The sequence below is a fragment of the Rhizobium sp. P28RR-XV genome, assembly GCF_012641385.1.
Lineage (GTDB): Bacteria > Pseudomonadota > Alphaproteobacteria > Rhizobiales > Rhizobiaceae > Rhizobium.
Map to the genome: position 1 here is coordinate 221,523 of NZ_JABAIG010000011.1, position 112,732 is coordinate 334,254.

111 protein-coding genes and 1 tRNA gene (2 of these 112 only partly in view) are annotated in these 112,732 nt (G+C 61.3%); 59 read left to right on the forward strand and 53 right to left on the reverse strand.

The window, feature by feature from the left end:
* A protein-coding gene (locus HGP12_RS24025; RefSeq protein WP_168841312.1) for a LysR family transcriptional regulator crosses the window boundary here: on the reverse strand, positions 1 to 436 show its 5' portion. The gene continues 476 nt to the left of window position 1, outside the view; only the first 436 of its 912 coding nucleotides appear in the window; its start codon is at positions 434 to 436; its stop codon lies off the left edge, out of view.
* 138 nt (positions 437 to 574) lie between these two features.
* On the opposite strand from HGP12_RS24025, the gene HGP12_RS24030 reads away from it, so the two are divergent.
* From HGP12_RS24030 to HGP12_RS24040, 3 genes are all read left to right on the forward strand, one after another.
* Positions 575 to 916, forward strand: coding sequence for a hypothetical protein (locus HGP12_RS24030; protein ID WP_205926603.1), 342 nt, complete (start codon positions 575 to 577; stop codon positions 914 to 916).
* Between the two features lie 48 nt (positions 917 to 964).
* Positions 965 to 1,468 (forward strand): hypothetical protein, encoded by a 504-nt coding sequence (locus HGP12_RS24035; protein ID WP_168841313.1) that lies wholly within the window; start codon positions 965 to 967, stop codon positions 1,466 to 1,468.
* Positions 1,469 to 1,605: 137 nt separating this feature from the next.
* The gene (locus HGP12_RS24040; protein WP_168841314.1) at positions 1,606 to 2,157 is read left to right on the forward strand and encodes a GNAT family N-acetyltransferase; all 552 of its coding nucleotides are present in this window, start codon (positions 1,606 to 1,608) and stop codon (positions 2,155 to 2,157) included.
* Between the two features lie 36 nt (positions 2,158 to 2,193).
* Here the strand turns inward: HGP12_RS24040 and HGP12_RS24045 are convergent, their stop codons facing one another.
* Both HGP12_RS24045 and HGP12_RS24050 read right to left on the reverse strand, forming a co-directional pair.
* On the reverse strand, positions 2,194 to 2,757 hold the full coding sequence (locus HGP12_RS24045) for a methylated-DNA--[protein]-cysteine S-methyltransferase (RefSeq protein ID WP_168841315.1): 564 nt from the start codon (positions 2,755 to 2,757) through the stop codon (positions 2,194 to 2,196).
* A gap of 137 nt (positions 2,758 to 2,894) precedes the next feature.
* Entirely contained in the window at positions 2,895 to 3,032 is a 138-nt protein-coding gene (locus HGP12_RS24050) for a hypothetical protein (RefSeq protein ID WP_168841316.1), read from the reverse strand.
* 210 nt (positions 3,033 to 3,242) lie between these two features.
* Between HGP12_RS24050 and HGP12_RS24055 the strand changes: the two genes are divergently transcribed.
* Positions 3,243 to 3,863, forward strand: coding sequence for a 2'-5' RNA ligase family protein (locus HGP12_RS24055; protein WP_168841317.1), 621 nt, complete (start codon positions 3,243 to 3,245; stop codon positions 3,861 to 3,863).
* A gap of 9 nt (positions 3,864 to 3,872) precedes the next feature.
* Here the strand turns inward: HGP12_RS24055 and HGP12_RS24060 are convergent, their stop codons facing one another.
* Complete coding sequence (locus HGP12_RS24060) at positions 3,873 to 5,510, reverse strand: SulP family inorganic anion transporter (RefSeq protein WP_168841318.1); 1,638 nt, start codon at positions 5,508 to 5,510, stop codon at positions 3,873 to 3,875.
* An 88-nt stretch (positions 5,511 to 5,598) separates the two neighbouring features.
* Positions 5,599 to 6,543, reverse strand: coding sequence for a LysR family transcriptional regulator (locus HGP12_RS24065; RefSeq protein ID WP_246703519.1), 945 nt, complete (start codon positions 6,541 to 6,543; stop codon positions 5,599 to 5,601).
* Positions 6,544 to 6,568: 25 nt separating this feature from the next.
* Between HGP12_RS24065 and HGP12_RS24070 the strand changes: the two genes are divergently transcribed.
* From HGP12_RS24070 to HGP12_RS24095, 6 genes are all read left to right on the forward strand, one after another.
* Entirely contained in the window at positions 6,569 to 7,543 is a 975-nt protein-coding gene (locus HGP12_RS24070) for a quinone oxidoreductase family protein (protein WP_168841319.1), read from the forward strand.
* A 260-nt stretch (positions 7,544 to 7,803) separates the two neighbouring features.
* Positions 7,804 to 8,985: an MFS transporter gene (locus HGP12_RS24075; RefSeq protein ID WP_168841320.1), complete on the forward strand. Its 1,182-nt coding sequence runs from the start codon at positions 7,804 to 7,806 to the stop codon at positions 8,983 to 8,985.
* A gap of 115 nt (positions 8,986 to 9,100) precedes the next feature.
* Entirely contained in the window at positions 9,101 to 10,162 is a 1,062-nt protein-coding gene (locus tag HGP12_RS24080) for a succinylglutamate desuccinylase/aspartoacylase family protein (protein WP_168841321.1), read from the forward strand.
* Between the two features lie 100 nt (positions 10,163 to 10,262).
* Positions 10,263 to 10,619 (forward strand): ArsC family reductase, encoded by a 357-nt coding sequence (locus tag HGP12_RS24085; protein WP_168841322.1) that lies wholly within the window; start codon positions 10,263 to 10,265, stop codon positions 10,617 to 10,619.
* A 10-nt stretch (positions 10,620 to 10,629) separates the two neighbouring features.
* The gene (ybaK, locus tag HGP12_RS24090) at positions 10,630 to 11,103 is read left to right on the forward strand and encodes a Cys-tRNA(Pro) deacylase (protein ID WP_168841323.1); all 474 of its coding nucleotides are present in this window, start codon (positions 10,630 to 10,632) and stop codon (positions 11,101 to 11,103) included.
* Between the two features lie 96 nt (positions 11,104 to 11,199).
* Positions 11,200 to 12,453 (forward strand): aminopeptidase, encoded by a 1,254-nt coding sequence (locus HGP12_RS24095; RefSeq protein WP_168841324.1) that lies wholly within the window; start codon positions 11,200 to 11,202, stop codon positions 12,451 to 12,453.
* A gap of 74 nt (positions 12,454 to 12,527) precedes the next feature.
* Here the strand turns inward: HGP12_RS24095 and HGP12_RS24100 are convergent, their stop codons facing one another.
* Together HGP12_RS24100 and xseA are read right to left on the reverse strand one after the other, a co-directional pair.
* Complete coding sequence (locus HGP12_RS24100) at positions 12,528 to 13,118, reverse strand: NAD(P)H-dependent oxidoreductase (protein ID WP_168841325.1); 591 nt, start codon at positions 13,116 to 13,118, stop codon at positions 12,528 to 12,530.
* Positions 13,118 to 14,734, reverse strand: a complete 1,617-nt coding sequence (xseA, locus tag HGP12_RS24105) for an exodeoxyribonuclease VII large subunit (protein ID WP_168841326.1) — start codon at positions 14,732 to 14,734, stop codon at positions 13,118 to 13,120. Before xseA ends, HGP12_RS24100 begins: the two co-directional genes overlap by 1 nt.
* Positions 14,735 to 14,972: 238 nt before the next feature.
* Here xseA and HGP12_RS24110 point away from each other — a divergent pair, with 238 nt between their 5' ends.
* Positions 14,973 to 15,200 (forward strand): homogentisate export protein, encoded by a 228-nt coding sequence (locus HGP12_RS24110; RefSeq protein WP_168841327.1) that lies wholly within the window; start codon positions 14,973 to 14,975, stop codon positions 15,198 to 15,200.
* Positions 15,201 to 15,297: 97 nt separating this feature from the next.
* On the opposite strand, the gene HGP12_RS24115 is transcribed toward HGP12_RS24110, so the two are convergent.
* Positions 15,298 to 17,136, reverse strand: a complete 1,839-nt coding sequence (locus HGP12_RS24115) for a hypothetical protein (protein ID WP_168841328.1) — start codon at positions 17,134 to 17,136, stop codon at positions 15,298 to 15,300.
* 241 nt (positions 17,137 to 17,377) lie between these two features.
* Here HGP12_RS24115 and HGP12_RS24120 point away from each other — a divergent pair, with 241 nt between their 5' ends.
* Together HGP12_RS24120 and HGP12_RS24125 are read left to right on the forward strand one after the other, a co-directional pair.
* On the forward strand, positions 17,378 to 18,391 hold the full coding sequence (locus tag HGP12_RS24120; protein WP_168841329.1) for a glycosyltransferase: 1,014 nt from the start codon (positions 17,378 to 17,380) through the stop codon (positions 18,389 to 18,391).
* A complete protein-coding gene (locus HGP12_RS24125) occupies positions 18,388 to 18,774 on the forward strand; it encodes a GtrA family protein (RefSeq protein ID WP_168841330.1) in 387 nt (128 codons plus the stop codon). Before HGP12_RS24120 ends, HGP12_RS24125 begins: the two co-directional genes overlap by 4 nt.
* 6 nt (positions 18,775 to 18,780) lie before the next feature.
* On the opposite strand, the gene HGP12_RS24130 is transcribed toward HGP12_RS24125, so the two are convergent.
* Positions 18,781 to 19,767, reverse strand: coding sequence for a Gfo/Idh/MocA family protein (locus HGP12_RS24130; protein ID WP_168841331.1), 987 nt, complete (start codon positions 19,765 to 19,767; stop codon positions 18,781 to 18,783).
* Positions 19,768 to 20,083: 316 nt separating this feature from the next.
* On the opposite strand from HGP12_RS24130, the gene HGP12_RS24135 reads away from it, so the two are divergent.
* The 4 genes from HGP12_RS24135 (at position 20,084) to HGP12_RS24150 (ending at position 23,178) form a co-directional block, all read left to right on the forward strand.
* Positions 20,084 to 20,653, forward strand: a complete 570-nt coding sequence (locus HGP12_RS24135) for an isochorismatase family protein (protein ID WP_168841332.1) — start codon at positions 20,084 to 20,086, stop codon at positions 20,651 to 20,653.
* Positions 20,650 to 21,648, forward strand: a complete 999-nt coding sequence (locus tag HGP12_RS24140) for a GlxA family transcriptional regulator (RefSeq protein WP_168841333.1) — start codon at positions 20,650 to 20,652, stop codon at positions 21,646 to 21,648. The genes HGP12_RS24135 and HGP12_RS24140 overlap by 4 nt, the downstream gene beginning before the upstream one ends.
* A gap of 106 nt (positions 21,649 to 21,754) precedes the next feature.
* The gene (locus HGP12_RS24145; protein ID WP_168841334.1) at positions 21,755 to 22,705 is read left to right on the forward strand and encodes an aldo/keto reductase; all 951 of its coding nucleotides are present in this window, start codon (positions 21,755 to 21,757) and stop codon (positions 22,703 to 22,705) included.
* 29 nt (positions 22,706 to 22,734) lie between these two features.
* The gene (locus HGP12_RS24150) at positions 22,735 to 23,178 is read left to right on the forward strand and encodes a GNAT family N-acetyltransferase (protein WP_168841335.1); all 444 of its coding nucleotides are present in this window, start codon (positions 22,735 to 22,737) and stop codon (positions 23,176 to 23,178) included.
* Here the strand turns inward: HGP12_RS24150 and HGP12_RS24155 are convergent.
* Positions 23,168 to 23,785 carry a hypothetical protein gene (locus tag HGP12_RS24155; protein ID WP_168841336.1) on the reverse strand — a complete coding sequence of 206 codons (618 nt, stop codon included), beginning with the start codon at positions 23,783 to 23,785 and terminating at the stop codon, positions 23,168 to 23,170. The two genes, HGP12_RS24150 and HGP12_RS24155, sit on opposite strands and share 11 nt — an antisense overlap.
* Positions 23,786 to 23,899: 114 nt before the next feature.
* The gene (locus tag HGP12_RS24160; RefSeq protein WP_168841337.1) at positions 23,900 to 24,793 is read right to left on the reverse strand and encodes a LysR family transcriptional regulator; all 894 of its coding nucleotides are present in this window, start codon (positions 24,791 to 24,793) and stop codon (positions 23,900 to 23,902) included.
* A gap of 130 nt (positions 24,794 to 24,923) precedes the next feature.
* Here HGP12_RS24160 and HGP12_RS24165 point away from each other — a divergent pair, with 130 nt between their 5' ends.
* From HGP12_RS24165 to HGP12_RS24180, 4 genes are all read left to right on the forward strand, one after another.
* Entirely contained in the window at positions 24,924 to 25,919 is a 996-nt protein-coding gene (locus tag HGP12_RS24165) for an aldo/keto reductase (RefSeq protein ID WP_168841338.1), read from the forward strand.
* Between the two features lie 254 nt (positions 25,920 to 26,173).
* Complete coding sequence (locus HGP12_RS24170; protein ID WP_168841339.1) at positions 26,174 to 31,696, forward strand: alpha-2-macroglobulin family protein; 5,523 nt, start codon at positions 26,174 to 26,176, stop codon at positions 31,694 to 31,696.
* A gap of 9 nt (positions 31,697 to 31,705) precedes the next feature.
* Complete coding sequence (gene pbpC / locus HGP12_RS24175) at positions 31,706 to 33,793, forward strand: penicillin-binding protein 1C (RefSeq protein WP_168841340.1); 2,088 nt, start codon at positions 31,706 to 31,708, stop codon at positions 33,791 to 33,793.
* A gap of 77 nt (positions 33,794 to 33,870) precedes the next feature.
* Positions 33,871 to 34,230 (forward strand): nuclear transport factor 2 family protein, encoded by a 360-nt coding sequence (locus HGP12_RS24180; protein ID WP_168841341.1) that lies wholly within the window; start codon positions 33,871 to 33,873, stop codon positions 34,228 to 34,230.
* Between the two features lie 291 nt (positions 34,231 to 34,521).
* Here HGP12_RS24180 and pheT read toward each other — a convergent pair whose 3' ends face one another.
* The 6 genes from pheT to infC all read right to left on the reverse strand — a co-directional run bounded on the left by pheT (position 34,522) and on the right by infC (position 40,552).
* Complete coding sequence (gene pheT / locus HGP12_RS24185; RefSeq protein WP_168841342.1) at positions 34,522 to 36,945, reverse strand: phenylalanine--tRNA ligase subunit beta; 2,424 nt, start codon at positions 36,943 to 36,945, stop codon at positions 34,522 to 34,524.
* 16 nt (positions 36,946 to 36,961) lie between these two features.
* A complete protein-coding gene (gene pheS, locus HGP12_RS24190) occupies positions 36,962 to 38,044 on the reverse strand; it encodes a phenylalanine--tRNA ligase subunit alpha (protein ID WP_168841343.1) in 1,083 nt (360 codons plus the stop codon).
* A gap of 35 nt (positions 38,045 to 38,079) precedes the next feature.
* On the reverse strand, positions 38,080 to 38,955 hold the full coding sequence (locus HGP12_RS24195; protein WP_205926605.1) for a serine/threonine protein phosphatase: 876 nt from the start codon (positions 38,953 to 38,955) through the stop codon (positions 38,080 to 38,082).
* 96 nt (positions 38,956 to 39,051) lie between these two features.
* On the reverse strand, positions 39,052 to 39,456 hold the full coding sequence (gene rplT, locus HGP12_RS24200) for a 50S ribosomal protein L20 (RefSeq protein ID WP_168841344.1): 405 nt from the start codon (positions 39,454 to 39,456) through the stop codon (positions 39,052 to 39,054).
* Between the two features lie 37 nt (positions 39,457 to 39,493).
* Positions 39,494 to 39,697, reverse strand: a complete 204-nt coding sequence (rpmI, locus tag HGP12_RS24205) for a 50S ribosomal protein L35 (RefSeq protein WP_012759782.1) — start codon at positions 39,695 to 39,697, stop codon at positions 39,494 to 39,496.
* Positions 39,698 to 40,015: 318 nt separating this feature from the next.
* Entirely contained in the window at positions 40,016 to 40,552 is a 537-nt protein-coding gene (gene infC, locus HGP12_RS24210) for a translation initiation factor IF-3 (RefSeq protein ID WP_184363066.1), read from the reverse strand.
* Positions 40,553 to 40,829: 277 nt separating this feature from the next.
* On the opposite strand from infC, the gene HGP12_RS24215 reads away from it, so the two are divergent.
* Both HGP12_RS24215 and HGP12_RS24220 read left to right on the forward strand, forming a co-directional pair.
* Positions 40,830 to 41,642 carry an alpha/beta hydrolase gene (locus HGP12_RS24215; RefSeq protein ID WP_168841345.1) on the forward strand — a complete coding sequence of 271 codons (813 nt, stop codon included), beginning with the start codon at positions 40,830 to 40,832 and terminating at the stop codon, positions 41,640 to 41,642.
* 234 nt (positions 41,643 to 41,876) lie between these two features.
* Positions 41,877 to 42,476 carry a transglutaminase-like cysteine peptidase gene (locus HGP12_RS24220; RefSeq protein WP_168841346.1) on the forward strand — a complete coding sequence of 200 codons (600 nt, stop codon included), beginning with the start codon at positions 41,877 to 41,879 and terminating at the stop codon, positions 42,474 to 42,476.
* Positions 42,477 to 42,598: 122 nt separating this feature from the next.
* Here the strand turns inward: HGP12_RS24220 and HGP12_RS24225 are convergent, their stop codons facing one another.
* Both HGP12_RS24225 and mbfA read right to left on the reverse strand, forming a co-directional pair.
* Complete coding sequence (locus HGP12_RS24225) at positions 42,599 to 42,787, reverse strand: hypothetical protein (RefSeq protein ID WP_168841347.1); 189 nt, start codon at positions 42,785 to 42,787, stop codon at positions 42,599 to 42,601.
* A 144-nt stretch (positions 42,788 to 42,931) separates the two neighbouring features.
* Positions 42,932 to 43,915, reverse strand: a complete 984-nt coding sequence (mbfA, locus tag HGP12_RS24230; protein WP_168841348.1) for an iron exporter MbfA — start codon at positions 43,913 to 43,915, stop codon at positions 42,932 to 42,934.
* A 258-nt stretch (positions 43,916 to 44,173) separates the two neighbouring features.
* On the opposite strand from mbfA, the gene HGP12_RS24235 reads away from it, so the two are divergent.
* Entirely contained in the window at positions 44,174 to 44,641 is a 468-nt protein-coding gene (locus HGP12_RS24235) for a group III truncated hemoglobin (RefSeq protein ID WP_168841349.1), read from the forward strand.
* Positions 44,642 to 44,849: 208 nt separating this feature from the next.
* Positions 44,850 to 45,614, forward strand: a complete 765-nt coding sequence (locus HGP12_RS24240; RefSeq protein ID WP_168841350.1) for a CDP-diacylglycerol diphosphatase — start codon at positions 44,850 to 44,852, stop codon at positions 45,612 to 45,614.
* Between the two features lie 91 nt (positions 45,615 to 45,705).
* Here HGP12_RS24240 and HGP12_RS24245 read toward each other — a convergent pair whose 3' ends face one another.
* On the reverse strand, positions 45,706 to 46,620 hold the full coding sequence (locus HGP12_RS24245) for an EamA family transporter (RefSeq protein ID WP_205926607.1): 915 nt from the start codon (positions 46,618 to 46,620) through the stop codon (positions 45,706 to 45,708).
* A 98-nt stretch (positions 46,621 to 46,718) separates the two neighbouring features.
* On the reverse strand, positions 46,719 to 47,744 hold the full coding sequence (locus HGP12_RS24250; RefSeq protein ID WP_168841351.1) for a histone deacetylase family protein: 1,026 nt from the start codon (positions 47,742 to 47,744) through the stop codon (positions 46,719 to 46,721).
* Positions 47,745 to 47,889: 145 nt separating this feature from the next.
* Between HGP12_RS24250 and HGP12_RS24255 the strand changes: the two genes are divergently transcribed.
* Positions 47,890 to 48,495 carry an HAD-IA family hydrolase gene (locus HGP12_RS24255; RefSeq protein ID WP_168841449.1) on the forward strand — a complete coding sequence of 202 codons (606 nt, stop codon included), beginning with the start codon at positions 47,890 to 47,892 and terminating at the stop codon, positions 48,493 to 48,495.
* A gap of 10 nt (positions 48,496 to 48,505) precedes the next feature.
* On the opposite strand, the gene HGP12_RS24260 is transcribed toward HGP12_RS24255, so the two are convergent.
* Positions 48,506 to 49,027: a GNAT family N-acetyltransferase gene (locus tag HGP12_RS24260; RefSeq protein WP_168841352.1), complete on the reverse strand. Its 522-nt coding sequence runs from the start codon at positions 49,025 to 49,027 to the stop codon at positions 48,506 to 48,508.
* A gap of 18 nt (positions 49,028 to 49,045) precedes the next feature.
* Entirely contained in the window at positions 49,046 to 49,618 is a 573-nt protein-coding gene (locus tag HGP12_RS24265) for a helix-turn-helix domain-containing protein (protein WP_168841353.1), read from the reverse strand.
* A gap of 169 nt (positions 49,619 to 49,787) precedes the next feature.
* Here HGP12_RS24265 and lepA point away from each other — a divergent pair, with 169 nt between their 5' ends.
* Positions 49,788 to 51,620: a translation elongation factor 4 gene (lepA, locus tag HGP12_RS24270; RefSeq protein ID WP_168841354.1), complete on the forward strand. Its 1,833-nt coding sequence runs from the start codon at positions 49,788 to 49,790 to the stop codon at positions 51,618 to 51,620.
* Entirely contained in the window at positions 51,617 to 51,787 is a 171-nt protein-coding gene (locus HGP12_RS34690; protein WP_168841355.1) for a type II toxin-antitoxin system CcdA family antitoxin, read from the forward strand. Before lepA ends, HGP12_RS34690 begins: the two co-directional genes overlap by 4 nt.
* A gap of 20 nt (positions 51,788 to 51,807) precedes the next feature.
* On the opposite strand, the gene HGP12_RS24280 is transcribed toward HGP12_RS34690, so the two are convergent.
* Together HGP12_RS24280 and HGP12_RS24285 are read right to left on the reverse strand one after the other, a co-directional pair.
* Positions 51,808 to 52,263, reverse strand: coding sequence for a GFA family protein (locus HGP12_RS24280; protein WP_168841356.1), 456 nt, complete (start codon positions 52,261 to 52,263; stop codon positions 51,808 to 51,810).
* Positions 52,264 to 52,468: 205 nt separating this feature from the next.
* Complete coding sequence (locus tag HGP12_RS24285; RefSeq protein ID WP_168841357.1) at positions 52,469 to 53,203, reverse strand: type 1 glutamine amidotransferase; 735 nt, start codon at positions 53,201 to 53,203, stop codon at positions 52,469 to 52,471.
* A 120-nt stretch (positions 53,204 to 53,323) separates the two neighbouring features.
* Between HGP12_RS24285 and HGP12_RS24290 the strand changes: the two genes are divergently transcribed.
* The gene (locus tag HGP12_RS24290) at positions 53,324 to 53,617 is read left to right on the forward strand and encodes a SelT/SelW/SelH family protein (protein WP_168841358.1); all 294 of its coding nucleotides are present in this window, start codon (positions 53,324 to 53,326) and stop codon (positions 53,615 to 53,617) included.
* A gap of 24 nt (positions 53,618 to 53,641) precedes the next feature.
* Here the strand turns inward: HGP12_RS24290 and HGP12_RS24295 are convergent, their stop codons facing one another.
* Positions 53,642 to 54,070, reverse strand: a complete 429-nt coding sequence (locus tag HGP12_RS24295; RefSeq protein ID WP_168841359.1) for a BA14K family protein — start codon at positions 54,068 to 54,070, stop codon at positions 53,642 to 53,644.
* Positions 54,071 to 54,250: 180 nt separating this feature from the next.
* On the opposite strand from HGP12_RS24295, the gene HGP12_RS24300 reads away from it, so the two are divergent.
* The 3 genes from HGP12_RS24300 to HGP12_RS34525 all read left to right on the forward strand — a co-directional run bounded on the left by HGP12_RS24300 (position 54,251) and on the right by HGP12_RS34525 (position 56,275).
* Positions 54,251 to 55,681 (forward strand): phosphomannomutase, encoded by a 1,431-nt coding sequence (locus HGP12_RS24300; RefSeq protein ID WP_168841360.1) that lies wholly within the window; start codon positions 54,251 to 54,253, stop codon positions 55,679 to 55,681.
* 92 nt (positions 55,682 to 55,773) lie between these two features.
* Positions 55,774 to 55,860, forward strand: a tRNA-Leu gene (locus HGP12_RS24305).
* Positions 55,861 to 56,146: 286 nt separating this feature from the next.
* Positions 56,147 to 56,275: a hypothetical protein gene (locus HGP12_RS34525; RefSeq protein WP_281408228.1), complete on the forward strand. Its 129-nt coding sequence runs from the start codon at positions 56,147 to 56,149 to the stop codon at positions 56,273 to 56,275.
* 45 nt (positions 56,276 to 56,320) lie between these two features.
* On the opposite strand, the gene HGP12_RS24310 is transcribed toward HGP12_RS34525, so the two are convergent.
* Positions 56,321 to 56,587, reverse strand: coding sequence for a DUF982 domain-containing protein (locus HGP12_RS24310; RefSeq protein WP_168841361.1), 267 nt, complete (start codon positions 56,585 to 56,587; stop codon positions 56,321 to 56,323).
* Between the two features lie 393 nt (positions 56,588 to 56,980).
* Here HGP12_RS24310 and HGP12_RS24315 point away from each other — a divergent pair, with 393 nt between their 5' ends.
* On the forward strand, positions 56,981 to 57,163 hold the full coding sequence (locus HGP12_RS24315; protein WP_168841362.1) for a hypothetical protein: 183 nt from the start codon (positions 56,981 to 56,983) through the stop codon (positions 57,161 to 57,163).
* 262 nt (positions 57,164 to 57,425) lie between these two features.
* On the opposite strand, the gene HGP12_RS24320 is transcribed toward HGP12_RS24315, so the two are convergent.
* The 3 genes from HGP12_RS24320 to HGP12_RS24330 form a co-directional block, all read right to left on the reverse strand.
* Positions 57,426 to 59,345 carry a beta-N-acetylhexosaminidase gene (locus HGP12_RS24320; RefSeq protein ID WP_168841450.1) on the reverse strand — a complete coding sequence of 640 codons (1,920 nt, stop codon included), beginning with the start codon at positions 59,343 to 59,345 and terminating at the stop codon, positions 57,426 to 57,428.
* Between the two features lie 24 nt (positions 59,346 to 59,369).
* Positions 59,370 to 60,146 carry an SDR family oxidoreductase gene (locus tag HGP12_RS24325; protein WP_168841363.1) on the reverse strand — a complete coding sequence of 259 codons (777 nt, stop codon included), beginning with the start codon at positions 60,144 to 60,146 and terminating at the stop codon, positions 59,370 to 59,372.
* A 104-nt stretch (positions 60,147 to 60,250) separates the two neighbouring features.
* Positions 60,251 to 61,114 carry a MurR/RpiR family transcriptional regulator gene (locus HGP12_RS24330; protein WP_168841364.1) on the reverse strand — a complete coding sequence of 288 codons (864 nt, stop codon included), beginning with the start codon at positions 61,112 to 61,114 and terminating at the stop codon, positions 60,251 to 60,253.
* A 274-nt stretch (positions 61,115 to 61,388) separates the two neighbouring features.
* Here HGP12_RS24330 and HGP12_RS24335 point away from each other — a divergent pair, with 274 nt between their 5' ends.
* Genes HGP12_RS24335 through HGP12_RS24345 form a run of 3 tightly spaced genes read left to right on the forward strand, consistent with a single transcriptional unit; the run spans position 61,389 to position 64,478 of the window.
* Positions 61,389 to 61,874 carry a hypothetical protein gene (locus tag HGP12_RS24335; protein WP_168841365.1) on the forward strand — a complete coding sequence of 162 codons (486 nt, stop codon included), beginning with the start codon at positions 61,389 to 61,391 and terminating at the stop codon, positions 61,872 to 61,874.
* 11 nt (positions 61,875 to 61,885) lie between these two features.
* A complete protein-coding gene (locus HGP12_RS24340; protein WP_168841366.1) occupies positions 61,886 to 63,361 on the forward strand; it encodes a M81 family metallopeptidase in 1,476 nt (491 codons plus the stop codon).
* 1 nt (position 63,362) lies between these two features.
* Positions 63,363 to 64,478: a D-TA family PLP-dependent enzyme gene (locus HGP12_RS24345; protein ID WP_168841367.1), complete on the forward strand. Its 1,116-nt coding sequence runs from the start codon at positions 63,363 to 63,365 to the stop codon at positions 64,476 to 64,478.
* A 182-nt stretch (positions 64,479 to 64,660) separates the two neighbouring features.
* Here HGP12_RS24345 and HGP12_RS24350 read toward each other — a convergent pair whose 3' ends face one another.
* From HGP12_RS24350 to HGP12_RS24375, 6 genes are all read right to left on the reverse strand, one after another.
* Entirely contained in the window at positions 64,661 to 65,794 is a 1,134-nt protein-coding gene (locus HGP12_RS24350) for an ABC transporter ATP-binding protein (RefSeq protein ID WP_168841368.1), read from the reverse strand.
* An 84-nt stretch (positions 65,795 to 65,878) separates the two neighbouring features.
* Entirely contained in the window at positions 65,879 to 67,108 is a 1,230-nt protein-coding gene (locus HGP12_RS24355; RefSeq protein WP_168841369.1) for an extracellular solute-binding protein, read from the reverse strand.
* Positions 67,109 to 67,143: 35 nt separating this feature from the next.
* Positions 67,144 to 68,001 carry a carbohydrate ABC transporter permease gene (locus HGP12_RS24360; protein ID WP_168841370.1) on the reverse strand — a complete coding sequence of 286 codons (858 nt, stop codon included), beginning with the start codon at positions 67,999 to 68,001 and terminating at the stop codon, positions 67,144 to 67,146.
* Positions 67,998 to 68,882, reverse strand: a complete 885-nt coding sequence (locus HGP12_RS24365) for a carbohydrate ABC transporter permease (protein ID WP_168841371.1) — start codon at positions 68,880 to 68,882, stop codon at positions 67,998 to 68,000. Before HGP12_RS24365 ends, HGP12_RS24360 begins: the two co-directional genes overlap by 4 nt.
* 13 nt (positions 68,883 to 68,895) lie before the next feature.
* Positions 68,896 to 70,056, reverse strand: coding sequence for a Gfo/Idh/MocA family protein (locus HGP12_RS24370; protein ID WP_168841372.1), 1,161 nt, complete (start codon positions 70,054 to 70,056; stop codon positions 68,896 to 68,898).
* A gap of 194 nt (positions 70,057 to 70,250) precedes the next feature.
* Positions 70,251 to 70,583 (reverse strand): hypothetical protein, encoded by a 333-nt coding sequence (locus HGP12_RS24375; RefSeq protein ID WP_168841373.1) that lies wholly within the window; start codon positions 70,581 to 70,583, stop codon positions 70,251 to 70,253.
* A 257-nt stretch (positions 70,584 to 70,840) separates the two neighbouring features.
* Here HGP12_RS24375 and HGP12_RS24380 point away from each other — a divergent pair, with 257 nt between their 5' ends.
* Positions 70,841 to 71,707 carry a glycosyltransferase family 25 protein gene (locus HGP12_RS24380; protein WP_205926608.1) on the forward strand — a complete coding sequence of 289 codons (867 nt, stop codon included), beginning with the start codon at positions 70,841 to 70,843 and terminating at the stop codon, positions 71,705 to 71,707.
* A 40-nt stretch (positions 71,708 to 71,747) separates the two neighbouring features.
* Here HGP12_RS24380 and HGP12_RS24385 read toward each other — a convergent pair whose 3' ends face one another.
* Both HGP12_RS24385 and HGP12_RS24390 read right to left on the reverse strand, forming a co-directional pair.
* Positions 71,748 to 73,730 carry a polysaccharide biosynthesis protein gene (locus HGP12_RS24385; RefSeq protein WP_168841374.1) on the reverse strand — a complete coding sequence of 661 codons (1,983 nt, stop codon included), beginning with the start codon at positions 73,728 to 73,730 and terminating at the stop codon, positions 71,748 to 71,750.
* A 213-nt stretch (positions 73,731 to 73,943) separates the two neighbouring features.
* Positions 73,944 to 75,614: a GumC family protein gene (locus HGP12_RS24390; RefSeq protein ID WP_168841375.1), complete on the reverse strand. Its 1,671-nt coding sequence runs from the start codon at positions 75,612 to 75,614 to the stop codon at positions 73,944 to 73,946.
* A gap of 195 nt (positions 75,615 to 75,809) precedes the next feature.
* Here HGP12_RS24390 and HGP12_RS24395 point away from each other — a divergent pair, with 195 nt between their 5' ends.
* From HGP12_RS24395 to HGP12_RS24455, 13 genes are all read left to right on the forward strand, one after another.
* Positions 75,810 to 76,892 carry a glycoside hydrolase family 5 protein gene (locus HGP12_RS24395; RefSeq protein ID WP_168841376.1) on the forward strand — a complete coding sequence of 361 codons (1,083 nt, stop codon included), beginning with the start codon at positions 75,810 to 75,812 and terminating at the stop codon, positions 76,890 to 76,892.
* A gap of 104 nt (positions 76,893 to 76,996) precedes the next feature.
* Positions 76,997 to 78,241 (forward strand): hypothetical protein, encoded by a 1,245-nt coding sequence (locus HGP12_RS24400; protein WP_168841377.1) that lies wholly within the window; start codon positions 76,997 to 76,999, stop codon positions 78,239 to 78,241.
* A gap of 38 nt (positions 78,242 to 78,279) precedes the next feature.
* Positions 78,280 to 79,305 carry an acyltransferase gene (locus tag HGP12_RS24405; RefSeq protein ID WP_168841378.1) on the forward strand — a complete coding sequence of 342 codons (1,026 nt, stop codon included), beginning with the start codon at positions 78,280 to 78,282 and terminating at the stop codon, positions 79,303 to 79,305.
* A 210-nt stretch (positions 79,306 to 79,515) separates the two neighbouring features.
* Positions 79,516 to 80,400, forward strand: a complete 885-nt coding sequence (gene purU, locus HGP12_RS24410; RefSeq protein WP_168841379.1) for a formyltetrahydrofolate deformylase — start codon at positions 79,516 to 79,518, stop codon at positions 80,398 to 80,400.
* A 105-nt stretch (positions 80,401 to 80,505) separates the two neighbouring features.
* On the forward strand, positions 80,506 to 81,057 hold the full coding sequence (locus HGP12_RS24415) for a hypothetical protein (RefSeq protein WP_168841380.1): 552 nt from the start codon (positions 80,506 to 80,508) through the stop codon (positions 81,055 to 81,057).
* 135 nt (positions 81,058 to 81,192) lie between these two features.
* A complete protein-coding gene (locus tag HGP12_RS24420; RefSeq protein ID WP_168841381.1) occupies positions 81,193 to 84,120 on the forward strand; it encodes an aminotransferase in 2,928 nt (975 codons plus the stop codon).
* 512 nt (positions 84,121 to 84,632) lie between these two features.
* Positions 84,633 to 84,827: a hypothetical protein gene (locus HGP12_RS24425; RefSeq protein WP_112511403.1), complete on the forward strand. Its 195-nt coding sequence runs from the start codon at positions 84,633 to 84,635 to the stop codon at positions 84,825 to 84,827.
* A gap of 287 nt (positions 84,828 to 85,114) precedes the next feature.
* Complete coding sequence (locus HGP12_RS24430; RefSeq protein WP_409526848.1) at positions 85,115 to 86,131, forward strand: P1 family peptidase; 1,017 nt, start codon at positions 85,115 to 85,117, stop codon at positions 86,129 to 86,131.
* A 15-nt stretch (positions 86,132 to 86,146) separates the two neighbouring features.
* Complete coding sequence (locus tag HGP12_RS24435) at positions 86,147 to 87,064, forward strand: LysR substrate-binding domain-containing protein (RefSeq protein ID WP_168841383.1); 918 nt, start codon at positions 86,147 to 86,149, stop codon at positions 87,062 to 87,064.
* A 155-nt stretch (positions 87,065 to 87,219) separates the two neighbouring features.
* Positions 87,220 to 88,749, forward strand: coding sequence for an ABC transporter substrate-binding protein (locus tag HGP12_RS24440; RefSeq protein WP_168841384.1), 1,530 nt, complete (start codon positions 87,220 to 87,222; stop codon positions 88,747 to 88,749).
* Between the two features lie 44 nt (positions 88,750 to 88,793).
* Positions 88,794 to 89,747, forward strand: coding sequence for an ABC transporter permease (locus HGP12_RS24445; protein WP_168841385.1), 954 nt, complete (start codon positions 88,794 to 88,796; stop codon positions 89,745 to 89,747).
* Entirely contained in the window at positions 89,744 to 90,610 is an 867-nt protein-coding gene (locus HGP12_RS24450) for an ABC transporter permease (RefSeq protein ID WP_168841386.1), read from the forward strand. The genes HGP12_RS24445 and HGP12_RS24450 overlap by 4 nt, the downstream gene beginning before the upstream one ends.
* Positions 90,611 to 90,633: 23 nt before the next feature.
* Positions 90,634 to 92,025: an amidase gene (locus HGP12_RS24455; RefSeq protein ID WP_168841387.1), complete on the forward strand. Its 1,392-nt coding sequence runs from the start codon at positions 90,634 to 90,636 to the stop codon at positions 92,023 to 92,025.
* A gap of 22 nt (positions 92,026 to 92,047) precedes the next feature.
* Here HGP12_RS24455 and HGP12_RS24460 read toward each other — a convergent pair whose 3' ends face one another.
* A complete protein-coding gene (locus tag HGP12_RS24460) occupies positions 92,048 to 92,527 on the reverse strand; it encodes an Lrp/AsnC family transcriptional regulator (protein WP_168841388.1) in 480 nt (159 codons plus the stop codon).
* Positions 92,528 to 92,651: 124 nt separating this feature from the next.
* On the opposite strand from HGP12_RS24460, the gene HGP12_RS24465 reads away from it, so the two are divergent.
* A complete protein-coding gene (locus HGP12_RS24465) occupies positions 92,652 to 93,617 on the forward strand; it encodes a DMT family transporter (protein WP_168841389.1) in 966 nt (321 codons plus the stop codon).
* Positions 93,618 to 93,640: 23 nt separating this feature from the next.
* Here the strand turns inward: HGP12_RS24465 and HGP12_RS24470 are convergent, their stop codons facing one another.
* From HGP12_RS24470 to HGP12_RS24485, 4 genes are all read right to left on the reverse strand, one after another.
* Positions 93,641 to 93,880, reverse strand: coding sequence for a hypothetical protein (locus HGP12_RS24470; protein WP_168841390.1), 240 nt, complete (start codon positions 93,878 to 93,880; stop codon positions 93,641 to 93,643).
* 128 nt (positions 93,881 to 94,008) lie between these two features.
* Complete coding sequence (locus HGP12_RS24475) at positions 94,009 to 94,866, reverse strand: NlpC/P60 family protein (protein ID WP_168841391.1); 858 nt, start codon at positions 94,864 to 94,866, stop codon at positions 94,009 to 94,011.
* Between the two features lie 16 nt (positions 94,867 to 94,882).
* Positions 94,883 to 95,227, reverse strand: coding sequence for a helix-turn-helix domain-containing protein (locus HGP12_RS24480; protein WP_168841452.1), 345 nt, complete (start codon positions 95,225 to 95,227; stop codon positions 94,883 to 94,885).
* A gap of 269 nt (positions 95,228 to 95,496) precedes the next feature.
* Positions 95,497 to 96,888, reverse strand: coding sequence for a M17 family metallopeptidase (locus HGP12_RS24485; RefSeq protein WP_168841392.1), 1,392 nt, complete (start codon positions 96,886 to 96,888; stop codon positions 95,497 to 95,499).
* 166 nt (positions 96,889 to 97,054) lie between these two features.
* On the opposite strand from HGP12_RS24485, the gene HGP12_RS24490 reads away from it, so the two are divergent.
* Entirely contained in the window at positions 97,055 to 97,882 is an 828-nt protein-coding gene (locus HGP12_RS24490; RefSeq protein ID WP_168841393.1) for a tetratricopeptide repeat protein, read from the forward strand.
* A 64-nt stretch (positions 97,883 to 97,946) separates the two neighbouring features.
* Here the strand turns inward: HGP12_RS24490 and HGP12_RS24495 are convergent, their stop codons facing one another.
* The 10 genes from HGP12_RS24495 to HGP12_RS24540 all read right to left on the reverse strand — a co-directional run bounded on the left by HGP12_RS24495 (position 97,947) and on the right by HGP12_RS24540 (position 107,707).
* Complete coding sequence (locus HGP12_RS24495; protein WP_168841394.1) at positions 97,947 to 98,591, reverse strand: LysE family translocator; 645 nt, start codon at positions 98,589 to 98,591, stop codon at positions 97,947 to 97,949.
* A 140-nt stretch (positions 98,592 to 98,731) separates the two neighbouring features.
* Positions 98,732 to 99,709, reverse strand: a complete 978-nt coding sequence (locus tag HGP12_RS24500) for a type II secretion system F family protein (protein ID WP_168841395.1) — start codon at positions 99,707 to 99,709, stop codon at positions 98,732 to 98,734.
* Between the two features lie 20 nt (positions 99,710 to 99,729).
* The gene (locus tag HGP12_RS24505; protein WP_168841396.1) at positions 99,730 to 100,737 is read right to left on the reverse strand and encodes a type II secretion system F family protein; all 1,008 of its coding nucleotides are present in this window, start codon (positions 100,735 to 100,737) and stop codon (positions 99,730 to 99,732) included.
* A gap of 8 nt (positions 100,738 to 100,745) precedes the next feature.
* Entirely contained in the window at positions 100,746 to 102,227 is a 1,482-nt protein-coding gene (locus HGP12_RS24510) for a CpaF family protein (protein ID WP_168841397.1), read from the reverse strand.
* Between the two features lie 77 nt (positions 102,228 to 102,304).
* Positions 102,305 to 103,576 (reverse strand): CpaE family protein, encoded by a 1,272-nt coding sequence (locus HGP12_RS24515; RefSeq protein ID WP_168841398.1) that lies wholly within the window; start codon positions 103,574 to 103,576, stop codon positions 102,305 to 102,307.
* Positions 103,577 to 103,609: 33 nt separating this feature from the next.
* The gene (locus HGP12_RS24520; protein WP_168841399.1) at positions 103,610 to 104,356 is read right to left on the reverse strand and encodes a CpaD family pilus assembly lipoprotein; all 747 of its coding nucleotides are present in this window, start codon (positions 104,354 to 104,356) and stop codon (positions 103,610 to 103,612) included.
* Positions 104,357 to 104,410: 54 nt separating this feature from the next.
* Positions 104,411 to 105,916 carry a type II and III secretion system protein family protein gene (locus HGP12_RS24525; RefSeq protein ID WP_168841400.1) on the reverse strand — a complete coding sequence of 502 codons (1,506 nt, stop codon included), beginning with the start codon at positions 105,914 to 105,916 and terminating at the stop codon, positions 104,411 to 104,413.
* A gap of 14 nt (positions 105,917 to 105,930) precedes the next feature.
* Positions 105,931 to 106,746 carry a Flp pilus assembly protein CpaB gene (cpaB, locus tag HGP12_RS24530; RefSeq protein WP_168841401.1) on the reverse strand — a complete coding sequence of 272 codons (816 nt, stop codon included), beginning with the start codon at positions 106,744 to 106,746 and terminating at the stop codon, positions 105,931 to 105,933.
* A 166-nt stretch (positions 106,747 to 106,912) separates the two neighbouring features.
* Positions 106,913 to 107,425: a prepilin peptidase gene (locus HGP12_RS24535; RefSeq protein WP_409526849.1), complete on the reverse strand. Its 513-nt coding sequence runs from the start codon at positions 107,423 to 107,425 to the stop codon at positions 106,913 to 106,915.
* Between the two features lie 90 nt (positions 107,426 to 107,515).
* The gene (locus tag HGP12_RS24540) at positions 107,516 to 107,707 is read right to left on the reverse strand and encodes a Flp family type IVb pilin (RefSeq protein WP_168841402.1); all 192 of its coding nucleotides are present in this window, start codon (positions 107,705 to 107,707) and stop codon (positions 107,516 to 107,518) included.
* Positions 107,708 to 108,111: 404 nt separating this feature from the next.
* Between HGP12_RS24540 and HGP12_RS24545 the strand changes: the two genes are divergently transcribed.
* From HGP12_RS24545 to HGP12_RS24575, 7 genes are all read left to right on the forward strand, one after another.
* Positions 108,112 to 108,537: a pilus assembly protein N-terminal domain-containing protein gene (locus HGP12_RS24545; RefSeq protein WP_168841403.1), complete on the forward strand. Its 426-nt coding sequence runs from the start codon at positions 108,112 to 108,114 to the stop codon at positions 108,535 to 108,537.
* Positions 108,538 to 108,691: 154 nt separating this feature from the next.
* The gene (locus HGP12_RS24550) at positions 108,692 to 109,327 is read left to right on the forward strand and encodes a TadE/TadG family type IV pilus assembly protein (RefSeq protein ID WP_168841404.1); all 636 of its coding nucleotides are present in this window, start codon (positions 108,692 to 108,694) and stop codon (positions 109,325 to 109,327) included.
* Positions 109,328 to 109,341: 14 nt separating this feature from the next.
* On the forward strand, positions 109,342 to 109,914 hold the full coding sequence (locus HGP12_RS24555; RefSeq protein WP_168841454.1) for a TadE/TadG family type IV pilus assembly protein: 573 nt from the start codon (positions 109,342 to 109,344) through the stop codon (positions 109,912 to 109,914).
* A 137-nt stretch (positions 109,915 to 110,051) separates the two neighbouring features.
* Entirely contained in the window at positions 110,052 to 111,272 is a 1,221-nt protein-coding gene (locus tag HGP12_RS24560; RefSeq protein ID WP_168841405.1) for a phosphopentomutase, read from the forward strand.
* Positions 111,269 to 112,240, forward strand: a complete 972-nt coding sequence (locus HGP12_RS24565) for an adenosine deaminase (RefSeq protein ID WP_168841406.1) — start codon at positions 111,269 to 111,271, stop codon at positions 112,238 to 112,240. The genes HGP12_RS24560 and HGP12_RS24565 overlap by 4 nt, the downstream gene beginning before the upstream one ends.
* Positions 112,241 to 112,304: 64 nt before the next feature.
* Complete coding sequence (locus tag HGP12_RS24570; protein WP_168841407.1) at positions 112,305 to 112,601, forward strand: type II toxin-antitoxin system RelE/ParE family toxin; 297 nt, start codon at positions 112,305 to 112,307, stop codon at positions 112,599 to 112,601.
* 10 nt (positions 112,602 to 112,611) lie between these two features.
* Positions 112,612 to 112,732 carry the 5' portion of a HigA family addiction module antitoxin gene (locus tag HGP12_RS24575; protein ID WP_168841408.1) on the forward strand. It continues 185 nt past the right edge of the window, so 121 of the gene's 306 nt are visible here — the first part of the coding sequence; its start codon is at positions 112,612 to 112,614; the stop codon falls past the right edge of the window.

Sequence of the window (112,732 nt, forward strand, 5' to 3'; positions counted from 1 at the left end):
CTTCGGCGGCAATATCGACCAGGTCCGCGCTTGCGGCGATCTCCACCTCGATCTCGGGATAGGCTTGGCAAAAAGATGCGATCAGCGGCTCCAGCAGGATCGGCACCACCGCCTGCGGCACCGTGAGGCGCAATAGTCCGGCGGGCCGCTGCCCAAGGTCGCGCGCGCCATGGCTTGCGGCGATGAGCTCCTCGAAAGCGGGCTTTGCACGCGCGTGAAATCGCTCGCCGGCCTCGCTCAGGCTGACGCTGCGTGTCGTGCGGATGAAAAGTGCCGCGCCGATACGCGCCTCAAGCGCCCGCACCGCCTGGCTGATTGCCGAAGGCGTTACCCCGAGCGCCGCAGCCGCTTTGCGAAAACTGCGGTGCTGGGCAACACTCAGAAAGGCCTCGACGCCATCGAGGGCCCCCTGCCTGACTGTGAAGTTCTGCTTCATAACTCGTCGACATTATCGAGAATAGTCGCTCGTGAAAAGCGGGCTTATGTTTGAGCTGTCAATCAGGACGTCGCCGAAACGAGACCGTAAAAACGATTTGTAGCGCCTTCCTGACCCACTCTCACAGGAGCTGCTTCCATGACCCATCCAACCCCTGCCCAGACACAGGCCATCTCACCCACAACCACCGGTGTAATGGCCATCCTTACTGTGAAGGCGGGCGTCACACGTGAACAAGTCATGACCGTCATGCCCGCTGAAATCCAGCAAACGGTGCTGCTCTATTTAAGTGGGAAGATTCGCGAATGGTATTCGCGGGGCGACGGGCGCGGAGCCATCTTCCTGCTGGATTGCAGGGATGTCGCAGAGGCGCAAGCAATCATGGAGGACCTGCCCTTAGCCAGGCAAGATCTCATGGACCACGAATACATCGCAATCGGCCCGCTTTGGCCGCTCCGCTTGCTCGCGGCTAACCCTTAAGCACCCGCAGATATCGAAACATATCCACAAACATAAGGGAATCCGAGTATGCCACCGGACTTCAATCTTCCATTCGTTCTCAGCGTCGCCGGCGCCTTTCTGACAAGTTCGGTGGTGGCTTACGTCTATGTTTGGCCAGCGGTTGGTACCATGCCGCGCTATGAGGCGCTGAGACTTCTCGCGGCTTTCCATGCGTTCAGGTTTTTGGGGATGAACTTTCTGGTATCCGGATTCGTATCGCCGGAGTTGAGTTCGGATTTCGCCAATCAAGTTGGATGGGGCGACCTCATCGCAGCCGTTCTTGCGCTTGTTTCAATGGCCGCACTTTCCTGGCGGTGGCCGATCGCCGTTCCAATTGTCTGGATATTCAATATCTGGGGAACCATGGATCTTCTGAACGCCTATTACTTGGGCATAACGAGAATCGGAAATCCCGGCCTCTTTGGCGCCGCCATTTATATACCCGCGCTTTACGTGCCATTGCTGCTCGTCAACCATGGTCTCGCCTTCACAATTCTATGGCGGAAGAAAACATTGGAACAAGCGGCATGACGCGACGGGAGGGCCGCGATCCGGTCACTACGCTTTGTGGGATTTCGGGTATGAATAAAATTAAACCCAAAGGCGCAAGGTCCTCGCCGGACGCCTGCAGCAGATTTCCCGACGCCAGACCCAAAGAGTGACCCTGAATGAAACCCACGCTCTCCCCGCCGCGATTGGAAACGGAACGGCTCATTCTTACGGGGCATACGGTCGATGACTTCGAACCGCTTGCCGGCATGTGGAGCGATCCTCTCGTCGTGAAGCATATTTTCGGCAATGTCGTATCCACTTCCAGGGAGTCATGGATGCGGATGCTGCACTATCATGGCCTGTGGCCACTGCTGGGACATGGCTATTGGGCAATCCGCGAGAAATCGTCGGGCCGATATGCCGGCGATCTCGGTTTTGCCGATTTTCATCGGGTGATGGAGCCGCCGATCAAGGGTATTCCCGAGGCCGGCTGGGCATTGTCGGCGTGGGCGCACGGCAAGGGCTTTGCCACGGAGGCGCTCGCCGCCGCCCTTGCCTGGCTCGACGAGCAGCCGCGATTTGATCGCAGCGTCTGTCTGATCTCGCCCGATAACAGGGCCTCGATCCGTGTCGCCGAAAAGGCTGGCTATCACGATCCCAAGCCGATCCGCTTGAACGAAAAGAATACGCTGCTGTTTTCCCGCGCCCGCCGGGCATCGGAAGAATAGAGCGAACAGGTGAAACCTTTCGTCCGGCTCGGTCGCTTAAAACCCGAGCGACTGCTGCACCGGCTTTGGTGGCGCGAGCTGAACGCCTTCCAGCTCCAGCATGCGCGCCTTGGCATTCGAACCGCCAGGCGCCGAAAAACCGCCGATCTTGCCGCCGGCCGCCAGAACGCGGTGGCAGGGGATGATCAGCGCCACCGGGTTCTTGGCCATGGCCTGGCCGACATCGCGCGCGGCCTCCGGCCCCGCGCCAAGCTGCTTGGCGAGCGTTCCGTAAGTGGTGGTATGACCCCAACCGACCTGCCGGGCAGCGTCATAGATCTGCCTGAAAAACGCATCCTGTTCGCCGAGGTCGAGCGTGACGCCCGAAAAGTCGATCTCCTCGCCCGCGAAATAACGCTTCACCTTGGCGACCGCCTCCGCAACCTCCGGCGTCGGCGTGCCGGGCTGCGCATTCGACAGGCGACGCAACAGCAGGCGTTCGGTGGCTGCAGCATCCTTCGTCGGTAATTGAAAGCGCAGGACGCCGACATCGCTCCACGCGATACCGCAAAAGCCGCCGGCGGTTTCGAAGATCAGATAGTTCTGCGTTCTCTCATTCATGACGCAAGCTCCTGTGTTTCCACTTGCTATGAAAATCGTCCTCGGGACCGTCGAATTCAACCCGATTCTTGCAAAGATCGGCAATTGCCACCGTTTTGGCGACAGCGGAGCGAGCGTGAGACAATTGCAGGCAGGTGTCAGTATCCGCCGCCGGTCGGAGCGGAATTCTGTGTCATGCCGCTGCCGGAACCGCTGTTGCCCGTGGTGGAGCAAGAAGGGATGCCAAGGCCGATGAGAGCGAGAAAAATGGCCGAAAAGACTGATCTGGTGAACATGGCTGTCATTCCTTGTTGGTGAGAATGGGCGCGAAAGCCCGAACCTGGAATGAACGGATCAAGCCGGCCTTTTATTCGATCGTTTTTTGAGAAGCTTACGGCCGAAAAGCTCCATCGGCGCAAATGTTCATGATCTGTTCTTGATTTGGCAATTGCCCTTGCGGTCCAAACACAGGAGGAGGCAAAGCGGTACGGCTTTGTAGCGATCCCATGAAGAAGAGCAACGGGCAGCTCTCGCTCAATCTCGGCGGAGGGTCGCATGGCGGCACGCAGCCATCAAGCGATCGAGGACCAATCAGCGAACTCTATTTTGCAATCCTTCCCGATCCGGTAACTGCCGCACGGAGCCATAAGCTTGCAGGCAACTTCCATCGGCAATACCGTTTTTTCGCGAAGCCACGAAGCGCTGATCTCCTCCATGTAACGCTCTACACGATCGGCTCGTTTCGCTGCCTGCCGGAGGAGGCGGCGTTTGCGGCTATGGAAGCAGCCTCGAGGGTTAGGAAGCCATCCTGCCCCGTGGTTTTCGATCGGGCCGTCAGTTTCGGCAATGGCGATAATCGCGCACTTGTTCTATGGAACAAGGATGGGAACGCCGAACTCAAGGCGATCTACCAAGAATTGGTCGATGCCATGCGACTCACCGGGATTACACCGGCGAAAGAAAAGCCTGTCGAACCGCATATGACGCTGCTCTATCAAGGCCGGCTCGTTCCCGACATCGTGCTTGAGGAACCGGTGAGCTGGACTGCGAAAGACTTCGTCCTCATCAACAGCCTGCAGGGTCACTCAATCCATCAGCACCTTTGCTATTGGACGCTGCGCGACTGAGCGGCATGTTCAAGCCTTCGGCTGATTGCCATTCATCACAGCCGTCACGGCATCGTCGACGCTGAAGCTGCAGCGGTGCTCGACGTCGGCAACACCGGCGGCCGTCATGAGATCGCGGACGCGGTCATGCACGCGGGCAAACTGGACGCGTAGACCCCTGCGCTGCATGACGCCGTCGAACTCCATCAGGGCGTCCATCGCGGTGCTGTCGATATCGGAACTCTCCTCCAGGCTGAGGATAACCGCCTGCAAGCCGGTTTCGCCGCGGCTGCCCGACAGGATCTCGCTGAAGATCGTATCGGCATTGCCGAAAAACAGGGTTTCTCCGGGGCGCCAGATGGCAATACCGGGTATTTCGGAGGCATCGTCATGCCTGCCGACATCGATGAAGTCATGACTGTCGTTCAGCCGGCCGAGGCGAGCGACATGCGGCGAAGCCAGGCGGTGCATCATCGCCGCGAGCGAAAGGGCGATCGCCAGCAGCATGCCGTTGAGGACGCCGAAAGCCAGCACGCCGACAGCAGCGCCCAACGCCACGTAAAAATCGCGATGGAGACGGCGCAGACGCAGGATCGGGCTGGGGTCGAGCGCATGGGTCAGGGCCGCGATCACGACGGCGGCCAGCACCGGCTCGGGCAGAAGCGCAACGAGCGGCCCGGCGCAGGCAATCAGGATCGCAAGGCCGATCGCCGCGAAGACGGTGGTCGCCCGCGTCTTCGCCCCCGCTGCCTCGCTGGCGAAGCCGGCCGAAAATCCCGCGCCGACCGGCATGCCCTGGACGATGGCGCTGGCAATGTTCGCGGCACCGAGCGCGCCAAGCTCGCGGTTGATCTCCAGCGTCTCGCCGTAGCGCAGCGCCAGAGCCCGCATCGTGCCCCAGGATTCGGCAAAGAGGATGAGCACGAGAGGTACCGTGAACTGCACCAGGCGCGAATAGGCGGCCCAGCCCGCATCCGGCAGCGACGGCCATTGCGGCAGGATCTCGATTGCCCCGACCAGCTTGACGCCATGGCCCTCCAGGCCAAAGAGGTAGGAGGCGAGGATGCCCGCGGCAAGCACGAGAAAAGCGCCGGGAATGCCCGGCAGCCGCTTCAGCAGCAGCAATGCCGCCAGTGCGACGATGCCGACGGCAACGCTGATCGGATTCCATTGCAGGGCCGCGCCGAAGAGTGCTGCGGTGTAGGTGAGAATGTTCGAACCCTGCACGGGCACGCCGACCAGGATCGGCAGCTGATGCAGGATGATGGTGATTGCCAGTCCCAGCGCGAAGCCGCGCAGCACGGGCCGTGAAATAAAGCCGGTGATGCCGCCAAGGCGCAATGCGCCGGCAACGGCGAACAGAATGCCGGCAAGCGCCACGGCAACCGTGGCAAGGCCCGCCTTGACCGTGGCATCGCCCGGAACCACCGCCAACGTTGCGGCGAGAATGGCGGCCGAGGAGGATGTGGGGGAGACGATCGCAAAGCGGCTGCGGCCGAATAGGGCATAGACGAGACATCCGGCAATGCCGGCGAGAATGGCCCGATGCGGCGGCAGACCGGCAATACCGGCATAAGCGACCGCTTCCGGCAACATCAGTCCGGCGACCGATACGCCCGCGACGAGATCCGCCCTATCCACCACGAACCAACTGCCCAGCTTCGTCATCGGTCACCGACTATAGGTATGGCCCATCCACCCATGGATAGAGATTCGCCGCCGGGCTGCAACAGGAAAATACAGGTCGTAACCGGTCTTACGCAGCCGCCTCCGCGCTGCGCAACGGACAGCTTCCGCCGACGATGTCGCTGACGAAATCCATCACCGCGCGGATGGCCGGCGACCGGCGCAGATCAGGATAAGTGACCAGCCAGAGGTCCCGTGTGGGGGAGGGAACCGCCGCCGGCAGGCGCGTCAGCTCCACTTCGCTGTCGCCCAAAAAGGTTGGAAGCGCCACGACGCCGAGGCCGGCGCGGGCGGCCTCCAGCTGTCCGAAAACATCGGTGGCGCGAAACACGATCGGGCGGCCTTCCAGCAGGCTTCGAAGCCAGGTCTGCTGCGTCAGATGCTCCATTGCCGCGTCGTAACCGATGAAGACCCAATCCGCCTCGGGCTTTTGCGCCACGGCCGGAATGGCGTAGAGGCCGAAGCGAATGACGCCGATACGCCGAACCAGGAGATCGCTCTCCTCCGGCCGCGTCATGCGCACGGCGATATCGGCCTCCCCGTAGTTGAGCGCGGCGCGGCGGGTGACGCCGGCAATCGTCAGGGTAATGTCCGGATGCTCTTCGCGGAAGAGAACCGCCTTCGGGGCAAGAAGATGGGCCGCGATCGACGGCGGCGCGCTGACCTTGACCGCCGCGGAAAGCCCGGCGACGGCGCTCTTTGAATAGCGCCTGATCGCTTCGACATTCTCCACCATCCCCGCCACCAGTTCGGCAATGGCGCGGCCGTCGGCCGTCAGCGGCGAGGTACGCGGCCGCCGGTCGATCAGGCGCAGATCGAGCGAACGCTCCAGTGCGGCAATGCGGCGGCCAACCGTTGCGTGATCCACGCCAAGCTCCCGCGCCGCTGCGGAAAGCGAGCCGGTTCGCGCGAGGGCGGCAAAGTGAAGAAGGTCCTGCCAGTCGATCATCGGTGCATTATTGCACAGATGCGGTGAGTTCATACCGAATTTATTCAGGTCGATGTTTATGGTCAAAGATCTCCCGAAAGGAGACTTCAGCATGCCCCTAGCGATTGCCATTACCGGCCCGGGCGGACCCGAGGCCATGAAAGTCGTCGATCTCCCCGCCACCGAGCCGGGTCCCGGCCAGGTCCGGATCCGCCAGAGCATTTCCGGCGTCAACTTCGTCGACATCTATGTCCGTTCCGGGCTCTACCCGCTGCCGCCCGGTCAGAGCGTGCTCGGCTTCGAAGGCGCCGGCATCGTCGAGGCCCTCGGTCCCGGCGTCAACGAGCTGAAGGCGGGCGACCGCGTCGCCTATATCGGCCATCCGCTCGGCAGCTATGCCGAGGTGCGCACGTTATCGGCCGCCCGTCTGGTGAAATTGCCCGATGGCGTCAGCGAGCGCGTCGCCGGCAGCACCATGCTGCGCGGACTGACGGCGCATATGGTGCTCCAAAAGGTCTATCCCGTGAAAGCAGGCGAATGGGTGCTGGTTCACGCGGGAGCGGGCGGCCTCGGCCAGCTCGTCACGCGCCTTGCCAAGCGGATCGGCGCGAACGTCATTGCGACGGTCGGTTCCGAAGCCAAGGTTGGCTTCGCCTACGAGGCCGGAGCCGATGTGGTTCTCCTGCACACAGCCGAGGATTGGGTCGTGGAAACGCGCCGCATTGCCGATCGCCGAGGCGTGCATCTCGCCATCGACGGCATCGGCGGCACCATGCTGTCGCAGACCTTTGCCGCCGTCCGTCCTTTCGGAATGGTCGCAAGCCTCGGTCAGGCGGCCGGCCCCATTCCGCCGATCCAGATAGAGGAGCTGACCGCTCCCCGCGCGATCGGCCTATCTCGCCCGAGCGTATTGACCTATGCCAACGATCCAGAGCTCTATCGCCAAGGCACGACCGCGCTGATGGCGGCGCTGCAGGCCGGACTGGTCAACCCGATCGGCGCCGAATACGAGCTGAAGGATGCGGCGAGAGCTCATGCCGATCTTGAGGCGGGACGAACGACGGCCAGTGTCGTCTTGACGATGTAAGGCCTTTCAAGCGGGGCCTGCAAAACCGGCCCCGCTTTCGCAATGCTCGGCTTCAGCTCCCACGCACACTCAATTCATCCCGTCAATGGCTTTTGCTGCAAGGCAGCAATTCGTTGACCATGCCCGCCTTTGCCTGATACCGATTGTCCGTGGCGATGCACGGCCTCCGGCTGCCACCGTCATGGCTATCCGATACCGAACCCCGTTCCTTCGTGGCAAACAGCATGGACATCGTTATCGATGTCCGCAGGCGATATCCCGTGAACACTGCCTCCCAGACCATCCGGTCCGCCTCGACCCTATCCCTTCTGTCGATCGTCGCACTGACATTCTTCGGCTATGCCGCCATCGGCCTTCCGCTCGCGGTTCTGCCCACCTATGTCGACAGTGGCCTCGGCTTCGGCGTCGTCTGGGCCGGCATCGCCGTCAGCACGCAATATGTGGCGACCATCGTCAGCCGTGCCCAGGTCGGGCGGCTCTGCGATCAATACGGGCCGCGCCGTTCGGTCTTTCTCGGCTTCCTTGCCTACGGCCTGTCAGGCGCATTGACGATCGCCTCCACATTTGCGGTCCATGTGCCTACGGCGAGCCTTGCCCTTCTGCTTGCCGGGCGGCTGGCGCTCGGCATCGGCGAAAGCTGGGTGAGCACCGCGGCGATCACCTGGGCGATCGGTTTGATGGGATCGCGCGAAACCGTCCGCATCATCTCGTGGAACGGCATCGCCACCTATGGAGGCATTGCGCTCGCCGCACCTTTCGGTGCATGGTTGCAGGGCCAATACGGCTTCTTCACCATCGGCGTCGTCACCATCGTCCTTGCCGTCGCCGGGTTCTTGCTGGCACAGACTCGTCCGCCCGTTCCGGGCGTGAAGGAAAAGGGCATCGGTACCGGCCAGGTCTTGAGCCGCGTGGCGCCATATGGCGTCGCCCTTGCCCTCGCCTCCAGCGGCTTCGGTGTCGTCATGGCCTTCGTCGCGCTGTTTTTTCATAGCCGCAACTGGGAAGGCGCCTCGTTCGCCCTTAGTGCTTTCGGCCTTGCCTTCATGGGCGTACGCCTCGGCCTTGCGCAGGCAGTCGCACGTTTCGGCGGCCTGCCGCTGGTGCGCATCTCCCTTGTCATCGAGATCGTCGGCCTGGTGGCGCTTGCCCTTGCGCCCTCCCCGACCGTTGCCATCATCGGCGCGGCGCTGGCGGGCGCCGGCTTCGCGCCTGTCTTTCCGGCACTCGGAAACGAAGCGATGGAGCGCATCCCGCCGCAGAACCGCGGCGTCGCGCTCGGGCTCTATTCGATCTTTCTCGATGTGTCGCTCGGCTCGACCGGACCGATCGCGGGCCTTTTTGCCGATCATCTGGGTTATGCCGCGCCCTTCTCCTTCGGGGTCGGCGCGGTCCTGCTCGGCCTGATCCTGAGCTTCTGCCTGCGCGGAAACCGCAACCACTGAAGCCATTTTTCGCCGTTCGCCACAATCCTGATTCCGGCGCGCAACGACAAACGGTTGCGGTCCGCAGTCAAGGCTTGGTATGCGTCTCTCATCATGACCAGCAGGAGGCCCGCCCATGAACGTCACCGAAATCGTCATCGAAGGCGACACTCCCGGGATCGCCTGGCGGCTGCCGGTTCTCCATTTTGCCGGCAGCAAGGGCGATGCGCCGAAGATCTATATTCAGGCGGCGTTGCATGCCGGCGAACTGCCGGGCACGGCCTTGGTGCATTTCCTCTGCGAGCGCCTGCGGCAGGCGGAAGCGGCAGGCACCATTCTGAGCGATATCGTCGTCGTACCGCATGCCAACCCGATCGGCGCGGCACAATCGCACTTCGGCGAGATGCAGGGCCGTTTCGACCTGGGCTCACGCACCAATTTCAACCGCGATTTCCCGCTGATTTCGGTCCGCGACCGTGATCTCCTCATCGAAAACCTGGAACGCTATCCCGCTGTCGACCGGCTGAAGCGCCAGCTGATCCACATGGCACTCGGCGCCGATCTGGTGATCGATCTCCATTGCGACGACGAATCCCTGCAATATGCCTATATCGACGAGGCCTTCTGGCCCGAGGCTTCCGATCTTGCCGCGGTATTGAGGATGGATGCCGTTTTGTTGTCGGATGGCGAAAGCTCGGCCTTCGAGGAGGCTGTGAGCTTCGCCTGGAAATACGAAGTACCCGGGGGAAAGAAGGCGAGGCTGCCGGGCAAGCTTTCGGTGACGGTCGAATTGCGCGGCACGCGCGACGTCTATCCGGAGATGGCAAAGGAAGATGCCGCGGGGCTCTGGCGCTTCCTGGCCGCGCGCGGCGCAGTGCAGGATGAAAGCGTGAGGCCCGGCGCGTTCGATGGCCCGGCCGTGCCGCTCGACAATGTGGAGATGATCCGCGCACCGCAGGCCGGCACCGTGCTTTTCCATCGCAATATCGGCGAGCGGGTCGCAGAAGGCGATCTGCTGGCGACCATCATCACCGCGCCCGGCATGCCGGATGGAACCATCGATGTCCGCGCGCCGCAGGCAGGCCTGATCGTGACCCGCGTCTCCGACCGGCTGGTGCGGCGTCGCGGCGATTTGATGAAGATCGGCTCCGATAAGCCAAGCTCCGTCACCCGCAAGCCGGGAACGCTGGAAGACTGATCTATGCAATGGACGAGGGAACGGCCTGGCCACCCGGCCGGCTTTCACCGCGCTTCATTCGCGTGCTATGCCCTACCGGACAGCAAGAGACGGATTCGACATGACGATCACCATTTACGGCATCAAGAACTGCGACACGATGAAGAAGGCCCGGACCTGGCTCGAGGGCCACGGCATCGCCTATGATTTCCACGACTACAAGGCCGTCGGCATCGACAGGGATCATCTGGAGCGCTGGACGAAGGAAGCGGGATGGGAAGTCGTGCTCAACCGCGCCGGCACCACCTTCAAGGCTCTGCCGGAAGCGGATCGAATTGACCTTTCGAAGGACAAGGCCATTGCGCTGATGCTGGCGCAGCCCTCGATGATAAAGCGTCCGGTGCTGGAGGCAGACGGCAAATTGCTGGTTGGATTCAAGCCCGATATTTATGCGGCAGCATTCGGCAAGGCCGCCTAGAGATAAGTCCATGTCAAAAACGACCCGCGCGACGCAAGTGCTGACCCAGGCGAAAGTCGCCTTCACGGTGCATGCCTATGACTACGATCCGAATGCGGAGCGTGTCGGCCTGCAGGCGGCGGAAGCACTCGGCGAAGAGCCGCATCGCGTGCTGAAGACGCTGATGGCGGAGGTGGACGGCAAGCCGGTCTGCGCCGTCGTCCCCTCCGACCACGAAGTCAGCATGAAGAAGCTCGCCGCAGCCTTCGGCGGCAAGTCGGCGGCCATGATGAAGCCCGTCGATGCAGAGCGCCTGACGGGCTATCATGTCGGTGGCATCAGCCCCTTCGGCCAGAAGAAGATCGTTCCGACGGCGATCGAGGCGCAGGCGATGACCGAGACCTATGTCTATATCAACGGTGGCCAGCGTGGCCTGCAGGTGCGGTTGAACCCGCAGGATGCCTTGACCGCGCTCAAGGCCAAGGCCGCGTCGCTGATTGCCTGATGATTTCCCAAAGTCGGACAAACCGCCTTCAATTTCGCAGCAAACCGGTCTAAGTCTTCTGACCATTCTTTCGATATCAGCCAAGCAGGTTTCGTCATGACATCAGCCTCCCCCAACCATCATCCCGTCGATCACGCCAAGCTGGAAAAGCTTGCGGAAGTAGCCGTAAGGGTCGGGTTGCAGCTGCAGGCCGGTCAGGATCTGCTCATGACGGCGCCTGTCGCGGCGATGCCGCTGGTGCGGCTGATCACGCGCGAGGCCTACAAGGCCGGCGCCGGTCTCGTCTCCACCTTCTATTCGGACGAAGAGACGACGCTTGCCCGCTATGAATACGGCCAGGACGTGAGCTTCGACCGCGCAGCGACATGGCTTTACGAGGGCATGGCCAAGGCCTTCTCCAACAACACGGCGCGTCTTGCCATTGCCGGCGACAATCCGATGCTGCTGTCCAATCAGGACCCGAACAAGGTGGCGCGCGCAAACCGCGCCAATTCTGCCGCCTACAAGCCGGCGCTGGAAAAGATCTCGAACTTCGACACCAACTGGAACATCGTCTCCTATCCGAACGCCTCCTGGGCGAAGCTGGTCTTCCCGAACGATCCGGAAGCAATCGCCGTCGCCAAGCTCGCCAAGGCGATCTTCTCTGCCTCGCGCGTCGATGTCGAAGATCCGATCGCGGCATGGGCCGAGCACAATGCCACCCTGCACAAGCGCTCGGCATGGATGAACGGTCAGCGCTTCGCCGCCCTGCACTTTCAGGGACCGGGCACCGATCTGACCGTCGGCCTGGCGGACGGCCATGAATGGCATGGCGGCGCCTCGACGGCCAAGAACGGCATCACCTGCAATCCGAACATTCCGACGGAAGAGGTCTTCACCACGCCGCATGCGCTGCGCGTCGAAGGCCATGTCTCGTCGACGAAGCCGCTATCGCATCAGGGCACGCTGATCGACAATATCCAGGTGCGCTTCGAAGGCGGCCGGATCATCGAGGCCAAGGCGACGCGTGGCGAGGAAGTGCTGAACAAGGTGCTCGACACCGACGAAGGTGCGCGCCGACTCGGCGAAGTGGCGCTGGTACCGCATTCCTCGCCGATTTCGGCGAGCGGCATCCTGTTCTACAACACGCTCTTCGACGAAAATGCCTCGTGCCATATCGCGCTCGGCCAGTGCTATTCCAAGTGCTTCGTCAATGGAGCCACGCTCAGCCAGGAACAGATCAAGGCACAGGGCGGCAATTCCAGCCTGATCCACATCGACTGGATGATCGGCTCCGACAAGGTCGATATCAATGGCATTAATGCGGATGGTTCGCGCGTGCCCGTCATGCGCAAGGGCGAGTGGGCGTAGGGACGCCCGGACATTTCGACGCTATCGTGCCGCGGTACTCTTGCCGCGGCATTTTTTTGACAGAATGCCCGAGCTCAGATCGTCGTCAGGGCTTTCCTGATGCGGGCGAGATGCGCCTTGCGTCCGGCTTCGGTGACGCGGTCCATGTCGTGCAGCGCCAGCATGCGAAAATTCAGCCGCTTGGCGCAAAAGGCGGCGATGCCGCGTTTCAGCAGGCGCCGCACCGGATTGCCCATATAGAGATGCACGATCCACCAGGGCGAGCCGGTTGTTGTCAGCGCCCAAAACAGGCGGATATTGGTGAGTTGCGGCACGATGCGCCCGCCGGCCGGATCGTGGGCAAAGGCAACACCGGGCGCAAAAGCGCGATCGAAAAAGCCTTTGAGAATGGCTGGAAAATTAAACCACCATTGCGGAAAGACCAGGATCAGCCCGTCGGCCGCCCGCAGGCGCGAGACGATGGCATCGACGCCGGACGTATCATAGGGTTGGTCGAAATAACCGCGCCGCTCGGCCTCTGAAAGACAGGGATCGAAGCCCTCGCGATAGAGATCGAGCAGGTCAACCTCGTGCCCGCCGGCAGCAAGCGTTTCCTGCGCAAGCTTCGCTACGGCGGCGGCGAAGCTATCCTCCAGCGGATGGGCCAGCACCAGCAGGATGCGCATCAGAAAAGGCTTCCCTGTTTCGGCGGAGCGGCAGGCTCAGTCGGCTTGGTCGCGCGCTTCTTTGCAGGCGGAGCGCCTGATGATGACGTGGTCGAATACGGCGGCGCGGCATCATCGCCGGTGACGGCGCCGATGCGGCCATCCGTGAATTCGATCGAGATCGCAGCACCCGTCGAAAGCGCCGCCGCCAGCGAAACCGGACGATCGTCTTCGTCGCGCACGACGGCGTAGCCGCGCTTCAGGACATTCTTGTAGGAGAGCGACTGCAGGATGCGCTCCTGCGCCACCAGCTCGCTGCGGGCGCGGGCCAGCTGATGGCGGATGGCGGTATCGGCGTGACGGACGAGATTGCCGAGGCGATCCCGGGCGCGGCCTGTCTGCGCCTCGAGGCGTGATGGCAGTGTGGCAAAGACGGCATCGGCCCGTTCGATGCGGGCGCGGGAACGGTCGAGCATACGCTCGATGGTCCGCTCGGCGCGGGTCATCCGTTCGCCCAATTGCTGACGGCGCTCCGCGATCCGATTCGACAGGATATCCGGCCGCAGCTGCGAGGCCATGCGCTCGAAGGAGCGGCGCTTGTTCAGCGTGTTCAGCTCCAACCCACGGCCGAGACCGGCGGCAGCCTCGTCGAAGCGGCGGCGCGGCAGGGCCAGGATCTGATCGAGCGAAGGCAGGGCGCGTAGCAGCGCGCGCACCGCCTGCCGCCGCTGATCCATCTGTCTCGTCATTCCGCCCTGCAGCCGGGCGGCAAAACTTGCAAGCTGCGCCTCCAGTTCGGCCTTGACCGGCACGGCCATTTCGGCGGCACCCGTCGGCGTCGGCGCGCGCACGTCGGCGGCATAATCAATCAGCGTCCAATCGGTCTCGTGGCCGACGGCCGAGATCAGCGGGATGTCGCTGGCGGCGGCAGCGCGGACGACGGCCTCGTCATTGAAGCTCCACAGATCCTCGAGACTGCCGCCACCGCGCGCGACGATCAGCACGTCGGGGCGCGGGATCGGCCCACCGGGTGCGAATTCATTGAAGCCGCGAATGGCGTTCGCTACCTCGTCGCCGGAACCCTCCCCCTGCACCTTTACCGGCCAGACCAGCACATGCACGGGGAAACGATCGGAGATGCGGTGCAGGATATCGCGGATGACGGCGCCGGTCGGCGAGGTGACAACGCCGATCACATCAGGCATGAAGGGGAGCCGGCGCTTGCGCTCGGGATCGAAGAGGCCTTCGGCGCCGAGCTTGCGCTTGCGCTCCTCGAGGAGCGCCATCAGGGCGCCCGCGCCGGCGGGCTCCAGGGTCTCGATGACGATCTGGTATTTCGACGAGCCCGGGAAGGTCGTCACCTTGCCGGTCGCGATGACTTCCATCCCCTCCTCGGGACGGAATTTCAGCTTGGAAAATGTGCCTTTCCAGATCACCGCGTCGATGCGGGAGCGGTCATCCTTCAGCGAGAAATAGGCGTGGCCCGAGGAATGCGGCCCGCGATAGCCGGAGATTTCCCCGCGCACGCGCACCTGGTCGAACGCATTTTCGACCGTGCGCTTGATCGATCCGGACAATTCCGAGACGGAATATTCCGTCAGGTTCGAAGGCGAATCATTCTCAAAAAAGCTGCTCATGTCCTCCTTCTACCCGATGCCGCGGTAAATGCGGAGCCTGGTGCGTACTCCTTAAGTCTGAATCGATCGAAGGAACGGATTGTGCGCATATTTAAGGTACTGCCGCCTCCTTTGCATGTCCCATAAAGGGCGCGGAGCCTATCGCTTCATGAAACGTTAACCCTGCTGGCAAAGCCTTTTTTAGCCATCCATGCGTAAACCTGTGCAAACAGGTTCTTGGTAAAGAGGATATGGAGCGATGATATTCGCGACCGCCACGATCATCGGTATTGCCGCCGGCCTGCAGCGCACGACGATCGGCGCGCTGCTCGGCGTGGCATTGGTGAGCATCGCCTTCATGGCGACGGTCGCGATATCAATCGTTCCGCCACCGCTGACGACACTGTTCATCGCGCTCGGCGGCTACAATCTAGGCTTCATCGGCTTTCTGATTACGGCGGACATGATGGAGCAACGCCGCGCCTGAGGCGCGTGGCTATCTTTCAGATTCGCGCCTCGCGCTTCACGTTCCCGATGTCGCGTCTGTCACTATCGCCGCCCAACGCCGCGCGACATGCTCCAGGTCACTCCCGCGGCTTGAAACGGAAGAAGCGAACCGCCGCATCTGCCGGGGCCGGGATCGGCTCCAGATAGGCCGGCACATGGCCTGCGCCGAGCTGAGCATAGAGCCCTTTCGACTTCATCTCCGACAGCAGTTCCACCTGCGGATCGTTCTTGCAGAAAGCAAGCAGGGTTACCTTCGCCTCGCGCAGAAGCGCCTCCGCCTGCCGCGGTTCCGCAAGGGCGATATGCAGCTCGGCCAGCATCCCGGCCTGATCGCGATGATAAGGGCCGGAGAGAGCCCGATGCGGCGCGAAGCGAAGCAGCGGCGCGCCCATGTTGGAAGCCGATACGATCACGCCGGGTTCCAGGCTGGAGATCGGCGCCAATGCCGCCTTGGAAGCGCAATCGGCAGTCTCCTCGGCCTTGGCGCGCTCTGCGACGAGAAGGCTGTTGCTGAGACGCTTGCTGGCAAGCGCACCCCCGATGGCCCAAACGGCTGGGACGGAGACGAGAGCCGCAACCACGTAGAGCAAGGCCGATCGCAGGTTTTTCGTATCGGCCATGTAATTGCGCCTGAATTCAGCGATCAATAGGGCCAAAGGTGGGATGGCCAGCAGGTTGGCGAATTCCGCGCCGCGCACCTGCACAAGCGCGATCACCCAATTGACGGCGACCAGAGCCATCAACACTGCGTGCAGGCCTGATCGATTGCCTCGCAGGATGCGGAATGCACAAACGACCATCGCCAGGAAGCCCGTCGCATAGAAGGCGCCGAGCGTATCCGGCTCGCGGCGGGCCATCGAAAGGATCGACTGTGCCTCGGTCACCTTGCTCAGCCAGACATCCACCAACATCGGATCCAGATCGGCAAGCGGATTGCGCAGGCATTGCGGCGCGAGCGCAACGGTGGTGGCAAACACGAACGTCCCATTGGCCAGCAAGACCGCAATGCGCCACGGCCGCGACAGACGGCTGGCAAAGAGCGCCGATAGGAGAAGCCCGACGCAGCCGGCGCTGGTGATGCCGTAGAAGCCAAGCGAGAGATTGTCGCAGGTAACGGTCGAATAGAGGCGCGGCGGCACCAGCGAGAAAAAGGCCGCGCTGACGGCAATCGTCAGCGTCAGGACAAAGGCCTTGGCAGCAGGTGCGAAGTCTTCACCCTTCCAGGTCCACAAACAGGCGACCGACATGCAGGCGACGGCGACAAAGGGCGTCGTCTCCGCGCCGATGCCGAGCTGGATGGCAAGGGCGATGGCGGCGATGGCAAAGTTGCGCGGCCGATAGCTCTCATCGACCAGCATGGCGACAGTGAGGGCGACAAGGCCGAGCTGGACATTGTCGTGATCGATGGAGCCCGGCACGAAGCGCGGCGAGATGACCACGAACAGCGAGGTCAGGATCAGCGAGAAATGCATGCCTTCCGCGCCGGCGATGCGGCGGCCTGCAAGGCCCATGAAGAACATCAACGGCAGGATGAGCATGAGCGGCCAGACGGTCAGTGCCGCCGCTTCGGCGCCTTCCGGCGAAAAGAAGATCCGGAAGAAAAGGATGAGGCTTGCGATCGGCAGATCGATGAAGCGCGACCAATGCATCAGCGTCCCGCCTTCGAGGCCGAGACGATATTGCATCATGTCGAACCAACCCTGACCGGCGAGAAAGTCGCGCACTTCGACAAGACGCATGGCGTCGTCATTGTCCGGGCCGACATAGTCCGTGAGGTTACGATGAATGACGAGCTGCGCGATGATGACGACGACGGCATAGATGAACGCGACCAAGGCAGGATGAGACCAGTATCGCGACGCCGTCTTCTCCGCCGCTCCGGCTGCCTCGGGCGGCATTGCCAAGCTTTGCGCCATATCGATGAACCCCAGTTGGAATTATATTCGAGGCCATACGCTAGTGGCTGCGCATCAAAAAACAGTAAAGCGCCTGTGGGCCGCCGAATTCATCACGATAATGTTTTTCGCAGAGCCGGGATCCCGCCATTTTTATTGCGCAGCCATAGGGTCTTATTAACAGCCAGCGGGATAAGCTCTCGTCCGGATCGTCCATCAGGCCTCAACTTGATTTTATGCGTAGGAACAACCGGCCAAGACCATGTGGAATGAGAAGCTGAGCATCGCCGTTCTTCTGCCCTGCTACAACGAAGCTGCGACGATCGGCGACGTCGTGCGCGGTTTCCGCAAGGCGCTGCCGCGGGCGACGGTCTACGTCTACGACAACAATTCGACCGATGGCACAGCGCTGCACGCCATGCTCGCGGGCGCGACCGTGGTGCGCGAGCGCCGGCAGGGCAAGGGGCATGTGGTGCGGCGCATGTTCGCCGACATCGAGGCTGATATCTATCTTATGGCCGATGGCGACGGCACCTACGCGCCCGAGGACTCCGAAGAGCTGATCCGCACGCTGCTGACCGAGGGATCCGACATGGTCGTCGGCACCCGCCGCAACGTCCATAGCGATGCCGGACGGCAGGGTCATGCCTTCGGCAACCGCATCTTCAACTGGCTCTATCGCACCATTTTCGGTGCCGATTTCACCGATATCTTCTCCGGCTACCGGGCCTTCTCACGCCGCTTCGTCAAAAGTTTCCCGGCCGTGTCAGGCGGCTTCGAGATCGAGACCGAAATGTCGGTGCATGCATCGCGGCTGAAGCTGCCCGTCAGCGAACTGGAACTCGACTACGGCCGGCGGCCGGAAGGCTCACACTCCAAGCTTTCCACCTTTCGTGACGGCGGCAAGATTCTCTGGATGTTCGCGATGCTGATGAAGGAAACGCGGCCCTTCGCCTTCTTCGGCATCCTGAGCGCCGTCGCCATGGAGCTCAGCGTCGGTTTCGGCATTCCGGTCCTTGTCGAATATTTCGAAACCGGGCTGGTGACGCGCATGCCGACCTGGGTGCTTTCCGTGGCGCTGACGATGATCGCCTTCATGCTGTTCACGGCCGGCTTGATCCTCGATTCGCTCGCCCGCGCCCGCGCGGAACAGCTGCGCATCCACTATATGAGTCTCGCCAAGCCGGCTTCCCGCGAAAACGGCGACGATCGGACGGTCTACATGGCCGAGCTCGAAAAGCCGGCAAGCCGGAAGAAAAGGGCCAAGGCTGCATGAAGAAGCTGTTTCGCTTCCTGATCGCCGGCGGCGTCGGCTTTGTCGTCGATGCCGGCGTGTTGCATCTGTTGCTGTGGTTTACGCCCTTCGGCCCCTTCGTCGGCCGGGCGGTCTCGATCCCGAGTGCGCTGCTTGCCACCTGGTTCATCAACCGTAACTTCACCTTCGGCCGATCCGAACGCTCGCTGGCGGCGGAAGGCTTCCGCTACGGTTCGGTCGGCCTGACCTCGGCCCTCTTGAACTATGCTCTGTTCAGCTCGTTGCTGATGGCCGAGCCGGCGCTGCGACCGATCATCGCTTTGACGCTTGCTTCGGCGGCGGCAACGGCGTTCAGCTTCTTCGGCTATTCACGCTTCGTCTTCCGCCACCGGCAAAACCCTTAAATTCTATCAGACCGGCTCCCAGCCATCTTTCTCGCTGGCGCGATAGATGGCGTCGATGACCTTCTGGTTGAGCTTCGAGCTTTCCAGCGATACGACCTCCGCACCTTGACCGAGCGCGGCCGAGGCGAAAGCCTCCGCCTCGCGCCTGTACTGGCGGCTGTCGGGGAAACGGAAGATCTGCGATTCCGAATGGCCGCGATTGGTCAGTTCCAGCTCTTCCGCGCCATAGCGATCGGCATTGAAGGGCGACTTCACCTCGATGAAGCCCTCGGTGCCATGGAAGACCATGACCTGCCGGTTGGCCATCTGCGTCGAGATATAGAAAGTGAGCTCGAAGTCGCCGAAGTCTGCCTTGACGCTGGAGTAGATGTCGGTGCCGAATTCCGGGTCACGCTCCGTCACCGCCTGGATGCGCAGGGGTTCGCGGCCGGTGACGAAACGGGTGCTGATCGTCGGATAGACACCGATATCGGGCAGACCGCCGCCGCCGAGTTCCGGAATATTGCGCATGTTGCCCGCATCGCGGTTGAAATAAGTGAAGGCGCCCTGGATGTGGCGCAAGCGGCCGATGGCGCCATCGGCGAGCAACGAGCGAACCTTCCGCCAGACCGGCGCATAGGTGACCATATAGGCTTCCGTCACCAGAACCTTGTTGCGGTCGCGGGCGGCGATCAGGCTGTCGATCTCTTCCGCCTTGAGCGCGATCGGCTTTTCACAGAGCACATGCTTGCCGGCCTCGGCGGCCTTGATCGTCCATTCGACATGCTGGGAGGTCGGCAGGGGAATGTAGACGGCGTCGATGGTATCGGAGGCGAGCATCTCCTCATAGGAGCCGAAGGCATGCGGCACGGAGAAACGGTCGGCCATCTGCCGGGCACGGGCGAGATCACGGCTGGCGATTGCCGTAACGACGCAGTTTTCCGCATCCTGAATGGCAGGCACGACCAGATCGCGGCCGATCTTCGCCGTCGACAGAATTCCGAAACGCAGCATGATCTCTCTCCTGAAACATCGTCCCGAAGCAGAGGGGCGCATGACGATGATCGCGACATGGCCCTCCGGCGGGATCCTTGGTGAACATGGTGGGGCAAGCGAAACGGGGGCGTTCCGCTCTGGACGAAACCGGCGCCAACCTTATTCGGCCCTTGCCGAAGGCGCAACGCCAGAGACGGCGCGTAGGCGCGAACGCGGCGGCACGACAACCTCCGCAGCATGTCCGTATTTGTCCTCTTTCTGTCTGTCAGATGGCTTTCGGAGCTTTAAAACGATGCCTAATCTCGGCTATCCTTCAAGCACAGGAGATACGAAAATGTCCCACGCTAATACCGCATTGCTCGTCATCGACGTCCAGGAATCCTTTCGCCAGCGTCCCTATTGGCAAACGGACGACCTGCCTGTTTTCACCAACCGCCTGCAGGCTCTGATCGACGGCGCCAAGGCAAAGGGAATTCCCGTCGTACAGATTTTCCATGTCGAGGATAGCGACGCGCATTTCAGCCTCAAGAATGGCTTCGTTCGCAAGCTCGATGAAATCTCGCTGGAGGCCGATGCCGTATTTCACAAGCGTCGCCATTCGGCGCTCGTCGGCTCCGGCCTCGATGTCTGGCTGGTGGCAAACGGCATCCGCAGGGTGATCGTTTCGGGTATCCGCACGGAACAATGCTGCGAGACGACCACCCGGCACGCATCCGATCTCGACTATGAGGTCGACTACGTCACAGAGGCGACGCTGACCTTCCCGATGACGCATGCCTCGGGCACGGTCTTCAGCGCCGATGATATCAAGAAGCGCAGCGAGCTGGTGCTGTCTGGCCGCTTCGCCCGCATTGCGACCGTCGAAGAGGCGCTTGCCGGCGCATCGATCCGGAGTGCCGCATGACGCAAAGCGACCGACGCCTCCATCGGCGGACCATTCCCGTTTACGTGCTTCTGCCGCCCTATACGCTGCTGATGGACGTGGCCGGACCGGTGGAGGTATTGCGCCGCGCCAATATCGAACAGGACGACGTCCTGTTCGATTATCAGTTTATCGCTGCCCAGTCAGCGCAGACGACTTCGGTCGGGCTGATGCTTGCCGATCTAAAGCCATTGCCCGATCACATTCCCGACGGCGCCTATGTCATCCTGTCCGGCAGCATCACGCCGCCCGACGATGCCGAGGATATCGAACCGGAACTTGCCAAGCTTGCGAGCTGGCTGAGAGGTGCGATCCGGCCGGGCATCACTCTCGTCACCATCTGCTCCGGCGCCGTGCTCGCCGCCCGCGCCGGGTTGATGGACGGCTATGCCTGCACCACGCATGCCGCCTGCCTCGACGAAGTTCGGGAACATGCGCCGACGGCAAGGGTTCTCGACAACCGGCTCTATGTCGAAGACCGGGACCGCTATTCGAGCGCCGGCATCACCACAGGCACAGACCTGATGCTGCATCTCGCCTCCAAGCTGACTTCGCCGGTGACGGCGCTGACGATTGCCCGGCACATGGTGGTCTACATGCGAAGGACGGGCGCCGAGCCGCAGCTTTCCCCCTGGCTCAGCGGCCGCAACCATGTGCACCCCGCTATCCATCGTGTTCAGGATGCAATCATGGCCGATCCCGCCCATGGCTGGTCGCTCTCCGAGCTTTCCGGCATCGGCGCGATGAGCGCGCGCCATATTTCCCGGCTGTTCCAGGAGCATGCCGGCCTGTCTGTCACGGCCTATGTCAACCTGATGCGGGTCACGCTGGCGCGCGACGTGCTCGCCAATTCGCGGCTGGACATGGAGGGCGTGGCGGAGAAATCCGGCTTTGCATCGCCGCGGCACATGCGCCGCGTCTGGTCGAAATACAACGCGCTGCCGCCAAGCCACTATCGGCGTTCGGCGGCGGAATAAAGAAATCGTTTGTGGCGTTCATCGCGAAAGGCCGCTAGCCTTGCCTTATCCCTTCGCGCCGGCGCCCGCTCGCCGACCTGCCCCTCAAGTGATTTGGAGAGATATCATGGACATGCGCAAGCTTGGACGAACCGATCTGTTTGTCGCCCCCATCGTGTTCGGCGGCAACGTCTTCGGCTGGACGGCCGATGAGAAAACCTCCTACGCACTGCTCGACGCCTTCTTCGACGCCGGCTTCAACACGATCGACACCGCCGATGTCTATTCCAGCTGGGTCCCCGGCAACAAGGGCGGCGATTCCGAAGAGATCATCGGCAAATGGCTGAAACAGGGCCGCGTTTCGCGCGACAAAGCCATCATCATCACCAAGGTCGGATCGGAGATGGGTCCGGACAAGAAGGGCCTCGAGGCCGGCTATATCATCGAGGCGGCCGAGGCCTCGCTGAAGCGGCTGCAGACCGATCACATCGACCTTTACCTGTCGCACTGGCCGGACCCCGAGACGCCGCATGAGGAATCGCTCGCCGCCTATGCCAAGCTGAAGGAACAGGGCAAGATCCGCCATGTCGGCTGCTCGAACCTCGATGCGACGCAGCTGCAGGCGTCGCTCGATGCCGCCGCCAAGGCGGGACTGCCGCGCTACGACGTGCTGCAGCCCGAATATAATCTTTATGCCCGCGACAGCTTCGAGGGACCGCTGGCGGACCTCTGCGTCAGGCAAGAGATCGGCGTCATCACCTATTTCAGCCTCGCAGCCGGCTTCCTGACTGGCAAGTACCGCACCAAGGCCGATACCGAGGGACGGGCACGCGAGAACCGGGTTGCCGCCTATCTCGACGACAAGGGCCTGCGCATTCTCGCAGCGCTCGACAAGGTTGCCGCCGAAACCGGCGCGAAACCCGCCGAGATCGCGCTTGCCTGGCTGTTGCGCAAGCGGGGCGTCACGGCTCCGATCGCCAGCGCGACTAGCCTCAGCCAGCTCGACGCGCTAATCAATTCGGCGAAGCTTTCGCTTTCCGATGACGCCATGCGCCTGCTCGACGCAGCCGGCGAATAGATAGAGGCCAAATAAACAAGGATGGGCCTATGACCGTGACAATCCGAGATGCCAGGCCCGAAGACGAGGCGCGCTGGCGCGCGCTATGGAACGGATATCTGGCCTTCTACGGCGTCACCATCGCGTCCGACATCACCGATGCGACATGGCGCCGGGTCTTCGATCCGGCGTCGGCCATCTTCATGCGCGTGGCCGAGGTCGACGGTGAAATGAAGGGCTTCACGCTCTGCATCACGCATGAGGGCACCTGGGTGCGCGCACCCGACTGCTATCTGGAAGACCTGTTCGTTGATGAAAGCGCCAGGGGCCGCGGCGTCGGCCGGGCGCTTCTGGACGATCTCGTCGCGCTCTGCAAGAAGAACGGCTGGGCTCGTCTTTACTGGCACACCGAAGAAGGCAATGCGACCGCCCGCAAGCTCTATGACAGCTACGTCGAGAGTGACGGGCATATTCGCTATCGCATCAACTTCTGAGCTTCGGGAAACTCTCATAATGGGCGGAATGATCGCCCTCCCAATTGGCCATGCCCGGCTTGGTCAGCATGCCGCGTGGGCTGACATAGCTCTGGATGGTTCGCATCGGCCGCTCGTGCCACTGGATATTGAAGGCCCATAGCTTCGGGAAGAAGCAGAGCGACGCATAGGGCAGATGATCGTGGATCCACCAGGCGAGCTTCTGCCAGTCGCCTTCATGACCGTGGTGGTCGATCAGCCAGGGCACGACGATGCAGACGGCCGCGCCCATGCAGCCGTCGAGATCACGCATGTCCCAGATATGGTGCGCTGCAGTGTGGGGATTGGTCGAGCAGTTCAGCCCGTTCTTGTTGCCGAAGGCGTTGACCTCGGGCGAGCGATAGCCGGAGCGGATATGTAGCCGGCCAAAGGTTGCCTCCAGCGGCTCCAGCAATTCCTCGCAGAGCCTGCGGCCCGTCTCGATCGCGAGATCGGGGTCTTCGGGGATATTGGGAATGCGATAGAAATCTGATATTTCCGAATGCAGGAAATCCCGAAAGAAGAAATTCTTCGACAGCCGGACACGGCCGAGATCCTCAAGCCCCTTCATCGATCCCGGTTTTCTCATCGCGGCAATCCCTTTCTGAAACCATCCGATCAGTCGAGACGAGTTATGGCATCGCCGCCACCCGATTTCTGTCAGCAGTCGTGCATTGCTTGTTCCAACGCAATTTCGAACGGTCTAAGGCCCGGTATATTTGAAGAAATCGATGAAGGCTCTGAGCGCCGGGCGCATCTGCCGACGGCTCGGATAGTAGATGCAGAAGCCGGGATAGGGCGGGCACCAGTCCTCGAGCACGCGGATGAGCTTGCCCTCGGCCAGTTCCTGCTGCACGCGGATATCGAACAGGTAGGCAAGGCCGGCACCGTTGACGGCCGCGAGAACCCCGAGCCGATCCTCGATCACGATCAAGGGTCCATCGATGGCAACGACCAGCTCGTGGCCATCCTTCTCGAATTCCCAGCGATAGATCGAGCCATCGGTAAATCGCCGCTTGATGCAGCGATGATGAACGAGATCGCGCGGATGCAGCGGCTTCGGGTTCTTCTCGAAATAGGCCGGGGAGCCGGCAATGACCGTGCGGATGTCAGGCGAGACCTTTACCGCGATCATGTCGCCCTCGATGCTCTCCTCCAGCCGGATGCCGGCGTCAAAGCCCTCCTTGACGATATCGCTGAAGCCGTCCTCGTTGGCGATCTCCAGCGTGATGTCGGGATAGGTGTTGAGGAAATCGCCGAGCCGCGGCGCCATCAGCAGATCCGAGGCAAAGCGCGGGGCGGTGATGCGCAGCGTGCCCGCCGGGCGGCCACGGGTCGCGAGCGTATCCTCCAGCGCGATATCGATTTCCTCCAGGGCCGGCGCCAGCCTTTGAAGCAACGCCTGGCCCTCCTCGGTCGGCAGCACGCTGCGCGTGGTGCGGGCAAGCAGCCGCACGCCGAGGCTTTCCTCGAGGCTGGAGACGGCATGGCTGACCGCGGAAGGTGCGATCGACAGTTCCTTGCCGGCAGCGCGGAAGCTGCGATGGGCGGCAACGGCGGCAAAAACCGTGAGTTGGGAGAGTTGCGTTCTGTTCATTGATCTAAATTATAGAACAGCCCGTTAGGATTTGCATGGATTTTCATTCATTATCCAGAACCTTAACTTGAGCGTGCAGGCAGCGGGCTTCGACCACTGCCGCTCCCATACGTCTCAAGAGGAACACACCATGAAAACCCGCAGGCTTGGTAAGGATCTCACCGTTTCCGCCGTTGGGCTCGGCTGCATGGGCATGAGCTTTGCCTACGGCGCCGCCGACGAGGCCGAATCCATCAAGACGCTCCATCGCGCCGTCGAACTCGGCGTCACCTTTTTCGATACCGCCGAAACCTATGGCCCCTTTACCAACGAGGAGCTGCTCGGCCGCGTGCTGAAGCCGGTTCGCGACCGCGTGGTCATCGCCACCAAATTCGGCTTCAAGCTCGACCATACGAAATCCGGTCCGGCCGCCATGATCGGCGTCGATAGCCGGCCCAAACATGTGAAGGAAGTCGCCGAAGCTTCGCTGAAACGGCTCGGCACCGATGTCATCGACCTTTTCTACCAGCATCGCGTCGATCCGAACGTGCCGATCGAAGACACGGTCGGCGCCATGGCAGAACTGGTGAGAGAGGGCAAGGTACGGGCGCTCGGCCTTTCCGAAGCTGGTTCCGCCACCATCCGCCGCGCCCATGCCGTGCATCCGATCGCCGCCCTGCAGAGCGAATATTCGCTGTGGAGCCGCGATCCGGAAGAAGATGTGCTTGCCACCTGCCGCGAGCTCGGCATCGGCTTCGTGCCCTACAGCCCGCTCGGCCGCGGTTTCCTGACCGGTGCGATCCACAAGACGGACGATCTGGCCGCCGATGACTTCCGCCGCTCGCTGCCGCGCTTCCAGAGCGAAAACTTCGATGCCAATACGGCATTGGTTGCGAGACTGCAGGCGCTTGCCGAGGAAAGGAGCGTCACGGCCGCACAACTGGCGCTCGCATGGGTGCTGCATCAGGGCGAGGATATCGTGCCGATCCCCGGCGCGCGCAAGCTGCACCATCTCGAGCAGAATGCGGCGGCTGCCGATATCGCGCTGTCGCCGCAGGAGCTGAAGGAACTCGGCGGCATCATCTCGCCCGAAACGGTCGCCGGCAAGCGGTATACCGATGCCTCCCTGGCGATGACGAACATATGACAAACGGGCTGCCTTTCCTGCCCAGGCGAAGACATCGGCCATCGAGGCCGGTGTCATTTTGGAACCGAAAAGAAAAATGAAGCATCAACGAAGGGCTGCCGAACATGTGAATCGCCTGAATTGCAGGCTTTTTCAAACTTCTAGGTTGATCGTCATAGGCGCGAAGCTCAAGCAGTAGCTCGACGCTCGGTTGACAAACGGGTTCGAAATTTGAAGATTGCCGCCATCAAAAACGGACAGCGTTGGGGGGACCTATGTCTAAGCGCGCGTTTCTCGGCTTCTCTGCTTTTCTTCTCGCCACTTTCGCCTCTCTGAACCCTTCGGCCGCCGCCGACGTCAAGCGCCAGGTGGTGACCACGAAGGACGGCGATTACTTCGGTTTCGATCTGCGCACCGAGCAGAACGTGACGCTGGACCAGTGCTCCGCCTCCTGCATCGGCGATAAGTCCTGCAAGGCCTTCACCTACAATCCCAAGGTGAAGTGGTGCTTCATGAAGTCGGACTTCAACCAGCTGAACAGCTTCCCCGGCGCGATCGCCGGCAAGATCGTCGAGACGGCTGCCACCAGCGAACCGGATATCGGCGCGGCGCCTGCGCTTTCCTTCCTTTCCGACAATTTCGTCCAGAGCGCGCGCGACGCGAAAAGCACGCTGACGCTCGGCAATGAGCTGAAAGGCCAGGGCGTCGAAAGCCTGATCGCGCTCGGCCGTATCGAGCTGACCTCCGGCAACGTCAACGATGCCCTGAACGCCTTCCAGGGCGCGCTTTCGCTCAATCCCGACAATGGCGATCTGTGGATCGAGCTGGCGCGCGCCGCCAACACGATTGCGAACGACACCTCCGTCGCCACGCGCGCCGCCTATGCCGCGCTCAACGGCTATCAGCTGACCCGCACGACGAGTAGCCGCGCCGATTCGCTGGCCGTGCTTGCCGAGGCGCTGAAGAATGCGCAGAACTATCGCCCCGCACTTAACGCCTACAAGGCGAGCCTCAATCTCGTCAGCTCGGCCGCCGTCCAGGCGGCTTATAACGATCTTCTGGCACGCCAGGGCTTCCGCGTGACAGGCAATACGCTCGACAACGACAATGCCTCGCCGCGCGCCTGCGTGCAGTTCTCCGAAAAGCTGGTGAAGAGCGGCGCCGACTATACCCCCTTCGTCACCGTCAATGGGGCAGCACCGAAGGGCGTCGATGCCAAGGACAACCAGATCTGCGTCGAAGGCCTGGAATTCGGCCAGCATTACCGCATTTCGCTGCGCGCCGGCCTGCCCTCCTCCGTGGAGGAAAACCTCGCCTCGCAGGTCAATGTCGATGTCTATGTCAAGGATCGCACGGCTTCGCTGCGCTTTACGGGCGACAATTTCGTATTGCCCTCAACGGCACGCCGCGGCATTCCGATCGTTTCGGTCAACGCCAATACGGCCAATCTCAAGCTCTACCGCATCGGCGACCGCAATATCCCGCAGCTGCTGAACGGCTCGCAATTCCTGACGCAGATGGACAGCTACAGCGCCCAAACCGTCCAGGACACCAATGGCGAGCTGGTCTGGCAGGGTTCGATCGAGATCAAGCAGGAACTCAACAGGGAAGTCGCGACCAGCTTCCCGGTGGACGAGGTGCTGCCCAAGCGCAAGCCCGGCGTCTATGTGCTGACGGCGGTCGCGCCCGACAGCGGCGGCCATGAGTGGGACCCGCAGGCGACGCAGTGGTTCATGGTTTCCGATATCGGCGTCACCACTTATGCCGGCACCGACGGACTGAATGTTTTCGCCCGCTCGCTCGGCAGCGCCAAGCCGCTCGCCGGTATCCAGCTGCAACTTCTCGCCAAGAACAATGAAATCCTCGGCACGGCGAAGACGGACGACAATGGCCGCGCCACCTTCAGCGCCGGCCTGATGCGCGGCACGGCGGGCATGACGCCGGCCGTCATCACCGCTGAGAACGGCGATCAGGATTATGTCTTCCTCGACATGACGCGCGCCGGCTTTGATCTTTCCGACCGCGGGGTATCAGGCAGAACCGCGCCGGGCGCCATCGACCTGCTGACCTGGACGGAACGCGGTATCTACCGCGCCGGCGAGACGGTGCATGCCTCCGCACTTGCCCGCGACGTCAGCTCGACGGCAGTCGAAAACTTGCCGCTCACCTTCGTCTTCCTGCGCCCGGATGGCGTCGAGGATCGCCGCATCATCACCGACGGCGGCAAGCTCGGCGGCTACAATGTCGACCTGCCGCTGCAGCAGACCTCGATGCGCGGCACCTGGACGATGAATATCTATACCGACCCGAAGGGCTCCTCCATCGGCTCGCAGACCTTCCTCGTCGACGACTTCGTGCCGGATCGCATCGAATTCGACATGAAGAGCGACGCCAAGGAAATCGAAGTCGGCCAGCCGACGCCGGTCAATGTCGACGGACGCTACCTCTATGGTGCGCCGGCCGCCGGCCTCAATCTGGAAGGCGAAGTGACGCTGAAGCCGACGCGCCAGAGCGACGCCTATAAGGGCTATCAGTTCGGCCTCGCCGACGAGGGTGCCGGCAAGGCAAACGCAAACAATGACGACGAGGACAGCGGCAGCGGCGACAGCAAGGCCGAAAGCACGCAAGTGCCGCTCGAAGACCTGCAGGCGCTCGACGAAAACGGCAAGACCACCTTCAACGTCACGATCAACGACACGCCTTCGACCACACAGCTCCTGAACGCCAATATCACGGTGCGCATGCAGGAAGCCGGCGGCCGCGCCGTCGAGCGTTCGCTGACGCTGCCCGTCAAGGCGGATGGGCCGCGCATCGGCATCAAGCCGGAATTCGACGGTGATCTCGGCGAAAATACCGTCGGCAATTTCCACGTCATCGCCGTCGACGCCAACGGCCAGAAGCAGGCGATGCAGGGCCTGACCTGGAAGCTGCTGAGCGTCGAGCGCAATTATCAATGGTACCGCGACGGCAGCAGCTGGAAGTTCGAGCCGATCATGTCCACCAAGCAGGTGGCAGTCGGCACAGTCAATGCCACGACCGATGGCGCGGCGATTTCCATGCCCGTCACCTGGGGCCGCTACCGTCTCGAAGTATCCACCGCCGATGCGAACGGCCCGGAATCCAGCATCGAGTTCAATGCCGGCTGGTATGTCGCCTCTACCTCGACGGAAACGCCGGATGCGCTTGAAATCGCGCTCGACAAGGAAAGCTACCGTGTCGGCGATACCGCCAAGCTCAAGGTGACCTCGCGCTATGCCGGCCAGCTGATGGTGACGGCCGGCTCCGAAACCCTGATCTCGGTCACCAATGCCGATATCGGCGCCAATGGCGGCGAAGTGGATGTTCCGGTGACCGCCGACTGGGGCGCCGGCACATACTTGACGGCCACACTGTTCCGTCCCGGCGAAGCGCAGGAAAGCCGCATGCCGATGCGCGCCATCGGCATCAAATGGGCGCCGGTCGATCCCGGCGAGCGCAAGCTGCAGGTCAAGATCGACGCACAGCAGAAGACGCTGCCGCGCCAGCCGCTTGATATCGGCCTGCAGGTCGCCGGCGCAGGCGCCAACGAGGACGCCTATGTCACCATCGCCGCCGTCGATGTCGGCATTCTCAATCTGACCCGCTACCAGCCGCCAGCGCCGGATGACTGGTATTATGGCCAGCGCCAGCTCGGCCTTGAAATCCGCGACATCTACGGTCGCTTGATCGATGGCTCGCTCGGCGCAACCGGCAAGCTGCGCACCGGCGGCGACGGCGGACAGGCGGCCTTGCAGGCAAGCCCGCCGAAGGAAAAGCTGATCGCCTTCTTCTCCGGTCCGATCAAGCTCGATGCCAATGGCAAGGCCAATGTCAGCTTCGACATTCCGCAGTTCAACGGCACGGCACGCCTGATGGCCGTTGCCTGGTCGAAGGCCGGCGTCGGCCACGCGACGCAGGACGTGATCATCCGTGATCCGGTCGTCGTCACCGCAAGCCTGCCGAAGTTCCTGGCCCCCGGGGACAACGCCAACCTGCGTCTCGACGTCGCCAACACAGACGCTCCCGCCGGCGAATACACGCTCGCCGTCACGGGCAACAGCGCCGTGACCGTGGATGCGAGCGCCACCCAGCAGAAGGTCAACCTGCAGGCCGGTGGCAAATACAACATCACGCTGCCGCTGACCGGTGGGCAGCCGGGCGACGGCACGGTTTCGATCAAGCTGTCGAATGCCTCTGGCATGTCGCTCGATCAATCGGTCGATATCCCCGTTCGCCCGGCGCAGCTGCCGGTCACCGAACGGCGTGTCATCGCGCTCGCGCCCGGCAAGAGCCTGACCGTCAATTCAGACCTTCTCGCCGACAGCGTGCTGCCCGGCGCCTCGGTCAGCGTCAATGTCAGCCGCTCCAGCGCCTTCGACGTGCCGGCGCTGCTGATGAGCCTCAGCCGCTATCCCTACGGCTGCGCGGAACAGACGGCGAGCAGCGCGTTGCCGCTGCTCTATTTCAGCGACATGGCGATCAAAAACGGGCTTGCCGATGATACCGAGATCCGCAAGCGCGTGCAGGATGCCATCTATCGCGAAATGTCCTACCAGTCCTCGAGCGGCAGTTTCGGCCTCTGGAGCCCCGGCTCGGGCGACCTCTGGCTCGACGCCTATGTGACCGACTTCCTGACCCGCGCTCGCGAGCAGAAATACAACGTGCCGGATCAGGCCATGGTGCAGGCGCTGGAAAACCTCCAGAATGCGCTGAGCGCCAATACCAACGTCAAGGACAACGGCAACGAGATCGCCTATGCGCTCTATGTGCTGGCGCGCAACAAGAAGGCCTCGATCAGCGATCTGCGCTACTACGCCGACACGATGCTGAACGACTTCCCGACGCCGCTCTCCAAGGCGCACCTGGCCGCGGCTCTCGCGCTCTATGGGGATGCACAGCGCTCGCGCAACATCTTCGTGGACTCGTTGCAGATGTCGCAGAAGGCGGCGGTCACCAAGGTCAGCTTCGTCCGCTCGGATTACGGTTCGTCGCTGCGCGACGGTGCCGCCGTGCTGGCGCTTGCCGCCGAAAGCCGCCCGGTGCCGCCGATCATTCCCGAGCTCGCAAGCGTCGTCGCCAAGGATTGGCAGACCAAGAAATATACCAGCACGCAGGAACAGACCTGGATGCTTCTCGCCGCCCGCGCCCTGCAGAACGGCGATGATGGCCTGACGCTCGACGTCAACGGCGCTGCCCATAGTGGCACCTACATGGCCCAGATGTCGGGCGATGCGCTGATGGGCCATCCGCTGACCGTCACCAACACCACCCGCCAGCCGCTGTCGGCTGCCGTGACCACTGTCGCGGCTCCGGTTGCGCCGCTGCCGGCCGGCGGCAGCGGCTTCAAGATCGAGCGCAAGTACTACACGCTCGATGGCGAAGAGGCGAATGTCAGCCAGGCGCAGCAGAACGAGCGCTATGTCGTCGTGCTGCATGTGACCGAGGACAATGACTGGCCGCAACGCCTGCTCGTGACCGATCTGCTGCCCGCCGGCTTCGAGATCGACAATCCGAGCATCGTCAACAGCGCCCAGCTTTCGAACTTCGACTGGCTCAGCGAAATTCAGCCCGCTCATGTCGAATTCCGCAACGACCGCTTCGTCGCAGCCTTCGACCAGAACTCCGGCGCCGATCGTGACCTGACCTTCGCCTATGTCGTGCGTGCCGTGACCCCCGGCGTCTACGATCATCCGGCGGCAAGCGTCGAGGACATGTATCGTCCGCAGTTCTCGGCCCGCACGGCGATGGGCCGCATGGAGGTGCTGGGCGCCCAGCAGTAAGAAACAGCCATGAAGGCGCGGTGGAAAATTGCGATCGGCTTTGGAGCCACCGTCTTGACGGCGGTGGCTCTGGTCTTCGGCCTGGAAGCTGCAGACCACGCCTATCCGCCGCCGCTGGATAATGCTCGTGTGGTCTCTGCCGAAGTGCTCGACGCCAATGGCGATCTTCTGCGCGCCTTCGCCACGCCCGAGGGGCGCTGGCGGCTGAAGACCAGCGTTGCCGATGTCGATCCGCAATATCTGCACATGCTGGTCGCTTATGAGGACCGGCGCTTCTACGATCATCACGGCATCGACCCGATGGCGATCGGCCGTGCCTTCCTGCAGCTCGTCACGCATGGCCGCATCGTCTCAGGCGGTTCGACGCTCTCCATGCAGGTGGCACGCCTGATCGAACCGCGCAGCGAACGATCCCTGACGGCAAAACTTCTGCAGGTCGTTCGCGCCATCCAGATCGAGCGGCGGTTGACCAAGGAAGAGATCCTCGATCTCTATCTCACACATGCACCCTATGGCGGCAATCTGGAAGGCGTGCGCGCTGCGAGCCTTGCCTATTTCGGCAAGGAGCCGAAGCACCTGACGGTCGCGCAGGCGGGCCTGCTCGTCGCCCTGCCGCAGCTGCCGGAAAGGCGACGGCCGGACCGCAACCTCGCCGCCGCCCAGGCCGCCCGCCATCGCGTGCTCGAGCGCGCAGCCGTTGCTACAGTGATCGGCGAAGGGGAAGCGGAACGGGCTTCGCTGTCTCCTATTCCGGCACAGCGGCGGCAGCTGCCGGCCTATGCCGCGCATCTGGCCGAACTGGCGCTCCGGAAGCAGCCCGGCATCATCCAGCACAAGACAACGCTGCGGCGCGATGTGCAGCAGGGCTTGGAGGCCGTAGCGGATGCGGCGGCAATCCGGCTCGGGCCGAAAGTATCGGTCGCCATGATCATGGCTGATGCCAAAACCGGCGAGATCATCGGCGAAGTCGGCTCGGCCAATTATTTTGATTCCTCCCGCGCCGGCTGGGTCGACATGACCCGCGTGCTGCGCTCGCCCGGCTCGACGCTGAAGCCCTTCATCTACGGCCTCGCTTTCGAGCAGGGCTATGTGGCGCAGGAAACAATCATCGAGGACCGCCCCGCCGATTTCTACGGCTACCGCCCGCGCAATTTCGACATGACCTATCAAGGCGACGTCAGCGTCCGCCAGGCGCTGCAGCTTTCGCTCAACGTGCCGGCCGTGCGCCTGCTCGATGCCGTCGGCCCGACGCGGCTGCTGGTGCGCTTCCGCAGCGCCGAGGTGAAGCCGAAGCTGCCGCCGAACGAAGCGCCTGGTCTAGCCATCGGCCTTGGCGGCGTCGGCGTGACGCTGAAGGACCTCGTGCAGCTCTATGCCGGGCTCGCCAATCGCGGCAAGGCGATGCGGATCGGCGATGGCATACAAGATCAGCCGGGACCGATCGACGGCGAACCGTTGATGGAGCCGATCGCGGTATGGAACATCACCGATATTCTCTCCGATATCATCGCGCCGCGCGGCAGCAAGCAGCTCGGCATCGCCTACAAGACCGGTACCAGCTACGGCAACCGCGATGCGTGGTCGATCGGCTATGACGGCGCGCATGTGCTCGGCGTCTGGGTCGGGCGGCCGGACAATGGCGCCGTGCCGGGGCTGGCGGGTTATGTTTCGGCCGCTCCCATCCTGTTCGAGGCTTTCGCCAAATCGGGCGTTGCCATAACCCCCTTCCCTTCGGCTCCCATGGGCGCCGTGCGCATCGCGCCGACCGAGCTGCCGATCAGCCAGCGGCGCTTTTCCGTCACCGCCGCCGGGCTGCTGGCCGCCTCCAGCCGCGAGCCGGCGCCGCAGATCGTCTATCCGCCGGAAGGGGCCCGCGTCGATCTCGGCGCAAGCAGCGGCAATGACCAGATCGCGCCGCTGGCGCTGAAGCTGCAGGGCGGACGGGCGCCGTTCCGCTGGCTCGCCAACGGCAAGCCGCTGCCCGACATGTCGCGCCGCCGTACCAACCAGTGGACGCCCGACGGTGCGGGATATTCGACGTTGACCGTCATCGATGCGGCGGGACGCGCGGCGAGCGTGCGGGTTTTCGTGGAATAGGTCGACTTCAGCCGCGAGTTTTGCGAGCCAGACCCACCTGTGATAGTTTATCGGATACTCAAACGAGGAATGACGAGATGTCGGAAGAGCAGGCAATCCGTGCGGTTGTTCATCTCTATGTCGATGGCATGGCATTCGCGAACGAGCCGGCGCTGCGCAAGGCGTTCCATCCGCGGGCCGATATCATCGGCAATTATCAGGGCGCGGTGGAATGGATGACGCGGGATGAATTCATTGCCGCCATCGTCGAGCAAGGCAGCGCCCCGCCCGGCACGATACCGCTGATGGAGATCGAGCTGATCGACATCGAAGGCGATGCCGCAAGCGTCAAGGTCGTCGACGAATTCGCCGGGATGCGGTTTTCGGACTATCTGTCACTGGTGAAGATCGATGGGCGCTGGAGTGTGGTGAACAAGGTTTATCATCTGCATCGGTAGATGATGCTACACCGCGTATGTCGAGACTTTGATACCCCCCTCTGGCGCCGTTCCTTCTCCCCTCGGGGAGAAGGTGGCCCGAAGGGTCGGATGAGGGGGCCGGCCGCTTTAAATGCATGGACTTTCCCGCTCTTGGCCCCCCTCATCCGCCTGACGGCACCTTCTCCCAGAGGGGAGAAGGAATGCGCAGCAACGACCTCATTTCATATGTGATTGCCCTGCTTGTGGGGGAGATGTCGCGATAGCGACAGAGGGGGGTGCCGAGCTCTCCGCGAACTCGGCAGCGACCGATTACGCTCTCAGCACCCCGCCCGTCGACTTCGTCACATTGGCAACGATCTTCTGCGTCAGCGCCTCGAAATCCTCATCGGTCAGCGTGCGCTCGGCCGGTTGGATTTGCACCTCGATGGCGATCGACTTCTTGCCTTCGCCGAGCGACGCGCCCTCGAAGATGTCGAAGACGTTGACGCCGGTTACCAGCTTGCGGTCGGCGCCGACGGCGGCGCGGATGATGGCGCCGGCTTCCACCGACTTATCGACCACGAAGGCGAAGTCGCGCTTGACGGCCTGGAAAGGAGAAAGCTCCAGCGCCGGCTTGGTGCGGGTCGCCTTCTTCTTCGGCTCGGGCATGGCATCGATATAGACTTCGAAGCCGGCAAGAGCGCCTGACACGTCGAGCGCTTCCAGCGTCTTCGGATGGAATTCGCCGAAATAGCCGAGCACGACCTTCGGACCCATCTTGATGGTGCCGGAACGGCCCGGATGATACCAGGCGGGACCACCCTGCTCGATCTGGATATTGCCCATCGGCAGGCCGCAAGCTTCCATCACCGCCAATGCGTCGGCCTTGGCATCGAAGACATCGACCGGCTTACCGCCACCCTTGGCGGCGTTCGACCACATACGGCCGGCACCGGCGAGCGTTGCCGTGCCGCGGCGGATGCCGCCGGCAACACGACGCTGGCCCTCGGGCGTGTCGTTCTCATAGGTGCCGGAGACTTCGAAGATCGCGACGTCGCCGTAGCCCTTGTCGGCATTGCGCTGCGCCGCCGACAGCAGGCCCGGCAGCAGCGAAGGACGCATGTCGGACATGTCTGATGCGATCGGGTTGGCGAGCTTCAGCGCATTGGAGCCGCCGCCGAAGAGCTTGGCCTGATCTTCGGAGATGAAGGACCAGGTGACGGCTTCCAGCATGCCGCGGGAGGCAAGCGCGCGCTTGGCCGTGCGCGTGCGGATCTGCAGCGTCGTCAGGATCTTGCCGTTGACGGCGGCATGGCTTGTGAGCGGCTGCGGCTTGATGTTGTCGACGCCATGGATGCGCATGATTTCTTCGACGAGATCGGCCTTGCCGTCGACATCCGGACGCCAGGAGGGAACGGTGACAGAAATGCGCTCGCCCGAACCGGAGACCGAGAAGCCGAGCTTCGCCAGGATGGATTTGCTCTCATCGGCCGAGACTTCGAGGCCGGTCAGGCGCTTGACTTCCGACAGCGGGAAATCGACGACCTTAGGCTCATAACCCTTGTAGCCTTCGACGCGCGCCCTGGCAGCCGTGCCGCCGCAGGAGGCAAGCACCAGCTCCGTGGTGCGCTCAAGGCCGGGGACCATATATTCCGGATCGACGCCGCGCTCGAAACGATAGCGCGCATCGGTGATGATGCCGAGGCCGCGGCCGCTCTTGGCGATGTTCATCGGATCCCAGAGGGCCGACTCGATCAGCACGTCCGTGGTGTTCGCGTCACAGCCGGAATGCTCACCGCCCATGATGCCGCCGATCGACTCGACGCCGTTGTCATCGGAGATGACGACATTGCTGGGGTTGAGCTTGTATTCGCGCTCATCCAGCGCCAGCACGGTTTCGCCGTCCCTGGCGCGGCGCACGACCAGATTGCCCTTGACCTTGGCGGCGTCGAAGACGTGCATCGGCCGGCCCTGATCGAAGGTCATGTAGTTGGTGATATCGACCAGCGCGCTGATCGGGCGCAGGCCGATGGCGAGCAGCCGCTGCTGCATCCATTTCGGGCTCGGGCCGTTCTTGACGCCGCGCACGAGGCGCAGCGCAAAGCCGGGGCAAAGGCGCGCATCGTCCAGATCGATCTTGAGCTCGGTCGTCGTTTCGCCAGCAACGGCAAAGGGCGGCGTGCTGCGCGGCTTCAGCGTGCCGAGGCCGGACGCGGCGAGATCGCGGGCAATGCCGTAAACGCCGGTGCAATCCGGGCGGTTCGGCGTCAGGTTGATCTCGATCATCGGATCGTCAAGCCCGGCATAGGCGGCAAAGCTGGTGCCGATGGGCGCATCTTCGGGCAAGTCGATGATGCCGTCATGGCTGTCGGAAATTTCGAGTTCCTTTTCCGAGCACATCATGCCGCGGCTCTCGACGCCGCGGATGTTGCCAATGGCGAGCGTCACGTCGATGCCAGGGACATAGGTGCCGGGAGCCGCGAAGGCGCCGACGAGGCCGGCACGCGCATTCGGCGCGCCGCAGACGACCTGAACCGGCGCGCCGCTGCCTGTATCGACCATCAGCACCTTCAGGCGATCGGCCTGCGGATGCTTTTCGGCCGAGAGAACCTTGGCGATGACGAAGGGCTTGAACGCCGCCTTGTCGTCGACCTCCTCTACTTCCAGCCCGATCTGTGTCAGGCGTGCGCAGATCTCGTCGAGCGTGGCGTCGGTTTCCAGATGCTCTTTCAGCCAGGAGAGTGTGAATTTCATGTGCTTTATCCCTTCCTTACGCGCTCAGACCGCCGAACAAAGTCGGCATATCGAGCGGGCGGAAGCCATAGTGGTTCATCCAGCGGACATCGGCGTTGAAGAAGTCGCGCAGGTCGGGCATGCCGTATTTCAGCATGGCGATGCGGTCGAGGCCCATGCCCCAGGCAAAGCCCTGGTATTCGTCCGGATCGAGGCCGCCATGGCGCAGCACATTCGGATGCACCATGCCGCAGCCGAGGATTTCCATCCAGTCGGTGCCTTCGCCGAACTTGACGATCGGGCCGGAACGGTCGCACTGGATATCGACCTCGAAAGAGGGCTCCGTGAACGGGAAGAAGGACGGGCGGAAGCGCATCGTCACATTGTCGACCTCGAAGAAAGTCTTGCAGAATTCCTCCAACACCCAGCGGATATTGGCGACATTTGCCGTCTTGTCGATGACGAGGCCTTCGACTTGATGGAACATCGGCGAGTGCGTGGCGTCCGAATCCTGGCGGTAGGTCTTGCCGGGGATGATGATGCGGATCGGCGGCTTTTGCGCTTCCATGGTGCGGATCTGCACCGGCGAGGTGTGCGTGCGCAGCACCTTGCGCTCACCCTTTTCATCCGGCTGGAAGAAGAAGGTGTCGTGCATTTCGCGGGCCGGATGTCCCTCGGGGAAGTTCAGCGCCGTGAAATTATAGTAATCGGTCTCGACATCGGGACCTTCAGCGATCGAGAAGCCCATATCGCCGAAGATGGCGGTGATTTCGTCGACGATCTGGCTGATCGGGTGAATGCGGCCGCGTTCGGCCGGCGAGGAGCGGACCGGCAAGCTGACATCGACGGTCTCGGCCTTCAGCTTCGCCTCGATCGCCGCGTCGCGTAGCGCGCCCTTGCGTTCATTGATCGCGTCGGTGACGGAATTCTTCAGCGCGTTGATCGCAGCGCCTCGCGTCTGCCGTTCTTCCGGCGACATCGAGCCCAGCGTCTTCAACAGTTCCGAAACCGAGCCCTTCTTGCCGAGCGCGGCGACCCTGACGGCCTCGATCGACTGCTCGTCGGTCGCAGCCGCCACTTCGGCCATGAGTTGGGTTTCAAGCGTTACAAGTTCCGTCATCTGGTCCTGCCTTGCGGACCACGGCCATCGGGCACTCAGTCCACGGAATAATTGGTGAACGCATGCATCAGAAAGCTTGTGGCAACGATGAAGCGCTGGAGATCACTACCCATGTGCACGCGGCCAATCAACCGGGCAAGGAACAAAAAACCGCCAAGAAAGCGAATCATGCGCTGAAGCTCGACACGCGCGGCCGCCGGCGCGTGCTCGAACCAGGCTTCATAGGCCCTGTTCTGCGTTTGCAGGCCAAAGCGGGCGCCGGTGGCGATCTGCAGAAAGAGCAGCCAGACGTCACGGGCCTGCGCCACCTCGAGCGGCATGACAGTCTGCGGGTCTTCCTCGAAATCCATGAAGCCGAGCCGGTCGCCGACGAAGAACATGTCACGCGGATAGGGCCGGCCGTGGCAAAGGCCTTTGGCATGCAGCCGGCCAAGCTCCGCGGCGCAGACGACCATGAGATCATCATGGGCGGCGGGATCGCCATCCCTCAATTGCCATAGGCGCTGCTGCACCGTCATGCCTGCGTCGGCAAGCACGATCGCGCCATTCGAGGCATAAAGAACGTCCGGAACGGCAATACCTCGCTCCTTGAACAGGACGATGCGCCGCCTTTCCCGCTCCGCCATTTGCCGTGGAGACAAATAGGCGCAAGGACGCAGGAAAGCGATCGGGACGATGCGCGAAAACATGGCCTGCAAATGGCGCCAAGTCGACGGCTTTTCCGTGCCGTATCGCTTGATCCACGCTCCGCATGACGAGAGAGAAACGCGTTCGACCCGCCTCGATCCGTTCACCAGCACGGTCAGCAAGGTCTCGATATCCTTGCCATTGAGATTGGGTATGGAATTTAATTTCGTTGTCTGGTCAACAACTTCACCTGCCCCGATACCGGGAAGCCCCAAGGTGATCATTGCAAATCGATTGTATTCTGAAAAATACAAAACCCGCGCTGGTTACACAAGCGCGGGTTTCACAAATTTGACACAAAAATGTCTCGAAGGCGGGCCTTAGCCGACAGTAGCCTCGAACTCGTTCTTCGTGCCTGCTTCCTTAAGGTATTCGAGAGCCTTCTTGGAGGCTACTACGAGTGCACCGAAGGCTTCCGGCTCATGGATCGCCATGTCGGAGAGGACCTTGCGGTCGACTTCGATGCCAGCCTTCGTCAGGCCGTCGATGAAGCGGCCGTAGGTCAGGCCATGTTCACGGACGGCAGCGTTGATGCGCTGGATCCAGAGGGCGCGGAAGTTGCGCTTGTTGACCTTGCGGTCGCGGTAAGCGTACTGCTTGGAACGGTCGACGGCGGCCTTGGCGGTACGGATGGTGTTCTTGCGGCGGCCGTAGAAGCCCTTGGCTGCCTTCAGAACCTTCTTGTGCTTGGCGTGGGCGGTAACGCCTCTTTTTACGCGTGCCATATCATGATCTCCTTAGTCTATAGCGTTACGAATAGTCTTAGAGACCGTTCGGCAAGTAGTTCTTGATAACCTTACGGCCATCCGGTTCTGCGAGAACCATGGTGCCGCGGGCATCGCGAATGAACTTGTTGCTACGCTTGATCATGCCGTGGCGCTTGCCAGCAGCGGCTGCCTTGACCTTGCCGGATGCGGTGATCTTGAACCGCTTCTTGGCAGAGGACTTCGTCTTCATCTTGGGCATTTTGCTACTCCTTCGATGCTTCCTGGCGCGCTTTGTTTAAAAGCCCTTCCCACAGATCCGGACAGGCCGGGCTGCAACAAGGTGCCGGAGCGTTTGTTGTTGAACTGCGGATACGGTGACGAACCGCTCCGCCAGCATTCTGAACTGCCACGGCATGCCCTGCCGGTCAGTTCGGACGCGCGCTTATAACCGCACTTGCCTTGAAGTGCAACGGGCCGAGCGCGTGAATCTTTTCAGATCGATGACAATGCGCAACCAGACCGAAAAAGGAAAAAGCCGCCCAATGGACGGCTCCGACCTCTTACTCCGACCTGCGCCTCACTTCGGCGCAAGCACCATCATCATCTGGCGGCCTTCGAGCTTGGGCTCGGCTTCCACCTTGGCAATCTCGAGCGTGTCTTCCTTGACTTGCTGAAGAAGCTTCATGCCGAGTTCCTGGTGAGCCATTTCGCGGCCACGGAACTTCAAGGTCACCTTCACCTTGTCGCCTTCTTCGAAGAAACGGCCGATCGCCTTCATCTTCACCTCATAATCATGGGTGTCGATGTTCGGGCGCATCTTGATTTCTTTGACTTCGACGATCTTCTGCTTCTTGCGCGCCTCGGCAGCCTTCTTCTGGTTCGCGTATTTCAGCTTGCCCAGGTCGAGGATCTTGCACACAGGCGGTTCAGCATTGGGGGAAATCTCTACCAGATCGAGACCGGCCTCCTCTGCCATTCTCAATGCCTGGTCCGTCGCGACGATACCCATATTCGCGCCGTCAGCTGCAATGAGCTGAACTTTGGGAATGCGGATTTCCCTGTTGGAACGTGGCCCGTCCTTTACGGGCGCATCGGTTTTAAAGGGTCTGCGAATGGTCGTATTCTCCACGAATTGTTTCGGATAGCTGCAGCCTCTCGCTCCCCGTCGGCGCAACTGACGGAAATGTCGTAAAAGCTGTGTTGAAGTCAATAGCATGACAGCAGGAAAAAAGCACCTCCTGCATGTCAATAGAATGTCGCGCGGCCCAAGATGCGCCAAGGACACAGTATCGCTCCCGGATAATATAGAAACCCTTGCGCAAAGATCGAGGATTTTTCGGGTCACGCAAACGCGAATCTGTTCTATAGGGCAGAAAATCCGGGAGCTTTTCATGTCCGAGACAGCCACAGCCATTCAACCGACCTTCCTTCCCGTCGGCACGGGCGAGAACGAGCGCCAGATCGCCGTCGTCCAACGCGGTGCCGGCAAGGGCGCCAGGAACGTCAGCTTCGTCTGGCTGTCCGGCTATCGATCCGACATGAGCGGCGCCAAGGCGGTGGAGCTGGATGCGCTGGCGGCGCGGCTCGGGCTCGGCTGCATCCGCTTCGACTATTCCGGCCATGGCCAATCCGGCGGCAAGTTCACCAACGGCACGATTTCGCGCTGGCTGGAAGAGGCGCTTGCCGTCATCGACCATACCAAGCCGAAGAAGATCGTTCTTGTCGGTTCGTCGATGGGCGGCTGGATCGCGCTCCGGGTCATCCAGGAATTGCGCAAACGGAAAAAGGCGGTTCCCGTTGCGGGCCTTGTGCTGATCGCGCCCGCCCCCGACTTTACCGTCGATCTCATCGAACCCAATCTTTCCGATGTCGAACGGCAATCGCTGGAGGAACGCGGCTATTTCGAGGAGCCTTCGGAATACAGCCCCGAGCCGAACATCTTCACCCGCGCCCTTATCGAGGACGGCCGCGCCAATCGCGTGCTGACCGGCATCGTCGAGACCGGCTGCCCGGTGCACATATTGCAGGGCATGCAGGATGCCGACGTTCCCTTCGCGCATTCGTTAAAGCTCGTCGAGCACCTGCCGGCAGACGATGTGGTGTTAACGCTTGTGCGCGATGGCGACCATCGCCTGTCGCGTCCCCAGGATCTGGAGCGCATGCTTGATGTCGCCGAGGCATTGGCTCTGCATAATACGCCATAATAACAAGTAGATACGAGCGAATTGCCGCAGGCGCGCCTCGCTGCCGGGGCTATTTCCGCGCACGCGCCCAAAATCATAAGAGGCATGGAATTGTGGCAACTATCCTCTGGATTGTGCCGAAATTAACCATGTGAGCCGGTTCCGCCGTTAACACTTAAGTAACGATTGACTTCCCACGCCCCCCTACATTAACAATTTGTTAACAAATGCAGGGACGATACAAGGACAGTGGGCGTGCGTATTAAGGGCGTATTGATTGCCTTCGCTGCTATAGTTGCGATGTCGTCGTCGGCGGTGCCGGCGCCTCAGCAGAGCGTTTCGATGACGGTTGGCAACGTGACCTCCCAGCCGATCGGGCACTACGATTTCTGCCAGAGGCATACCGACGAATGCGGCCCGACCCGCAATGCCGGCCCCGCCGACATGAACGCCGCCGCCTGGGCTCTGGTCACCCAGATCAACCTCCGCGTCAACAAGACCGTCCAGCCGGCAACGGACATGGAAGTCTACGGCCAGGAAGAATATTGGGAATATCCGAAGACCGCCGGCGATTGCGAGGATTTTGCCTTGCTGAAGCGCAAGCTCCTGATCCAGAGCGGCATTTCCGCCTCGAACCTGCTGATGACAGTGGTGCGCAAGCCGGATGGCGAGGGCCATGCGGTGCTGACGTTGCGTACCAAGCAGGGCGATTATATCCTCGACAACCTTGAGGACCAGATCAAGGTCTGGAACAAGACCCCCTATTCCTACCTGAAGCGTCAAGCGAGCTTCAATGCCGGGCGCTGGGTTACCATCGAGAATGGCAACGACGTTCTGGTCGGCGCCGTCAAATAAGCGCAAAAGCAATTTTCGTCATGCAGGAAGGCCGGCCCATCGGACCGGCCTTTCGCTTTTCATCATGTGGCAAGAACGCTCCTTACTCTGCGATAAGGACGAATTGGTCGTCACCACGAACGTCAATTGTTCTTATGGCTCTGCTGGCCCGCTTTGACGTGTTGCTCGTGGGTGCCGCCCCGGGAGCCGCCAGAGTGCTGCTCGCGGGAGCTGGTGGACGAAGCATTCCTGGTGTTGTCGTTGTCCATGCGCTTGTGGCTCTGCTGGCCAGCCTTCACATGCTGCTCGTGGGTTCCACCTTGGTTTGCCATTGGATCATCTCCTTTGGTTTGCAGACGAGGCCAAGAGCGGCCTCGTGTTGCTAACCGGCGGCGGCGGAAGGCGTTCCGGATTTTAACATTTCGTGATGATGGACTATCTTCTCCCTACCCGGGAGACAAAACATCGCCCATGCCTCACCCATTTCCGATCAGAATGCCGGCGCCGAGCACGAGCGAGCCGCCAAGCACGACCTGGAAGGCCGCGCGCAGGAACGGCGTCTCCATATATCTGTTCTGGATGAAGGCGATGGCCCAAAGCTCGAAGAAGACGACGACGGCAGCCGTGATCGTCGCGGTCCAGAAATGCGGGATGAGATAGGGAAGCGCATGGCCGAGACCGCCAAGCGCGGTCATGATGCCGCAGGCAAGGCCACGCTTGATCGGCGAGCCGCGGCCGGAGATCTTGCCGTCGTCATGCGCCGCCTCGGTGAAACCCATGGAGATGCCGGCACCGACGGACGCCGAAAGACCGACGAGAAAGGTCTGCCATGTCTGCTGCGTGGCGAAGGCGGCGGCAAAGATCGGCGCCAAGGTCGAAACGGAGCCATCCATGAGGCCGGCAAGGCCCGGCTGCACATAGGTCAGCACGAACTGGCGGCGCGCCTGCGCGTCTTCCTCTTGTTTGACCGTCTCCGGCGTATGCTTGTCTCCAAGCATGCGGGCAACGTCTTCATGGCCCTGCTCGGCCAGCGCCAGGTCGCCGAGAAGCTGCCGCGTCGAGGCATCGGAAACCTGCTTGGCGGCTTCGACATAGAAATGATAGGCCTGCTGCTCCATCGCCTCGGCTTCATCGCGCATGGCATCGAGCGAGAGGTTCTTGCGCAGCCAATCCGGCTTGCGCTCGTAAAATCCTCGAACATGCTCGCGCCGGATGAGCGGGATACGCTCGCCGAAACGCTGGCGATGCATGTCGATCAATGTCTTGCGATGGGTATCCTCGACCTCGGCCATATCCTCGAAGACCTTGGCCGACTCGGGAAAATTGGGACGCAGAATATCGGCATAGGCGAGATAGATGCGCGAATCATCCTCTTCGGCGGCGATGGCGATGGCGAGGATCTCCTGCTCGGACAGAGAGGTGAAGGAACGTTTCGACGGGCGGAATAAGCCTAACAGCATCGGAGCAACCCCATAAATTTAGAATTATTCTAAATCTAAATTGGGTGACGGCGCGGGTCAAGCGCGGAGGCGCCATGAGAGGCGTAAATCGTGTCGGAGAATTCGCGGCCTGCGGCAAAAATCGGTGGCAAATCGTGAGATGATTTTGACAGAATGCCGCAACGCTTGCATGACGGCTTGGTTATGACAGCGAATTGCATACATAGGGGAGCGAAAGCTGGTCGCCGCGATATTCCGTCGGCGCACCTAGAGACGATGATGGAACAGGAACTACAGGCTCGCGCCGCGCATCTTGCCGGCATCCGCGAAAAGGCCGAGGTGGAGATGGCTCGCATGGGCATCGATGCCGCCTTCATCGACAGGCTGGTCGATACATTCTATGGGCGCGTTCAGGCGCATTCCCGGTTAGGGCCGGTATTCGATGGACGTCTCGCCGGGCGCTGGCCGGACCATATGGAAAAGATGAAGCGCTTCTGGTCGTCGGTCGCCTTCAAGAACGGTGCCTATGGCGGCAAGCCGGTTCAGGCGCATCTCGGCGTCGAAGGCATGGCGGCTGAGCTTTTTCCGGAATGGCTGGCGCTTTTCTCGCAGACGCTTGCCGATATCGCACCGTCGGCGGAAGCAAAGGACTGGTTCATGGCAACCGCCGAACGCATCGCCAAGAGCTTGACGCTCTCGCTCTTCTACAATCCGGCACTGGATGATCCCGCGAGGAAGACCGTTTAGAGCACCTCGCGCGGCCCGATGCTGCCGACCTCTGTGCCATCGTCACGGCAAGCTGCGCCGCAGGCGGTCCATTCGCGATTACAAGTTCAACATTTTCTGTTTTGCCAGCCGGCACTTCTGGAAATATCAATGTGCGCGATAGGGTAAGGTGTCATGAAAGGCAGGTTTCGGGAATGATTTGCTCCCCAGTAGGAAATCGACATCGCACATGAAGCACCGGCTCGTCGTTCTCTCTGTTTCCCTCGTTATCGCCGTCGTCGTCATGAGCTCATTCGCCAGCCGCTCTGCTTTGGGGCTGGTCGTTAGAGCCTGCGAGGTCAACTCTGCCCTGACGGGGTCGCCCTATCCGTGCCTCAAAGTCGTCCGTGCGGAAGGTCCGCTATCTTCCTACGCCGTTCTTCGCGAGCCGGCCGACAAGGAGCGAACCATTCTTGCGCCGCTCGCCGATGTGCCAGGGATCGAGGACCCCCGCCTTCTTGCGGCGGGCGCCCCGAATTATTTCGATGCGGCGTGGAAAGAGCGAGCCGACGGACTTGGATTGCCCGCCTGGAAGGATTCGCCGCGGAATTTCGCACTGGCGATAAATGCCGCCAATTGGCGCACTCAGGACCGGCTGCATATTCACATGGGATGCGAGACGCCCCGCTTTCGCGCTCTGTTGAAGGCCCATGCCACAGAGATCGGCAGCGTCGGGTTTACCAGCTTGAAGACCAAGGCCGGCTGGTGGGCGACATTCCAGGCGACCGACGACCTTTCGAACTTGAACCCGCTGAAACTTGTCGCGGACGGCGTGGATGGAGCCCGCTCCAATATGGAAAACGTCGTGGTCGGCGTCTTCGGCTCGACATTGCCGGACGGCGAGCATGGCTTCTATATTCTGGCGAGAATCATGGGAGAAAACAAAGCCCGCGGGTCGGCAGAGGATATGATCGATCCGAAGTGCGCAGCGAATGGTCAGGCTCGGCAGGGTTGATGGGCGATCATCTCGGTTTTGCGCTCATGGGGTGCACGCATGCCCAGCAAACTCAAAACAGGGTGCTAGACGACACCCCTCCAGCCGCCAATCAACCCTTCGTAGCGAACACCGTCGCCCCGATGCTGGCAGACACCACAAGCGCCGTCCCGAACATCTGCGATGGCGTCATCGGTTGCGACAGGATGATAAAGCCGGCGAAGGCGCCGATGGCGGGTTCGAGACTCATGAGAATGCCGAAGGATGAGGTCGGCATGCGCCGGAGCGCCACCATTTCCAGCACATAAGGAAGGAGCGGAACGAGCAGCGCCAGTCCGGCTATTTCGAGGAGACCGAAAGCCGTCAGGTTGGGAACAGCGGAGGCATAGCCGAAGGGCGTGGAGACGACCGCTGCAACCAGCAGCGACATGGAAAGTCCTTCGAGACCCTGAAAGGCATTGCCGACCTTCTTCGTCAGCAGGATATAGCAGGCCCACCCTGCCCCCGCGCCGATGGCAAAGAGGATGCCGGGGAGATTGCCGACCCACTCCTCGCCATCATAGGCCAACAGCAGGACGCCGATGGCGGCAAAGACCGGCCAGAGAAGCTGACGGCTGAACCCGAAGCCGAGGGTTGCGACCAGCAAAGGCCCGAGAAATTCGATGGCGACGGCAAGACCCAACGGAATGCGCGAAATCGCCGAAAAGAAGGAGGTCGTCATCAGCGCCGAGACGGTGCCGAGCGCCAGTACGCCGAGCCATTGCGAGCGGCTGTAGCTCATGATCTTTGGACGGACGATGATCGCCAGTGCGGCCGACGCGAAGACGAGCCGCAGCCATGTCGCGCCGACCGGCCCATAGGCATTGATGATCGGGGAGGACAGGGCCGAGCCGAACTGGATTGACGCCATCGACATGACGCACATCAGCACGCCGGCGGCAATGCTGCCGGTTGATGGCGCAACATCCGGATGCGGCATCAGCGCCGCGCCGCCATCCGATCCGCTTTCGACAAGCTTCTGGTCCATGACCTCCCCCAATCAGGCGGCGTTTGTAGAAGCCCGGCCGTTTGCTGGCAAATTCAAACTTTTCATGCTGCGATCAGGCGTTTTGATGCAAGACCGTCTCAGGCTTCGAGGCCTTTCAGCACATTGGCGACGTTGAGGCCGATCTCGGGCACGCCGTAACCGCCCTCCATGCAGACGAGAACAGGCAGTCCCGCGGCGGCGACGCGCTCGCCCATGCGAATGAAATCCTGCGAGGTCAGTTTGAAGAAGGAGATCGGGTCGCGCTCGAACGTGTCGACGCCGAGCGAGAGCACGATCGCCTCCGCACCGAACGCCTTGATGCGGGAAAGCGCATCGTCGAGCGCTGCCGACCAGATCTCCCAAGGCGTGCCGCGCGGCATGGGGTAATTGCGGTTGGTCCCAAGTCCATCGCCCTCACCCTCTTCGTCGGCATGGCCGAGGAAATAGGGAAAGGCATGGATGGGATCGCCATGCAGCGAGGCGGTGAAGACATCGCCCCGCCTGTAGAATATGTCCTGTGTGCCGTTGCCGTGATGGAAATCGACATCGAGCACGGCAACCCTCGCCGCGCCATGATCGCGCAGGCGCTGTGCGGCAACGCCGGCATTGTTGATGAAGCAATAGCCGCCGAAGAGATCGAAGCCTGCGTGATGGCCGGGCGGACGGCAAAGCGCGAAAGCGAAACGATTACCGGCGTGGAGCCAGTCGGCCCCCGTCAGAGCACAGCGCATGGAGGCGAGCGCCGCCTCATAGGACCCCTTGGTGATCGAGGTATCGGCGGCGTTGGCATAATGGCCGATCATGCCGACGATATTGTCAGGCACGCGCTGGCTGGTGCGCCGGACGGGAAAGGAATTGGCGATGGCCTCGCCCTTGTACCCGGCGGCGACCCAGCGTTCCCAGACCATGCCGAGGAAATCGAGATAGGCCGGATCGTGGACCTTGCGCGCCGTCTCCAGCCCATGGATTTCGGGAGCGACGACATCGGCAAAGCCGGCCTCCCTGACGGCGGCAAGGATCCACTCTGCGCGGAAAGGCGCTTCGAAGGGCGTGACGAGCTGGCCGTCATGCAGCTCGGTCTTGGCATCCCTGAGCTTATGATCCTCAGAGTAAATGACCCGCATCGTCGCCTCCTCCGTTATCGGCTTGGTTATCCTGATGACACGAAGGCTTACATGCATCGCGCCGGAGAAAAAAGGGCGGGATGCGGTCTTGAACGTCGCTGCAAACGACCGCACCTTCCTGCATCCGATGAACCGAGGGCACAGCATGAAACTCCTGATGGTCGATGTCGACGGCGTCCTGGTGCACGGCCGGCCGAGCGACGGGCTGCCGCTTTTCACTCATCTGGAACGCGATCTCGGCCTGCCGCTAGATGTACTTCAGGAGGCGTTCTTCAAAACCTATTGGCCTGACATCGTCATTGGCCGCGATGCGCTCGAACCGAGGCTAGCGGAGGTTCTCAGCGAAATCGCGCCCCATCTCAGCGCCCGAACCCTGATCGATTATTGGTTCGAAAACGATTCTCGCCTTGATCACGGCCTACTCGAAGATCTCGCCACACTGCGTGCCGGCGGAACGAAGATGTTCCTTGCGACCAACCAGGAGCATATGCGCGCCGCCTATCTGATGGAGACACTCGGGCTCTCCTCGCGCTTCGACGGCATTTTCTATTCGGCCGCCTTCGGCCATCAGAAGCCCGCCGCCGAATTCTTCCGGCTGGCGACGGAGCGAGTGGGGCTTGCTGCCGGCGAAATCGGCTTCATCGACGACGTGGAGGTCAATATCGAGGCCGCGCGGCAAGTCGGCTGGAAAGCGATGCAATGGACATCGGGCTCGACATTAAGGCAGGCCATTGCGGCCTTCTCTGCCTGAGCGGTCCCCTTCAGGCGGCGATGCGCTTGTAGAAGAAGGTCGTGTCGCAAAACCCGCCCTCCGGCCACATGGCATAATCCGGCACGACGCCGACGCGTTGCCAGCCGAGACGCGGATAGATCGCCTCCGCATCACTGCCGGTCGCGGTATCGAGTACGAGCAAGGTCTTGCCGACGCTGATCGCTTCGCGCTCCGCCGCCTCCATCAGGAGACGGGCAAGGCCCGTCCCCCGGGCGGACCTGTGCACCAGCAGCTTTTTCAGATCGCCGCGATGCGGCTGGTTCGGCATCTGCGCTGCGCCCACCTGCACTGTCCCGACCACCTTACCCTCGATGACAGCGACCAGAAGCAGCGTCGCGCCGCTTTCGACGCTTTCAGCAACACTCTGCCAGTAAGGCACCGCATCGGCAGGCCCATAAGGCTGCATGAAACCGACGGAAGCGCCGCCATTGACGCAATCGGCAAGCACATCGCAAAGATCCGGCAGGGCGGCACGAGCATCGGTGGCGGAGAGAAGAAGAATGTCGGGCATGAAAAGGTCCTTGGATAGCTACGAACGGCCGCGATCGAGGATGACGCTGTAGCGCGCCGAACCCTCGCCGGGATTATGGAAAGCGTGGCCATCACCGACGCCCATGAAAAGACAATCGCCAGGCATCAGACGATGGGTGACATCGCGGTGCGTCACCTCCATCTCGCCTTCGAACAGCCAGACATGCTGCGTCATGCCGAGGCTTGCGGTGTTCGGCGGGAAGATGACGCGCGCACCAGCCGGGAAGATGACTTCGACGACGTCGATTTTCGATTCAGTTGCCGGTGGCGACACCGCGCGTCTGACATAGCCGGATCCCGGATCGCGCCAGATCGCCTGCTGATCGCGGCGGGCAAGTGGCGACACCTCCTCGTCCTCCTCGGCGAAAAAGGCGGAAAGCGAAAGGCCGAGCGCCGCGCAAAGCCGCGACAGCAATGAGGCCGTCGGGCTCGCCTCCGCGCGCTCGATGCGCGAGATCATCGCGCGGCTGACGGCCGAGGCGTTAGCGAGCTCATCCAGCGTCAAGCCGCGGGCGATCCGCAACTCCTTGATGCGCGCGCCGATCGCCAGTTCCAGATCGTCATCCGCCATTATGTGCCTCGCATCCCGATATTCTACTATATGAGAAATACACGATTACATGATGGAATCAAGTATGCGTTGACGTTCATCGATGGCCGGCCGGAAAAGGCTAACATAACGTGAAGATAGCCGCCAAAGCCTTGCTTTTCCGCTTTGCGGCGCGGGGCGGCGCTGCTATATGGCGCGCATGAGCACCAATTCCACCACTCCGCTTTCGCATATCCGCAACTTCTCGATCGTGGCCCATATCGACCACGGCAAATCGACGCTGGCCGACCGCCTGATCCAGACGACGGGCGGCCTTGCCGAACGCGAGATGTCGGAGCAGGTGTTGGACAATATGGAGATCGAGCGCGAACGCGGCATCACCATCAAGGCCCAGACGGTGCGCCTGCACTACAAGGCCAACAATGGCGAGACCTATATCCTCAACCTGATCGACACGCCCGGACACGTCGACTTCGCCTATGAAGTCTCGCGCTCGCTGTCGGCCTGCGAGGGATCACTGCTTGTCGTCGACGCGTCGCAGGGCGTGGAAGCCCAGACGCTTGCCAACGTCTATCAGGCGATCGACAATAATCACGAGCTCGTCACCGTCCTCAACAAGATCGATCTGCCGGCGGCCGAACCCGACCGCATCAAGGATCAGATCGAGGAAGTGATCGGCATCGACGCCTCCGACGCCGTGCTGATCTCGGCCAAGACCGGCCTCGGTATTCCCGACGTGCTGGAAGCCATCGTCAACAGGCTGCCGGCGCCGAAGAGCGCGGGCGGCGAAAAGGCACCGCTGAAGGCGCTGCTGGTCGACAGCTGGTACGACACCTATCTCGGCGTCATGGTTCTCGTGCGCATCATCGACGGCACGCTGACCAAGGGCCAGACCATCCGCATGATGGGCACGGACGCGAAGTACCAGATCGAGCGTGTCGGCGTTCTCACGCCGAAGATGGTCGCCGTCGACAGCCTCGGCCCCGGCGAGATCGGCTTCATCACCGCCTCGATCAAGGAAGTGGCCGATACCCGCGTCGGCGATACCATCACCGAGGACAAGCGCCCGACCGCCCAGGCGCTGCCGGGCTTCAAGCCGGCTCAGCCCGTCGTGTTCTGCGGCCTCTTCCCGGTCGATGCCGCCGATTTCGAAGACCTGCGCTCGGCCATGGGCAAGCTGCGCCTCAATGACGCCAGCTTCTCCTTCGAAATGGAATCGTCCGCCGCTCTCGGCTTCGGCTTCCGCTGCGGCTTCCTCGGCCTGCTGCACCTGGAAATCATCCAGGAACGCCTGGAGCGCGAATTCAATCTCGACCTGATCGCGACGGCTCCCTCCGTCGTCTATCAGCTGACCATGACCGACGGCACCGAAATCGAGCTGCACAATCCGGCCGACATGCCCGACGTCGTCAAGATTTCCGAATTCCGCGAGCCGTGGATCAAGGCGACGATCCTGACTCCGGACGATTATCTCGGCTCGATCCTGAAGCTCTGCCAGGACCGCCGCGGCGTCCAGACCGAGCTGACCTATGTCGGCAATCGCGCCATGATCACCTACGATCTGCCGCTCAACGAAGTCGTCTTCGACTTCTACGACCGCCTGAAGTCGATCTCCAAGGGCTATGCCTCCTTCGACTACAGCCTGACCGACTATCGCGAGAGCGATCTCGTCAAGATGTCGATCCTCGTCAATGCCGAGCCGGTGGATGCGCTGTCCATGCTCGTGCACCGCTCCGCCGCCGAAAAACGCGGCCGCGTCATGTGCGAGAAGCTGAAGGACCTGATCCCGCAGCACATGTTCCAGATCCCGATCCAGGCCGCCATCGGCGGGCGCATCATCGCGCGCGAGACGGTGAAGGCGCTGCGCAAGGACGTGACGGCCAAGTGCTACGGCGGCGACGCTACCCGCAAGCGCAAGCTGCTCGACAAGCAGAAAGAAGGCAAGAAGCGCATGCGGCAGTTCGGCAAGGTCGAAATCCCGCAGGAAGCGTTTATCGCCGCGCTGAAGATGGGGGACGAGTGAGGGATAAGAAACCCGACCCCTCATGCTCTGCGAAAGATGAAACGACTCGCGACAGCAGAGTCGAACGCGAACGTTTGTGGCTTGAAGAAAACGAGCAAGCGATTGCGGAAGCAAACGCCTACGTCGAAAAACACGGCCTCCCTTTGGCGAAATACAGACAATTCTGACACGAACCAGGGGCGGCTGATCACCCCTGCCCCATATATTCCCCGATCAGTCCCTCATACTCCTCCATCGCCGGGAGTGCTGCATAGCTGTGCTTGGCCGGCGTCGTCACCCAGGGCAGCTTTTCGCTCGTCCAGGTCTCCATGAAGGGCGTAAACCAGCTGACGTCGTTAAGCATGGTGGCGCGGACATTGACGAACCAGTCGACGCCGTCCAGCTTCGTGAACAGCCAGCTCATGCAATGCGGGCAGAAATAGTGATGGATGACATCGCCGTGCAGGCCGCCGATGACAGGCTCGCCTTCCGTCACCTCGAAACCCTCCGTGGGAATGGCGGCGCTCAGCGAATAGGGGCCGGCGGTCATGCGCTGGCAGCCTGTGCAATGGCAGGCCATGGTCAGCAAGGGCTTGGCATTGATCTTCAACCGCACCTGCCCACAACGGCAGCTGCCGTCGCAAGGAAGTTCCAGCGTGCTCATGATGTCATCTCCTCCCATTTCAAAATCTGCTTGCACGGCGCATCACGACCCATCTGCCGGCAGCGCGTAATTAGAGCGTGATGCCGAAAAGTGTAGGCGGTTTTCGGACGACATCACGCTCTACTTCTTTGATTCTAGAGCGGATTCAGATTTTAGGTCGAACAGACCTAAAATCATCCGGCTCTGATGTATGCCGCCGAAATCCTTAGGCTTCCGCGACCTGCTGAAACTCCATTTGTGCTTCTATCGTGCGCACCCAGGCCCGCGCGATGGCAAGACCGGCCGTCTCGGCCGCGGCAGCGTGCTTGGCGACAAGCTCCGGATAATTCTCCAGCCAGCCGGGCTCCTTGCGCTCGATAACCGCCTTGAATTCGTCGCGCCAGCGGTCGACCACGGCGGCGTTGGCTTCGAAGTGGAACTGCGTGCCATAGGTCGCGCGGCCGATGCGGAAGGCCTGGTTCCGTGTCACGCCGTTGGTCGCGAGGCGCGTGGCGCCGGCCGGTAAGGTAAAGGTGTCGGAATGCCATTCAAAGATGGTGAAGTCGTCGCCGACACCGGCGAGCAGGGGATCCGCCTTGCCTTCGTTGGTAACGCCCACTGTCTTCCAGCCGAATTCATGGGCAGTGCCGAGAAGATTTTCCGCCTCATAGGCGCGCGCGAGAATCTGGCTGCCGAGGCAAATACCAAGCACGGCCTTGTCCTCGCTTTCGAAGCGACGCATGAGCTGCGCCAGTTCGGGCAGATAAGGATGGGTGTGATCGTCGCGGGCGCTCTGCTCGCCGCCGAGCACGGCAATCGCATCATGGGACACCGTATCCCTGGGCAGCGCTTCGCCGTTCCATGGCCGGAACCATTCGATCTCAGCCTTCGCCTCTTCGAGCGCGATGCCGAGAGCGCCGAGCGGGGTATTCTTCATATTCTCGATAATGGCGACGCGCATTGCGATGATCCCGAACATGTTACCGGGAGAGATGAGCATGAGGCGACGGGAGAGGCAAGGGTATAGCTTGCAGCCAGCTAAAGTTGAGCATAAATGTCAGCAAACAACGAGGACTCTGTGATGAGCGACAAGCCCAGGATCACCATTCTCTATTGCACCCAATGCAACTGGCTATTGCGCTCCGGATGGATGGCGCAGGAGCTCTTGCAGACCTTTACCGACAGTCTCGGCGAAGTGGCGCTGATACCGGGCACCGGCGGCGTCTTCGAAATCCGCATCGATGGCGAGCTCCTCTGGGAGCGCAAGCGCGACGGGGGCTTCCCCGGGCCGAAGGAGCTGAAGCGGCGGGTGCGCGATGTCATCGACCCGGAACGCGATCTCGGCCATACCGATCGCGCATCACTGGAAAGCTAAAACGACGCTTGCGCCTGTGAACCGTCAGTCGAAGGGCGCGCGGCACGGCTGGAAGCCGCGATTGATCGTGGAATAGAGGTCGGTGCCGGGATTATACGTCCGGTAGCGCTCAGCGCACCATGTTTGATGCCGCGTGCGCTGCTGGGCCGGCGAAGGATAGACCGTCCTCGGCGGCGTATAGGTTTCACGCGGCGGAATTTGAATTCGCGGAGCGTCGTAGCGGTTCACGCCTCCCGTATAGGGCGGCGTAATCGGAAGTGGCTGGCCGGGGCGGGTGTAAAACTGCCGCTCCCCGAAGCCGAAGCAGCCACGGGAATCGCAGATGACGGAATTCGTGCTGCGCGGCGGAATGACGATCTTCGGGGAATTCGAAGCGGCAGCCGCAAAATCCGCCTGCGCCAGCAAGGCGAGTGCGAGAACACATCCGGGCACGATCCTGCCGAAAACAGTCATGATAAACTCCTATCCACTCTGCGGCGGAACCACATCCTTTTCGCAGCAGCTGTTACCTATCTGGGGTCGCAGACAAGGCAAAACCAGTGCTACCGGCCCTCGCCGGCAACTGCTCGCGATCAGTTGATCGTCGGCGCAGCTTGCTCCATAACAGCCCGATCATTGCAAGGGAGATTGCCTGTGAGCAGCTTGAAATTCGGCACCAGCGGCCTTCGCGGCCTATCCGCAGACCTCATCGGACGGGCATCCGCTCTCTATGCCACGGCCTTTGCCCGCTATCTGCTGAAGAGCGGCCGGGCCAAATCAGGCGATCCCGTCCTCGTCGGCCGCGATTTTCGCGCATCGAGCCCGGTCATCTCCGCCACCTGCATCGGTGCCTTGAAGCGTGCAGGCCTGACACCGATCGACTGCGGCACCTTGCCGACGCCGGCGCTCGCGCTTTACGGGCTTCAGCTGAAAGCGGCCTCGCTGATGATCACCGGCTCGCATATCCCCGCCGACCGCAACGGCATCAAATTCTACCGGCCGGACGGCGAGATCGACAAGCGTGACGAGGTGGCGATCAGCGAGGAAGCCCTGGCGATCGGCGATTCCGTGCTCGACGAAGCGCCAGCCACCGCAGAAAATCGCACGGTGGAGACAGAGGCGCTGTTCCTGGAACGCAACAAGGGGCTGCTGCCATCAGGCAGCCTTGCCGGCCTCACCGTCGGCGTCTATCAGCACAGCACGGTCGCGCGCGATCTCTTTGGTGAGGTTCTTGCCCATTACGGTGCGCGCGTCGTGCCGCTCGGCCGCTCCGAAAGCTTCATTCCGGTGGATACCGAAGCGGTCTCGGCCGAGACGATCCGCCTCATGAAAGGCTGGGCACCGGAACATGGATTGGATGCCATCGTTTCTGCCGACGGCGATGGCGACCGGCCGCTGGTGGCGGATGAAACCGGCGAGCCGCTGCGCGGCGATCTGCTCGGCCTCATCGCCGCCAACTTCCTCGGTGCCGAAGTGGTGGTCACCCCGGTCACCTCCAATTCCGGCATCGAATCGGCCGGCTCCTATGCCGTCACCCGCACCCGTGTCGGCTCGCCCTATGTGATCGCCGGCATGGACGAGGCCGTTGCCGCGGATAAGGCCAATATCATGGGCTTCGAGGCCAATGGCGGCACGCTGACGGCCAGCCGCTTCACCGTCGAGGGCAAACCCTTCGATCCGCTGCCGACGCGCGACAGCTTCCTGCCGATCCTGGCGACGCTTTATGCCGCCGCAAAGGTGGGCAAGCCGCTTTCCGCCGTTGCCGGCGGCTACCGCCTGCCCTTTGCCGCCGCCGACCGGCTGGAGAACTTTCCGGTGGACACCAGCGCGGCGCTGATGGCCTATCTGCGTGCCTCCGATGCCAATCTTGCGGATTTCCTGAAACCGATCGCGACCGTCGCCTCCAAGAGCGACATCGACGGGCTCAGGGTCACGCTTGTGGATAACCGAATCATCCATTTCCGCCCCTCCGGCAATGCGCCGGAAATGCGCTGCTATGTGGAGGCATCGAGTGAAAGCGAGGCAAAGGCCTTGCTGGAACAGGGACTTGGCCTAATCAGCGCATGGGCTGCGGCCCGGGTGTAACCCGGGCTTAAACCGCTTTTTTCGCGATTGACACTAAAACTTCAAAAACCCTGTTGACACCGGACGGCCACCCCCTTACATGCGTGTCCGTCGCCCAGATGGCGGAATTGGTAGACGCGCCAGCTTCAGGTGCTGGTACCCGAAAGGGTGTGGAGGTTCGAGTCCTCTTCTGGGCACCATTCCATTTTGAGAAACGTGGATTTCTCAAAGATTTCAAGACTTAGCCAGTACATGTGATTCAGCTTTCGGTTCGCCGGAAGTTCACATGAGCTTGCCTTGAAATGAGCTGCGCGGATGAAAATCCCCGCCCTCGGCATGTCCCGTTCCAACCGTTCACGGCTATCGTCGCCGGCCAAGCGATCAAGGCTTGATCGCGGCCGGCATCCCAGTTCTCTAGGCCATCTTTAAATCGTTGACTGGCGAAGAAGAGATCGACCTAATAGGGCGAACCTTGAGGGATTTTGAATGGACCACAAGAGCGACTGGTACGATCTCATCGTCGGCAACGGCAATGTCAATGAAGGGCTTGGGAGGATGATGGGCTTCATCCTCGCCGTTATCGTGATCCTTGCCCTGATCTTCTGGATGGTCTGAGCGGTTCCGGCCCGGACGCCACGTCCCCCAGGGCTTCATATCGATCTAGTGAAGGCTTCCAGCGTCCGGCCTGACGCTAAGCCCGGCCTCTTCTGCTGCGTCCAGAAAAGCCCTCCGTGATTGCTCGGCCGAGGCCTTGCCGAGAACGGCATCGAGGCATACCAATACGGCCTCGTCCACCACAGGTCCGCCCCTTACCGGCCACTCTTCGCTCATGCAGTTGGCCGCATCGAGCGCGTTGGTTATGATCGCATAGCGGCCGGCGCCGCCGAGGTCGACTATGACGGGGTTGTTCCAATCACCGTGTTCCATCGTCACGCCTCCTCAGCCGTAGAGCGCTATCAACGCTGCGATCAAAAAACGATCCCGTACCGACGCATGCGGCCGTCGTCATATGATAATCCATGAAATTAACTCCTCGCCTGATGCCATCAGGCGATAACGGGGGCGGTGGCGAGATGTTCCTGGGCTGCGGGGGATGCTGTTAAGATTTTCCTGGGGCTTCATCGGCTCCGGCTCGATGCAGCACGCGGCGCGATAGCCGGCCCGCTGCTGGATGCCTCCTTCCCATGCCGCAAGTGCTGCTTGATCCATCGGCGCTTCGCACTATGCGCAAACCTCCATCCCGCTATAGCACTAGCTCCCGCGCTCCCGACTGGTTAACCTTTGAAGCAGGGAGGTGAGACGAATAAGGGGAACAACAAAATGGACCACGTCTGCAATCTGCTCTGGCTTGCCTTCAGCGTCGCTCTTCTCTTCACCGCATTGAACCGGCGGCTGGTCGGGGATTACCTCGCCATGTGGTACCTGCTCGTTATTACAGCCATAACCGTGATGGCCTGGGCGGGCTTCTTCCCGACCGACATGGCAACCCTGCGGGCCGGCTAGCTCAGATACTCCAGTATTAAGCCAGTATTTAAGAAAGCCGCCCGAACTCTCGTTCGGCGGCCTCAAGGGTGATCTGATGCGGCGGCTAGACGGAAAACCGCTATGCGCTTTTCCTGGAGTTGCTCCAGAGCCCGATGACTTTAGGTCGAATCGACCTAAAATCTGAATCCGCTCTAAAATCAAAGAAGTAGAGCGTGATGCCGTCCGAAAACCTCCTACACTTTTCGGCATCACGCTCTGGTCCCTGCCTCCGGTGACGATCCTAAAGCTTTGGGCTCAGCGGAGCGATGGCGGCGAAACGCAGCCAATCCTTCTTCGCCCTCGGTGTCCAGGCTGCCTCGGCAATGGCCGGCAGGCGCGGGAAGACCAGGCGGTTGAAATAGTCGCCGGAGACGAAGTTCTCCTGCCAGATGCAGGCCTGCACGCCCTTCATCAGGTGCTTCAGCTCATCGGGGAAATCGCCCTCGGCCTCATAGGCGTAGGTATGGGCCGGCGGCACCGTGCCTGCCCAGCTCGCGCCCGGCTCCTGCCAGGCATCGGCCTGCACCATGTCGAGATAATAGGCCTGGCCCGGCGTCATGACGACTTCATAGCCCTCGCGCGCAAGCTCGATGCCGACCTCGGGCTTTTCCCAGGCCATCAGCAACGTGCCTTCCGGATCGACGCCGCCGCCATGGGCGACTTCGTTCCAGCCGGCCAGCCTGCGGCCGCGCTCGGTGAGCATGGCCTTGATGCGCTTCAGGAAATAGGATTGCAGCGCGAATGTTCCCGAAATACCCTCCTGCTCCATCAACTTGCGCGCCAGAGGCGAAGCGAGCCAGGACCCGTTGGCGACCTCATCGCCGCCGATATGGATGTATTCGGACGGGAAGAGCTCGACCATTTCGTCGAAGACCTTGGCGAGGAATTCATAGGTAAGCTCGATCGCCGGGTTCAGGGCGTTGTTCGGATAGCCCTGAACGGAATGGTAGCTATCAGGCGCTTCCTGCCCATCGGCCAGATCAGGCAGGGCGACGAGGGTGGCGGTGCTGTGGCCGGGAATGTCAATCTCGGGGATCACCTCGATACCGAGCGCCGTGGCGCGGGCGACGATTTCTCTGATATCATCCTGCGCATAAAAGCCGCCCACCGGCTCGGCGGCATTGCCGAGCTGCGGCAGCAGCGGCTCGTCCGGCCCGCGCAGCACGCCAGTCGTGGTCAACTGCGGATAGGCGCGGATCTCCAACCGCCAGGCCTCGTCGTCGGTCAGATGCCAATGGAAGATATTGAGCTTCAGCCAGGCAAGAATGTCGAGCAGGCGCAGGACATCCGCCTTCGGGGTGAATTGCCTGGAGACGTCGAGGTGGCAGCCGCGCCAGCCGTAACGCGGCTGATCGGTAATCATGCCGGAAATCGGAAAGCGGAACTTGCCGGGCTCGCGCCGCGCGCCATCGAGAAGCTGCGCCAGTGTCATCAGGCCATAGAGGCGGCCTGAAGCGGCGGAGAAGGAAAGCACGATTTCATCGGCGAAGAAAGAAAGCTCATAGGCTTCGCGGGCGAGTGCCGGCCGCTCGACGAAACGCAGTGCCCTGCCCCCAGGCGCGGCAATGAGGCTGAAGGGAATGTGATTAGAGGGAAAGAGCCGACGGAACAGCGCCTGCGCCGTGGCAAGCGCCTTCACGCTTGCAGCGTCGGAGCCCTTGGCCGGATAGAGCGCGACCGGGAAATCTTCGCCCGGCTCGACATCGATCCTCGCCGGCCACGGCTGGATGGCGAAGGGAAGCTCCAGCCGGCCTTCCGGCAGCAGCACCGGCGGCGGTTCGCTGGCGCGATCGGCAAGCAACAGGTCTGAGGTAAACACCGTGACATGGGTGCCGTCCTCCAGCGTCACATAGGCGGATTTGGCGCCGTCGGTGCAATGCCGCGCGATCCGGTGTAGCGCGGAAACAGTGAACGTCCAGCTTCCTCCGGACGCGATGGATAGGCCGGCCGGCGGCGCGAATTCGTGAAAATTGGCGTTGCGGCGCACGAAGACGGCATTGTCACAGGCTTCCGGATCGACCACTCGCGTCAGCGTCGTATAGGCAAGGCGGAAATTCTCAAGCGGCGTATCCGCGAAATTGAAAAGCGTCAGGGTCAGCCGACCATGCTTTCCACCCTCGGGAGACCAGGTGTTTTCGAGATGATAGGCGGCCGGCTGCATCATGTTCCCCTTTGGCAACGAGCGTCAGTAATGTTCCGATTGAGAGAAAGTGCGGGCGAGTTCCGCCTGCCCCGCGGTCAGCCCGCAATCAACGGGCAGGCAGACGCCTGTTATGGCCGAGGCAAGCGGGCTTGCGAGGAAGGAGACGGCATTGGCGACATCGATGGGGTCGACGACGCGCTGAAGCGCATACCAGCGCTTCGCCTCTTCGAAGACATTCGGGTTGGCCGCGGCCCGTACCTCCCAGGCCTGGGTGCGCACGGTGCCGGGCGCGACCGCGTTCGAGCGGATACCGAACTTGCCGTATTCCACCGCGACCAGCCGGGTAAAGTGCAGAAGCCCGGCCTTGGCGGCGCTATAGGCCGGATGGCCGAAAACGGCCAAGCCATTGACGGAGGCGATGTTGACCACCGACCCCTTCGACACCTTCAGCATGTCCTCGACGGCACGGAAGCATAGGAACGCCGCCTCGAGATTGAGGGCGATGTCAGCGCGCCAGATTGCCGGCGTCGTATCGTGGAGACTGACGGCGCGGGCGGCACCGGCATTGTTGACCAGCGTCTTTAGCTCGCCCAATCCCGATGCGGCCTTGGCCATGGCGGCATCATCGGCATCGCTGGTGATGTCGGCCTTGAACGGCACGAAACGCTCCGCCGGGCCGAGCACCTGCGCGGCGGTCTGCACTGCGGCCTCGTCTATATCGACCAGCAGGATGACATCATGGTCATCCGCCAGGCGCTTTGCGATGGCACGGCCTATATCGCCGGCCGCCCCTGTGACGATGGCAACGGATTTGCTCATGCAATATTCCTTCGATTGGTTCCCCGAGCGGCTAAGCCTGCCGCCCCCTGTCGTTGCTTCTGCCCAGCCTAGGGCGGCGACCCTTGCATTTTTCCGGAGCCTTTTCAGTCCCCGAGAAGCTGGCGGTCGTCGCCGTCGCGATGGGTCACGAGCTGTTGCTTGATACGGCGCAATATCACCGTCGCCTGCGGCTGGATGCGATGGGCGACCAGGCTGGCGAGAATGTCGACCACGGCGAGATAGGCAATGCGCGTCGACGTCGGCCGATAAATATTGTCGCCTTCCGGCAGGTCGACCGGCAGGGTGATATCGGCGGCGTGCGCCACCGGGCTCCCGCTTTGCGTCAGCGCGATGGTCGGCACCTTGGCTTCGCGCGCCAGCATGAAAGCGCGCACCAGTTCGGCATTGCGGCCGGAGAAGGACGAACCGATCAGCACATCCGTCGGCTTGGCGGCGGCGGCCATCATCAGCTGCATGCTGTGGTCGGAACTTGAAGTAATCCGCAGGCCGAACCGGAACAGTCTGTTCTGCAGCTCGCTGGCAATCATCGAGGAATTACCGCCGGAGCCGAAGGCGTAAATCATCTCGGCGCCGGCAAGCTGGTTTGCCGCCTGCTCGATGGCGGCGACATCCAGGCCGCGATGCAGCAGGAAAAGCGCATTCTGCGCCTTGGTAATAATGTCCTGGGCAACGTCGGCCGGCGCGATGCTCTTCGGCTCGGGCTTCAGGTAGCGCATGCCGACATAGGCGGTGCGCGCCAGCTGGACCTTGAAATCGGAGAAGCTTTCGCAGCCGAGGCGGCGGCAGAAGCGCGTCACCGTGGGCGGCGAGACGTCCGCCTTGCCCGCAAGCTCGATGATGGAAGCATTGACAGCGAATTCGAAATCGTTGAGGACGATATCGGCGATGCGGATTTCCGATTGCGAAAGCCGGCCCCTCTCGTCCTGCATGGTCGTGAAGATATCCATCAGCCCCCCTTTGTCGCTGTTTTCCAAACGTCTGGCACGTAGTAAGCGACGCAATCCATCTCAATCTCACCATTCCCGCCATTGCCTGTGGACAGGCTTGCAGACGGGCGCGTGTTGCCGTTCGTCCCTACCTAGCGGAAACCTTGACGTGTGATGGCCGCCCTGCGGTTCCTGCAAATTATTTTCTTGATAAGTTGACAAATGACCATAGAAAGCAGAATTTGACCAGTGAAAATCGAAAATTATGAAAAGAATTTAAATGACGGCGGTTACAATGCGTGATCCTTTCAAGAATCCCTTCCCTGTCGGCGATGCCGCCAGGCATTCGATCTGGGAAATGCTCGTTTCGCGCGATATCGACGCTTTTCTTGCCGCCGATTGGTCGATGGTATCGGGCGATTTCGTCGAAGAGGGTTTCATCGGCATCGACGGCCAACACGAAATCAGCCCCGACAAGTGGCGCCTCGCTTTCCCGACGCTATCCGCCTATCGCGACGAATGGCTGCGCCAGGCCCGTGATTTCGCCACCCAATCCTTCGCCGAGGATACGCGCACGGCCATTTTCACCACGACGACGCTCGAAGATATCGAGATCGAAGGCGACATGGCTCTCGTGCGCAAGAAGTTCGACGGCAGCCTGAAGAAATCGGATGGCGGCATCGACGTGATGAAGTGGCAGACGCTTTACTATTGCCGCCTGCATGAGGGGCGCTGGAAGATCAGCGGCTTTACCGGTTACCTGCCGAACCCCATGGAATAGAGGCGACAGCGTTGCGCATTTTCACGGCGGCCTTCGCGACCGAGACGAATACCTTCTCCCCCATCTGCATCGACCGACGCGCTTTCGAAGCCTCTCTCTATGCTCCCCCCGGCATGCATCCGGAAACGCCGACGCTGTGTACCGCGCCGATCACCGTGGGACGGCACATTGCCACGCAAAAGGGCTGGGACGTGATCGAAGGCACCGCCACCTGGGCCGATCCGGCCGGGCTGGTAAACCGCCGGACCTATGAGGAGCTGCGGGACGAGATTCTCGATCAGCTGCGGGCAGCCATGCCGGTCGATGCCGTCATTCTCGGGCTGCACGGCGCCATGGTCGCGGATGGTTACGAGGACACGGAGGGCGATTTCCTGTCGCACATCCGCGAGATCGTTGGGCCGGATATCCTCGTCTGCGCCGAACTCGATCCGCACAGCCATCTGAGCGAGAAACGGCTGACGGCCGCGAATTTCCTCGTCTATTTCAAGGAATTCCCGCATACGGATTTCGTCGATCGCGCCGAGGACCTCTGGCGCATCGCCATCGATACGCTGGAAGGCCGCGTCAAGCCGGTCATGTCGGTCTTCGACTGCCGCATGATCGACGTCTTTCCGACATCGCGCGAACCGATGCGCTCCTTCGTCGACAAGATCATGGCGATGGAAAAGAGCGACGCGGACATTCTGTCGATCTCGGTCGTTCATGGCTTCATGGCCGGCGACGTGCCCGATATGGGCACGAGGCTGCTTGTCGTCACCGATGATAAGCCGACTAAGGGAACTGCGATCGCTCGCGACCTCGGGCTGGAGCTCTTCTCCAAACGCGGCACCTTCATCATGCCGCAGCTCGATGAGAAGCAGGCGGTGCGCGAGGCCATGGCCGCGACCTCCGGCCCGGTCGTCATTGCCGATCTCTGGGACAATCCCGGCGGGGGCACCGCGGGGGATGCCACCGTCGTCCTGCAGGAATTGCTCGATCGCGGCGCCACAGACACGGCGCTCGGCACGATCTGGGATCCGATGGCCGTACAAATCTGCATGGCGGCCGGTGAAGGCGCGGAAATCCCGCTGCGCTTCGGCGCGAAATCGGCGCCGGGCACGGGCAACCCGATCGACGGCCACGTGAAGATCATCCGCCTCGTCACCAATGCCGAGATGCGCTTCGGCGAGAGCTACGCCCCCTTCGGCGATGCCGCGCATATTCTGCTCGATGGTATCGACATTATCCTGAATTCGACGCGCGCCCAAAGCTTCGACCCGAGCCTGTTCTCCGTCATGGGCATCAATCCCGCTGCCAAGAAGATCCTGGTCATCAAGTCGACCAATCACTTCTATGCGTCCTTCTCCAAGATCGCTTCGCAGATCCTTTACTGTTCGGCGGGGACGCCTTATCCCAATAATCCGGCGCGCACACCCTATCGTCGCGCCCGAAAGGACATCTGGCCGATGGTGGCGAATCCCTTTGCAGAAGAACGGAAAGGTGCCTGACATGGCCCACGACATCGCCCGTGACATCGCCTCGGAAATCAGCCCCAAGCCCGGCGACCGGATCGAAGCGCTCTCGACGCCGCGCCCGATCATCGATGAAGACCGGCTGGCGGGCAATATAGCGCGCGTGCAATCCTACATGGACGCGCACGGCCTGAACTTCCGTCCGCATATCAAGACGCACAAGATCCCCGCGCTCGCGCAGGCGCAGGTCGCCGCCGGTGCCAAAGGGATCAACTGCCAGAAGATCACCGAGGCAGAAGCTTTCGCCGACGCTGGCTTCGAAGATATCCTCATTACCTTCAATATTCTCGGCCCGGAAAAGCTCGCACGTCTTGCCGCTTTGAACGAGCGCATCAGCGGGCTGAAGGTCGTTGCCGACAGTGCTGTCACGGTCGATGCCCTTTCCGGCTGGTTCGCCAGCCGCAAGCCGCTCGCCGTACTGGTGGAATGCGATACAGGCGGCGCGCGCTGCGGCGTGCAATCGCCTGCAGAGGCTGCCGCTCTCGGCAAGCATATCGCCGGCAAGCCCGGCCTCGCCTTCGTTGGACTGATGACCTATCCGAAGCCGGACAATGCCGCCGCGACACAGGAATTCCTGTCGGGAGCCGTAAAGCTCCTGAAGGCCGAGGGCATCGAATGCCCGATCGTTAGCAATGGCGGCACGCCGAGCCTCTTCGAGGCGCATCTCGTGACCGCGGCCACGGAACATCGTGCCGGCACTTATATCTATAACGACCGCTCCATGGTGCGGGCCGGCCATTGCCGCGAAGAGGATTGCGCGATGCATATTCTCGCCACCATCGTCTCGAGACCGACGGAAGATCGGGCCGTCATCGATGCCGGTTCGAAGGCGCTCACCTCCGACCTTCTCGGCTTTGCCGATTATGGCCAGGTGGTCGGTTATCCCGACGCCGTCATCAAGGGGCTTTCTGAGGAGCACGGCGTCATCGACCTGTCGAAATGCACAGGCCCTCGCCCGCAGATCGGCGACAAGATCCGTATCATCCCGAACCACACATGCGTCGTCTCCAACCTCTTCGACCAGATGGTGTTTCATCGCGACGGCGTGGTGACGCGCGTCGAGGATGTGGCGGCTCGCGGCTTGGTCTGGTAGGCGATTCCTCATCCCCATCGTGGCCGCTTCCGGAGCCACCCTCGTCCTTCGACGGGCTCAGCATGAGGGCGGAGGAGCTAAGAGCTATAAGCTGGACGAGATGATCAGTCCTCATGGTGAGGACGCCCAAAGGGCCGTCTCGAACCACGAGGGCGCATGGCTGCTTCCGGGGTCGCCTCTCGTCAAGAAGCTGCCGAGTTCAGCATTTCCATATCGATTTCGGTCAATTCCACCCGTCGTTCGAAGGCCTGACCGCTCTCGTCGAAAAGGTGGCAGTCGCCGACGCTGATTCCGGTCTTGAGCGGCACATCCATGCGGATGGCGGCGCTGCCCGGCAAGGTCGCGCAGAAATTCTCGTCGATGCCTTCCGCCGCGGCATAGGCGACGGTCTGCGCGCCAAGACGCTCGACCACGTTCGGAACGATGGTCAGCGTCAGGTCGCCGCCGGCAAGCTGAACATGTTCGGGCCGGATGCCGAGCGTCAGCGCCTTGCCGACGACGCCCTGGCGCGGCGCCACGGGCAGTATGGCCTTCTGGCCCTTGTAATCCACCTGAACGCCCGCATCGCCGATATTCGTGCAGGTGACCGGTAGGAAGTTCATCTTCGGATTGCCGATGAAGCGCGCGACGAACGTATTCGCGGGCTTGTGATAAAGCTCCAGCGGCGCGCCGACCTGCGATATTTCGCCGGCATTCAAGACGACGATCCGATCGGCCATGGTCATGGCTTCGACCTGGTCGTGCGTCACATAGATCATGGTCGCCTGCAGCTGACGGTGCAGCTTCGCCAGTTCGATGCGCATGTCGGCGCGCAGCGCGGCATCGAGGTTGGACAGCGGCTCGTCGAAGAGAAAGATCTTCGGTTCGCGCACGATGGCGCGGCCGATGGCAACGCGCTGGCGCTGGCCGCCGGACAGCTGACCCGGCTTCTGCTGCAAGCGCTGATCGAGATGGAGGATACGCGCCGCATGCTCGACCTTGGCCTTGAGCTTGTCTTCCGGCATCCTCTCGACGCGCAGGGGGAAGGCGATGTTCTCGAACACCGACATATGCGGATAGAGCGCGTAGGACTGGAAGACCATGGCGATGCCGCGCTTGACCGGCGGCAGATCGTTGACGCGGGCACCATCGATCATGATGTCGCCGCTGGTCACTTCGTCAAGGCCTGCAATCATGCGCAGCAGGGTCGACTTGCCGCAGCCGGACGGGCCTACGAAGACAATGAATTCGCGGTCGTTAACGTCAAGCTCGACGCCTTTGATGACCTCGAAATGACCATAGAATTTCTTGACCTGATTAAGGTGCAGCTTTCCCAAACTCTGTCTCCGCGCGGCGCCGCTATAAGGCGGGCAGGGCTCGAAAGGCCGCGCGCGATGCGCGCGGCCCGGCGAATTGCCATCTTACTTGTATTGATCGAGATCGGCAGCTGCCTTCTTCAAGGCATCCGCGGGCTGGGCCTTACCGGTGACGACCGACTGGACCATCTCGATCATCACGTTCTGGAAGCCCTTGTAATCCTTGAACAACGGCTCCGGACCACCATAGGCGATGCCGTCGATGAACGGCTTCCAGAAGGGGTCCTTCTTCTCGAACTCATCGACCATTGGCGACGGACGCAGCGGCGTTAGGCCAGCGCCGCCCTGCAGCTCGTATTCGCCCTGCGGGCCGGGCGAGGTGATGAACTTGACGAATTCGATCGTCTTGTCCTCGACACCGCTACCCTTGAAGACAGCAAGGCTGTCGGTGATGAGCAACGTGCCGGGACCCTTGGCCGATGGGCCGAGCGGCAGCGGTGCGACGCCCCAATTGATCTTCGTTTCCTTCAGGCGATAGGCGGCGCCCGAACCGGCCTGGAGCATGCCGACCTTGCCGTCGAGGAAGATGGCGCGCATTTCGTTCTGCTCGTAAGCCGTGGGGCCCTCGACGGAATAAGGCGTGATATCCTTATAGGCTTGAAGGGCAGCCAGCACTTCCGGGCTGTCGAGGACGATCTTGTCGCCGTCGATCACCTTGCCGTTGTTGCTATAAACCCAGTGCAGGAACTGGTGCATGGTGTTGTCGAAAGTCTTGGCCGACAGGCCATAGCCCGGAATACCGGTCTTTTCCTTGATCGTCTTGGCGTCGGCGATTTCCTCGGCCCAGGTGGTCGGCGGCTTTTCCGGATCGAGGCCCGCCTTCTTGAAGAGGTCCTTGTTCCAGTAGAGCGCCTTGGTCGAGAAGGCTACCGGTGTGCCCCATTGCTGACCATCGATAGTGACGGTATCGACGATGCCCGGATAATAGGCCTTCTTTTCCTCATCGGTCATCGGAACGGGAACAATGAGATCGTTCTCTGCAAACTGCTTGAGCGTGCGCGAACCGACATAAGCCATGGCGACCGGCGTTCCGGCTGCAGCAAGCGTCGTTGCCTTATCCTGGCACAATTCCCAGCCAACGAGTTCTGGCTTGACTGCCCAGCCCGGATTCTTCTCTTCCCACTGCTTGATATATTTCACATGGATCGGGTCGATGCTGTCGCCGCAATAGATCCAGCTGATTTCCTTGTCGGCGGCATGGGCAGTCACAGCGCCAAGCGCGGTGGAGCCGAGCAGAGCCAGGGCAAGCAGCCCCGTTTTGAAATGGAATGTCACGTTTAAGCTCCCGTTTCTCTGGTTGTTGATTGGTTTTATTGCTTCACCGCGCCAGCGGTCAGACCGCTGACGAGATACCTTTGCAGGAAGAAGATCAGGACCAGCGCCGGCGCGATACCGACGAAGCTTGCGGCCATGAGCTCGTTCCAAGCGACCTCCTGCCGGCCGAAATAGCCAAATAGCCCTACCGGCAGCGGCATGTATTCCGTCTTCGAATTGAAGGTAAGCGCATAGATGAACTGCTGCGCGTAGGCCTCGATGAACGAGGAAATCGCCACCACGATGATACCAGGCATGGCAATCGGCAGGATGACGCGGCGAAGCGTGTAGAGCTGGCTTGCACCGTCGACATAGGCGGCCTCATCGAGTTCACGCGGAATGCGGCTGATATAGGTGTGCAGCAGCCAGATCCCGGTGGGGATGATGAAGGCGACGCCCGGCACGATCATGGCGAAATAGGTGTTCAGCACGCCGAAGGAGCGCATGAGCCGGAACAGCGGGATCAGCAGCACGGCGCCGGAGAACATCTTGACGGCGAGGAAGGCGCCGAGCAGCAAGCCGGCCCCCTTGAATTCGAAGCGCGCGAAGGCATAGGCGGCCGGCACCACGAGGATCAGCACGATGATGGTGATCGAGCCGGAAATGAGGAACGAATTGAAGATATACCAGCCAAAGCCCGGCACACTGGTCCACATCGTGCGATAGGCCGCGAACGAACCGTTTTCCGGGATGAAATGGTAGGGCGACGAGAACAGCTGGCTAAGCGGCTTCAGCGACACCAGGAACCCTTCGACGAACGGCGCCAGCACGAAAGTCAGGAACAGAAGGATTCCGGCATAGATGCCGATGATCTCGTACCATTTGTAGCGATTGATCATGGCGGGCTGGCTCATCGCTTGGCTCCCGTTGAAAAGCGGCTGGTCAGGCGGAAATAGGCAAGGCAGAAGAGCGACAGGAAGATGCAGATCAACACGGCGCGGGCGGCACCCTCACCATATTTGTACGATCCAATCGCCGTGCGATAGGTGTCGATGATCATCGTCGTCGTCTCACCGTTCGGGCCGCCGTGCGTCAGGATCCAGATGATGTCGAACGAATTGAACGTCGAGATCAGCGACAGCATCGACATGGTAACCAGAGACGGCACCAGCAGCGGCAGGGTAATGCGGCGGAAGCGATAGAAGCGGCCGGCACCGTCGGTCCAGGCGGCTTCATAGAGATCGTGCGGGACAGCCTGCATCGCCGCCAGCATATAAAGCGTCACCATCGGCACGCCGATCCAGACGTCGGTGACGATCGTCGCCCAGAAGGCCGAGCTGCCATAGGCAAGGAACGCCACCGGGCTGTCGACGATGCCGAACCGCTGCAGCAGGCCTGAAATCATGCCGAACTGGCCATTATACATCCAGCCCCACATGAAGATGCCGATCGCCATCGGCACGATCCAGGGCGGCATGGTTAGCACGCGGAAAAGCGCGCGGCCCGGGACGGCGGAATTCAGCAGCGCCGCTCCCAACGTGCCGATGATCATCTTGATCGACACGGAGAAGAACGTCCAGATAAAGGTGCGGACGATGACCGACGCGAATGTTTCGTTGAAGATCTTGCCGTAGTTCTCGAAACCGACCCAATTCGTCACCTTCTTCAACGACGCATCGGTGAAGGACAGAATAACGGTGTCGACCAGCGGATAGGCGACGATGACGGTGACGTAGAGGAGAGCCGGAAGAAGCAGGATCCAGGCGAAGATGACTGTGCTGCGTTGAACACCCATCTTGCGCCCCTCCTCAGGCGGCTCTTGAATAAAGCGCTTCGTCGAACTCGTCCCAGATCGGACGGAGATCCACGACGGCCCTCTTCATGCGCGCCTCGTCCATCGAAAGCGCCAGAATGCCCGCTTCTAGCGCATTCAGCGTCGAGACCGGCAGATGCTGCCCCGATTTGACATGCGAGATGATATCGGCGGCCATCTGTTCGTCGGCGCCATAGTGCTGCGAAAGCGCCGTGCGCGTCGCATAGGTTTTCTCGATCACCTTTTTGCCCGTGAGCATCTCATGGACGTTGAAATAACCGCGAATGAAATCGCCCTCGGCCATGCCGCGCGATCCCATGATGGCAAAGCGGCGGAACTGGTCCGGCACGTTCAGGTTGGTATGGAAGTTCATGCCGACGCCGTTGGCATATTCGACGATCGCCACCTGGTAGTCGATGATGTCGCCGTCACTGTCGAAAACCTTGTCCGACCCCATCCAGCCGCTCGGCTTGCGATGGAAAAGCTCAAGGTCGTTGATGCCTTCCCTTGCCGGGTCGTTTTCTGGGATGAAGCTCTTGCGGCCGCCGAAGCTTGCGACCCTCTCCGGTCGTGCACCGACCACGCCATTATAGAGATCGAGGTCGTGGCAGCATTTCTCCAGCATGAAGCTGCCGGAATAATGCTCGTAGCGGCGCCAGTCGCGCATGAAGAAGGCGCCATGATAGGGCTCGATGTGCTCGGCGGCCTCGATGGAAACGACATGACCGAGCTTTCCTTCGGCCTGCGCGACCAGCAGATCGCGGTACATTGGCGAATAGCGCAGAACGAGACCGACCATCAGCCGCTCGTGGCCGAACTTCGCCATCAGGCGCGCAAGCTCTATACTGTCCTTGATTGTCGTGACGATCGGCTTTTCGCAGAAAATCTTGAGGCCAGCCTCGAGGCCGATGCGAATATGATCGAGATGCATGTGGTTGGGCGAACCGATCATCAGCAGATCGATTTTCTCGTTGGCAATCAGCTCCTGAGGCGTGGCATAGGCCTTTCCGGCTGATATGCCCTGCTCGATCAGACCGGGCAGGCCTGCGGGCTCCGGATCGACATATCCGGCAATCTCAAAGCTTTCGTCGATCGCCTTGAAGACATAGCCCAGATATCCCAGGCGGAATCCCAGCCCAATGATTCCCACTCGCATGCTTTATGTTCCCATTACGTAATTTATTTTCGTAAGCTTGGGGCAAATTTTCGCATTCGTCAACGACGTTCGCGCATTTACTCAAAAACATGAAATTTATTTTCAGATTATCGCCTAAAAAAGCGCAACCCTCAAGGATGAGGCTGCGCGCGATTTGACTGGATTGCTGCTTATTTCGGCAGAGCCAGACGCCGTTATCTGCCCGGGCCGTTATATTGCCAGTACTGATAATTCGGTTTTCTGGTGCTGCTGGAGATCATACCATCCTGCTCGCAGACATAACCGAGCCGCGGAAGGCTGCGATAAAACAGACCTTCGCGAAAATAATCCGCATGCAAGGTGGTCGTGCGGCATTGGAATTTCTCGTCAGCCGCCATTTTTGGCGCAGTTACGCCCGGCAGGTTCTTGTAAGGATAGACGGGAGCGACATATGGCTTGGGGAGAAGCGGGTTTTCGGCAAAGACTGCCGTCGGCGTGAGACCCGCCAGAAACAACGCAACAACGGCGATTTTCGATTTGGTCAACATGACTTGGGACGATCCTTTACCCATGCGAATACGACACTTCGGCGCTCCTTGCTCTGAATATATTGACGCCGCTGTTTCGCGCCAACAGGCCGGCCGTCGAAATCGCGCTCAAGTGATCGTTCGGGGACCGACGGAAACTCGTTCACGCTACGTTACACCAAATAAAATGCTTTTATCCGCAAATACAACATGGGCGTGCAGTGGCCATTTGCGACAAGTCATAAGCATGTTATATAGTAGTAAAAATGCCTTCTTAGTTGCTGTCGCCACGATTTCTGTTTGCAGGAGTAACAGTCATTCTCGAACAGATTAATCGTATCCCTCGCCTTGTCGATCCTGACATCGCTGACGAAGCCGTTCAGCAGCTTCGCATCTATGTGATCAACCTCGATCGGTCGCGCGAGCGTTGGGAGCGCCTATGCAGCCAGGCGGTGGAATACGACCTGGACATCACACGGATTCCGGCTGTTGACGGTCGGGCGATCGCCGAGCGCGATCGCATCGATTTCCACCCGAAATCGTTCATCTATCACAACGGACGCAAGCTTCTGCCCGGCGAGTACGGCTGCTATCGCAGCCATCTGCTTGCCTTGGAGCAGTTTGTCGCCAGCGGCGACAAGATGGCCATCATCATGGAAGATGACGTCGAGCTCAATGAGCGGCTGATCCCACGCGCGATCGCGGCCATGGAAAGCGTTCAAGGCGCGCGCCTCGTCAAGCTGGTCAACCATCGCCTCGTCGGCTTCAAAGCGATCTGCGAAACCACCGAAAGCGATGTTGTCGGCCGCTGCATGCATGGCCCGCAGGGGTCGGCTGCCTGTTATATCGTCAACCGCAAGGCCGCCAAGAAGCTGCTGACGACGCTGAAGCCCATGCTTCTTCCCTATGACGTCGCCCTTGAGCGCGGCTGGTCGACCGGCGTCGAAACATTCACGACATTTGAAAATCTCGTCGACTTCAGCCCGCACCGCGCCGCCACCACGATCGGCAAACGCGTGCACTACCGCGCCGTCAAAAAGCATTCCCTGTTGCGGCTGACGGCGTATTGGTTCCGCACATGCGACCAGATGCGCCGCTGGCGCTACGCCATCAAGGAAGCGGCGGTAAACCTCGGCAAACGCTGAGCCCTGGGAGACGGCGACGGTTCAATTGCTCAAACCGCGTCTATAGCTGCGCGACATTGTCGAGATTCGGCTGGTCGACCGTCAGGTCCGTCTCGCGTTCGCGATAGACGAGATCGACCACCTCGCTGCTGGGCGCATAACCGGAGACGAGCTTCTGCAGCAGCGCTCTGGCGAGGGGGATATCGTTTTCCTCCATCGCCGCCTCCAGCGCTGCAAGCCGCTTCGCCAGCTCCGGCCAGGGCAGGAAATCTTCCTTCGCCTGCATGATACGCGGATGGGTCGTCGGTTGCGGGTTGTCGCCGATCAGCAATTCCTCATAGAGCTTTTCGCCCGGCCTCAAGCCGGTGATTTCCAACTCGATGTCGCCTTCGGGTTCGTCCGCATCCCGCACCGTCAAACCGGACAATTCCACCATGCGCCGGGCAAGATCGGCAATGCGCACAGGCTCACCCATGTCGAGCAGGAAGACGTCGCCGCCCGCCGACATCGCGCCCGCCTGGATCACCAGCTGCGATGCCTCGGGAATGGTCATGAAGTAGCGGGTGATATCGGGATGGGTCAGCGTGATCGGCCCGCCATCACGAATCTGCTGGCGAAACAGCGGCACGACCGAACCGGAGGAGCCAAGCACGTTGCCGAAGCGCACCATGGCGAAATTGGTGCTGTCGGTACCTGGCTTGCGATCGGCATTCATCGCCTGCAGCACCATTTCCGCCAGGCGCTTGCTCGCGCCCATGATATTGGTCGGACGCACGGCCTTGTCGGTGCTGATGAGGACGAAACTCTCGACGCCATGATCGCGGGCGGCTTCAGCCGCTATCAGCGTTCCCAGCACATTGTTGCGGATGCCCTCGACGGGATTGTATTCGACCAGCGGCACGTGCTTGTAAGCGGCGGCATGGTAGACGGTCTTCGGCCGCCATGCCTCCATGATCTGCCTGAGCCGTTGGCCGTCCCTGACGGAGGCGAGAAAGGGGATGATGCGTACATCGGCATAGCCGGCGGAGGCTGCCGATTTCTCCAGCTCGCCGTGAATGGCATAGAGAGCGAATTCGCTCTGCTCCACCAGCAAGAGCGAGGACGGCTCGTTCTTCAGGATCTGACGGCAGAGCTCGCCGCCGATCGAGCCGCCCGCTCCGGTCACCATGACCACCTTACCACGTATATTCTTCTCGATCAGGTCGCGGTCGGGGGCAATCACATTGCGGCCGAGCAGGTCCTCGATATCCAGTTCGCGCAGGTCCGAGACCGCAACGCGACCCTGGGCGAGCGCGGTCAGATCGGGCATGGTCCTGACCGTCACGCGGGCCTTGCGCATGCTTTCGAGGATCTCGTTGCGCCGTTGCCGCGTGGCGTTCGGCAAGGCCAGCAGCACGCCCTTGATATCGCCCGAGACCACGAGCGCCGGCAGATCGGCCGGAGCGTAGATCGGCAGGCCGCCCATGATGCTGCCATGCAGGTTGCGGTCGTCATCGAGATAGCCGACGACATTGAGCTCGGCGCTGTTGGCAAGCGCGCCCGTCAGCTGCCGTCCCGAAGCGCCGGCGCCGTAGACCAGAACCTTGGCAAGCTGATTGCGATTGAGGAGCCGCTGATAGGCATTGCCGAGCCAGTAGCGCGTCCACATGCGCGACAGGCCGATCGCGATCAGCAACAACAGCGGCTGCAATATGCCGACCGTGCGCGGCACGCCCGGCACGCTGATTGCGGTAAAAATCGTCATGAAGGCGAGCGCGTAGATCGCGACCGCCTTGACGACAGTCACGAAAGCCGAAAGGCCCGCATATCGGAAAATGGCGCGGTAAAGGCCAAGGACGATGAAGATCGGTATGGCGACGAGCAGGGAGACGATGGCCGGCAGCCATTCGACGCCTTCGAGAATGACCCAGTCATCGAGACGCAGACAATAGGCGAACCAGACCGTGAGCACGCACAGGCTGGCGTCGACCAGCAGCGCCAGCGCACGCTTGGTCGAGCGCGGCAGCGCCAGGAACGGCAAAACGAGCTTATCAGCGGGCACCATCGGTCAGTTTTCCTCGGCGCCAGTCATTGGAGCAGCGCACCGCTTTTCTCGCATAGATTGTCTCACAAAGTACCATACGACTCCTAATGACTGCATCACGCTTCCATTAGCAAGATCCAATCATTCCCGGAGCCGATTTACATTTAGAACAGCCGGCGCGCAATTGCATCCCCGATCCTGAAGAAGCCCGGGTGCAAAAAGGTGGAAAAGAACTCATTTACCGAAATAGCCACGGATGACGGGGTGCCGAAACAGGCCGAGGAGAATGGCAAAAGCCATGCCGAGGCCTGCACCGAACATCGCGCCGGCGATCAAGCCCGCGACCATCATCACCTTCCGGCTAGGTCCATCCGCCTTCAACGGCGGCTCCGCCTCGGAAATCACACGAATATTGCTCTGCGACAGATCCTGGGCGTCACCGGCCTGGCCGGACCGCTTCAGAAGCGATTCATAGAGATCGCGGGCGGCGGTCGCCTTGCGCTGCAGCTCGTTCAGGCCGACGAGTTTGCCTGAGGTGTTGACCTGCGAGGCTTTCTGCACCGCGAGTTCCTTGGCGATGTCCTGCTCGGCCTTCTGCGCCTGTTCGTAGTCGGAACGGGCCGAGGTCATCTGCCGCTGCAACTCGGCCCGGATTTCGGCTGCAAGGCTTTCCAGGGAGGATTTGGCAGCGAGCAGGCGCGGATGGCGGGCGCCGAGCTGGCTTTGAAGGCTGCCGACATTGGCGGCCAGCGCCGCATATTGCTGCCGCAGGCTGCTCAATGCGTTCGATGTCGCCCCGGAGGAAGGATTGCTTGAGACCACCTCCTCGAAGCTCAGCTTGCCGGCTGCGTCGGCGCGGGCCTTCGCCTCTATCGTCTTTTGCTGGGCGGTGACCAGCATGTCGTTCAAGGCGGTCAGGCGCTTGTCGGAAATCAGGTTGCCCTCGACCGCCACCATGTCATTGTCGGCACGATAGGCTTCGACGGCTTTCTCGGCCGACAGTACCTGCTGGCGCAGATCATCGAGACGGGAATCCAGCGCGGTACTGCTGCTCTTGTAACTATTTGCCGTCGCCTTGCTCTCCTCTTCCATGAAGGAGGTCACGAGCTGGTTGGCAATCCCAGCCGATTTTTGCGGGTCGCCGGTCGTCACCTTCGCCGTTACGACATAGGTGCTGGCCTCGCGGGCGATCTGCACGGCTTTCGCCAACGTGGCGGCCGCGACATATTTCGCCGCCTCGCCGCTGGCGCCGCCATCGAACTGGGGATCCTGATCGAGCTTCAACGCTTCGACGACCCGGCCGAGCACCTTGCCCGAAGACAGGATCTGCGTCTGGCTGTCGATCATCGTCGTGATCAATTCCGGCGCCGTGGGAGCCTGCTGGGCGGAATCGGAAGTTCCGACCGGGCGTGGATCGAAGTAGAGGCTGGTTTCGGCGGTAAATTTCTGCGGTATCAGCGGAATGACGGCCGCGCCCAGCACGGCGCCGGTACCCGCCAGGGCAAGGACCACGAGCTTCCTCGCCCAGATCGAGCGAATGGCCGAGCGAAGATCGAGCAGCGGCGCATCAGCCATCGCTGCCGGCATCGGCGGTGTGACAACACTCGGAGGCGCCGCAGCCGGGGCAGCTTCCGTCATCGAGGCAACAACGGCGATCGGCTCGACCACAGGCTGCGGTCTTGCGTCGGGCTGAAATTCGAGAGGTGACGGCTCGCTCTTGCTCACGGCATAAGTCGCCGTATCGATCGGCTGAACCGTCGCAGCCTGTTCGGCGCCGGAAACGAAATCGCGCGGACGCAGCAGCGGGCTGCGCGAGCGCTGCCCCTGACGGTATCCGTCAGACGGCTCGATGCCGCGCCAACCCGAAAGTTGGTCCGATCGCTTGTTTCGTTCCATTGAGCTCATGCCAGGCTTTCAACGCACCGCGTACCTATTGCGTCCAGCGGATGCGAGGAGTTTAGAAATGTTTGGCTAACGGAACATTAAGGACACTCGGAGGAAGTCGGGACAGCGGCAACGACAGCGCCTTTTCATTCATCATTGTTCAACGCGACCAGCCTTATGAAAACAGCGCCTTCGCCGCTGAAACAGGAGCCTGCAATGACGGGACCGATGACGAGACTGCTGCATCGCGCGCTTGCCGCGACAGTGGCCATTGCTTCCTTTGCCGCGCAAGCCGATGACGGCTTTGCGGCCTCGCAGCTCTGCTATCGCGGCATCAATCTTTCCGGTGCCGAGTATGGCGACCGCGACGGGGTGCTCGGCGCCAACTATACATATCCTTCGGAAGAGACCGTACGCTATTTCGCGAACAAGGGCATGAATATCGTGCGCCTGCCTTTCCGCTGGGAGCGCCTGCAGCCGGTGCTGGGCCAACCTTTCGACGGCGCGGAGCTGCAGCGGCTGAAGGATGCCGTCGATCTCGTCCAGAAGCACGGCATGGCCGTGCTCCTCGATCCGCACAATTTCGGCTACTACGACAAGACCCAGCTGACGCAGGCACCAGCGACAGACCTTGCCTTCGGCGACTTCTGGGCGCGGCTCGCCATCGAATTCGCCAACCGGAAGGGCGTCCTCTTCGGCCTGATGAACGAGCCGCACGACATCAAGGCGCCCGACTGGCTGGAAGCGGCCAATGCGGCTATCCGCAGCATCCGCACGGTCGGCGCGCGCAACCTCATCCTCGTACCCGGCACGAACTGGACAGGCGCGCATAGCTGGTCCGCCGACGTTCTGGGCGGCGGTGCCAATGGCACGGTCATGCTCGGCATCAAGGACCCGCTCGATTTCTACGCCTTCGAATTCCATCAGTATCTCGATGCGGACAGCTCCGGCACACATACTGCATGCGAGGGCAGCGACAGCGCGCAAAGGGGATTGCTCGATGTCACGGAGTGGCTGCGCAAGAACGGCAAGCGCGGCTTTCTCGGCGAATTCGGCGTGCCCGGCAGCCAACCCTGCCTCGATGGGCTGAAGGCCGTCTTCGGCATCATGGCGGACAACAGCGACGCGTGGCTCGGCTGGAGCTATTGGGCCGCGGGCGAATGGTGGCCGGCGGAGGAACCATTGAACGTGCAGCCGCGCAACGGCAAGGACCGGCCGCAAATGAAGACGATCACGACCGCAGTCGGCAAGAAGGCGCCCCTGGCGCCGAGCTGCGCGGCCGTGAAGCCGGCTGGCTGATCGACGTCGAGAGCCTGCAGCGGGGCGAGCGGTTGGCGCTTTGCCGCGACTCATGAGACTGCTATCTTTGCGCCGGCCAAAGGATTCGGCAGCCCGGACAACAGATGAGAAGCCTTACCGACAAACAGCGCGTCGATTATCCGATCCTGGCGATCACGCTGTTTTCGGTGCTCTACAATTGCATCCTCGCCTATATCAATCACAACATCATGCCGCTTTCGGTCTCGCATGTCGTGCTCTGCGAGGGCCTGATGATGATCTCCAGCGTGGCTTTCATTCTGAAGAAGGGAATCTACGAGGAAGATCTGCCGATCGTCCTTTTTCTCGTCTTCACGCTCGTCATCACGATCTACATCACCGTCTTCAATCGCCTGACCTTCATCGACCAGTTCCGCAACATCCTGATCATCTTCTGCTTTGCCGGCATCGGCAGCTGGGCGAGCGAGCGAACGGTCAGGCTTGCCTTCCGGATCGCCTGCGCGGCCGTGCTGCTGTTCCTCGTTTGCGAAGTCGTCAGCACGCCCTTTTATGTCAGCCTGTTCCATCCCGGCGAATATTTCGAGAATACGCGAGGGATCAAGCAGGCGAGCTTCAATTCGACCGGCCTCTTTGCCAACGCACTCGGTTTCCAGGGCCGCTTCTCATTCGGCCTCATCGATCACCGCTCGTCCTCGATCTTCCTGGAGCAGGTGTCGCTCGCCAACTTCTGCGGCGTCATCGTCATCTACCTGCTCTCCTTCTGGCCGAAGCTCGCCCTGCTCGAAAAAGCCCTGTTCATCTCCACGGTGCTGCTGATCCTGCTCACCAACGACACCCGCACGATGCTGATCTTCTCCTGTGTCAGCATCGCTGGATACTTTCTGTTTCCGAAGATCCCGAAGGGTTTCAGCCTTATCCTGATGCCGGTCATCATCCTGGTCGGCTTCTTCGTGCACTTCATGAAACCGGGGGAGGTCGGCGACAATTTCACCGGGCGCGTCGGGGTCACGATCAAGAAGATGCTGGAGCTCGATATCCAGTCCATGCTTGGCCTGTCGATCTCGCGTATCGGCGAATTCGCCGACAGCGGCTATGTCTATCTCATCTACGCATCGACGATTTTCGGCCTGATCGTCTTCTGGCTCTTCGTCTGCCTCTATCCCGCGGGAAGGACGGCGGCGCAAAGACGCTGCGCGCATTCACTCTCTCTTTTCATTTTTCTGAATATGATGATCGGCGGTACGGCAATCTTTTCCATCAAGATCGCCGGACTGCTCTGGCTGCTCGTCGGTTACATGCGTGTTTCCGACAAACCGCGCGCCGTTCGGGCGCAGTCGGAGACCCTAAACGAAAGCAGAGTGCCGGGCTGACCAGACATCATGTCGGCATCGGCTGCGTGAGGATCGGGATGCTTGTTCAGCTGCAGTATCTGCGTGCCATCGCTGCACTCATGGTCGTCTATTTTCATTCGGTGCTGCAGGTGCCGAAGGTCGATCCCGGCTTCCAGACGGTTTTCCATCTCTTCGGCGAGACCGGCGTCGACATATTCTTCGTGCTCAGCGGCTTCGTCATGTGGCTAACCACGGCCGGCCGCGAAATCCGCCCGCTGGATTTCTACCGACGCCGCATCCAGCGCATCGTCCCGCTCTATTGGCTGGCGACCCTGTTTGCGGCAAGCGTGGCGCTGGTGGCGCCGACCTTGCTGAAGTCGACAGTCTTCGATCTTCCGCACTTTATTGCTTCCCTCTTCTTCCTTCCCTGGCGCAATCCGGCCGATCCGACGCTGACCGTTCCCGTCGTCGTGCCGGGATGGACGCTGAACTACGAGATGTTCTTCTATCTCGTCTTCGGCCTGCTGCTGCTCGTGCGCGAAAAATGGCGCTTTGCCGCGCTGTTTGCCGCGATGACCGCGATCATCATCGTCTGTCGCGTTCTCCCTGGCGATATGACCGCCGCCAAATTCTATAGCGATCCGATCATCTACGAATTTCTGGCGGGCGTGCTTCTCGCCAAGCTCTATCTCGACAAGATCCTCCTGCCGCAGGCCGTTGCCTGGCCGGCGCTGGTGATGGGATTCTCGTTCCTGCTCATCAACGAAACGCTCTGCGACGCCAGCATGCGCGCCTACATGTGGGGCATCCCGGCCGTCGTTATCCTGTATTCGGCCGTCTCTATCGACTTCTCGAAGCTCCCGGTCATTGCCACGCTGAATTATCTGGGGGATGCCTCCTACAGCATCTATATCACCCACGCCTTCACGCTCGCATTGCTGCGTGTCGTTTGCGTCCACCTGAATTTCGACATTCTGGCAAATGCGCCGATCTTCGTCACCGGCTGCATCGTCTGCTCGGCGATCGGCGGCGCCATCGTCCACGAGCTGACGACACCCAGCCGCTGGCGAAAATGGAGAAGGAAGCGCGCAGTCGCCGCTTGATTGTCGTCCTATCAAATTCGCGTTCCCTATCAGATTCGCGTCGTCTTCTCTCGGGACGACGGGGATACGCGGCTGGACGGCGCAATGGGAACGGAATTTTCCGCCGCCTGTCATAAGCTTTGCCCACGTTTGGATCGGGGACACTTTTCCCTGCCGGCTGATTGCGATAAGCGAGCGGCGAAGATTAAGCCGTTTTACGAGGGAAGAGACATGACGAGCTATGTACTGACAGTAGCGTGCAAGTCGACGCGCGGGATTGTGGCGGCGATCTCGAATTATCTGGCCGAGCAGGGCTGCAACATCGTCGATTCCAGCCAGTTCGACGACCTCGATACCGGCATGTTCTTCATGCGCGTCTCCTTCATCTCCGAGGAAGGGGTGGGCGAAGCCGCCCTGGCGGAAGGCTTCAAGCCGATCGCGGCAAAGTTCGCCATGGTTTCAGATATCCACGATGCCAAGAAGCGCATGAAGGTGCTCTTGATGGTGTCGCGCTTCGGCCATTGCCTCAACGACCTGCTCTACCGCTGGAAGATCGGCGCATTGCCGATCGACATCGTCGGCGTCGTCTCCAACCATTTCGACTACCAGAAAGTCGTCGTCAACCACGACATCCCCTTCCATCATATTCCGGTGACCAAGGCCAACAAGCCGGAGGCCGAAGCCAGGATCATGGACGTGGTCGAGCAGACCGGCACCGAGCTGATCGTGCTGGCCCGCTACATGCAGATCCTGTCGGACTCGATGTGCCAGAAGATGTCGGGCCGCATCATCAACATCCATCACTCCTTCCTGCCGTCCTTCAAGGGCGCCAATCCTTATAAGCAGGCCTATGAGCGCGGCGTGAAGCTGATCGGGGCGACGGCGCATTACGTCACCGCCGATCTCGACGAGGGTCCGATCATCGAGCAGGACACGGCCCGCATCACGCATGCGCAGTCGGCCGAGGATTACGTCTCGATCGGCCGCGACGTCGAGAGCCAGGTGCTGGCCCGTGCCATCCACGCACATATCCACTTCCGCACCTTCCTCAACGGCAACCGCACCGTCGTCTTCCCGGCAAGCCCGGGATCATACGCCTCCGAAAGGATGGGATGAGGCGCGAGCGCGCAATCGCAGCTGGCTCCCTTTTCTTTTTACCCCGAAGCACGATTTGATACCGCCGGTATCGAATCGTTCCGGAGATCAAGGAGAAGAGAGGACATGTCATTCCATCGCCATGGAACGCTGCTGCTCGCGGCGTTTCTGCTATCTGCGCCGGCATCCCATGCCGAAACGGCGGAACAGGACCCTTCCAAGATTGATCTTGCCAAGCTGATCGAATGCACGACCTATGACGTACCGAGCTACAACGAATTTGCTATGTGGCTGACCGGGCCGGAAAGCGCCAAGGCGATGAAGCTGTTCGGCACCAGCGAGCTGCCGTCAGACAATCCCTTTCTGCGGGAATTCCAGCTTTCAGCGCCGGTGACCGTCTTCGGACGGCAGACTAACAGGGTTGCCTTCGCCTCTACCGGGCCACTCGCCGTGATCGACGAAGCCGATCCGCATCCCCTGGCGAAACAGCTCGGCGTGACGGCGGCGGTCGACCGGCCGAACAAGTTCCTCGGAGAAAGGGAAATCCTGTCGCGTAAGGACCAGCAGGAAAATTCCGATACCGTGCTGCACACCCGCATCTCATTGAACGTCTCGACCGATGAGGCTCATCCGGGCAAGACGTTGGCCGGTTGCAGCTATTCCATCGAGGTCGAGTAGGCGATCATGCCTGGCCGGCTGCATTCGGCGGCCTATCTTTCCGCTCATTGCGCGACCACCCTATCTGTTTTGGGTAATTTTCTTTAAGATGGAATGGTTTAGTGTCGATGCAAATGAACCGTCCGGGGGGATGCCATGGCCGACGCCGCGCTTGTGAATCGTATGCAACTGCCGAGACCGGACGTGACGCCGGAGGAAGCAGCGGAAATCCTGTATGCGCATTACGGCTTGAGCGGGACACTGACAGAACTCGGCAGCCAGCAGGACCGCAACTACCGCATCGATGCCGGCGACAATGCCTATGTGCTGAAGATTTGCCGGGCCGAATACGAGCTGGTCGAGCTCGAGGCGCAGAATGCCGCTATCCGCCACCTGCATGCCAAACCGGATTCTCCGCGTGTGCCCGAGATCGTGCCGGCGCTGAATGGCCGCGACATCCTGACCATCACCCTCCGAGAGCAGGATTATCTCGTCCGGCTGCTCGGCTTTCTACCCGGCCAGACGCTGACGCGGCGCAAGCATCTGCCGCCGGCTTCAGCCGCCGGCCTTGGCGCGCTGTCGGCCCGGCTTGCCCGCGATCTCGCCGATTTCGATCATCCCGGCCTTCACCGAAGCCTGCAATGGGACCTGCGCCGCGCAGGACCCGTGGCGGTTCAGCTCCTGTCGGCCATCACCGACCATGAAGCGCGCGACCGCATCGCCAAGGCGATGGTGGCCGCCGTCAAGCGCATCCAGCCGCTTGCCGGCGATCTACGCGTCCAGCCCGTGCATCACGACGTCACCGACGACAATGTCGTCAGCCATCCCGACACGCATGGGCAGCTTGTGCCTGACGGCGTCATCGATTTCGGCGATATCATTCAGGGCTGGCTGGTGGGCGATCTTGCTGTGACCTGCGCATCCCTGCTGCATCATGCCGAAGGCAACCCCTTCCATATCCTTCCCGCCATCAAGGCCTATCATGCCATTTATCCGCTGGAAGAGGTCGAGGCCAAGGCGCTGTGGCCGCTGATCGTTGCACGCGCCGTCATCCTCGCCGCCAGCACCGAACAGCAGCTCGCCATCGACCCGGACAATGACTATGTGCGCGGCAACCTGGATTTCGAACGCGAGATCTTCGATGTCGCGACCGGCGCGCAGCCGGACGTGATGGAAGCCGCAATCCTGCGGACGATCGGCTTCGGCGTCGCCCCGATCGCCACGGAAAGCTGGTCGCCGCTGTTGCCTGACATCGATCCCTCGCAGATCGCCGCGATCGATCTTTCCGTCACCGGGCCGGATTTCGCCGACGGCAACTGGCAAAAGCCCGACATGGATTGGCGGCTGCTTGCCCAGACGGCAATGACATCAGGCGCGGCGGCAACGCGCTACGGCGAATTCCGTCTCTCGCTCGCCGCTCCGCTCAACATAGCGCCGCCGCAGAGTTTCGCCCTGCATTGCGATATCTGCCTGCCGGCCGGCGCTACAGTTGCGGCCCCCTTTTCCGGCCTTCTGCAGCGGCAGGGGCACCACCTCGTGCTCGCCGGCGAAGACATCAGCCTTCATCTGGACGGCGTCGAAAGCGCTCTCGAGGATGGAGCTGCCATCGAACAGGGCGCGACGGTCGGCACGATCGGCAGCGAGGGTTCGGCGATCGGAGGATTGCGCGTGCAGCTTTGCCGCGTGCCCAATCTCGTACCGCCGCTTTTTGCGGCTGCGGATCAGGTGGATGGCTGGTCGGCAATCTGCCCTTCGCCCGCAGCCCTTCTCAACGCCGCCAGCGAAGCGCAACGACCGGATGCGTCCGCACTGCTGTCATTGCGCGATGCCCGCTTCGCCAAGCCGCAGAAGCACTATTACGAGCTTCCGCCGCAGATCGAACGCGGCTGGCGCGAATTCCTGTTCGACACGCAGGGGCGCTGCTACCTCGACATGGTCAACAACGTGACGATCCTTGGCCACGCTCATCCGCGGCTGACGGGGGCGATCGCGCAACAGTGGTCGCGGCTCAACACCAACTCCCGCTTCCATTATGCCGCCGTCGCCGAATTTTCCGAGCGGCTGGCGATGCTCGCTCCGGAAGGGCTCGACTGTGTCTTCCTCGTCAACAGCGGCTCGGAAGCAAACGATCTCGCGATCCGCCTCGCCTGGGCGCACACGGCCAAGAGGAACATGCTCTGCCTGCTGGAGGCCTATCACGGCTGGACTGTCGCGAGCGACGCGGTCTCCACCTCGATTGCCGACAATCCGCAGGCGCTGACGACACGACCGGACTGGGTACATCCCGTCCTGTCGCCCAATACCTATCGCGGCCCATTCCGCGGCCCCGATTCCGCGCAAGGCTACCTCAACGACGTCGAGGCAAAACTGAAAGCAATCGACGACAAGGGCGACGGCCTCGCCGGCTTCATCGCGGAATCGGTCTACGGCAATGCCGGCGGTATCGCATTGCCGCATGGCTATCTTGCCGGCGTTTATGATGCCGTCCGGCAGCGCGGCGGCCTTTGCATCGCCGACGAAGTACAGGTTGGCTATGGGCGGCTAGGCGAGCACTTCTGGGGCTTCGAAACGCAAGGTGTCGTGCCTGATATCATCACCATTGCCAAGGGCATGGGCAACGGCCATCCGCTCGGCGCCGTCATTACCCGTCGCGAGATTGCCGATTCGCTGGAGAAGGAAGGCTATTTCTTCTCCTCCGCCGGCGGCAGTCCGGTCAGCTGCATTGTCGGCCTGACCGTTCTCGATGTCCTCAAGGACGAGAACCTGCAGGAAAACGTCCGCGTCGTCGGCGACCGGCTGAAGGCGGGGCTGATCGCTTTGATGGATCGTTTCCCGCTGATCGGCGCTGTCCACGGCACGGGGCTTTATCTCGGCGTGGAATTCGTCCGTGACAGGGAGGCACTGACGCCGGCCACGGAAGAAACGGCTGCGATCTGCGAGCGCCTGCTCGACCTCGGGGTCATCATGCAGCCGACCGGCGATCACCTGAATGTGTTGAAGATCAAGCCGCCGCTCTGCCTTGCGCCGGAAAGCGCCCATTTCTTCGTGAAAGCCCTCGAAACGGCGCTCGCAGACGGATTTTGATGCGCCCTGGGGCGCCGTTAACCATTGAGGTGTTTTAGTGGCGCGTGAATTTTAATGCCGCAGGGGCATTGTCGAATCTCGCGCCAGTTCCTATCTGTCTGTCGGTGATCGGCGAGCCATGCCGACACGGGTAGCAGTGCGAAGGCATTTAACACAACCTTCCCCGCAACCCGCCAGGCTCGGAATTTTATTTCCCTGATCGTCGATATTTTGACATCTTTCGGAATATGTTTCTGAAGATGAAATCACTATTATCCACTAATATAGTAGATAATAGTTCACCGGAACCGCGGTGCTCCGTCATCGGAGTTCCAGCAAGTACAACGCCAACTGAGGAAGTGACATGCTGAATATTAAAGTCATCGCTTCGATCCTTCGGCGGTCCGTGCTTGGCAATGACCGCTCGGGCGCACTCTCCCGCCCGCGCTGTCGAATGTGACGTTCGTCCTCCCACCGGAATCAAACAGTCAATTCGCCATATCTGCGCGTGAGTGCGCAGTGGGAGTCTATTTATGAAGAAGCAAGTTATCGAATACGCCGGCGTTCCCGTCGGCATCGTCGTTCCCGACCAGGATCGGCTCAAGTTTATCGCTGTCAAATATCATGTCCATGATCTGGACGAGCAGCGTTTCAGAAACGCGGACGAAGTGAAGCTTGCGATCCGCGATCTCCTCTCCCGCCAGCAGGCCAAGCCGATCCATGTTTGATGGATCGGCTCGCCTCCGCTTTTACCCAATCCAATCACCCGCCCTCGTGGTTCGAGACGGCCTTATGGGCCTCTTCACCGTGAGGGCTGGTCTTTCGCACCAAGCCGGCGCATAGGCTTTTCGCCGCATCTCTACATTCTCCCCGCCCTCATGGTGAGGCGCGCAGGCTGAAAGCCGGAGCCTCGAACCACGAGGGTCGGCCCCACACCTCCTCCCCACTCAGACAAACCCATCTTGTGTTTTCACCCTCTTTGCGGTCCTATCGCCATGACGACCTCGCGCATTGAATGGCGAAGGATTTTTCATTGGCTGCTCATCTCAATCTTCTGACCGATGTCGAAGGCGTCGCCGTCGGTCATGCCACCGATCTCCCGCTTGGCTCCGGCGTCACCGCCATCATCTTCGATGAGCCGGCCGTTGCCTCCTGCACCGTTCTCGGCGGCGCTCCGGGCGGGCGGGATACGGCATTGCTGGACCCTGCGATGACGGTCGGCGCGGTGGATGGGCTCGTGCTTTCGGGCGGCTCGGCCTTCGGGCTCGATGCCGCCGGCGGCGTGCAGGCGGGCTTGAGGGAAGTCGGCCGCGGTCTCAAGGTCGGCGATGTGCTCGTGCCGATCGTACCAGAAGCAATCCTCTTCGACCTCATCAATGGCGGCAACAAGGATTGGGGGCTGCATTCGCCCTATCGCGACCTCGGCTATGCGGCCTTCAAGGCGGCCAGCAAAGGTTCCTTCGCGCTCGGCACCATCGGCGCCGGAACGGGCGCCACGACGGCGACGGCCAAGGGCGGGCTCGGTTCGGCGAGCGCCGTCAGCAGCAAGGGATACAGGATCGCCGCCATCGTCGCCGTCAATGCGCTCGGCTCCGCCACTATCGGCGACGGCCCGCATTTCTGGGCGGCCCCCTTCGAGGAGAATGGCGAATTCGGCGGTCTCGGCATGCCGCAGGTGATCGATTCGCGCCTGCGTTTGAAGGGCACCAACATCACCGCCACGACCATCGGCGCTGTCGTCACCGATGCTCAACTGACCAAGGCGGAAGCGCATCGCCTGTCCATCTGCGCTCACGACGGCTTTGCCCGGGCGCTTTTGCCGACGCATCTGCCGCTGGACGGCGATACCGTCTTTGCCGCATCCACCGGCAGGCACGCCCGCGACGACATGCCAAGCTTCATGGAGCTTTGCCACCTCGCGACCATCGTCATGGCGCGCGCGATCGCTCGCGGCGTCTATGAGGCGACGGCGCTGCCGATCGAGGGCACGCAGCCCGCTTGGCGGGATCTTTTCGCCAATGCTGTTGCCTAGCCGGAGATTTCGCGCATGCAGATCCGGGCGCTAATCTATTTCGATGAGCTGGTGCGCACCAGCTCGATGCGTCAGGCCGCCGAAAACCTGAATGTGGCGCCGACAGCCATCAGCCGCCAGATCGAGAATCTTGAACACCACTTCGGCACGCAGCTGGTCGAGCGCAGTGCACGCGGTGTCAAGCTGACCGCCGCCGGCGAACTCTTGGCCGCCCGCGCCGGCCGGACACTGCGCGAACTCGAGCATGTGCACCAGCTGATCGAGGACCTGAAAGGCCTCCAGCGCGGCCGGGTCAGCATCTATGCCAGCGGCGCCGCCGTCGCCAACATCCTCGCGCCTGCGCTCGCCGAATTCAGCCTGCGCTATCCGAGGCTTCGCTTCGAGGTGACCATCACCAGTGCACGCGACGCCATCGAAGCCGTCAGCAATGCCGAAGCCGACATGGCGGTGACGCTGTTTGCGCCGCCGCTTTCCGGAACCAAGGTGCGCCTGCGCGCCGAACTCGTCTATGACGTGATTGCCGCCGCCTTGCATCCGCTGGCGGACGGCAATGAGGTCTCCGTTGCTGAAATCGCCATGCACGCGCTTGCCGTTCCCGACCGCGCTTTCGGCGCAAGACAAGCCTTCGACGCGCTGTTCGAGCGCGAGGGATTGACGCTCGATCCCGTGTTCGAGACCGGATCGCTGGAAATGCAGAAGGAGCTGGTTCTGCGTGGCGCTGCGATCACCATGCTGCCGGCGCTGACGGTGCAGCGGGAGATCGCGGCAGGCCAGCTTGTTGCCTTGCCCCTCGCTGATGGTAAGGGAGTGAGAACGCCGATCGATCTCTGCGTCGCGCCCGACCGTCAGCTTTCCTTTGCCGCCGGCAAACTGCTTGATTTCATCGAGCGCTTCATGCGCCAGCATCTGACTGCCAAGGGGAGGCAGGATTGATCGAACCATCATCATTAAGGAAATCCAGTGTAGCGATATCGGCTACACCGAGCACACACTTTCGGAATTGTGTGTGCGCTTGCGAGATGACACTATCCTGAAAAAACCGCATGCCGGAGGGAAGCCGGCTTGCGGGCAAAAGCAAGGGAACTGAGATGACCACGTTTTTATGCCCGAGCCTCGGCGATTTCGCGCGGCGCCTCGCCTATGGTGCGGCATTTTCTGCCGGACTGTTGATGCTAGGCCTGAGCCAAGCGCAAGCCGCCAAGACGACGCTCAATCTCGGCATGAGCGTCGAGCCGACGGGGCTCGATCCGACAATCGCCGCCCCCGTCGCGATCGGCCAGGTTACGTGGCAGAATATCTTCGAGGGGTTGGTCGCCATCGACGACGGCGGCAAGATCGTGCCGCAGCTCGCAAAGAGCTGGGAGATTTCGCCTGACGGCCTGACATATACATTCAAGCTGCAGACCGGGGTGAAATTCCATGACGGCCAAGTCTTCGATTCGGCGGCCGCCAAATTCACGCTCGATCGCGCCCGCGGCGCCCAATCCGTCAATCCGCAAAAGCGCTTCTTCGCCACCATCGTCTCGATCGACACGCCGGATGCGGAAACGCTTGTCCTGCATCTTTCCTCGCCGACCGGCAGCCTGCTCTACTGGCTTGGCTGGCCGAGCTCGGTGATGGTCGGGCCGAAATCCTCCACCAACGACAAGACGGCGCCGGTTGGCACCGGCCCGTTCAAATTCTCCGCCTGGGCCAAGGGCGATCATGTCGACCTCGTCAAGAACCCGGACTACTGGAACAAGTCGGTCGATGTGAAACTCGAGAAGGTGACCTTCCGCTTCATTTCCGACCCACAGGCTGAAGCCGCGGCGCTGAAGGCCGGCGATCTCGACGCCTTTCCGGAATTCGCCGCGCCGGAGCTCATGAATTCCTTCGAGGGCGACCCAAGGCTGACGACCAAGATCGGCAACACCGAGCTGAAGGTTGTGGCCGGCATGAACAACACGCGCAAGCCCTTCGACGACAAGCGCGTGCGCCAGGCCCTGATGATGGCGCTCGACCGTAAGACGATCATCGAGGGTGCATGGTCCGGCCTGGGGACCGCGATCGGCAGCCACTACACGCCGAACGACCCCGGCTACAAGGACCTGACCGGTACGCTGCCCTACGATGCCGCCAAGGCCAAGGCCCTGCTTGCCGAAGCCGGCTACCCGAACGGCTTTACCTTCACCATCAAGACGCCGCAGATGGCCTATGCGCCGCGCAGCGCGCAGGTGATGCAGGCGATGTTTGCCGATATCGGCGTGACGATGAATATCGAGCCGACGGAATTTCCGGCGAAATGGGTGCAGGACGTTTTCAGCGGCCGCAACTACGAGATGACCATCGTTGCCCATGCCGAGCCGCTGGATATCGATATCTATTCACGCGAGCCCTATTACTTCAACTACAAGAACCCTGATTTCAACGCGCTGATGAAGAAGATCCAGCTTACCGCCGATGCGGCCGAGCAGAACAAGCTCTACGGCGAGGCGCAGGCTATTCTTGCCGAGGACGTGCCCGCCCTCTTTCTCTTCGTCATGCCGAAGCTCGGCGTCTGGGACAAGAAGCTGAAGGGTCTCTGGGAGAACGAGCCCATCCCGTCGAACGTGTTGACCAACGTCTCCTGGGAAGACTGAGCGCATCCGCGTGACGATGCCGGCTGATCGGCCATGGACAAGTTATGATCGCACTGCTCACCCGCCGGATTTTCGGACTGATCCTGACGCTGATCGCGGTCTCGCTGCTGGTCTTTGTGGTCATGGCGCTGCTGCCGGGCGACCCGGCCGCGATCACGCTCGGCACTTCGGCGACACCGGAGACGCTAGCCGCGCTCCGGCACGAGATGGGCCTCGATCAGCCTTTGATCATCCGCTACGGACAATGGCTCGCCGGCGCGCTGACGGGTGATCTCGGTAGCTCCTATACTTACGGCGTGCCGGTTGCCGGCCTGATTGCCGAACGGCTTGCGGTCACCCTGCCGCTTGCTGCCCTTGCCATCCTGCTGTCCGTCCTCGTCGCCGTGCCGCTTGGTGTCGCGGCAGCTGCCAAGCGCGGCGGCTTCTTCGATATCGTGGCAACGCTGTTTTCGCAGATGGGGATTGCCGTGCCGGGCTTCTGGGTGGGGCTGCTGCTGGTGCTGCTATTTGCGACCTCGCTCGGCTGGATGCCGGCCGGCGGCTTTCCCGGCTGGGGCAGCGGAGCGTGGCCAGCCCTGAAATCGCTCGTGCTGCCCGCCTTCGCCCTTGCGCTGCCGCAGGCGGCGGTGCTGACAAGGGTCGCGCGCTCGGCCGTGCTCGATACGCTGCATGAGGATTTTGCCCGCACGGCGGTCGCCAAGGGCCTGTCGCGCAGCCGCGTCCTCTGGGGGCATGTGGTACCGAATGCGCTGGTGCCGGTGCTGACCATTCTCGGACTGCAGTTCACCTTTCTGGTTGCCGGCGCCGTGCTGATCGAAAACGTCTTCACCTTGCCCGGCCTTGGCCGCCTTGCCTACCAGGCCCTCAGCCAGCGCGATATCATCGTGCTTCAGGATGTCGTGCTGTTCTTTGCCGCCCTCGTCATCGTCGTGAATTTCCTGGTGGATCTCTCCTATCTTGCCATCGATCCCCGACTGCGAGCGGGAGGCGCACGATGATCACCGCCGAAACCAGAGCCGCCGTCCGGCCTTATCGCCGCCGTTTTCAGGCGTTGCGACGCGCGAACCTGATGGCCGGCGCCTTGATCACTGCTGCCCTCGTCTGCGTCGCCATCGTCTCGCTGTTCTGGACGCCCGTGCCGCCGGCAAAGATGCAGATCACCCATAAGCTGCAGCCGCCCTTCGGCTTCGGGCTTCTCGGCACCGATCAGCTGGGCCACGACGTCCTGTCGATGCTGATGGCCGGCTGCTGGAATTCGCTGTCGATCTCCGTTTCGGCCGTCGCGATCGGCGGTACGCTCGGAACGATTATCGGTGTTTCCGCCGCCGCCCAACGCGGCTTGTTCGAGGCCCTGATCATGCGGGCCTGCGACGTGATCTTCGCGTTGCCGCCGATCCTTTCGGCCATGATCCTCGGCGCGTTTCTTGGGACCGGGCGCTCGACGGCCATTCTCGCCATTGCCGTCTTCATGGTGCCGGTCTTTGCCCGCGTCGCGCTCAGCTCGGCACTGCAGGCCTGGAGCCGGGATTATGTGCTAGCGGCGCGCGCCATCGGCAATACACAGCTTGCCATCACGCTGCGCCATATCATGCCTAATATCATGGGCAGCATCATCGTCCAGGCGACGATCCAGCTCGGCCTTGCGATCCTCACCGAGGCCGGGCTTGCCTTCCTGGGCCTCAGCGTGCCGCCGCCGGCGCCGACCTGGGGACGGATGCTGGCCGACGCTCAGACCTATTTCCACGTCGCGCCGTGGCTGGCCCTGCTGCCGGGCCTTGCCATCGCGCTGACCGTCCTCGGCTTCAACCTGCTCGGCGACGGGCTGCGCGATCTCCTCGACCCCCGCGAGGCGACGCGCTGATTGAGACATGAAGAGTATAGATCATGACCGAACCGACCGATCTTTCCATCCGAGACCTCAGGCGCAAATTTGCCGACAAGAGCCTGTCTCCCAGCGAATACTGGCTGGCGCTTGAAGAACTTATCGAGGCATGGGAGCCGACAATCGCTGCTCTCTATGCCTATGATCCAGAAGATGCACGCAGGCAGGCGGCCGCATCCACGGAGCGCTGGGCAAAGGGTAGACCGCTCGGAGCCCTGGACGGCATTCCGGTGACGCTGAAAGAGCTGATCGCCACCAAGGGCCAGCCGGTGCCGCTCGGCACGGCCGCCGTCGAGCTTGTTCCCGCCGCCGAGGACGCGCCGATCGCCGCCCGCATGCGCGAGGACGGCGCGGTGATTTTCGCGAAAACTACCTGTCCCGACTACGGCATGCTCTCCTCCGGCCTGTCCAGTTTTCACAAGCTCAGCCGCAATCCTTGGGATCCCAGCCAAAATCCGGGCGGCTCCAGCGCCGGCGCGGCGGCCGCCGCAGCAGCCGGCTACGGACCGCTGCATATCGGCACCGATATCGGCGGCTCGGTGCGGCTGCCGGCGGGCTGGACGGGCATTTTCGGCTTCAAGCCAAGCCATGGCCGCATTCCGGTCGATCCCTATTATGTCGGGCGATGCGCCGGACCGATGACCCGCACGGTCGAGGATGCCGCCTTCTCCATGGCGACGCTGTCGCGTCCCGACTGGCGCGACGGCACCAGCCTGCCGCCGAACGGGATCGACTGGATGGATCTCGGCGTCGACGTCAGCGGCATGAAGATCGGCCTGATGCTGGATGCCGGCTGCGGCCTGCCCGTCGATGACGAGGTGCGTGACGCAGTCCTTGCCGCCGCCAGGCGCTTCGAGGACGCAGGCGCGACTATCATCGACGTTGCGCCAGTGCTAACCAGGCGGATGCTCGACGGGCTCGATGTCTTCTGGCGCGCGCGCTTCTGGGGCGACATCATGGGATTGAGCGAGGAGCGGCGAAACTCAATCCTGCCCTATATCCACAGCTGGGCAAAGGGCGGCGCCGATGTCAGCGGCGTCGATGCCGTTCGCGGTTTCAACCAGACGATCGAGATGCGCAAGAGCTGCGGCAGGCTCTTCACCGAAGTCGACGCCGTGCTTTCGCCGACCAATCCGATCGTGTCCTATCCCGCCGAATGGGCCTCCCCCACCAACGATCCTGCCCTGCCCTTCGAGCACATCGGCTTCACCGTTCCGTGGAACATGTCGGAGCAGCCGGCCTCGTCGATCAATTGCGGCTTCTCCCGCTCCGGCATGCCGATCGGCCTGCAGATCGTCGGCCCGCGCTTCGACGACATGCTGGTACTTCGTCTCTCGAAGGCCTTCGAGGATTGGAGCGGCGGCGTGACCAACTGGCCGAAACGGCCGGGATGAACAGCACCATGCGGACAGCCGGCTAATCCCGCGCCAGTGGCAAGGAAAGACCGACCTTCACCCGGTCCATGGCAACGAGCGATTTGAATTTCGTGACATTCGGATTGTCGTAGAACAGACGCCTCGTCAGCGCCTCATAGTCGGACATGCTGGCCACGACGACGACAAGCACGAAATCCGCTTCGCCGGTGACCTGATAGCATTGCTGAACTTCCGGCGCCTCCAGGAAGCTGCGCTTAATCGCATTGATCAGGTCATAACGCTCGTTTGCGATATGGACCTCGACGATGATAGTGATCGGCAAGCCTATCGTTGCCGGATTGATGACGGCAATATTCGTCTCAATAACGCCATCAGCCTGCATGCGCTTGATGCGCCGCTGCACGGCGGGCGCCGAGAGATTGACCAGTTCGCCGATCTTGCGCTGCGGAGCGCTGCTGTCTTTCTGAAGAAGATCGAGAATCGCCAGGTCGAATTCATCGAGATCGGCGGGTTTGCGCATTTCAAAACATCCTTACCGCAAAGAGGAAACAAAATTGCATGGAAACCGTCAAAATGGAGCCAAATACTCTTCCCGCATGTAATAGCTTTGCGCCACACATCATCTGACTTGCAAAGGCACGAGAATGTCACAGCCGGACACCGATTACGATACAGGCGCCGCGGATCTTGGCGAGAGGACGGGTTCAAGCCGCCATGCTACCGGCAAGACAGGCTCCGGCCACTCGAAAGGGTTTCTTTTCGGGGTCGTGGCAATGCTCCTTGCCGCGCTGGCCATGAGTATCTCCCCAAGCCTCGTACGCCTGGCCGATGTCGGACCTTTCGCCAGCGCATTCTGGCGCGTCTTCCTTGCGCTGCCTGTCCTCTGGATCTGGATGCGATATGCGGAGGCTTCGGAGGTCACGGCACCCCGTGCCAGTTTTACGCTGCCGACCATTCTCGCCGGCATCGCCTTTACGGGGGACCTGTTCTTCTGGCACCTCGCTATCGTGCGGACGACCATAGCCAATGCGACATTCTTTGCGACCATGGCGCCGCTCTGGGTCGTCATCTTCGGCTGGCTTCTCCTGCGGCAGCGGGTCGATCGCACCACACTGATCGGGCTTCTGGTCTGCCTTGCGGGCGGCACGGCGCTGGTGGCGCAAAGCCTTGCATTCAATCCAAGCCGCGCCGTCGGCGATACGCTTGCCATCGTCACCGGTGCGTTCTTCGGCCTCTATTTCCTGGCGGTCGGCGGGGCGCGGCCAACGACGAATGCGGCACGCGTCACTTTCGAACTCAGCGTCATCACCGCCACGATCCTGTTCCTGGTCGCCTTCTTCTTCGAACCGCGGATATTGCCACAGTCGATTTCGGGATGGTGCGTGCTTCTGGCGCTGGGCCTCATCAGCCATGCCGGCGGACAAGGCCTGCTTTCGGTGGCACTCGGACGGTTGCCGACCGTTTTCTCCTCGCTCGTCATTTTCCTGGAATCGATCGCAGCCGCACTTTTCGCCTGGTTCCTGTTCGGCGAAAACGTCACGCTGATCCAAGCTCTCGGCGGCCTCGTCATCATCGCCGGGATCTGGATCGCCCGGCCGCGCACGCCGTAAAACGACCGTTCGAGTACCGTCGCCTACAAGGTTGCGGCACCCTTTTCCTTGGTGTCGGCGTGAAGATCGTGCAACGCCTTCTCGATCACGCGCAGATCGTCCTGCAGGCCATCATCCGCACTCATCGAGCTTTCGCTGCCGGCGCGCTGGATGGCCCGAGCCTCGCTCTGCAGCTCGCGCAACCTGTCGATCTTGCCGTTCTTGCGCATGTGGTTGTCGAGCAGAATATCCCGGACCGTCTTTTCCATGGCCGTGATGGGCATGAGCTTTCTCCTCTCGATAGGATATCTCGATCAAAGAGATAACGAGCAAAAGAAAGAGCGGTTCCGGGGCGCTGTAACACTTTGAGATGCTGAATAATTCCTTAAATCGATTCCGATTTAAGGGATTATCAGTCGTCGGTGAAACGGCGATAACCCGTCGGCTGTTCGTAGAGCCATCCGATGCGCTCGACGGCGGCGGCAAAATTCTCACGAGCGACAGTCATGGTATGGCCGTTGGCGTGGACGATGGTTTCCGGACCTTCCATGATGGCGACATGGCCCTTCCAGAAGACGAAATCACCGCGCTTCAGCTCGTCGCGCGTAATCGGCTGGCCGAGGCCGGCGGCCTGCATGTCGGTATCGCGGGGTGCTGCGCGGCCGGTCATCGACAGCGCCAGCTGCACAAGGCCGGAGCAATCGATGCCAAGCCCGGAGCGGCCGCCCCAGAGATAGGGCGTCTCGATAAAGCGCAAGGCGACATCGACGAAGTCACCGCCGCGGTTGTCGCCGATTGGCTGCACATGTTTTGCGAAGATCGCGGTACCGTCCTCCAGGACGACATAGTGATTGCCGCGCGCCTCCGCCATGCCGGTCACATGCACGAGGCTGCCCATGGAGAGGACCGCGGCATGCGGCTTGCGCAGCTCCGGCTCGGGATAGAGGAAAGTGCGCTGCGGAATGACGACATGGGTGGGCGCCGCCGCGCCTTCCTTGATCGCCCCTTCGGGGAGATAGCCGACATAGCTGTCGGCGAGTGCCTTCACCCAGCACCAGCCATCGCGGCGCTCGAAAACCGCGACTTCCTCGCCCATCAGCAGCTCGGTATCGATGCCCGAAGCCAGATCCGGCTTGGGCCGAAGCGCGACGACGGGAACGGCAACACGGGCGCTGTTGCCTTCAGCGAAGCGCTCGGCCTCAACTTTACCTTTAAGAGAGGCCTCGGCGAGATCGGGCCTGAAAGCATTGAGGCGGCGGTCGAGCGTCATGACGAAATTCCTGAGGTTACAATTTGCGGCCGTGCTCGATGACGAGATCGCCGAGTTTTTCAAGATAGAGCGCGCCGGTGACCGTACGCTTAATGATGACGTTGCGGCGGTCGCGATCGTCGCGCACGCGGTCGACCAAACCCATCGCGCCCATGGTGTCAAGCGCCCTAGTGATGACCGGCTTGGTGACGCCGAGCGTCGCGGCAAGGCCACGAACGGTATGTGGCGGCGGCACGAGATAGATTTGAAGCAGGATCGCCATCTGCCGCAAGGTCAAATCATGATCCTCGCGGCGCACCTGAGCGAGCGTCACGCCATGCCAGAGGCCAAGAGCCTGCGAGGCAGAGAGATCAAGCGGCAAAAGCAACCCCGAAATTCGTTACGCTACCGTTTCAGTCTCGGCCAAGATCATGGCGGTTTCAAGGGGACTAACGACGAAACGATCTGTGGCCGCCTCGTGGTTCGAGGCCTTGCCGCCTACGCTAACGCTGCGGCAACAAGGCACCTCACCATGAGGTGGAACTGCTCTCGCAGTTGGACGACAAAGATCAGCCTTCATGGTGAGGCGCGAAGGTCCATAGGACCGTAGCCTCGAACCACGAAGGCGGATGAAGGGCGGCGCGTCGACCCCTACCGCACCCTCTGCCTGATGTGATGATACAGCGCCCGGATCGCCTGCGCTTCGCCGCCGCCCGGCGAATGCGGCCGTTCGCTCTGCGCCCAGCCGTAGATATCGAAATGGACCCAGCTCGGCGTTTTCGTCACAAAGCGCTTGAGGAACAGGGCGGCCGTAATGGAGCCTGCCATGCCGCCTGATGGAGCATTGGTGATATCGGCGAATTTCGTGCGGATATCCTTGTCGTAGCCCATGTAAAGCGGCATCCGCCACAGCGGATCGTCCGTCTCCAGGCTCGCTTCGGTCAGATCGCGGGCAAGATCGTCGTCGTCGGTGAAGAAGGGCGGCAGGTCGGGGCCGAGCGCGACGCGGGCAGCACCGGTCAGCGTCGCCATGTCGATCATCAGGTCCGGCGCGTCCTCATCGGCATAGGCAAGCGCATCGGCGAGGATCAGCCGTCCCTCCGCATCCGTATTGTCGATCTGCACGGTGAGGCCCTTGCGGCTCGTGTAGATATCGCCGGGGCGGAAGGCGTTGGACGAAATCGAGTTCTCGACGACGGGAATGATGACGCGCAGATCGACCTTGAGCTTGGCGTCCATGATCATCAGCGCCAGGCCCATGACATTCGCGGCACCGCCCATATCCTTCTTCATCAACAGCATCGAGGATGCCGGCTTGATGTCGAGGCCGCCGGTGTCGAAGCAGACGCCCTTGCCGACCAGCGTGATGCGGCGATGTCCCTTTTTCCCCCAGCGCAGTTCCAGAAGGCGCGGCGCGTCGGCGCTCGCACGTCCCACAGTATGCACGAGCGGGAAATTCTCCTTCAGGAGGTCGTCGCCGATGATGACGGACATTTCCGCCTTGTAGTGTTCGGCAAGCGCCCGGAAGGCAGCTTCGAGTTGCTCCGGCCCCATGTCGTTGGTTGGCGTATTGATGAGATCGCGTGCCAGGAACACGCCCGCGAGCTGACGCTTGATGTCGGCGGCGTCCGCATCGCGCGGGATCATCAACGTCGGCGCCGTCGCCTTCTCGGACTTGTAGCGCTCGAAGCGATAGCTGCCGAGGCCGAAACCGAGCGAAAGCCGGTTTGCCGTCAGCGGCGCCGTCTCGACGTGCCAATCACCCGCCGGCAGGCTGCGCGCGAGCCTTCCCGTCAGGAAGGGCTGTTCGGAGGGATTGGAGCCCAGGCCGAACAAGGCCCCGCCCAGATGTCCGTCGGCCGTCGGGATCAGCAGCAGCGAGCCGCTTTCCGCCTTGTAACCTGCCTTGCTGGCCCAATCGAGCGCGATGGGATCGATGGTGCCGGTCTCGATATGCGCCGGAGTGACGGCAAAGATCGGCAGCGTCGCACCACCCTTCGAATTGAAGGGTGTCGCACGCTCGATATATTGGTAGGGGGCCATGACTATCCTTTGACGATGACTTCAGAGAGTTGGATACTTCGGAGAATCGAGAGTTAACCGTCTGTTAGGGTTAACAGATTATTGCTGGAGCGAACATTGCGTCGAACCTTTCCCTGTTCCGATTCTAGGCCTCGCGCAAGACTTATGGAATTCAGGGATAAGCGAAATGCCCGCCGTTTCAACCGCGTCTTTATTCAGAACCTTCCTTTTCCGGGGCGCTTCCGCAGCATTTCTGGCGCTGGCGCTCGCAAGCTGCTCGACGACCGGAAAGGACCGGATGACGACCGGTTCGATCCCCAAGACGCCGAACTCTCTCGACACGATGAACGGCACCGATCTGGCGCAGGCGACTGCCACCTATGGCAAGGCCTATGACGCCAATCCTAAGGATCGCGACGCTGGCGTCACCTATGCCAATGCCTTGCGCATGAGCGGCCGCAACGACCAGGCGCTCGCCGTCATGCAGCAGGTGGCAATCGCCAATCCGACCGATCGCGGCGTGCTTGCCGCCTATGGCAAGGCACAGGCGGCGGCGGGCCAGCTCGAGGAAGCGCTGTCGACCATCGACCGCGCGCAGCTTCCGGACCGGCCGGACTGGCGTCTGGTTTCCGCGCAAGGTGCCATCCTCGACCAGCTCGGACGCTCCGCCGATGCGCGCGCCAAATATCGCGACGCGCTGGTGCTGGCCCCGAACGAGCCGACCATTCTTTCCAATCTCGGCATGTCCTACGTGCTGACCGGCGACCTCAAGAACGCCGAAAACTACCTTCGCTCGGCCGTCTCGCAGCCGGGCGCCGACAGCCGCGTGCGGCAGAACCTGGCGCTGGTCGTCGGCCTGCAGGGCCGCTTTGCCGATGCGGAACAGATCGCGCGCCAGGAGCTGACACCGCAGCAAGCCAACGCCAACGTCGCCTATCTCAGGGGCATGCTGGCGCAGCGGAATTCCTGGCAGAAACTTGCAGCCAGCGGCGACGCGAGTAAAACTGTCGAATAGCGCAGTTGCCGCAATAGCGGACAGCGCTTCCGGCAAACTGTTTCAAGCGATAAGTATAGAGGGATCAACGCCAGAGATGGCGCGGCAGGCCCTCGGCCACCAGCCGCGCTCCGAGCGCGCCCATCACGACGCCGGCCACGCGGTCGATCCAGAGCTTGGCACCAAGATACATTGCGCGCGGGCGGTTCGACGAGAAGGCGATCGTCACCACCGTGTACCATCCGGCCTCGACCAAAAAGACCGCCGGCGGAACGGCAGCCAGCAGCCAGGGCGCGGGAGCCGCCGGCAGGAGGGCCGCGAAGATACTGCCATAGAAGATGGCGGTCTTCGGATTGCTGAGCTGGGTGCCGAGCGCAAAGAGGAAATTGCGCGTTGCGCCCGCTGCCTTCGGCGTCGCGGGTGAATCGATCGGAAGGTCATCCGCCGCGCCGCGCCAGATGCGGATGCCGACATAGATCAGATAGAGACCGCCGGCGACTTTCAGCGCCAGATACAGCCATTCGACCTTCATCAGCAGGGCGCTCAGGCCGAACAGGGCCAAGGTTGCGAAAATGACGCTGCCCATCCCCATGCCGAGAGCCGCGGCAAGGCCGGCCTTTCGCGAACGGGAAACGGCAATACGGGAGACAAGCACGAAACTCGGACCGGGACTGACGGCTCCGATGAAGACTGCGGCAATAACGCTAAGAAACACTGCCATGGACGACATGCGACACCTCCGATATGGCTGGACATCCTTGTCAGCGGTGGGCGGCAGCCTCCAGGGCATGCCAAGGATCTCCGCTTCCGGCTGTCCGCGACCCTGGATGGAAGATTAATCATATCCACACGCAGCAGGCAAGCGACGGATCAGAACTTGTCCATGGCCTGGATGATCGCCGGGCCGAGAATGACAGCCATCAGGACCGGCAGGAAGAAGATGATCATCGGCACGGTCAGCTTCGGCGGCAGCGCGGCTGCCTTCTTCTCCGCCTCGTTCATGCGCTCGTCGCGGCCCTCCTGCGCCATGACGCGCAGCGCCTGGGAGAGCGGCGTGCCGTAGCGCTCGGCCTGAATGAGCGCCTGCGTCACCGATTTGACGAGCTCGATCTGCGTGCGGGCGGCAAGATTGTCGAAGGCCGTGCGGCGATCCTGCAGGAAGGAAAGTTCGGCCGTAGTCAGCACCATTTCCTCGGCGAGCGGCGGGGATTGCTCGGTCATTTCCTCGGACACACGATGCATGCCGGCTTCGATCGATATGCCCGATTCCACGCATATCAGCATCAGGTCGAGAGCATCCGGCCAGGCGCGCTTGATCGACTTCTGACGCTTGGCCATCCGGTTGGAAACATAGATGTTCGGCGCGTAGAAGCCGAGATAGGCCGTGCCGATGACGCCGAGCAGGCGGATCGGAAGGGGCTTTGCGGCAAACCAGCCGAGAACGAACACCACCACGATCGCAGCCGCCAAGAACAGGAACGGCAGGAAGAACCGCGCCACCAGAAACATGTTCAACGCGTTTTCGGACCGCAGGCCAGCCGCCCGCAGGCGGTTCATGGTATTGGCATCAACCAGCGCGTTTCGCAGGTTGAAGCGCTCGACGATCTGCCGGGCGTTGCGATTGTTATGGCTGCGCAGCGATGCCTTGCCGCCGTCGGCGCTCAGCCGCGCCCGCTCGCGTGCGCGGATCTGCTCGCGCTCCGTGGAGACGGCCTTCATGCGTTTGTTGAGATCGCCACGCTCCAGCAGCGGCATGGCGATCGTGTAGAAGGTGGCAAAGACGGCAATGGCAACGACGACGGCGAGAAGGGTGCCGGGATCGGTCAGTTTGGCGGCCAGATCGGACATGGGCTATGCGGCTCCTTCGCTCAGATCTCGAAATTGACCATGTTGCGCATGATGAAGATTCCGAACGACATCCAGATGCCGGCTCCGACCAAGATCAGATGGCCGCGCGGATCGGTAAACAGGATCATCATGTATTGCGGCGACGTCAGATAGACGAGCAGCATCACGATAAAGGGCAGAGCGCCGATGATGACGGCGGATGCCTTTGCCTCCATCGACAGCGCCTGGACCTTCGCCTTCATTTTCTTGCGGTCGCGCAGCACCTTTGCGAGATTGCCCAAAGCTTCCGACAGGTTGCCGCCGGCCTGGGCCTGAATGGTGATGACGATCGAGAAAAAATTCACTTCCTGCAGCGGCATTTGGTTCGTCATGCGCGCGCACGCTTCAGACATGCTGAGACCGACCTGCTGCGCTTCGACCACCCGCCGGAATTCCGACTTGACCGGATCGCGCGCCTCGGCGGCCACCAGCCGCACCGCATCGTTGAGCGGCAGGCCCGAGCGAAGGGAGCGGGTGATGAGATCGAGCGCGTTCGGAAATTCTTCGAGAAACTTGTTTTGCCGGCGCTTGATGAGGAAACCGAGAATCCAGCGCGGCAGACCGAAAGCGACGGCAAAGAACAGTCCTAGGATGACCAGGGGTGGAGCGCCGGCAATGAAAAAGACCAGCACCGCGAACAGGCCGAACAGCACGCTGAAAACGTAGAAGCGCGACGGTGTCAGCGACAAGCCGGCGTGCGCCAGGCGCGCCTTCAGCGACTGCTTTTTCTTGGTGTTTTCGGTCTGGCGCCGCTCCAGATCCTTGAGCGAATCCTGCACGGATTTGCGCCGCTTGGACATTTCCTGGACGCGATCGCGCGCCGCCTTGACCTTCACACGGTCAGTTTCGGCCTGCCTGATCCGGTTGACGCGGCTTGCGGCCTTCTTCTGGGCCTCGATCCGAGAATAGAGAATGCCATAGCAGACGGCAGCCGCCGAAACCGCAGTCAGCAGGACAATCAACAGCACTATTGGATCGACACCGAACATCGTCAGCCCTATTGCGCCTTCTGTTCCATCTCGTCGAGCGCAGCCGCGAGGCGTCGCTCCTCATTGTAGTAGCGGGCACGATCCCAGAAATGCGGCTTGCCGATGCCAGTGGAAACGTGCCGGCCGATGATGCGGCCGTTCGCGTCTTCGCCCTCGATCTCGTAGCGCATCAGATCCTGCGTGATGATTACGTCGCCTTCCATGCCGATGACCTCGGTGATCTGCGTGATGCGGCGCGAACCGTCGCGCAGACGAGCGGCCTGGATGATCACATCGACGGAGGTGGAGACAATCTCACGCACGGTCTTGGCCGGCAGGCTGAAGCCGCCCATGGCAATCATCGATTCGATACGGCTCAGGCATTCGCGCGGCGTGTTGGCGTGGATCGTACCCATGGAACCGTCATGGCCCGTGTTCATCGCCTGCAGCAGGTCGAAGACCTCCGGTCCACGCACTTCGCCGACGATGATCCGCTCTGGACGCATGCGCAGGCAGTTCTTGACCAAATCGCGCATGGTGATCTCGCCCTCGCCTTCGATGTTCGGCGGGCGGGTTTCGAGGCGCACGACATGCGGCTGCTGCAGCTGCAGCTCGGCGGTGTCTTCGCAGGTGATGACGCGCTCGTCGCGGTCGATATAGTTGGTCAGGCAGTTGAGCAGCGTCGTCTTGCCCGAGCCCGTACCGCCTGAAATGACGACGTTGCAGCGCACGCGACCGATGATCTGCAGCAGCGTCGCGCCCTCCGGCGTGATGGCGCCGAAGCGGACGAGCTGATCGAGCGTCAGCTTGTCCTTCTTGAACTTACGAATGGTCAGCGCCGGACCATCGATCGCCAAAGGCGGCGCAATGACGTTGACGCGCGAACCATCCGGCAGGCGCGCGTCGCAGATCGGGCTGGATTCATCGACGCGGCGGCCGACCTGGCTGACGATACGCTGGCAGATGGACAGAAGCTGCGCATTGTCACGGAAACGGATTTCCGATTCGACGGTCTTGCCGCCGACTTCGATAAAGGTCTGGCCGGCGCCGTTGACCATGATGTCCGCGATGTCGTCGCGGGCCAAAAGCGGCTCCAGCGGACCGTAGCCGAGTACGTCGTTGCAGATATCCTCGAGCAGTTCCTCCTGCTCGGAAATCGACATCGCAAAATTCTTGATCGTGATGATGTCGTTGACGATATCGCGGATTTCCTCGCGCGCCGCTTCCGGTCCGAGCTTGGAAAGCTGCGAGAGGTCGATCGTGTCGATGAGCGCTGAGAAGACCTGCGACTTGGTATCGTAATATTCTTCGGTGCGGACCGGCCGGCGGCGACTAGGCGTCTGCATCGGCGGGGGCGCGACCTGCTGGCGCTGCTGAGCGGGATCGCGCGACGGCTCTATCAGCACGGCCGGTGCCGCGGGCGCGGTTGCGGCCGGCGCACGCGCCGGCGCCGGCGGAGGCATTGCGCCGCCGCCTTTTGCAGAACCTTCATTTCCGCGCTTGCCAAACATGCTTTCGATCCAATTCTACTGCTGCTGCATGACGTTCAGGAAGGCCCGCCTTCGGGAAGTCATGCGAAATCAAAGGACTATTTCCGCTTCAGGAGGCCAAGCAGACCGCCCTTTCTCGCCTTCTTCAAAGCGACGCGTCCGGTGACGATGTGCGATATCTGCGAAAAGGTCTCGGCGATCGGCGATTTGGGATCCGTCTCCGAAATCATCCGTCCGCTGTTGGCGGCATTGCCGAACAAATGGATATCGAAGGGAATGACGGCGATCGGATCCGCCTCCAACGGCACGCAGAACTCCGAAGGATTGATTTCCGGGCGCTTCGGCATACCTACCTGATTGAGAATAAGGTGCGGTCCCTTGTCGTTGGGCCGCAGCTTGCGCAGAGCGTCGATCAGGTTTTTGGCATTGCGCAGGTTGGCGAGATCGGGAGCGGCGCAAATGACGACCTCATCGACAGCGGCCAGCACCGAGCGCGTCCATTCCGTCCAGACATGAGGTACGTCCAGGACCGCCACCGGCGCGCTGCGCTGGAGAACATCGAGCACCGGCAGGAAGGCTTGCCCCTCGAAATCATAGGCGCGATCCAGCATGGAAGGCGCTGCCAGCAGCGACAGGTGCTGCGAGCATTTTGTCAGCAATCGATCGAGAAAGACCTCGTCCAGGCGCTCCGGCGCGTATACGGCCTCAGCAATCCCCTGCGCCGGATCCTGATCGAAGTCGATATTAGCCGTGCCGTAGGGCAGATCGAGATCGGCAAGAATAGTCTCGGTGGAGAACAGGCTTGAAATGCCGAAGGCGCAATTATGCGCGATGGTGGATGCGCCCACCCCGCCCTTGGCGCCGATGAAAGCGATGCTGCGACCGAGCGGTTCGGCATCGGGATCGATGAAGATCGCCGTCATGGCCGTCATCAGATCGACCATATCGGTGGGCTGCACGATATATTCGGAGATGCCGTTGCGGATCAGCTCGCGGTAGAGGCCGATATCGTTATGGTAACCGACGATGACGACCTTGGTGCTCGGATCGCAGACGGCGGCGAGGGGCGCAAGTTCAGTCAGCAGATTGCGCGGATTGGCCCGCGTCTCAAGAATGATCAGATTGGGGGTCGGCGCCGAAGCGAACATGTTTGCCGCCGCCGCGATGCTGCCGCTGGTAATCCGGCAGCTGACCTTGGACATGCGCCGGTCGTTGGCGCATTGGTCCATCACCCGCTGCAGCTGCTCGCTTTCGCAGAAGGCATGCACCGAAATGCGCGGCAGCGGCCGTAGATTGTCGAGATTGCCCGAGCGCGAGACGTCCTCGGCCTCCGCGGCAGTCGAGCCAATATCGTAGTCGATGGCGTTCATGATGTCATCCTGTTCCGCCGGTGCGTCCCATAATCATTGGCCGGAGCTGCCAGAACCGCTGAAACCGCCGAGCGTGGCGGTACTCGTCGGAACCGAGCCGTTGCGGTAGTTGTCGATCACCTTGCTGCGTTGATCGGTATCGATCGGCGACGCAGCCCTGGGCGATATCAAATCCGTCGGATTGGCGACCTGTGCCGCCAGATTGTGCTGCGTCGCGCAGCCGAAATTGTAGTAGTTCTGATTGTCGAAGGCGTTGTCGGAAAGATCATTCGGCCATTGACCGCAGCTGTTGGTGAGAGCCGTCGTGGCTGTGAAGCGCAGACGCATCGGAGCTGCGTCGTCCAGGTCGCCGGCCCCGTAGTGGCTTTCGACGATGCGGGCCGACGGGATACCGTTCGCAATCAGCTCCCTGCGGATCTGCTGACGCAGCGTAGATGCCGCCAACGAATTCATCGATCCCCTCGGTACAAGGATTTCGACCGTACCGCTCGCATGAGCTCGATAATCCTGGACAAATCCACGGATGGTATCGCGCATTCCCGTCGTCAGGCGACGGTCGCTGGCAGCGACCGGGATATCGAGATTGTGTTCCTTCTCCGCCAACACGATCGGATGACGCTGCCGATAGTCGTCGTTGATGGCGCTGGTGGTCATACGATCGCGTGAATCGGCGCAGCCGCTGATGGCGGCGGCCGTCAGGATCAGCGCCGGTGCTATCAGAGCCAGCCGGGAGAAACGGGGCCGGCCGATGCGAGGCGTATGGCGTTCGGGGCTGGCCACTTTTAGATCTCTCGTTAATCCGGTTGAAAAGGCGCGCTTCATGGTCGGTGTCCCCTACTTGTAGATGAAGCCGACAGTGCCGTGGAAATCGGCATCGGCGACCGGCGGCCCATCCTTGCGGCCGTAGATCTTGTTGACACGATTCATGAAGAAGCCGCTGATATCGTTGCTCGGCGAGAAATTGTCGTCAGGGCGGGCAAGCTGGCTGCGGGCGACCGGACGCACCAGATATGGTGTCGCGATAATGACCAGCTCGGTTTCGTCGCGCTGAAAGCTCTTCTGGCGGAACAGAGCGCCAAGGATTGGAATCTTCGAGGCGCCCGGCGTACCGTTGGTGGTTTGCTGAATGGTATCGCTCAAGAGACCGGCCAAAGCGATCGAGCCGCCGGACGGCAACTCCACCGAAGTATCAGCGGCGCGCTGGTTGTAGGTTGCCGTGCCTGCGTTTGCCGTGCCAACCGGATTAGAAACCTGGGTCTGCACATGCAGGGCGATTCGTCCGGCAGACAGCACGACAGGTGTGAAGGCCAAACTGATACCATAGGTGAAGGGTGTGACCGTGACGGTCCCGTCCTTGTTCGTAACGGCGTATAGCGTCTGACCGCCTGAATTGAAGGTCGCGGCCTGGCCGGAGATCGCCGTCAACGTGGGCTCAGCGAGCGTACGGACGGCGCCAGCCTGCTCAAGAGCACTGAGATAAGTGCTGATATTGTACTTGCCGATCGCGGTCTTGAACAGGCTGGCAAGACCGCCGCCACCGGCAGCGGCAGTGGCGTCAGGCGAAATATTGCCGAGCTGGGCGACCGTCAGGCCGGAAGAATTCCTGATGAGATTGTCGAAGCCGATCTGCTTCAGCACGCTGCGCTTGATTTCGGCGACCGTGACCTTGAGCGTCACCTGATCCTCGCCTTCGATCTGCAACATATTGACGATCTGCGAGGTTTGCCGCGTTTCGGCGAAAATGGCGACCGCGTTGTTGTCGCCGCTGCCCGAGGCAGTCTGGTTTCGAGTCGTAGCTTCGCCGCCCTTCAGGAAAGCTTGGGCGAGCTGCTCAGCCCGCGTCGCATCCTGCGGTGTGCGCACCGTGCCGGTCATGACGATGTTGTCGGAAACGATCTCGACATTGATGTCGGAGTCGGGAATGAAGCGCTTGAGATTGGCCTGTAGCCCAGCAATGTCGCGCTCGATCTGGAGATCGAGGCTGACGATTTCCTTGCCGTCCGCGCCGAAGACGAAGATGTTGGTCTGGCCGACGGTCTTACCGAAGAGATAAATACGGCGCGAGGTGCGTGTTACCGCATCCGCCATCTTTGGATCGGAAACAAGGATATCGTGCGCATCGGCCGGTAGATCGACGACGAGCGCCTTGTTGAGGCCGAGCTTCAATGTGCGCTTCGTGCCAAGGCCGGCGATGGTGACGATGCTGTCAGAGCCATCCGCAAGGGCTGCGGGAGTGCGCAGAAAGGCCGGAAGATCCGCCAGAGGCAGACCTGCAAAGGCAACCGAGAAGGAAAGGATTGCAGCGAGAGGAAGGCTGGCTTTGTTGCTTATCTTGACCATGATGTCGGCCCTTCTCACTGTGGTTTCGGCCCGGTTGGGCCATCGGTCACGATCGCTCCCGACTTGATGACCTGGACAAGGCCGCCGCCATTGTCGCCGGCCAGAAGATAGTCGGCCGCCGTCGTATCGGGCTGCTGCGCATCGGCGACGGAGCGCAATGCCAGCGTCAGGCGGTCGGCCATCTGGTGCGCGACGGCCAGAACCTTCGTCTGGTCCGGTGTCAGCTCGAGCGTCGCGGTGGCACCGACGGCAGCCTTGCTTCCATCCTGCTTTTCCTCGATCTGCTGGTCGACGGCCAGGACGCGTACGTTGCTCAGCACCGTTTCCGTGACGAGCTGCTGCTGCGAGCCCTTGCGGACCATGATCACATCGACACGATCATTCGGGAGGATGAAACCGCCGGCGCCGGTGGCGACGGAAATCTCGGTGGCGACGGCCCGTTTGCCGGCTGGCAACAATGAAGAGAGGATGCGGCTGTTGGCGTCCGCGACCTTTTCCTCGCGGATCGGCTCGCCCTCGAATATCGGCAAACGAACGACCGCGCCGTTTAGATCCTTCAAGGCATCGGGCCGCTCGCTCTGGGTTATGAGACCTTTGACGACGCCGCTTTCCGGCCATGCCATCCATTGAATTGTTTTTTCATTCAGACGGGAGCCGACGGGCAGATTGGCGCTCGCAACCAGCACATTGGTCGTTGCTTCCTTTTCCACGATCGCCGCGATCTGCTGGGGCACGATATCGCGCGAACCAGCCAGGCGCATCGCCAGCAGGCCGGCCATCCCGGCCGCGGCGGCTGCCACTGCGAGTATCATTATGCGAGCGGGTTTCATGGTCATTCCTTGAGGAACAGGATTCTTCGCCCTGTAGAATGACCGGCAATTGGTGTAATTATGGTTAATGGTATGTTACATTTATGATTACTTAACCCTAATTACTTGATTTATATTAGTGACTACACATATATTGTACTTAGGATTTTACCAATCGTCGCGCAGTTTAAAGTGCACTCTTGGTCATCGCAATCAAAAGGGGCGAAGAAGGGAACGCGAGGATTCCCCCGATTGCAATAGCTATTCCGTATGGAATTTTCTTGGCAACCGTCAAGGAGCTAGGCATCGGAAGACCAATAGCTGAAATGATGCTTGCTTGCGATCGGAGCCAAACGATAAAAACCGTAACTACACCGCCAATAAATGCGACATAGACAAGAAATATTACCACCGAAAGATCGAAGCCAAACCAAAGAGCGGCAGCTGCTAACAATTTCGCATCTCCGCCGCCCATAACATTGAGCGCAAACAACGCAAAACACGCAGCAAAAACGACACCGGCGACAGCCAGATGTATGCCGATTTCTGTAAATGGCAGGCCATATGTGGGAGCGAGCACAAAAAACGCGATTGCGAGGGCCAAGCTCACCCTATTCGGAATTGTCATAGTCAGCAGGTCGGATATCGCCGCTAACGACATGCACAGGGGAAATATGGATAGCGCCAAAGTTCCGAGCACAATAAATCCCCACCCCGAAATCTGAAATTCGGAAACCGCCCATTTTATCGAGCGGTTTCCGTGAAGTATTACGCCTTCAGAACAAAAGTCTTACTTGGTACCGATATCCTTGCCAGACTTGTTCATCTGGTCAGAAATGTTCGTGAACGTCGAGCTGAGCGTACCGCCCAGGGTGGTTGCACCGGCAATGATAGCAACGGAGATCAGGGCAGCGATCAGACCGTATTCGATTGCGGTTGCGCCCGACTCATCCTTCAGGAAACGCGAAAAAAGCTTAGACATGAATTTAACTCCACTTTGTTGACAGCACGTCCGCCAACTGTTGCCGTTGATCGGATGAGTTGCACGGTAATCGTCCGCCGTTTCTATCGCTTTAAGGAATTGGGTTAATGAATTTTGAATAGTGAAGTGAAAAAAGAATAGTAAATATCGAATTCATGTCTTGCCATGCATTTTTAAAGAACTTCTTCAGCCAAAAGAAAATTATTAGATGCATTAATATTAGCAGCTTATACGATTCGTCTCAAAGCAACGCATTTGAGACATGAACGACGAAGATGAAAGCCATTTACGGGACGCCTGCATCATAAATACACGGACAGCATCACCCTTAATCGTTCATTCACCATTCTTTCCCATTCTGTCAGACAAACTATTTCGCCATACGCTTTCCAAGAGGCCAAGCCATGCCAATCGGCGGCAGAATCGCATTCCTCGCCGGCATCGTTGCCATGGCCGGCTTGACGCCGCAGCTCTCCAGCGCCGCCGGAGAAAGCCTGCTGCGCGTCTATATGGATCACGCGCGCGTCTTGAAGCTCGATCGCCCCGTCAGCAAAGTCATCGTCGGCAATTCGCAGGTCGCCGACGCCACCGTTGCCGATCCAAAGACCATCGTGCTGACAGGCCGCAGTTTCGGAACGACGAATATCATCCTGCTCGACGCCGACGGCAATGCCATCGTCGATGAGCAGATCCTGGTGTCGATCGATGAAGGCAATACGGTCCGTGTTTTCCGGCAGACGGATCGCGCCGTATTGTCATGCACGCCCAATTGCGAACAGCATGCCCAGCAGAACAACACGGCGACGACGGCTTCGGCGACCGGGCAATAGTTACATTCGACAATGTAGATATTCTAAAATACATTCAAGATATTACGTGCCAAGTAATAATCCCCGTTTCCTCTAAATATGAATAGAGAAGAGAAACGGATTATCAAGAAAACAACTCTAGTGTCCTCCGCGTATAAATCGCCGCGGATTTCCCATGACGCCAGATAGTGATCTTCTCGCCAATGTAAGTCATGCCAGGCCGCGTGCCCGAGGCGGCTTGCGCGAATTGTTGCGCTCGCGGGACGGCGCGGCGGCCATCGAATTCGCCATGCTTGCCATTCCCTATTTCCTGATCGTCTTTGCCATTATCGAGACCTTCGTTGCCTTCACTGCCGAGCAGGTCGTTTCAAACGCCGTCGACACCCTGGCGCGTCAGATTAGAACCGGGCAGATCACGGCCGATCCCAACAAAACCTCCTATACGACGTCGCAGAAGTTCCGTCAGGCATTCTGCAACGAGATTGCCGTGCTCATCACCTGCTCCGCATCCGAACTGCAGACGCCGGCAAACCTCTACCTCGATGTGGAGACCTATTCGAGCTTCGCATCCATGCCGACGACGATCCCTCGCAAGTCGTCGACCGATCCCTATTCCGATCTCAATACTTCGAGTTTTACTTTCGCGCCCGGCGGCGCCAAGTCGCTCAACATGGTGCGCGCCTATTACCGCTGGCAGGTCATTACGGATCTGCTGCGCCCCTATCTTACCAATGTACGTCCATCCGACGGCTCGGCGTCAGTCTATCTCATCGTCGCGACCGCCGCCTTCCAGAACGAGAACTATCCGTGAGCGGCCCTGCGACCATGATCGAAAAGGATATGATGTCGCGGAGCATTCTGCGGCGCTTTGCCCGCGATGAACGCGGCGTCGGCGCGATCGAATTCGCCATCCTTTTTCCCGTATTGCTGATGCTTTACCTAGGCGCCTTCGAGCTCACCGTCGGCCTCAATGTCTCCAAGCGCGCCAGCCGCTCGGCGGGATCGATCGCCGATATCGTTTCGCAGCAGTCGAGCGTTACCAAGTCGGTGCTTGCCACCATGCCCTCGGTAGCGGGCGCGATCTTCGCGCCCTACGGCACGACCGGCATGACGTTGAAGATCACCGGCATTGCGATCGACGCGACAGGCAAGGCAACGGTGGCATGGTCCTGGGCACAGGACGGGACGGCCCCCTATTCTTCCGGCACGACCATTACCCTGCCGGCCAATATGAACCAGGCAAGCACCTTCCTGGTCCGCAGCGAGCTTTCCCTTCCCTACCAGCTCATCAGTTTCGGCGCCAATTTCCTGCCGAGCGGTACGAACCAAATCACCATCAGCCGGCAATATTACTATCGTCAGCGTGTCGGCAATTCGATCAGCTGCAGCGATTGCTGAGCGCCTGTCGTCGCGACACTGCCTATGCAGGCCATTGCAAAACGGAAAATTGCCAACTCGATGCCTCCGTTATATGGGTGACGTCCAATATCCCGGAAGACCTCCTCTGGGATGACGACATTCTTATCGGGTGATGTATGGCGCGCGCCTTTCTCTTCGTTCTGGATTCCTTCGGCGTCGGCGGCGGCCCGGATGCGGTAAGCTATGGTGACGAGGGTGCGGATACGCTCGGCCATATCGCCGAATTCTGCGCGGCGGGCGCTGCCGACCGCGAAGGCTTGCGCCAGGGGCCGCTGGTGCTGCCCAATATGTCCGGTCTCGGCCTCATGGAGATCGCCAAGGCGGCAACGGGCAGCTATCCCGCCGGCATGCCGCTGCCGGAAAAGCTGTATGGTCTCTATGGCTGCGCGAGCGAAGTCTCCCGCGGCAAGGATACGCCGTCGGGCCATTGGGAGATCGCCGGAACGCCCGTCATGTTCGATTGGGGTTACTTTCCGTCCGAAGGCGATGCCTTCCCGCCGGAACTGGTGAAAGCCATCTGCGAGGCGGCCGATCTGCCCGGCATTCTCGGCAATTGCCATGCCTCGGGTACGGATATCATTGCAAAGCTCGGCGAAGAACACATCCGCAGCGGTAAACCCATCTGTTATACCTCGTCCGATTCCGTCTTCCAGATCGCCGCGCACGAGCAGCACTTCGGGCTCGATCGGCTGATTGGCCTCTGCACGATCGTGCGCACGCTGCTCGATTCCTACAATATCGGCCGCGTCATTGCCCGCCCCTTCGTCGGGGAGACCGTGGCCACATTCGAGCGTACCGGAAATCGCCGCGACTTCTCCGTGCCGCCGCCGGAGCCGACGCTGCTCGATCGCCTCGTCAAGGCCGAGCGCACGGTGCATGCCGTCGGCAAGATCGGCGATATCTTCGCGCATCAGGGTATTTCAAAGGTCATCAAGGCCAATGGCAACATGGCGCTGATGGACGCGACATTGAAGGCCATGGACGAAGCTGCCGACGGCGATCTGGTCTTCACCAATTTCGTCGATTTCGACATGGTCTACGGCCATCGCCGCGACGTGCCGGGCTATGCCGCAGCGCTCGAAGCCTTCGATGCACGGCTGCCTGAGGTGCACGAGAAGCTCAAGGCCGGCGATCTCGTCGTGCTGACGGCCGACCATGGTTGCGACCCGACCTGGCGCGGCACCGATCACACGCGCGAACGCGTGCCTGTCATGGCTTACGGACGAGGCATCCGCTCGCGCTCCATCGGCATCCGCCAGACCTATGCCGATATCGGCGAGACGGTCGCGCGTCATCTTGGCATTGCGGCCGGGCCGCACGGGAGGAGTTTCCTTTGACATCGCATTTGAAGAAAGTGGAGCTGCACTGCCATCTGGAGGGTGCTGCCCCGCCGGCGCTGACGCTGGCACAGGCAGAAAAATATGGCGTCGATACCAGCGCCTTCCTCAGGGACGGCGTTTATCTCTGGAAGGATTTTGCCGAGTTTCTCGTCTGCTACGACAAGGTTTCCGAAGTCTACCGCACCGAGGAAGACTATGCGCTGCTGACGGAAACCTATCTGGAAGAGCTTGCCGAGATCGGCACGATCTATAGCGAACTCATCGTCTCGCCCGATCACGGCGACCGCATCGGCCTCGGCGCCGATGCCTATATGGCCGGCGTTTCGGCCGGCATCCGCGCCGCCAAGGCAAAGACCGGCATCGAGGCGCGGCTCATCGTCACCGGCGAACGTCACTTCGGCCCGGAGCGGGTGGCGAAGGCGGCGGAATATGCGGCCCAAAGCGACAATCCGCTGATCACCGGCTTCAACATGGCCGGCGAGGAGCGCATGGGTCGCGTCGCCGATTATGCCCGCGCCTTCGACATCGCGCGCGAGGCGGGGCTCGGCATCACCATCCATGCCGGCGAGGTCTGCGGCTCCTTTTCCGTTGCCGATGCCGTCGAACTGGTGCGCCCTGATCGCATCGGCCATGGCGTGCGCGCCATCGAGGATATGGACCTTGTGAGGCGCCTTGCCGATCTCGGCACGGTGCTGGAGGTGTGCCCCGGTTCCAACGTCGCGCTGAATGTCTTTCCGGATTTCCAGTCGCATCCGCTGCGCAGGCTGCGTGATGCCGGCGTGAAGGTGACGATAAGTTCCGATGATCCGCCCTTCTTCCACACCTCGCTGAAGCGCGAATACGAGCTGGCGTCGTCAGCCTTTGGCTTCAGCGACGGCGAAATCAACGCCATGACCCGCACGGCGATCGAAGCGGCGTTTGTGGACGAGGCGACACGGGCGACGTTGTTGGCGAGGCTAAAATAATCAACGCTCTGGATTGAAATGTGTACCATAGAGCGGTACATTCGCCCATCCCGGGAGCCAAAGTATGATCGTAAGCTTTCGAGATGATTGGCTGCGTGATTTTTTTGTCGAAGACGTACACTCGAAGAAAATACCGGCCGATCTGGATAGCCGCCTGTTTCGCAAGCTTCAGATGATCGACGATGCGGTGACGGACCAAGATCTACGGATACCTCCCAGCAATCATTTCGAGAAATTGCGCGGCAATCTCGAGGGTTTTCGCTCGGTCCGTGTCAACAAGCAATGGCGGCTTATCTTCCGATGGGATAGCGGCCGTGGCGAAGCGGCGGACATCTATCTGGCCGACCATAGCTATCGGTAGGGCAATTGCGATGTTGATGACAAAACGTAAGCCGGCAAGTGTCGGCGAGATATTGGTCGAAGAGTTCATGGAACCCATGGGTCTGACGCAAAGTGCGTTGGCCGAGGCCATGGGCGTCCAGCGCAAGCATG

Excerpts from the sequence above, each read along its gene's own strand:
- HGP12_RS24030 (WP_205926603.1), top strand. The coding sequence starts at position 575 with ATGACCCATCCAACCCCTGCCCAGACACAGGCCATCTCACCCACAACC.
- HGP12_RS24035 (WP_168841313.1), top strand. The coding sequence starts at position 965 with ATGCCACCGGACTTCAATCTTCCATTCGTTCTCAGCGTCGCCGGCGCC.
- HGP12_RS24040 (WP_168841314.1), top strand. The coding sequence starts at position 1,606 with ATGAAACCCACGCTCTCCCCGCCGCGATTGGAAACGGAACGGCTCATT.
- HGP12_RS24045 (WP_168841315.1), bottom strand. The coding sequence starts at position 2,757 with ATGAATGAGAGAACGCAGAACTATCTGATCTTCGAAACCGCCGGCGGC.
- HGP12_RS24050 (WP_168841316.1), bottom strand. The coding sequence starts at position 3,032 with ATGTTCACCAGATCAGTCTTTTCGGCCATTTTTCTCGCTCTCATCGGC.
- HGP12_RS24055 (WP_168841317.1), top strand. The coding sequence starts at position 3,243 with ATGAAGAAGAGCAACGGGCAGCTCTCGCTCAATCTCGGCGGAGGGTCG.
- HGP12_RS24060 (WP_168841318.1), bottom strand. The coding sequence starts at position 5,510 with ATGACGAAGCTGGGCAGTTGGTTCGTGGTGGATAGGGCGGATCTCGTC.
- HGP12_RS24070 (WP_168841319.1), top strand. The coding sequence starts at position 6,569 with ATGCCCCTAGCGATTGCCATTACCGGCCCGGGCGGACCCGAGGCCATG.
- HGP12_RS24080 (WP_168841321.1), top strand. The coding sequence starts at position 9,101 with ATGAACGTCACCGAAATCGTCATCGAAGGCGACACTCCCGGGATCGCC.
- HGP12_RS24085 (WP_168841322.1), top strand. The coding sequence starts at position 10,263 with ATGACGATCACCATTTACGGCATCAAGAACTGCGACACGATGAAGAAG.
- ybaK (WP_168841323.1), top strand. The coding sequence starts at position 10,630 with ATGTCAAAAACGACCCGCGCGACGCAAGTGCTGACCCAGGCGAAAGTC.
- HGP12_RS24095 (WP_168841324.1), top strand. The coding sequence starts at position 11,200 with ATGACATCAGCCTCCCCCAACCATCATCCCGTCGATCACGCCAAGCTG.
- HGP12_RS24100 (WP_168841325.1), bottom strand. The coding sequence starts at position 13,118 with ATGCGCATCCTGCTGGTGCTGGCCCATCCGCTGGAGGATAGCTTCGCC.
- xseA (WP_168841326.1), bottom strand. The coding sequence starts at position 14,734 with ATGAGCAGCTTTTTTGAGAATGATTCGCCTTCGAACCTGACGGAATAT.
- HGP12_RS24110 (WP_168841327.1), top strand. The coding sequence starts at position 14,973 with ATGATATTCGCGACCGCCACGATCATCGGTATTGCCGCCGGCCTGCAG.
- HGP12_RS24115 (WP_168841328.1), bottom strand. The coding sequence starts at position 17,136 with ATGGCGCAAAGCTTGGCAATGCCGCCCGAGGCAGCCGGAGCGGCGGAG.
- HGP12_RS24120 (WP_168841329.1), top strand. The coding sequence starts at position 17,378 with ATGTGGAATGAGAAGCTGAGCATCGCCGTTCTTCTGCCCTGCTACAAC.
- HGP12_RS24125 (WP_168841330.1), top strand. The coding sequence starts at position 18,388 with ATGAAGAAGCTGTTTCGCTTCCTGATCGCCGGCGGCGTCGGCTTTGTC.
- HGP12_RS24130 (WP_168841331.1), bottom strand. The coding sequence starts at position 19,767 with ATGCTGCGTTTCGGAATTCTGTCGACGGCGAAGATCGGCCGCGATCTG.
- HGP12_RS24135 (WP_168841332.1), top strand. The coding sequence starts at position 20,084 with ATGTCCCACGCTAATACCGCATTGCTCGTCATCGACGTCCAGGAATCC.
- HGP12_RS24140 (WP_168841333.1), top strand. The coding sequence starts at position 20,650 with ATGACGCAAAGCGACCGACGCCTCCATCGGCGGACCATTCCCGTTTAC.
- HGP12_RS24145 (WP_168841334.1), top strand. The coding sequence starts at position 21,755 with ATGGACATGCGCAAGCTTGGACGAACCGATCTGTTTGTCGCCCCCATC.
- HGP12_RS24150 (WP_168841335.1), top strand. The coding sequence starts at position 22,735 with ATGACCGTGACAATCCGAGATGCCAGGCCCGAAGACGAGGCGCGCTGG.
- HGP12_RS24155 (WP_168841336.1), bottom strand. The coding sequence starts at position 23,785 with ATGAGAAAACCGGGATCGATGAAGGGGCTTGAGGATCTCGGCCGTGTC.
- HGP12_RS24160 (WP_168841337.1), bottom strand. The coding sequence starts at position 24,793 with ATGAACAGAACGCAACTCTCCCAACTCACGGTTTTTGCCGCCGTTGCC.
- HGP12_RS24165 (WP_168841338.1), top strand. The coding sequence starts at position 24,924 with ATGAAAACCCGCAGGCTTGGTAAGGATCTCACCGTTTCCGCCGTTGGG.
- HGP12_RS24170 (WP_168841339.1), top strand. The coding sequence starts at position 26,174 with ATGTCTAAGCGCGCGTTTCTCGGCTTCTCTGCTTTTCTTCTCGCCACT.
- pbpC (WP_168841340.1), top strand. The coding sequence starts at position 31,706 with ATGAAGGCGCGGTGGAAAATTGCGATCGGCTTTGGAGCCACCGTCTTG.
- HGP12_RS24180 (WP_168841341.1), top strand. The coding sequence starts at position 33,871 with ATGTCGGAAGAGCAGGCAATCCGTGCGGTTGTTCATCTCTATGTCGAT.
- pheT (WP_168841342.1), bottom strand. The coding sequence starts at position 36,945 with ATGAAATTCACACTCTCCTGGCTGAAAGAGCATCTGGAAACCGACGCC.
- pheS (WP_168841343.1), bottom strand. The coding sequence starts at position 38,044 with ATGACGGAACTTGTAACGCTTGAAACCCAACTCATGGCCGAAGTGGCG.
- HGP12_RS24195 (WP_205926605.1), bottom strand. The coding sequence starts at position 38,955 with ATGATCACCTTGGGGCTTCCCGGTATCGGGGCAGGTGAAGTTGTTGAC.
- rplT (WP_168841344.1), bottom strand. The coding sequence starts at position 39,456 with ATGGCACGCGTAAAAAGAGGCGTTACCGCCCACGCCAAGCACAAGAAG.
- rpmI (WP_012759782.1), bottom strand. The coding sequence starts at position 39,697 with ATGCCCAAGATGAAGACGAAGTCCTCTGCCAAGAAGCGGTTCAAGATC.
- HGP12_RS24215 (WP_168841345.1), top strand. The coding sequence starts at position 40,830 with ATGTCCGAGACAGCCACAGCCATTCAACCGACCTTCCTTCCCGTCGGC.
- HGP12_RS24225 (WP_168841347.1), bottom strand. The coding sequence starts at position 42,787 with ATGGCAAACCAAGGTGGAACCCACGAGCAGCATGTGAAGGCTGGCCAG.
- mbfA (WP_168841348.1), bottom strand. The coding sequence starts at position 43,915 with ATGCTGTTAGGCTTATTCCGCCCGTCGAAACGTTCCTTCACCTCTCTG.
- HGP12_RS24235 (WP_168841349.1), top strand. The coding sequence starts at position 44,174 with ATGGAACAGGAACTACAGGCTCGCGCCGCGCATCTTGCCGGCATCCGC.
- HGP12_RS24240 (WP_168841350.1), top strand. The coding sequence starts at position 44,850 with ATGAAGCACCGGCTCGTCGTTCTCTCTGTTTCCCTCGTTATCGCCGTC.
- HGP12_RS24245 (WP_205926607.1), bottom strand. The coding sequence starts at position 46,620 with ATGGACCAGAAGCTTGTCGAAAGCGGATCGGATGGCGGCGCGGCGCTG.
- HGP12_RS24250 (WP_168841351.1), bottom strand. The coding sequence starts at position 47,744 with ATGCGGGTCATTTACTCTGAGGATCATAAGCTCAGGGATGCCAAGACC.
- HGP12_RS24255 (WP_168841449.1), top strand. The coding sequence starts at position 47,890 with ATGAAACTCCTGATGGTCGATGTCGACGGCGTCCTGGTGCACGGCCGG.
- HGP12_RS24260 (WP_168841352.1), bottom strand. The coding sequence starts at position 49,027 with ATGCCCGACATTCTTCTTCTCTCCGCCACCGATGCTCGTGCCGCCCTG.
- HGP12_RS24265 (WP_168841353.1), bottom strand. The coding sequence starts at position 49,618 with ATGGCGGATGACGATCTGGAACTGGCGATCGGCGCGCGCATCAAGGAG.
- lepA (WP_168841354.1), top strand. The coding sequence starts at position 49,788 with ATGGCGCGCATGAGCACCAATTCCACCACTCCGCTTTCGCATATCCGC.
- HGP12_RS24280 (WP_168841356.1), bottom strand. The coding sequence starts at position 52,263 with ATGAGCACGCTGGAACTTCCTTGCGACGGCAGCTGCCGTTGTGGGCAG.
- HGP12_RS24285 (WP_168841357.1), bottom strand. The coding sequence starts at position 53,203 with ATGCGCGTCGCCATTATCGAGAATATGAAGAATACCCCGCTCGGCGCT.
- HGP12_RS24290 (WP_168841358.1), top strand. The coding sequence starts at position 53,324 with ATGAGCGACAAGCCCAGGATCACCATTCTCTATTGCACCCAATGCAAC.
- HGP12_RS24295 (WP_168841359.1), bottom strand. The coding sequence starts at position 54,070 with ATGACTGTTTTCGGCAGGATCGTGCCCGGATGTGTTCTCGCACTCGCC.
- HGP12_RS34525 (WP_281408228.1), top strand. The coding sequence starts at position 56,147 with ATGGACCACAAGAGCGACTGGTACGATCTCATCGTCGGCAACGGCAAT.
- HGP12_RS24310 (WP_168841361.1), bottom strand. The coding sequence starts at position 56,587 with ATGGAACACGGTGATTGGAACAACCCCGTCATAGTCGACCTCGGCGGC.
- HGP12_RS24315 (WP_168841362.1), top strand. The coding sequence starts at position 56,981 with ATGGACCACGTCTGCAATCTGCTCTGGCTTGCCTTCAGCGTCGCTCTT.
- HGP12_RS24320 (WP_168841450.1), bottom strand. The coding sequence starts at position 59,345 with ATGCAGCCGGCCGCCTATCATCTCGAAAACACCTGGTCTCCCGAGGGT.
- HGP12_RS24325 (WP_168841363.1), bottom strand. The coding sequence starts at position 60,146 with ATGAGCAAATCCGTTGCCATCGTCACAGGGGCGGCCGGCGATATAGGC.
- HGP12_RS24330 (WP_168841364.1), bottom strand. The coding sequence starts at position 61,114 with ATGGATATCTTCACGACCATGCAGGACGAGAGGGGCCGGCTTTCGCAA.
- HGP12_RS24335 (WP_168841365.1), top strand. The coding sequence starts at position 61,389 with ATGCGTGATCCTTTCAAGAATCCCTTCCCTGTCGGCGATGCCGCCAGG.
- HGP12_RS24345 (WP_168841367.1), top strand. The coding sequence starts at position 63,363 with ATGGCCCACGACATCGCCCGTGACATCGCCTCGGAAATCAGCCCCAAG.
- HGP12_RS24360 (WP_168841370.1), bottom strand. The coding sequence starts at position 68,001 with ATGAGCCAGCCCGCCATGATCAATCGCTACAAATGGTACGAGATCATC.
- HGP12_RS24365 (WP_168841371.1), bottom strand. The coding sequence starts at position 68,882 with ATGGGTGTTCAACGCAGCACAGTCATCTTCGCCTGGATCCTGCTTCTT.
- HGP12_RS24370 (WP_168841372.1), bottom strand. The coding sequence starts at position 70,056 with ATGCGAGTGGGAATCATTGGGCTGGGATTCCGCCTGGGATATCTGGGC.
- HGP12_RS24375 (WP_168841373.1), bottom strand. The coding sequence starts at position 70,583 with ATGTTGACCAAATCGAAAATCGCCGTTGTTGCGTTGTTTCTGGCGGGT.
- HGP12_RS24385 (WP_168841374.1), bottom strand. The coding sequence starts at position 73,730 with ATGGTGCCCGCTGATAAGCTCGTTTTGCCGTTCCTGGCGCTGCCGCGC.
- HGP12_RS24390 (WP_168841375.1), bottom strand. The coding sequence starts at position 75,614 with ATGAGCTCAATGGAACGAAACAAGCGATCGGACCAACTTTCGGGTTGG.
- HGP12_RS24395 (WP_168841376.1), top strand. The coding sequence starts at position 75,810 with ATGACGGGACCGATGACGAGACTGCTGCATCGCGCGCTTGCCGCGACA.
- HGP12_RS24400 (WP_168841377.1), top strand. The coding sequence starts at position 76,997 with ATGAGAAGCCTTACCGACAAACAGCGCGTCGATTATCCGATCCTGGCG.
- HGP12_RS24405 (WP_168841378.1), top strand. The coding sequence starts at position 78,280 with ATGCTTGTTCAGCTGCAGTATCTGCGTGCCATCGCTGCACTCATGGTC.
- purU (WP_168841379.1), top strand. The coding sequence starts at position 79,516 with ATGACGAGCTATGTACTGACAGTAGCGTGCAAGTCGACGCGCGGGATT.
- HGP12_RS24415 (WP_168841380.1), top strand. The coding sequence starts at position 80,506 with ATGTCATTCCATCGCCATGGAACGCTGCTGCTCGCGGCGTTTCTGCTA.
- HGP12_RS24420 (WP_168841381.1), top strand. The coding sequence starts at position 81,193 with ATGGCCGACGCCGCGCTTGTGAATCGTATGCAACTGCCGAGACCGGAC.
- HGP12_RS24425 (WP_112511403.1), top strand. The coding sequence starts at position 84,633 with ATGAAGAAGCAAGTTATCGAATACGCCGGCGTTCCCGTCGGCATCGTC.
- HGP12_RS24430 (WP_409526848.1), top strand. The coding sequence starts at position 85,115 with ATGGCGAAGGATTTTTCATTGGCTGCTCATCTCAATCTTCTGACCGAT.
- HGP12_RS24435 (WP_168841383.1), top strand. The coding sequence starts at position 86,147 with ATGCAGATCCGGGCGCTAATCTATTTCGATGAGCTGGTGCGCACCAGC.
- HGP12_RS24440 (WP_168841384.1), top strand. The coding sequence starts at position 87,220 with ATGACCACGTTTTTATGCCCGAGCCTCGGCGATTTCGCGCGGCGCCTC.
- HGP12_RS24445 (WP_168841385.1), top strand. The coding sequence starts at position 88,794 with ATGATCGCACTGCTCACCCGCCGGATTTTCGGACTGATCCTGACGCTG.
- HGP12_RS24450 (WP_168841386.1), top strand. The coding sequence starts at position 89,744 with ATGATCACCGCCGAAACCAGAGCCGCCGTCCGGCCTTATCGCCGCCGT.
- HGP12_RS24455 (WP_168841387.1), top strand. The coding sequence starts at position 90,634 with ATGACCGAACCGACCGATCTTTCCATCCGAGACCTCAGGCGCAAATTT.
- HGP12_RS24460 (WP_168841388.1), bottom strand. The coding sequence starts at position 92,527 with ATGCGCAAACCCGCCGATCTCGATGAATTCGACCTGGCGATTCTCGAT.
- HGP12_RS24465 (WP_168841389.1), top strand. The coding sequence starts at position 92,652 with ATGTCACAGCCGGACACCGATTACGATACAGGCGCCGCGGATCTTGGC.
- HGP12_RS24470 (WP_168841390.1), bottom strand. The coding sequence starts at position 93,880 with ATGCCCATCACGGCCATGGAAAAGACGGTCCGGGATATTCTGCTCGAC.
- HGP12_RS24475 (WP_168841391.1), bottom strand. The coding sequence starts at position 94,866 with ATGACGCTCGACCGCCGCCTCAATGCTTTCAGGCCCGATCTCGCCGAG.
- HGP12_RS24485 (WP_168841392.1), bottom strand. The coding sequence starts at position 96,888 with ATGGCCCCCTACCAATATATCGAGCGTGCGACACCCTTCAATTCGAAG.
- HGP12_RS24490 (WP_168841393.1), top strand. The coding sequence starts at position 97,055 with ATGCCCGCCGTTTCAACCGCGTCTTTATTCAGAACCTTCCTTTTCCGG.
- HGP12_RS24495 (WP_168841394.1), bottom strand. The coding sequence starts at position 98,591 with ATGTCGTCCATGGCAGTGTTTCTTAGCGTTATTGCCGCAGTCTTCATC.
- HGP12_RS24500 (WP_168841395.1), bottom strand. The coding sequence starts at position 99,709 with ATGTCCGATCTGGCCGCCAAACTGACCGATCCCGGCACCCTTCTCGCC.
- HGP12_RS24505 (WP_168841396.1), bottom strand. The coding sequence starts at position 100,737 with ATGTTCGGTGTCGATCCAATAGTGCTGTTGATTGTCCTGCTGACTGCG.
- HGP12_RS24510 (WP_168841397.1), bottom strand. The coding sequence starts at position 102,227 with ATGTTTGGCAAGCGCGGAAATGAAGGTTCTGCAAAAGGCGGCGGCGCA.
- HGP12_RS24515 (WP_168841398.1), bottom strand. The coding sequence starts at position 103,576 with ATGAACGCCATCGACTACGATATTGGCTCGACTGCCGCGGAGGCCGAG.
- HGP12_RS24525 (WP_168841400.1), bottom strand. The coding sequence starts at position 105,916 with ATGGTCAAGATAAGCAACAAAGCCAGCCTTCCTCTCGCTGCAATCCTT.
- cpaB (WP_168841401.1), bottom strand. The coding sequence starts at position 106,746 with ATGAAACCCGCTCGCATAATGATACTCGCAGTGGCAGCCGCCGCGGCC.
- HGP12_RS24540 (WP_168841402.1), bottom strand. The coding sequence starts at position 107,707 with ATGTCTAAGCTTTTTTCGCGTTTCCTGAAGGATGAGTCGGGCGCAACC.
- HGP12_RS24545 (WP_168841403.1), top strand. The coding sequence starts at position 108,112 with ATGCCAATCGGCGGCAGAATCGCATTCCTCGCCGGCATCGTTGCCATG.
- HGP12_RS24550 (WP_168841404.1), top strand. The coding sequence starts at position 108,692 with ATGACGCCAGATAGTGATCTTCTCGCCAATGTAAGTCATGCCAGGCCG.
- HGP12_RS24555 (WP_168841454.1), top strand. The coding sequence starts at position 109,342 with ATGATCGAAAAGGATATGATGTCGCGGAGCATTCTGCGGCGCTTTGCC.
- HGP12_RS24560 (WP_168841405.1), top strand. The coding sequence starts at position 110,052 with ATGGCGCGCGCCTTTCTCTTCGTTCTGGATTCCTTCGGCGTCGGCGGC.
- HGP12_RS24570 (WP_168841407.1), top strand. The coding sequence starts at position 112,305 with ATGATCGTAAGCTTTCGAGATGATTGGCTGCGTGATTTTTTTGTCGAA.